This is a genomic window from Cohnella sp. SGD-V74 (assembly GCF_003001675.1).
Lineage (GTDB): Bacteria > Bacillota > Bacilli > Paenibacillales > Paenibacillaceae > Cohnella.
The window spans coordinates 115343-230685 of sequence record NZ_PVYW01000008.1; the positions used below are offsets into that span (position 1 = coordinate 115343).

The 115343-nt window shown below is 55.4% G+C and carries 88 protein-coding genes, 1 pseudogene and 4 CRISPR repeat arrays (2 of these 93 running past the window's edge); of the genes and pseudogenes, 68 read left to right on the plus strand and 21 right to left on the minus strand.

The genetic code is table 11. The features are described 5' to 3' along the window. The 10 genes from B0G52_RS14070 to B0G52_RS14115 all read left to right on the plus strand — a co-directional run. Positions 1 to 714, plus strand: partial view of a glycoside hydrolase family protein gene (locus B0G52_RS14070; protein WP_094045304.1) — the 3' end only. It extends 1011 nt beyond the left edge of the window; 714 of the gene's 1725 nt are visible here — the last part of the coding sequence; its start codon lies beyond the left edge, outside the window; it ends in the stop codon at positions 712 to 714. A 49-nt stretch (positions 715 to 763) separates the two neighbouring features. Beyond that, positions 764 to 1486, plus strand: a complete 723-nt coding sequence (locus B0G52_RS14075) for an aspartate/glutamate racemase family protein (RefSeq protein WP_094045306.1) — start codon at positions 764 to 766, stop codon at positions 1484 to 1486. 49 nt (positions 1487 to 1535) lie between these two features. Further along, on the plus strand, positions 1536 to 2795 hold the full coding sequence (locus B0G52_RS14080; RefSeq protein WP_094045308.1) for a ribulose-bisphosphate carboxylase large subunit family protein: 1260 nt from the start codon (positions 1536 to 1538) through the stop codon (positions 2793 to 2795). 7 nt (positions 2796 to 2802) lie between these two features. Then, positions 2803 to 4206, plus strand: a complete 1404-nt coding sequence (locus B0G52_RS14085) for a four-carbon acid sugar kinase family protein (RefSeq protein ID WP_094045310.1) — start codon at positions 2803 to 2805, stop codon at positions 4204 to 4206. Between the two features lie 76 nt (positions 4207 to 4282). Further along, positions 4283 to 7561, plus strand: a complete 3279-nt coding sequence (locus tag B0G52_RS14090; RefSeq protein ID WP_094045312.1) for a glycoside hydrolase family 2 TIM barrel-domain containing protein — start codon at positions 4283 to 4285, stop codon at positions 7559 to 7561. Positions 7562 to 8371: 810 nt separating this feature from the next. Beyond that, on the plus strand, positions 8372 to 9526 hold the full coding sequence (locus tag B0G52_RS14095; RefSeq protein ID WP_094045550.1) for a GntR family transcriptional regulator: 1155 nt from the start codon (positions 8372 to 8374) through the stop codon (positions 9524 to 9526). 199 nt (positions 9527 to 9725) lie between these two features. Continuing rightward, the gene (locus tag B0G52_RS14100; protein WP_094045314.1) at positions 9726 to 11933 is read left to right on the plus strand and encodes a hypothetical protein; all 2208 of its coding nucleotides are present in this window, start codon (positions 9726 to 9728) and stop codon (positions 11931 to 11933) included. A 143-nt stretch (positions 11934 to 12076) separates the two neighbouring features. Further along, entirely contained in the window at positions 12077 to 13024 is a 948-nt protein-coding gene (locus tag B0G52_RS14105; RefSeq protein ID WP_094045316.1) for an ABC transporter permease, read from the plus strand. 39 nt (positions 13025 to 13063) lie between these two features. Continuing rightward, entirely contained in the window at positions 13064 to 13978 is a 915-nt protein-coding gene (locus B0G52_RS14110; protein WP_094045318.1) for a carbohydrate ABC transporter permease, read from the plus strand. Positions 13979 to 14041: 63 nt separating this feature from the next. Further along, positions 14042 to 15733 carry an extracellular solute-binding protein gene (locus B0G52_RS14115; protein WP_233162666.1) on the plus strand — a complete coding sequence of 564 codons (1692 nt, stop codon included), beginning with the start codon at positions 14042 to 14044 and terminating at the stop codon, positions 15731 to 15733. A gap of 66 nt (positions 15734 to 15799) precedes the next feature. On the opposite strand, the gene B0G52_RS14120 is transcribed toward B0G52_RS14115, so the two are convergent. Then, positions 15800 to 16030 carry a DUF3951 domain-containing protein gene (locus tag B0G52_RS14120; protein WP_094045320.1) on the minus strand — a complete coding sequence of 77 codons (231 nt, stop codon included), beginning with the start codon at positions 16028 to 16030 and terminating at the stop codon, positions 15800 to 15802. Positions 16031 to 16102: 72 nt separating this feature from the next. Next, entirely contained in the window at positions 16103 to 16963 is an 861-nt protein-coding gene (locus tag B0G52_RS14125; RefSeq protein WP_094045322.1) for a LysR family transcriptional regulator, read from the minus strand. A gap of 178 nt (positions 16964 to 17141) precedes the next feature. On the opposite strand from B0G52_RS14125, the gene B0G52_RS14130 reads away from it, so the two are divergent. From B0G52_RS14130 to B0G52_RS14230, 21 genes are all read left to right on the plus strand, one after another. After that, positions 17142 to 17789, plus strand: a complete 648-nt coding sequence (locus B0G52_RS14130; protein ID WP_094045324.1) for a DsbA family oxidoreductase — start codon at positions 17142 to 17144, stop codon at positions 17787 to 17789. A 29-nt stretch (positions 17790 to 17818) separates the two neighbouring features. After that, positions 17819 to 18208 (plus strand): RidA family protein, encoded by a 390-nt coding sequence (locus tag B0G52_RS14135; protein ID WP_094045326.1) that lies wholly within the window; start codon positions 17819 to 17821, stop codon positions 18206 to 18208. 234 nt (positions 18209 to 18442) lie between these two features. Then, entirely contained in the window at positions 18443 to 20065 is a 1623-nt protein-coding gene (locus tag B0G52_RS14140; RefSeq protein WP_158223709.1) for an S-layer homology domain-containing protein, read from the plus strand. A gap of 139 nt (positions 20066 to 20204) precedes the next feature. Beyond that, positions 20205 to 25454 carry a discoidin domain-containing protein gene (locus B0G52_RS14145; RefSeq protein ID WP_094045330.1) on the plus strand — a complete coding sequence of 1750 codons (5250 nt, stop codon included), beginning with the start codon at positions 20205 to 20207 and terminating at the stop codon, positions 25452 to 25454. Positions 25455 to 25511: 57 nt separating this feature from the next. Then, a complete protein-coding gene (locus B0G52_RS14150) occupies positions 25512 to 28040 on the plus strand; it encodes a metallophosphoesterase (RefSeq protein WP_094045332.1) in 2529 nt (842 codons plus the stop codon). Between the two features lie 11 nt (positions 28041 to 28051). Next, on the plus strand, positions 28052 to 31777 hold the full coding sequence (locus tag B0G52_RS14155; protein WP_094045334.1) for a discoidin domain-containing protein: 3726 nt from the start codon (positions 28052 to 28054) through the stop codon (positions 31775 to 31777). A gap of 32 nt (positions 31778 to 31809) precedes the next feature. Continuing rightward, entirely contained in the window at positions 31810 to 34665 is a 2856-nt protein-coding gene (locus B0G52_RS14160; protein ID WP_094045336.1) for a fibronectin type III domain-containing protein, read from the plus strand. 161 nt (positions 34666 to 34826) lie between these two features. Next, entirely contained in the window at positions 34827 to 36644 is a 1818-nt protein-coding gene (locus B0G52_RS14165) for a cache domain-containing sensor histidine kinase (protein WP_158223710.1), read from the plus strand. 6 nt (positions 36645 to 36650) lie between these two features. Continuing rightward, positions 36651 to 38246: a response regulator gene (locus B0G52_RS14170; protein WP_094045340.1), complete on the plus strand. Its 1596-nt coding sequence runs from the start codon at positions 36651 to 36653 to the stop codon at positions 38244 to 38246. Between the two features lie 122 nt (positions 38247 to 38368). Continuing rightward, positions 38369 to 39688, plus strand: a complete 1320-nt coding sequence (locus tag B0G52_RS14175; RefSeq protein ID WP_094045342.1) for an ABC transporter substrate-binding protein — start codon at positions 38369 to 38371, stop codon at positions 39686 to 39688. A 103-nt stretch (positions 39689 to 39791) separates the two neighbouring features. Continuing rightward, on the plus strand, positions 39792 to 40676 hold the full coding sequence (locus tag B0G52_RS14180) for a carbohydrate ABC transporter permease (protein ID WP_094045554.1): 885 nt from the start codon (positions 39792 to 39794) through the stop codon (positions 40674 to 40676). Positions 40677 to 40742: 66 nt separating this feature from the next. Then, positions 40743 to 41537: a carbohydrate ABC transporter permease gene (locus tag B0G52_RS14185; protein WP_198960648.1), complete on the plus strand. Its 795-nt coding sequence runs from the start codon at positions 40743 to 40745 to the stop codon at positions 41535 to 41537. A 198-nt stretch (positions 41538 to 41735) separates the two neighbouring features. After that, complete coding sequence (locus B0G52_RS14190; protein WP_094045346.1) at positions 41736 to 43271, plus strand: response regulator transcription factor; 1536 nt, start codon at positions 41736 to 41738, stop codon at positions 43269 to 43271. 3 nt (positions 43272 to 43274) lie between these two features. Continuing rightward, on the plus strand, positions 43275 to 44993 hold the full coding sequence (locus tag B0G52_RS14195) for a sensor histidine kinase (RefSeq protein ID WP_094045348.1): 1719 nt from the start codon (positions 43275 to 43277) through the stop codon (positions 44991 to 44993). A 155-nt stretch (positions 44994 to 45148) separates the two neighbouring features. Beyond that, positions 45149 to 46093 carry an ABC transporter permease gene (locus B0G52_RS14200; RefSeq protein ID WP_094045350.1) on the plus strand — a complete coding sequence of 315 codons (945 nt, stop codon included), beginning with the start codon at positions 45149 to 45151 and terminating at the stop codon, positions 46091 to 46093. A gap of 24 nt (positions 46094 to 46117) precedes the next feature. Continuing rightward, the gene (locus B0G52_RS14205) at positions 46118 to 47014 is read left to right on the plus strand and encodes a carbohydrate ABC transporter permease (RefSeq protein WP_094045352.1); all 897 of its coding nucleotides are present in this window, start codon (positions 46118 to 46120) and stop codon (positions 47012 to 47014) included. 47 nt (positions 47015 to 47061) lie between these two features. Then, a complete protein-coding gene (locus B0G52_RS14210) occupies positions 47062 to 48675 on the plus strand; it encodes an extracellular solute-binding protein (RefSeq protein WP_094045354.1) in 1614 nt (537 codons plus the stop codon). Positions 48676 to 48737: 62 nt separating this feature from the next. Further along, the gene (locus tag B0G52_RS14215; protein WP_094045356.1) at positions 48738 to 51146 is read left to right on the plus strand and encodes a hypothetical protein; all 2409 of its coding nucleotides are present in this window, start codon (positions 48738 to 48740) and stop codon (positions 51144 to 51146) included. 166 nt (positions 51147 to 51312) lie between these two features. After that, positions 51313 to 51738: a CRISPR direct-repeat array (repeat unit 32 nt; unit sequence GTTTCAATCCACGCTCCCGTACAAGGAGCGAC). 391 nt (positions 51739 to 52129) lie between these two features. After that, complete coding sequence (locus B0G52_RS14220) at positions 52130 to 52702, plus strand: RNA polymerase sigma factor (RefSeq protein ID WP_094045358.1); 573 nt, start codon at positions 52130 to 52132, stop codon at positions 52700 to 52702. Continuing rightward, positions 52674 to 54050 (plus strand): DUF4179 domain-containing protein, encoded by a 1377-nt coding sequence (locus B0G52_RS14225; RefSeq protein WP_094045360.1) that lies wholly within the window; start codon positions 52674 to 52676, stop codon positions 54048 to 54050. Before B0G52_RS14220 ends, B0G52_RS14225 begins: the two co-directional genes overlap by 29 nt. A gap of 183 nt (positions 54051 to 54233) precedes the next feature. Further along, positions 54234 to 54989: direct repeats of the CRISPR family, unit length 32 nt; unit sequence GTTTCAATCCACGCTCCCGTACAAGGAGCGAC. 368 nt (positions 54990 to 55357) lie between these two features. Further along, positions 55358 to 57037: an AAA family ATPase gene (locus B0G52_RS14230; RefSeq protein ID WP_233162681.1), complete on the plus strand. Its 1680-nt coding sequence runs from the start codon at positions 55358 to 55360 to the stop codon at positions 57035 to 57037. A gap of 213 nt (positions 57038 to 57250) precedes the next feature. Continuing rightward, positions 57251 to 57680: direct repeats of the CRISPR family, unit length 32 nt; unit sequence GTTTCAATCCACGCTCCCGTACAGGGAGCGAC. A gap of 171 nt (positions 57681 to 57851) precedes the next feature. Here the strand turns inward: B0G52_RS14230 and B0G52_RS14235 are convergent. The 6 genes from B0G52_RS14235 to B0G52_RS14255 all read right to left on the minus strand — a co-directional run bounded on the left by B0G52_RS14235 (position 57852) and on the right by B0G52_RS14255 (position 65125). Then, complete coding sequence (locus B0G52_RS14235; RefSeq protein ID WP_094045364.1) at positions 57852 to 58577, minus strand: Fic family protein; 726 nt, start codon at positions 58575 to 58577, stop codon at positions 57852 to 57854. Between the two features lie 301 nt (positions 58578 to 58878). Continuing rightward, positions 58879 to 59784, minus strand: a complete 906-nt coding sequence (gene cas7c / locus B0G52_RS14240; RefSeq protein WP_094045366.1) for a type I-C CRISPR-associated protein Cas7/Csd2 — start codon at positions 59782 to 59784, stop codon at positions 58879 to 58881. A gap of 53 nt (positions 59785 to 59837) precedes the next feature. Next, the gene (gene cas8c, locus B0G52_RS14245; protein ID WP_158223711.1) at positions 59838 to 61697 is read right to left on the minus strand and encodes a type I-C CRISPR-associated protein Cas8c/Csd1; all 1860 of its coding nucleotides are present in this window, start codon (positions 61695 to 61697) and stop codon (positions 59838 to 59840) included. 7 nt (positions 61698 to 61704) lie between these two features. Beyond that, a complete protein-coding gene (gene cas5c, locus B0G52_RS14250; RefSeq protein WP_094045370.1) occupies positions 61705 to 62364 on the minus strand; it encodes a type I-C CRISPR-associated protein Cas5c in 660 nt (219 codons plus the stop codon). A gap of 183 nt (positions 62365 to 62547) precedes the next feature. Next, positions 62548 to 62628, minus strand: a complete 81-nt coding sequence (locus B0G52_RS36615; RefSeq protein WP_369827060.1) for a putative holin-like toxin — start codon at positions 62626 to 62628, stop codon at positions 62548 to 62550. A gap of 277 nt (positions 62629 to 62905) precedes the next feature. Then, the gene (locus tag B0G52_RS14255) at positions 62906 to 65125 is read right to left on the minus strand and encodes a CRISPR-associated helicase/endonuclease Cas3 (RefSeq protein ID WP_094045372.1); all 2220 of its coding nucleotides are present in this window, start codon (positions 65123 to 65125) and stop codon (positions 62906 to 62908) included. A gap of 131 nt (positions 65126 to 65256) precedes the next feature. Between B0G52_RS14255 and B0G52_RS14260 the strand changes: the two genes are divergently transcribed. The 3 genes from B0G52_RS14260 to B0G52_RS14270 all read left to right on the plus strand — a co-directional run bounded on the left by B0G52_RS14260 (position 65257) and on the right by B0G52_RS14270 (position 68554). Beyond that, positions 65257 to 65679 (plus strand): hypothetical protein, encoded by a 423-nt coding sequence (locus B0G52_RS14260; protein ID WP_143762565.1) that lies wholly within the window; start codon positions 65257 to 65259, stop codon positions 65677 to 65679. Positions 65680 to 65996: 317 nt separating this feature from the next. Beyond that, complete coding sequence (locus B0G52_RS14265) at positions 65997 to 67328, plus strand: LLM class flavin-dependent oxidoreductase (RefSeq protein WP_094045376.1); 1332 nt, start codon at positions 65997 to 65999, stop codon at positions 67326 to 67328. Beyond that, the gene (locus tag B0G52_RS14270) at positions 67325 to 68554 is read left to right on the plus strand and encodes a M20 metallopeptidase family protein (protein ID WP_094045378.1); all 1230 of its coding nucleotides are present in this window, start codon (positions 67325 to 67327) and stop codon (positions 68552 to 68554) included. Before B0G52_RS14265 ends, B0G52_RS14270 begins: the two co-directional genes overlap by 4 nt. Here the strand turns inward: B0G52_RS14270 and B0G52_RS14275 are convergent. Beyond that, positions 68551 to 68991 carry an Lrp/AsnC family transcriptional regulator gene (locus B0G52_RS14275; RefSeq protein WP_094045380.1) on the minus strand — a complete coding sequence of 147 codons (441 nt, stop codon included), beginning with the start codon at positions 68989 to 68991 and terminating at the stop codon, positions 68551 to 68553. The two genes, B0G52_RS14270 and B0G52_RS14275, sit on opposite strands and share 4 nt — an antisense overlap. A 146-nt stretch (positions 68992 to 69137) precedes the next feature. Between B0G52_RS14275 and B0G52_RS14280 the strand changes: the two genes are divergently transcribed. The 3 genes from B0G52_RS14280 (at position 69138) to B0G52_RS14290 (ending at position 75147) form a co-directional block, all read left to right on the plus strand. Continuing rightward, positions 69138 to 70130, plus strand: coding sequence for an oxidoreductase (locus tag B0G52_RS14280; RefSeq protein ID WP_094045382.1), 993 nt, complete (start codon positions 69138 to 69140; stop codon positions 70128 to 70130). Positions 70131 to 70266: 136 nt separating this feature from the next. Then, positions 70267 to 72340: a CRISPR direct-repeat array (repeat unit 32 nt; unit sequence GTTTCAATCCACGCTCCCGCACGGGGAGCGAC). Between the two features lie 320 nt (positions 72341 to 72660). After that, positions 72661 to 73695, plus strand: coding sequence for a hypothetical protein (locus tag B0G52_RS14285; protein WP_094045384.1), 1035 nt, complete (start codon positions 72661 to 72663; stop codon positions 73693 to 73695). 105 nt (positions 73696 to 73800) lie between these two features. After that, a complete protein-coding gene (locus B0G52_RS14290; protein WP_094045386.1) occupies positions 73801 to 75147 on the plus strand; it encodes a GH1 family beta-glucosidase in 1347 nt (448 codons plus the stop codon). Between the two features lie 77 nt (positions 75148 to 75224). Here B0G52_RS14290 and B0G52_RS14295 read toward each other — a convergent pair whose 3' ends face one another. Continuing rightward, positions 75225 to 76166: a sugar-binding transcriptional regulator gene (locus B0G52_RS14295; protein WP_094045556.1), complete on the minus strand. Its 942-nt coding sequence runs from the start codon at positions 76164 to 76166 to the stop codon at positions 75225 to 75227. Positions 76167 to 76429: 263 nt separating this feature from the next. On the opposite strand from B0G52_RS14295, the gene B0G52_RS14300 reads away from it, so the two are divergent. The 9 genes from B0G52_RS14300 (at position 76430) to B0G52_RS14340 (ending at position 86752) form a co-directional block, all read left to right on the plus strand. Next, on the plus strand, positions 76430 to 77164 hold the full coding sequence (locus tag B0G52_RS14300; RefSeq protein ID WP_094045388.1) for an MBL fold metallo-hydrolase: 735 nt from the start codon (positions 76430 to 76432) through the stop codon (positions 77162 to 77164). Continuing rightward, positions 77161 to 78039, plus strand: a complete 879-nt coding sequence (locus tag B0G52_RS14305) for an HAD family hydrolase (protein ID WP_094045390.1) — start codon at positions 77161 to 77163, stop codon at positions 78037 to 78039. Before B0G52_RS14300 ends, B0G52_RS14305 begins: the two co-directional genes overlap by 4 nt. Positions 78040 to 78064: 25 nt before the next feature. Continuing rightward, positions 78065 to 79144, plus strand: coding sequence for an ABC transporter substrate-binding protein (locus B0G52_RS14310; protein ID WP_094045392.1), 1080 nt, complete (start codon positions 78065 to 78067; stop codon positions 79142 to 79144). An 18-nt stretch (positions 79145 to 79162) separates the two neighbouring features. After that, positions 79163 to 80920 carry an ABC transporter permease gene (locus B0G52_RS14315; protein WP_094045394.1) on the plus strand — a complete coding sequence of 586 codons (1758 nt, stop codon included), beginning with the start codon at positions 79163 to 79165 and terminating at the stop codon, positions 80918 to 80920. After that, positions 80920 to 81972, plus strand: a complete 1053-nt coding sequence (locus tag B0G52_RS14320; protein ID WP_094045396.1) for an ABC transporter ATP-binding protein — start codon at positions 80920 to 80922, stop codon at positions 81970 to 81972. Before B0G52_RS14315 ends, B0G52_RS14320 begins: the two co-directional genes overlap by 1 nt. Further along, positions 81965 to 82747: a Cof-type HAD-IIB family hydrolase gene (locus B0G52_RS14325; protein WP_094045398.1), complete on the plus strand. Its 783-nt coding sequence runs from the start codon at positions 81965 to 81967 to the stop codon at positions 82745 to 82747. The genes B0G52_RS14320 and B0G52_RS14325 overlap by 8 nt, the downstream gene beginning before the upstream one ends. 85 nt (positions 82748 to 82832) lie before the next feature. Further along, positions 82833 to 84575 carry a B12-binding domain-containing radical SAM protein gene (locus tag B0G52_RS14330; protein WP_094045400.1) on the plus strand — a complete coding sequence of 581 codons (1743 nt, stop codon included), beginning with the start codon at positions 82833 to 82835 and terminating at the stop codon, positions 84573 to 84575. Between the two features lie 24 nt (positions 84576 to 84599). Next, positions 84600 to 85589: an L-glyceraldehyde 3-phosphate reductase gene (mgrA, locus tag B0G52_RS14335; protein WP_094045402.1), complete on the plus strand. Its 990-nt coding sequence runs from the start codon at positions 84600 to 84602 to the stop codon at positions 85587 to 85589. A gap of 164 nt (positions 85590 to 85753) precedes the next feature. Continuing rightward, entirely contained in the window at positions 85754 to 86752 is a 999-nt protein-coding gene (locus tag B0G52_RS14340) for an acetylxylan esterase (protein ID WP_369827056.1), read from the plus strand. Here B0G52_RS14340 and B0G52_RS14345 read toward each other — a convergent pair. After that, the gene (locus B0G52_RS14345; RefSeq protein ID WP_158223712.1) at positions 86738 to 88348 is read right to left on the minus strand and encodes an AraC family transcriptional regulator; all 1611 of its coding nucleotides are present in this window, start codon (positions 88346 to 88348) and stop codon (positions 86738 to 86740) included. The two genes, B0G52_RS14340 and B0G52_RS14345, sit on opposite strands and share 15 nt — an antisense overlap. A 145-nt stretch (positions 88349 to 88493) precedes the next feature. Here B0G52_RS14345 and B0G52_RS14350 point away from each other — a divergent pair, with 145 nt between their 5' ends. The 4 genes from B0G52_RS14350 to B0G52_RS14365 are packed head-to-tail and all read left to right on the plus strand — an operon-like array spanning position 88494 to position 92125. Further along, entirely contained in the window at positions 88494 to 89540 is a 1047-nt protein-coding gene (locus B0G52_RS14350; protein WP_094045406.1) for an ABC transporter substrate-binding protein, read from the plus strand. Between the two features lie 16 nt (positions 89541 to 89556). Further along, positions 89557 to 90531, plus strand: a complete 975-nt coding sequence (locus tag B0G52_RS14355) for a FecCD family ABC transporter permease (RefSeq protein WP_094045408.1) — start codon at positions 89557 to 89559, stop codon at positions 90529 to 90531. 6 nt (positions 90532 to 90537) lie between these two features. Beyond that, on the plus strand, positions 90538 to 91542 hold the full coding sequence (locus B0G52_RS14360; RefSeq protein WP_233162669.1) for a FecCD family ABC transporter permease: 1005 nt from the start codon (positions 90538 to 90540) through the stop codon (positions 91540 to 91542). 22 nt (positions 91543 to 91564) lie between these two features. Next, on the plus strand, positions 91565 to 92125 hold the full coding sequence (locus tag B0G52_RS14365) for a nitroreductase family protein (protein WP_094045410.1): 561 nt from the start codon (positions 91565 to 91567) through the stop codon (positions 92123 to 92125). Between the two features lie 420 nt (positions 92126 to 92545). Here the strand turns inward: B0G52_RS14365 and B0G52_RS14370 are convergent, their stop codons facing one another. Further along, positions 92546 to 93067, minus strand: coding sequence for a MogA/MoaB family molybdenum cofactor biosynthesis protein (locus tag B0G52_RS14370; protein ID WP_094045412.1), 522 nt, complete (start codon positions 93065 to 93067; stop codon positions 92546 to 92548). 130 nt (positions 93068 to 93197) lie between these two features. Next, entirely contained in the window at positions 93198 to 94568 is a 1371-nt protein-coding gene (locus B0G52_RS14375; protein ID WP_094045414.1) for a copper amine oxidase N-terminal domain-containing protein, read from the minus strand. A gap of 168 nt (positions 94569 to 94736) precedes the next feature. Between B0G52_RS14375 and B0G52_RS14380 the strand changes: the two genes are divergently transcribed. The 3 genes from B0G52_RS14380 to B0G52_RS14390 are packed head-to-tail and all read left to right on the plus strand — an operon-like array spanning position 94737 to position 98382. Then, a complete protein-coding gene (locus B0G52_RS14380; RefSeq protein WP_158223713.1) occupies positions 94737 to 96842 on the plus strand; it encodes an ATP-binding protein in 2106 nt (701 codons plus the stop codon). A gap of 54 nt (positions 96843 to 96896) precedes the next feature. Beyond that, positions 96897 to 97871, plus strand: coding sequence for an aldo/keto reductase (locus tag B0G52_RS14385; protein WP_094045417.1), 975 nt, complete (start codon positions 96897 to 96899; stop codon positions 97869 to 97871). A 22-nt stretch (positions 97872 to 97893) separates the two neighbouring features. After that, on the plus strand, positions 97894 to 98382 hold the full coding sequence (locus B0G52_RS14390; protein ID WP_094045419.1) for a GAF domain-containing protein: 489 nt from the start codon (positions 97894 to 97896) through the stop codon (positions 98380 to 98382). Between the two features lie 86 nt (positions 98383 to 98468). On the opposite strand, the gene B0G52_RS14395 is transcribed toward B0G52_RS14390, so the two are convergent. From B0G52_RS14395 to mnmL, 4 genes are all read right to left on the minus strand, one after another. Beyond that, a complete protein-coding gene (locus tag B0G52_RS14395; protein WP_094045421.1) occupies positions 98469 to 98954 on the minus strand; it encodes a hypothetical protein in 486 nt (161 codons plus the stop codon). Positions 98955 to 99084: 130 nt separating this feature from the next. Then, entirely contained in the window at positions 99085 to 100053 is a 969-nt protein-coding gene (locus B0G52_RS14400; protein ID WP_094045423.1) for a type I phosphomannose isomerase catalytic subunit, read from the minus strand. 28 nt (positions 100054 to 100081) lie between these two features. Further along, positions 100082 to 100660, minus strand: a complete 579-nt coding sequence (gene mnmM, locus B0G52_RS14405) for a tRNA 5-(aminomethyl)-2-thiouridylate-methyltransferase MnmM (protein ID WP_094045425.1) — start codon at positions 100658 to 100660, stop codon at positions 100082 to 100084. Between the two features lie 31 nt (positions 100661 to 100691). Beyond that, positions 100692 to 101648 carry a tRNA modification radical SAM protein MnmL/YtqA gene (mnmL, locus tag B0G52_RS14410; RefSeq protein WP_094045427.1) on the minus strand — a complete coding sequence of 319 codons (957 nt, stop codon included), beginning with the start codon at positions 101646 to 101648 and terminating at the stop codon, positions 100692 to 100694. 320 nt (positions 101649 to 101968) lie between these two features. On the opposite strand from mnmL, the gene B0G52_RS14415 reads away from it, so the two are divergent. The 7 genes from B0G52_RS14415 (at position 101969) to B0G52_RS14445 (ending at position 107235) form a co-directional block, all read left to right on the plus strand. Then, complete coding sequence (locus B0G52_RS14415; RefSeq protein ID WP_094045429.1) at positions 101969 to 102154, plus strand: hypothetical protein; 186 nt, start codon at positions 101969 to 101971, stop codon at positions 102152 to 102154. Positions 102155 to 102373: 219 nt separating this feature from the next. Continuing rightward, positions 102374 to 103273, plus strand: a complete 900-nt coding sequence (locus B0G52_RS14420; protein ID WP_094045431.1) for a helix-turn-helix transcriptional regulator — start codon at positions 102374 to 102376, stop codon at positions 103271 to 103273. Further along, on the plus strand, positions 103273 to 104061 hold the full coding sequence (locus tag B0G52_RS14425; RefSeq protein WP_094045433.1) for an ABC transporter substrate-binding protein: 789 nt from the start codon (positions 103273 to 103275) through the stop codon (positions 104059 to 104061). Before B0G52_RS14420 ends, B0G52_RS14425 begins: the two co-directional genes overlap by 1 nt. 57 nt (positions 104062 to 104118) lie before the next feature. Beyond that, positions 104119 to 105117 carry an ABC transporter substrate-binding protein gene (locus B0G52_RS14430; RefSeq protein WP_158223714.1) on the plus strand — a complete coding sequence of 333 codons (999 nt, stop codon included), beginning with the start codon at positions 104119 to 104121 and terminating at the stop codon, positions 105115 to 105117. A gap of 179 nt (positions 105118 to 105296) precedes the next feature. Continuing rightward, on the plus strand, positions 105297 to 105668 hold the full coding sequence (locus tag B0G52_RS14435) for a GntR family transcriptional regulator (protein WP_094045437.1): 372 nt from the start codon (positions 105297 to 105299) through the stop codon (positions 105666 to 105668). Beyond that, on the plus strand, positions 105665 to 106558 hold the full coding sequence (locus B0G52_RS14440) for an ABC transporter ATP-binding protein (RefSeq protein WP_094045439.1): 894 nt from the start codon (positions 105665 to 105667) through the stop codon (positions 106556 to 106558). The genes B0G52_RS14435 and B0G52_RS14440 overlap by 4 nt, the downstream gene beginning before the upstream one ends. After that, the gene (locus B0G52_RS14445; RefSeq protein WP_094045441.1) at positions 106555 to 107235 is read left to right on the plus strand and encodes a hypothetical protein; all 681 of its coding nucleotides are present in this window, start codon (positions 106555 to 106557) and stop codon (positions 107233 to 107235) included. The genes B0G52_RS14440 and B0G52_RS14445 overlap by 4 nt, the downstream gene beginning before the upstream one ends. 44 nt (positions 107236 to 107279) lie before the next feature. Here the strand turns inward: B0G52_RS14445 and B0G52_RS14450 are convergent, their stop codons facing one another. Both B0G52_RS14450 and B0G52_RS14455 read right to left on the minus strand, forming a co-directional pair. After that, a complete protein-coding gene (locus tag B0G52_RS14450; RefSeq protein WP_158223715.1) occupies positions 107280 to 108080 on the minus strand; it encodes a YitT family protein in 801 nt (266 codons plus the stop codon). Between the two features lie 98 nt (positions 108081 to 108178). Continuing rightward, a complete protein-coding gene (locus B0G52_RS14455) occupies positions 108179 to 108538 on the minus strand; it encodes a hypothetical protein (protein ID WP_094045445.1) in 360 nt (119 codons plus the stop codon). A gap of 93 nt (positions 108539 to 108631) precedes the next feature. Between B0G52_RS14455 and B0G52_RS14460 the strand changes: the two genes are divergently transcribed. After that, entirely contained in the window at positions 108632 to 109264 is a 633-nt protein-coding gene (locus tag B0G52_RS14460) for a phosphatase PAP2 family protein (RefSeq protein WP_094045447.1), read from the plus strand. Between the two features lie 65 nt (positions 109265 to 109329). Here B0G52_RS14460 and B0G52_RS14465 read toward each other — a convergent pair whose 3' ends face one another. Next, positions 109330 to 109734 (minus strand): cupredoxin domain-containing protein, encoded by a 405-nt coding sequence (locus tag B0G52_RS14465; protein WP_094045449.1) that lies wholly within the window; start codon positions 109732 to 109734, stop codon positions 109330 to 109332. A 140-nt stretch (positions 109735 to 109874) separates the two neighbouring features. Between B0G52_RS14465 and trmB the strand changes: the two genes are divergently transcribed. Beyond that, positions 109875 to 110636: a tRNA (guanosine(46)-N7)-methyltransferase TrmB gene (gene trmB / locus B0G52_RS14470; RefSeq protein WP_094045451.1), complete on the plus strand. Its 762-nt coding sequence runs from the start codon at positions 109875 to 109877 to the stop codon at positions 110634 to 110636. A gap of 245 nt (positions 110637 to 110881) precedes the next feature. On the opposite strand, the gene B0G52_RS14475 is transcribed toward trmB, so the two are convergent. Continuing rightward, positions 110882 to 111406, minus strand: coding sequence for a phosphatase PAP2 family protein (locus tag B0G52_RS14475; RefSeq protein WP_094045453.1), 525 nt, complete (start codon positions 111404 to 111406; stop codon positions 110882 to 110884). 512 nt (positions 111407 to 111918) lie between these two features. Here B0G52_RS14475 and B0G52_RS14485 point away from each other — a divergent pair. The 6 genes and pseudogenes from B0G52_RS14485 to B0G52_RS36625 all read left to right on the plus strand — a co-directional run. Further along, positions 111919 to 113157: a glycosyltransferase family 2 protein gene (locus B0G52_RS14485; protein WP_094045457.1), complete on the plus strand. Its 1239-nt coding sequence runs from the start codon at positions 111919 to 111921 to the stop codon at positions 113155 to 113157. A gap of 243 nt (positions 113158 to 113400) precedes the next feature. Beyond that, positions 113401 to 113991 carry a translation initiation factor IF-3 gene (gene infC / locus B0G52_RS14490; RefSeq protein ID WP_094045459.1) on the plus strand — a complete coding sequence of 197 codons (591 nt, stop codon included), beginning with the start codon at positions 113401 to 113403 and terminating at the stop codon, positions 113989 to 113991. A 16-nt stretch (positions 113992 to 114007) separates the two neighbouring features. Continuing rightward, positions 114008 to 114208 (plus strand): 50S ribosomal protein L35, encoded by a 201-nt coding sequence (gene rpmI, locus B0G52_RS14495; RefSeq protein WP_094045461.1) that lies wholly within the window; start codon positions 114008 to 114010, stop codon positions 114206 to 114208. A 139-nt stretch (positions 114209 to 114347) separates the two neighbouring features. Then, the gene (rplT, locus tag B0G52_RS14500; RefSeq protein ID WP_094045463.1) at positions 114348 to 114707 is read left to right on the plus strand and encodes a 50S ribosomal protein L20; all 360 of its coding nucleotides are present in this window, start codon (positions 114348 to 114350) and stop codon (positions 114705 to 114707) included. A gap of 202 nt (positions 114708 to 114909) precedes the next feature. Next, positions 114910 to 115251: pseudogene (locus tag B0G52_RS36620) on the plus strand (MFS transporter); the annotation flags it as partial. Positions 115252 to 115336: 85 nt separating this feature from the next. Then, positions 115337 to 115343, plus strand: the start of a protein-coding gene (locus B0G52_RS36625) for an MFS transporter (RefSeq protein WP_369827057.1). It continues 686 nt past the right edge of the window; 7 of the gene's 693 nt are visible here — the first part of the coding sequence; it begins with the start codon at positions 115337 to 115339; the stop codon falls past the right edge of the window.

Below are 115343 nucleotides of genomic sequence, written 5' to 3' on the forward strand. Positions count from 1 at the left end.
CTCGACCTCGATTGGGTGAAGGAGACGGACGACAAGTCGGGCAACATACCGGGCCATATCAGCTATACCGACGTCGCCAAGCGCACCCGGGGCGCGTTCGCCGGCTACTCCGCCCCGAACGACTTCTGCTGCGATGTCAACCACGGCCGCGGCCACACGAACGACCTGCAAATCTGCTGCCTCGGCTCCGGCACCCGCGGCCTGTACATGGGCTGGAGCAATACGATCACCGAGCGCGGCGGCAGCGTTAGCGTCAACTTCCTGCTGAACCGCGGCTCCGTCTGGCTAGACGTCGACAGCTATTTGCCGCATGAAGGAAAAGTCGTGCTGTACGTGAACAAGGACATTGCCGAGCTGCGAATCCGCATTCCGGAGTGGGCCGGCTACACGAAGGTCAACATCGTCCGCGAGCGCGGCGGCAGCGTCTCGGAAGGGCGCGGCATGGACCCGAGCAGCTGGATCAACGAACACTTCCTGCTGCTGGGCGAAGCTTTCGAAGGGGAGACGATTACGGTGACGTTCCCGCTGGATACCCGCACGACCGTCGAGACGGCGATCGGCCAGACGTTCCTGACCCAGTGGCGCGGCGACGACGTCGTCGGCATCTCGCCGGAGGGACGCTACCATCCGTTCTACAGCGGACGCAAGGTGTACGATGCCGCTCCGATGCGCGAGGGCGACTATCGGCGGCTGGATAACGAGATCGTATGGTAAGGGGCGGAACGCCGTCCTGCCTAGAGCTTTATAAAGGAGGATTCAGACGATGAAAACCGTCGTTGCCGTATATACCGGCCAAGGGCTGGCCGATCCGCTGAAGGCCGTATTCCGGGAAGTGCTGCCGGACGTGCGGCTCGTCAACCTCATCGACGATTCCCTCATCGGGGACGTCGTCAAGGCGGGACATATCCCGCCGGGAGTCGCTCGCAGGCTCGTGCAGTATTTCCATAACGGCGAGGAGATCGGAGCCGACGTCATCCTGAATACGTGCTCGTCGGTCGGCGAAGTCGCCGACGAGGCGCGCAAGCTGATCGGCGTCCCGATCGTCAAGATCGACGACGCGATGGCCGCGAAGGCGGCCGCGGCTTACGACCGCGTCGCCGTGCTGGCTACGCTGCCGTCGACGCTGCAGCCGACGATGCGCCTGATCGAGAAGAAAGCGGCCGAGCTGGGACGCGACGTCAAGCTCGTCAACGGACTGGCTGAAGGGGCGTTCGAGGCGCTGACCGGCGGCAAGCCAGAGGAGCATGACCGGATTCTGCTCGAGACCGCGCTTCGCGTCGCGCGGGATGCGGACGTGATCGTACTCGCGCAAGGCTCGATGGCTCGGATGGAGAAGGCTTTGGCCGCGGAGACGGGCAAGCCGGTGCTGTCCAGCCCGCGGCTCGGCGTCGAGCAGGTGAAGATGACGCTGGAGAAGCTGAGCCGGGGGGAGACGGTCGGAAAGCCGGTCTTCGGCGAGGGCGGCGATCTGCCGCCGGTATGCTGAGAGACGGCGCGGGAGTCGAAATCGCGGGAGGATTTAGGGGGAACGGAACATGAGCGAAGAACGCGTCAAGGCGGTCTATTTGGCGGAAACGCCGTATTCGCTGGAGAAGGCGGCGCAGATCATCGCGGGGGAGCAGTCGACGGGAACGTTCACGGCGGTGCCCGGCGAGACGGATACGTTAAAGGAGCGGCATGCCGCCAGAGTGGAGGCGATCGAGGCGCTGGAGGAGGCGGAAGCCCCCTCCCTGCCCGGCGCGAAGCTGCCGCAGGGACACGACGGCAAGTATCGGAGAGGTTATGTGACGGTGTCGTTCCCGCTGCATAACTTCGGCCCGTCGATCCCGAACCTGATGTCGGCGGTGGCGGGCAATCTGTACGAGCTGCGGGAGCTGTCGGGCCTTCGGCTCGTCGATCTGGAGCTGCCGGCTTCTTTTGCGAAGCGGTATCCGGGGCCGAAATTCGGCATCGAAGGCACGCGGAGGCTGACCGGCGTCTACGGACGCCCGATTCTCGGGACGATCGTGAAGCCGAGCGTCGGGCTGTCGCCGGAGGAGCTCGGCAAGCTGGTATACGAGCTGGCGCTGGCCGGCATGGATTTTATCAAGGACGACGAGCTGAACGCCGATCCGCCGTATTTTCCGTTGGAGCTGAAGGTGAAGACGGTGATGGAGGCGGTGGAGCGCGCTGCGGACGTCACCGGGCGCAAGCTGATGTACGCGTTCAACATTACCGGGGACATCGACGAGCTCAAGGCCAATCACGATCTGGTCGTCCGGGCCGGCGGAACGTGCGTGATGGTCAGTATATTAAGCGTCGGGCTGGCCGGCCTGGCTTATTTGAACGGCTACAGCGAAGTGCCGATTCATGGCCACCGCAACCAGTGGGGCATGCTGACGCGGGCGCCGCTGCTCGGCTTCGAGTTTGCCGCCTATCAGAAGCTTTGCCGGCTGGCCGGGGCGGATCAGTTGCACGTCAACGGGCTGAACAGCAAGTTCTACGAGAGCAACGAGTCGGTGCTGCGCTCGATCAAGGCGTGCACGACTCCGCTGTTCGGAGGTTATGAGGCGATGCCTGTCGTGTCTTCGGCTCAGTGGGCGGGAACGGCCCCGGCCACCTACGAGGCGACCGGCAGCGTCGACGTCATGCATCTGGCCGGCGGCGGAATGCTCGCCCATCCGGACGGACCCGCGGCGGGCTTCGAGAGTATGAAGCTTGGCTGGGAGGCGGCGGTTCAGGGCATTCCGCTGGACCGGTACGCGCTTGAGCATCCGATCCTGCAGCGGGCCATCGACAAATACGGAAAGGGCTGATCGCGGGATGAATGCGAACGATGCGGGGCATGAGGCTGCCGGAAAGAGTCGGCCGATCTGTTATTACGGCGACGACTTTACCGGATCGACGGACGTGCTGGAGGCGTTGTTCCGCTCCGGGATGAAGCCGGTGCTGTTTCTGGAGCCGCCGACGGGCGAGCAGTTGGGCGGCCGGTTCGCTTGGGCGGACGCCTTCGGCGTAGCCGGTGTCGGCCGGTCGATGTCCCCGGAAGAGATGGAGCGCGAATTGCGGCCGATCTTCGAAACGCTGAAGGGCGCGGGAGCGTCAATCGTGCATTACAAAATCTGTTCGACGTTCGATTCCTCTCCGGACACGGGCAGCATCGGCAAAGCGGCGGAGATCGGCCGGCAGGTGTTCGGCGGGCGCTATGTTCCGCTGCTCGTCGGCGTGCCGTATTTGGGCCGATATACGTTGTTCGGCCAGCATTTCGCGACGGCGGGAGACAAGGTACACCGGCTTGATCGCCATCCGACGATGTCGCGTCATCCGGTAACGCCGATGGACGAGGCGGATCTGCTGCTTCATCTGTCGGGGCAGACCTCGCTGCGCTCGTCGCTGATGGACATTCTGGCGCTTGACGGCGAGCTCGGGGACGTCCGACTCCGGCTGGAGGCGCTGCTGCGGGACGAGGCGCCGGATATCGTGCTGTTCGACGCGTTCGACGAGAAGCGGCTGCGGACGGTCGGCCGATTGATGCTGGAGGAGGCGGCTGAGCGTCCCGAGTCGCTGTTTGTCATCGGCTCGTCGGGCGTCGAGTATGCGCTCGGCGGGTGTTGGTCGGAGAAGGGCGCTGCTTCGGAAGCGTCGGTTCGGGAGGCGTCGGTCGGCCCTGTCGACCGACTGCTCGTCGTCTCCGGGAGCTGTTCGCCGGTCACGGAGAAGCAGATCGCCGAGGCGACGGAAGCCGGCTTCGCCGGCATTCGTGTGCCGGTGCACGAGTTGATCCGCCCGGAGCTTGCGGGCGGGGCGAGAAGTCGGCTGCTGCAGGAGGCCAGGGAGGCGCTCCTCACCGGCCGGAATGTCGTGCTGTATTCCGCTTCCGGACCGGCCGATCCGAGCATCGCGGAGCTGCGCCTGGCGCTGGAGAACCAAGGTTTGCGGGCGGAGGACAGCAGCCGAGTGCTGGGGGCCGAGCTGGGTTCGCTTACCCGGGCGCTGGTCGAGGAAGCGGGACTGTCCCGCGTGCTGATCGCCGGCGGGGATACGTCCGGGTACGTCGCGCGGGAGCTCGGCATTTACGCGCTGGAGTGCGTATCCGCGCTAGCTCCGGGAGCTCCGCTCTGCCGGGCGTTCTCGAACGAGGCAGCGCTGGACGGCCTGGAGCTCGTGCTTAAGGGCGGCCAGGTCGGAGGAGAACGCTTTTTCGAACGGGTGCTTCGGGGGAATTGACGAATGAAGAGGGCAACGAGAGAGAGTCGCTTGCGAAACAGGCGGCTGCGAGGGACAAAAGACGGAGGGGAACGCCATGCGGGAAGAACAAATGGAGGGCATGCCGGACTGGATGAACCTCGGCGTGCTGGGGAGGAATACGGAGCCGCCCCATGCCTATCTGATTCCTTATGCGAGCCGAGAATCGGCTCTATCGGAGGCGCGTGAAGCGTCTCCTTTTTTTCATCTGCTGAACGGGAACTGGAAATTTCGCTATTGCGAAGCGCCGGAGCTGGCTCCGCAAGGGTTCGAGGCGCCGGATTACCCGGACGGGGATTGGAGCGAGCTGCCCGTGCCGGGCAACTGGCAAATGCACGGATACGGCCGGCCGCACTACAGCAGCTGCCCGTATCCGTTTCCGGTCGATCCGCCGTATGTGCCGCAGGACAATCCGACGGGCTGCTACCGGACGACGTTCCGCATCGACGAAGCATGGAGCGGCCGCAACGTTCGCCTCGCATTCGAGGGCGTCGACTCCGCTTTTCACGTGTGGGTGAACGGACGGTTCGTCGGGTACGGGCAGGGCAGCCATATGACAACCGAATTCGACGTCACGGACAAGCTTGTTCCCGGCGACAATTCGCTGGCGGTCAAAGTGTATCAATGGTCGGACGGAAGCTATCTCGAGAGCCAGGACAAGTGGCGGCTGAGCGGAATATTTCGGGATGTTTATTTGCTCGCTTCGGCGCCGATCAGTATTCGGGACGCGAAGGTCGTCGCGGAGACGGACGAGAGCGGCGGGTCCGCCGAGCTGCGTGTGGCGCTGGCCGTCGCCAATCTGACGAAGGGGCAGCGGCAGACTTGCCGGCTTCGGATCGAACTGCTCGATGCGGAGGGCGCGCCGGTGCTGGATCGCTGCGAAGCGGTAGATCCGCCGCCGGGGGAGGAGCGGATCGTAACGTTTAACGCGGCGCTGGCCGATCCGAGGCCATGGACTGCGGAGACGCCGTATTTGTACACGCTTCTGCTTACGCTGTCGTACCCGGACGGCCGAGCGGCGGAGGTAAAGCGGATTTTCACGGGATTTCGCCGGGTGCGTGTGGCGGACGGCAGGCTGCTCGTTAACGGACAGCCGATTATCGTCAAAGGCGTGAATCGCAACGAGTTCGATCCTTGGCGAGGCTTCTCGACGACCCTGGAAGCGATGAAGCGCGACGTCGAGCTGATGAAACGGCACAACATCAATACGGTGCGTCTGTCCCACTATCCGAACGATCCGCGTTTTCTGGAGCTGTGCGACCGTTACGGACTGTATGTCATCGACGAGGCGGATCTGGAAACGCACGGCTTTGCGTTTACCGGAGAGCGGGTCAATCAGGAGACGCCGGGCTTTGCCAAAGGAGCCGCGGAAAGCTTCCTGTCCAAGCACCCGGACTGGAAGGAGGCTTATATCGATCGGGCTAGGCGGATGGTGGAGCGCGACCGTAATTTTCCGTCGATCATCGTCTGGTCGCTCGGCAACGAATCGGGCTACGGCTCCAATCACGATGCGATGGCCGCCTGGGTGCGCGATGCCGATCCCACCCGGCCGATCCATTACGAGCGGGCATACGACTCGCCGATCGTCGATATCGTCAGCACGATGTATCCGTCGGTGGACATGCTGATCGCCGAGGCGAACAAGCCGGACACCCGCCCTTACCTGATGGTCGAATATGGTCATGCGATGGGCAACTCCGTCGGCAATCTGCGGGAATATTGGGAAGCCGTGTACCGTTATCCGCGGCTGCTGGGAGGCTTGATCTGGGAGTGGACCGACCTGGCGATCGGGCGGCGCAGCGAGGACGGCGAGGCCTACTATTTGTATGGAGGAGACTTCGGGGAGGAGCCGCATAGCGGCAGCTTCTGCCTCGACGGCCTGCTGTTCCCGGGCGGCACGCCGAAGGCTTCCTTGCTGGAGTACAAGAAGGTGCTCGAACCGGTCGAGACGGAGTCGTGGAACGCGGCGACCGGCGAATGGACGATCCGCAACCGGTACGATTTCCTGACGCTCGCGGGCTTGCGGGGAATCTGGGAGCTGAAGCGGGACGGACAAACGGTGGCGAGCGGCGAATTGCCCGCATTATCTGCGGGGCCGGGAGAGACGGAAACGGTGCGAGTTCCGATTCCCGACGGACTGATCATGGGCGAGCTGAGTTTGGATGAACCCGACATGGGTATGTCTCGCTCGGATGAGCGCCTTCCAAGCGCACAGATTTCGAATAAATGGAGGCAGGAAGCCGGGGAGTATTGGGTACATGTCCGTTTCGTCCTGCGCGAAGCTGCGCTATGGGCGGAAGCCGGCCACGAAATCGCTTGGGCGGATTTGCCTTTGTTCGTTGTTCCGCAGGAGCGAAGGACGGAACTTCGGGAGAAGCCGGAACGGAGTTTCGAGCTTGCGGGGGCTCCACGCGAGGAGGAAGGAGAAAGGCGGAACGGGGGAGGAATGCCCGCCCGCATCGAGGAAGACGATCGTCAGATCCGCGTCATCGGCGCCGATTACGAGATGTCGTTCTGCAAGCGTACCGGACAGCTCTCGGATTGGATCGTTCAGGGCGTTCCGCTGCTGGCTTCGGGACCTAAGCTTAACTTCTGGCGGGCTCCGATCGACAACGACGTGCGGTTGGCCAAGGAATGGGTCAAGGCCGGCTTCGATCGGCTGGTCGCCGATGTTCGCGGCATTGTCTTCAGCCGACCGGCCGAATCCGAACTGACCGTTAAAGTCGACTCTATCATCGGCGCAAGAGGCGAAAGCGTCGCGTTTCGCGCCCGGACGATAGCTGTCGTAAGCGCCGGCGGCGAGCTTCGGCTCGAAGCACGCATCGAGCCAAGGGAAGGGTTGCCTCCGCTGCCCCGTTTCGGCTTCGAACTGACTATGCCGTCCGGCTTCGAACGGATGGACTGGTTCGGCAGAGGCCCGCACGAATGCTATGCCGATCGCAAGGAGAGCGGCAAGCTCGGCCTCTACGGAGGGACGGTGCAGGAACAGTTCGTACCGTATATCAAGCCGCAGGAGAATGGCAACAAAGCCGACATCCGTTGGGCCGGTGTGACGAACGCTTCCGGCGTTGGCCTTCGCTTTGCGTCGGCAGGCGGACGCCATTTCGACTTCAGCGCCCATCATTACTCTGCCGAGGATTTGACGCGAACGAGCCACGTTCACCTGCTGACGAGACTTGGCGAGACGATCGTCAAGCTTGACGCCGCCCAGAGCGGGCTCGGCAACCACAGCTGCGGATATGCTCCGACGCTGGAGCAATACCTGCTCCATCCTGACCGGCCGCTCTCTTTCTCGCTGGACGTTCGTCCTTGGAGAACGTCTTCTGATCGTAAGTAGATTCAGGATTTTCTTGGTCCCCACGAGACATCGAATTTTCAAGCAGTAATCTTCTTAATACGCAAACAAACAGCGCTCTTCTAGGGGCGCTGTTTCTTTTCGGAGTGCAAATGGCGACAGGACCTACATCCTGATTTCAATCCATGCTCCCCAAGAGAGGAGCGACTTGCTTCAGTCGCCCGGTATCCGGCCGGGACGGTGTTTCAATCCACGCTCCCCCCAGGAGGAGCGACTAAGCGACGTAGTTCGAAATTGCCGTCACTTGACGTTTCAATCCACGCTCCCCCCAGGAGGAGCGACAGCGCCACACTTGAGCCCTTGCCCCGCAAGGGATTCGGGGCTCGAAAGTGCGAATCGGTATTTTTGAAGCGAAAATGAGGTACAAAAATGGCATGAAGAGCCGAGACCCCTTGTGCAGCAAGAAGTGCGAATCCTCTAGGGAAATCATGTGAGCTTGGGGTTCGCACCCAATCGGTCAGTTGACGTCTCTATTATAAGCTTATCTGGGATAATGTGTAAGGGGATAGACGTTCACTCCTTTTCGCTTTAGGAATTGACTTATAAAAATATATTGAATATATTTAAATATGAACTACAATAAGTTCGACAAATGTTCTAACGATTCCGCAGGAAATTTGTTTTTACGATAGGGGAAAAAGTCGATTTTATGCGAAAAATGGTCGTTGAATACGGCGCGGGATAGGCTGGAATACCCGTTCTTGAGGGCTTTGGCGATGGATCTCTGGTTGCTCTTTGCCAATAAGGAATATAATATATATTACATATACCGCTATGGGATTGGTGATTACGATGAGCACGAACGAGCGCGTCCCGCTGTATCAGCAAATACAGGACTATATCCGGGATATTATCGCTGTGGAAGAAATGAAGAGCGGCGACCGGATTCCTACGGAGAAAGAGCTGATGGAGCGGTTCCAGGTCAGTAAAATCACGGTGGCCAACGCTTTGACCGGGTTGGCCAACGAACAGGTCATTACCCGCGTGCCCGGGAAGGGGAGCTTCGTGGCGGACAGAGGGGCGAAGCAGGGAGCGCCGTCGTCCGCCGTTGCCGTGCAAAGCCGGGAGGTCGGCGAAGGACGGGCGCGCACGGGATTGATCGGCCTGGTGATGCCGTCCATCGACGATTACTTCGCCATTCGGCTGATCGAGGGCATACAGCGCACGCTCGAAGCGGAAGGCTACAGGAGCATGATTGTGCTGTCCAGCGGGAAGATCGAGAAGGAGAAGGCGGCCATCAAGGAGCTGAAGGCGCTCGGGGCGGAAGGGCTGCTTATTTTCCCGGTGGACGAGGAGCACTATAACGAGGAAATTCTTAGCATGAAGTTCGAAGGGTTCCCGTTCGTTCTGATGGACAGGCATCTTCCTGGCGTCGAGACGCATTTCATCGCTTCGGACGGCCGGCAGGGCGTTCGCCTCGCGATCGACCATCTCTGGGAGCTCGGACACCGCGAGATTGCCATCTGTTCCGATTCCCCGCTGATGACCGTAACGGTGCAGGAGAGGATCGAGGGGTACATCACGGCTCTGAAGGACAAGGGCGCGCTGATCAATCCGGCCCATATGATTACCGGGTTTACGCTGGCCGAGAGCTTGAAGGAATCGGAAGGACATCCGTTGTTCCGCTATATCCGCAACCGGATGGCGACCGCCTACATCTCCTTGAACGGCAGGCTGGGCGTGCATATTTACCAGATGGCGCGGCAAGCGGGACTAGACGTGCCGGGCGACGTGTCGATCGTGAGCTTCGACGACCCGACGTCGATCGTGGAGGAGTTCAGCATTTTCACCCATATCAACCAGTTCGAGAGAGAGATGGGCGTCAAGGCGGCGAGCAAGCTGCTTGAGGTCATCCGCGGGGATCGGAACGCGAAGCATTTCGACAAAACGCTGATCGAACCAAGGTTGGTCATTCGTCAGACGTCCGGCTCGAACCGGCAGCGTTAAGCGGCGCGAAGATCGTTGCGATAACTTGAATAGCAAGGAGAACGATGGGAGGCAGCCTTTCCGAATGAGGGGCGCCTGCCTATTTTTTTGATTATTTTGTAAAAACATATTGAATATATAAAAGATATATATTATATTCGTTGACAAAGAGAACAAAACGCTTCGATTCACATCCGGACAAAACGGGAGGTTGGGCGGCATGGCGAGAAATCGAACGGAAGAACGGACGGGGTTCCAGGAATCGGGTGCTTATCACCCGGATTACGATCTGCAGACGGACTTCGTCATGGTGTACGGCATCGATAGCACGATGGAGCAGCGAATCGGGCAGTGGAGGGACAAAGGGTATATCGTTCATCTGATGACCGGCATCGCATGGGGGACGTACAACGACTATCTGGACGGCAAGACGGATGGGCGGACGCATTGGGACGAGGCGCAGACCGATCGCAGCGGCGAGATGATCGTACACGGGAAGAAGCCGGTCGTCATTCCTTACATGGTGCCTACATTGAGCTTTACCGATTTTCTGGCCGAACGCATCCGCATCGCGGTAGACGCGGGCGTGGAGGCGATTCATCTGGAGGAGCCCGAGTTTTGGGTCAACGGCGGTTACTCCGAGGCGTTTAAGCGCGAGTGGCTGCTGTATTACGGAGAGCCTTGGTCTCCCCCGCACGCATCGCCGGACGCGCAGTATCGCGCTTCGAAATTGAAAGCGTTTTTATATACGCGGGCTCTGGATCGGCTGTGCGCGGAAATGAAGGATTACGCGTTGCTCAAGTACGGTCGCCGGCTGCGCTTCTACGTTCCGACCCACAGCCTGATCAATTACACGCAGTGGCGCATCGTCAGCCCGGAATCCAGGCTGCTGGAGCTTCCGTCGATCGACGGGTACATCGCCCAGATCTGGACGGGGACGTCGCGGACGCCCAATGTGTATCAAGGCGTGCGGAAGGAGCGGACCTTCGAGACGGCCTACCTCGAATACGGCATCATGCAGGAGCTGGTCAGGGGAACCGACCGCCGCATGTGGTTTCTCCACGATCCGATTGAGGACAATCCGAATTACACCTGGTCGGATTACAAGCAGAATTACATCAAGACGGTCGTCGCTTCGCTTCTTCATCCCGGGGTTGCCCATTACGAGGTGTCCCCGTGGCCCCGCCGTATTTTTCAGGGGAAATACCCTTCGGAGGACGGCGTCGGGAAGGCGGCGATTCCGCCCGATTACGCGACAACGCTGCTTCACGTGATGCATACGCTCGGCAACATGGCCCAGGACGAGGTCGAGACGGAAGACGCGGCGCAAGGGATCGGGGTGCTGATCGCCGATTCCGCGATGTTCCAGCGCATGAAGCCGGAATCCGAGGCGGCCAACGCGGGCAAGTACGACGGCACCGATCCGGAAGGCTTCAAGAAAGTAGGCGATACGGAGCTGCTTGATTTCTCGCCGTTCTACGGACTCGCGCTGCCTCTGCTGAAGCACGGCATCCCCGTTCGGCCGGTGCAGTTGGATAACGTGCGTCGCTTCGCTCACTACTTGGACGATTATCGCGTCCTTCTGCTCAGCTACGAATATATGAAGCCGGAATATCCGGACCTTCATTACGCTTTGGCCGGGTGGGTGAGGGAAGGCGGAGCGCTGATCTATGTCGGAGACGACTCCGATCCGTATCACCGGATTCGGGCATGGTGGAACGAGAGCAAAGGCTCCGGCGGAAGGGCGCGGACGTACGGCTCGCCCCGCGAGCATCTGTTCGAGCAGCTGCAGCTTGGCGGCGCAGCCGGCGGAATCTACACGGCGGGCAAAGGAGCGGTCGGTTATCTCGCCGTCCGTCCGGACGATTGCGCCGCGTCAGAGGCGGGAGCGGAGGCGCTGCGCTCGACGGTCAGGCAGACGATGGAGGCGCTCGGAGATCCGGCGCTCAGCTGGCGCGCGAAACCGCATTTCAAGATCAAGCGGGGCCCTTACGTGATCGCGGCGATGATGGAGGAGTCGGTTGCCGATGAGCCTCTGGTCATCGACGGGCCGGTCGTCGACTTGTTCGACCCGTCGCTGCCCGTCAAGCGGGAGGTGCGCCTGATGCCGGGCGAGCAGACGCTGCTGTTCGACGTGGAGGCCGGCCGCCCGGCGGCCGACGAGGCGGCGGTTATCTCCGCTTCGTCCCGAATCGAGGAACTGGACTCGCAGGCTAACGGCTTTACGTTCATTGCGAGAGGGCCTGCAAACATGCGCGCGACGGCAAGGTTCTATTGTCCTCGCCTGCCGGTCTCCGCAGTGCTTGAATGCGAAGGCAAGACGGAGCCGATTGCGTGGGAGTGGGACTCAGGGACACGAAGCGTTCTGCTGGAATACCGGCACGGGAGCGAAAACAAAGCGAACGTGCGGGTAGACTGGGGAAGCTGATGCGGTTGCTCCACCCGGGCTGCTTCGGCTAGACCGAAGCAGCCCGGAGGATAGTATCACTTTTGTGGAAACGATTCCATATAACAGTCCCCGGACTTGAAAGCGCTTCGAGGGGCTGCATTTTGCAGGAGGTGGGGGAAACAATGATCGTGAAAGAAGCGAGAGCGGGAGTTATACCGACAAGAACGAACAAAACCTGGACCAAAGTATGGGGTTTCAGACACATCTACTTATTCATGCTCCCCGCCATCGTCTGGTATCTGGTGTTTTGCTACTACCCGATGTACGGCATTTTGATCGCGTTCAAGGATTTCAAATATAACATGGGGATCTTAGGCAGCCCTTGGGCGGGCTTTCGGTATTTCGAACAGTTTCTGAACGATTCCAGTTTCTACTCGGTGCTCTACAATACGCTGTCCATCAGCGCGCTTAAGCTGCTGTTCGGATTCCCGGCGCCGCTGATTCTTGCCTTAATGCTGAATGCCGTCTTTCGCAATAAAATAAAGCGGATTTTCCAGACAATATCCTATCTTCCGCACTTCGTATCCTGGGTCGTCGTCGTGACGCTGATGCAGAAAATTCTTTCGCCCAACGTCGGACTTGTCAACGATATCCGTGAAAAGATGGGGCTGGATCCGATCTTTTTTATGGGCATGACGTCGTTATTTTATCCGCTGGTCATTATTTCGGATATTTGGAAAGGCGTCGGATGGGGATCGATCATTTATTTGGCCGCCTTGACCAATATCGATCCGCACTTGTACGAAGCGGCGGAAATGGACGGCGCAGGCCGTTGGAGCACCTTATTTAAAATTACGCTGCCTTGCCTTACGCCTACGATCGGCATTCTGCTGATTTTCTCCCTTAGCGGCATCCTCAATGCGGGGTTCGACCAAATCTGGCTCATGCAGACGCCCGCTACAATAAGCGTCGCGGAGATACTGGACACCTACGTGTTGAAAACGGGCATCCAGCAGGGGCAATTCGCATACTCGACGGCGATCGGCTTGTTCAAGTCGGCGATCTCGCTGGTTCTGATTGTGATTGTCAACAAAATCTCCAAAAAGGTCAGCGACGTATCGCTATGGTAAGCCGGCGAATTTTATCACATGAACAAAGGAGGTGCGGGTATGGGCGTAAGAAAAATGTCTGCAGCCGATAAAGCTTATTCGACGCTTAATTATGCGGTGCTGACGTTGTTCAGCCTGACGGCACTTTATCCCTTTATCTATTTTCTTGCGCTTTCATTCAACGACGGCTATGACGCCATGAAGGGCGGCATCTACTTTTTCCCGCGAGTCTTCACGCTTGAGAACTACAATAAGGCGTTCAACAACCCGCTCATCTTGAATTCCTTCATGATCTCGGTTACAAGAACGTTCATCGTGACCGTAAGTTCCGTTCTGCTGACGGCTCTGCTGGCCTACGGGCTTTCGCGCAAAGGCTTGCCGGGAAGGAAGTATATCGTTTTCTTCTTTTTCTTCACCACTCTGTTCAGCGGCGGGCTTATTCCGACCTTTATCCTGTTCCGGCAGCTGGAGATTCTCAACACGTACTGGGTGCTCGTTCTGCCGATGATGTACAACTTTTTCAACGCGATTATCATGAAAACTTTCTTCGACGGAATTCCGGGCAGCTTGTCGGAATCGGCCCGAATCGACGGCGCCAGCGAGCTGTCGGTATTCGCGAAAATCATCCTTCCCCTGTCGATGCCGGTTCTGGCCACGATCGCCTTGTTCGTCGGGGTAGGCGTCTGGAACGATTGGTTTACCGGACAGTTCTTCATTCAGAACGAAGACCTCTATCCCGCCGCGACGTTCCTGAACAAGATGATCAGCGAAGCTTCCTTCCAGACGATGACGGGATCAAGCGGCGGCTCCAGCATTCAGAACATGAGCGAGTCCCAGATGGGGCTGCGCGGCGTAACCCCGGAAGCGCTTCGGATGACTTTCGTCATCATTATTACGACGCCGATCATCTGCGTGTATCCGTTCCTGCAGAAATATTTCGTTAAAGGCGTGCTGGTAGGTTCGCTGAAGGAGTAGTCGACGGTATAAGAGGCATGGCCTTTTATATAAAAAAATGAGCAAACGAAAGGGGCTTGTCAAATGCGCAACACAAAGTTGAAAAGTTCGCTCAGCATGATGATTGCCGTCCCAATGCTCGTACTGACTGTGGCCGCATGCAGCGGAAACGGAGGAAGCAACAGCTCGGGGACTCCCTCGGGAAGCTCGGAGCAAAAAGGATCGGAGGCGCCCAAGGCGGTTACGTTGACCTACCTGAGCGCCTGGAACGGAGGCGGCGGCGCATTCCCGCAAGATCAGGAGAACAATCTCGTGGCGCGGCAGATCAGGGAGAAAGTCGGCGTAACGTTGAAGCTGGAATCCATTACAACCAGCGAAGTGGAAAAGCTGAACACGATTTTTGCTTCCGATACGGTTCCCGATATCGTCAACGCGCCTTTCTGGTCGACGATATCCGGAGAAGGGCAAGTCATCAAAAAGGCGGCAATGGAAGGGCAGCTTCTGGATTTGACCCCTTATCTCGATAAATATCCCAACGTGAAGAGACTGCTGACGACCGGCGTGTCCAAGGACTTCTACGAATTCGAGATGAACAGCCCGGAGTTCGAGGGCAAGCAATATTTTATTCCGGTGGAGACGCCGGACGGTACGCTGGAGAGCATTCATAACTGGAATTACGGACTCTATGCGCGGGGAGACATTCTGAAGGCTTTGAACGTGAAGGCCGAGGATATCGATACGCAAGATAAGCTGTACGACCTGCTGACCCAAATCAAGAACGGCAACTTCAAGGATATCGGCGGAAAATCGGTCATCCCTGCCGGCACCATGCACAACGGTTGGGATTATGGACGATACCTGATGGGGTGGTCGGATTACAATATTTCGGACTTCCGCCTGGAAGGCGGGAAGGTGACGCATTGGACCCTTGGCGAAGATCAGGAACCCCGGCTGCTGTTCATGAGAAAGCTGATCTCGAACGGCTTGTTCGATCCCGAAGCCTTCAGCAACACCGATACGACGGCGAATGAGAAGCTCGCTACCGGCAAGATGGCCGTGTACGGAGCCCAACCGATGATGGATCAATTGTCCAAAACGCTCTATAAGACGAATCCGGAAATGCAGTACGAATTGCTGGGACCGATGAAAAACAAAAACGGGGAAATCGCGACGCAGGTCGCTACGCCCGGACGCGGCGGATTCCCGGTCATCTTCTTGAGCGCCAAAATCAAAGATCCCGAAGCGGCGCTGCGGTATCTCGATTATGTAAATAGCGAAGAAGGCCGCCTGCTCGCCTATTGGGGCGTCGAAGGCCAGACGTATATGTTGGATAACGGGCAGCCTCGTTGGCTTCCCGAAGTGAAGCAGAAGTATGACAATAACCCGGACGAGAAGCGCGACGAAGGACTTAACTTCCTGCCCGGCAGATTCATTGGCGCCTTCTCCTCCGATGTGACCTGGCCTCAGCCGGAGGACCAGAAGACGGAGTGGAGGAAGCTGGAGGAGAGCTTCTGGAAAAAAATGCCGATCAAAGTGATCGACAAGATCAGCGCCAACTACGTTGCCAGGGAATGGCCGCAATACGACAAATACCGGGATGCCACCAACTCTTTGAATTTTGACACCGAGTTCCGGAAAGCCATCTTCGCCAAATCCGACGAAGAAGCGCTGAAAATGCTGCGCGATATCCAAGACAAGTACAGGGCGGCAGGCGCGCAGGAAATGGCGGATTTCGTAGCCGAAAAAGCGGCGGCTCGAGACGACATCGGCTTCTAATATAGAATAAACGTCAAATCGACCCAATCGCCTGAATCGGCGGTCGGGTCGAATTGATGTTTGGCCCTATTTTAACTTATATCGAAACTTATCCTTATCGTCGCCCTGGGCATCCTCATCTTCTTTTTCTTCGCTCTCTTCGTGGAACTCAACTGTTGTGTGACCGGTTATGTAATCAAACGGAGTGTAATGAGAGGTCGGAAGCTGCTTTCTTCTAAGGATCTTAACAGCTATAATTCCTAGCGCTGCAAAGACAAGAGCGTAAAATGCAAGAGCGCCGAAAAGTCCATAATTCATGGAAATATCCCCCAGAAAATGTCGTTATAAAGAATACGATCCAATGGAGGATAAGGTTTCAAAGTCGTTCGCTCAAATGCCCGCCGCTTTAATGCAGTTCGCGAATGCTGCGAACGATTTGCTGCCGAACTGCTCTTTGCGCGTAACCAGCCTTGTCGTCATGAATCGGTATTGTTCGGGGACCGGATGCACGGTTAATCGTTCGTCAGCCTCCGTAATGACCGATTCGTTTAAAAGCGCGTAACCGATGCCTGCTCGCACGCAATTCAGCATCGTATCCAGCGCGCTCACCTCGATCATATTGATAGAAGATATCCCCATGCTGTGAAGCCAATCCATGCTGGCGGCGCGAAACGGACAGCCTTTCGGAAAAACGATCCATGTCGCATTCGCAACGTCGGGAGGCGAAGGATTTCCATCGGCGTTGGTCAGCAGAATAACTTCGTCTTTCATTTCGTAGAAAACCTTTAATGGAGCGAGATCGAATTCTCCGGAGAAGAAAGCCCCGTCCAACTCGCGGTTCAGCACCTTCTCGTAATTAAGCGGCGATGTCCCGGTAACAAGCGACAGCGCAACTTCGGGGTATCTCGTTTGAAAATCGGATAACGCGCGAATAAAAGGAGGGGTGGACGCAACGGTTTCCACGACGCCGATCGCGAGCGGACCGCTCGGATGCTCAGGCTCCTGCACGGCCGTAACCGCTTCTTCGTACTTGAACAATATGTCGGCCGCATATTGGCTAAAGACGAGCCCTTTTTCCGTCGGCAAGACGCCTTTCGGAGTTCTGTGGAACAGCTGGACGCCCAGTTCCGTTTCCATTTTGCGAACTCGCATCGTAAGGTTCGATTGCACGTAATCCAGCTTTTCCGCCGCGCGGGTAATACTGCCTTCTTGCATAATGGCCATGAGTATTTTCAGATCGGTTAACTCCATAGGTTGCAACCTCCCCCACATAAAGGGATCAATAATATTGATGCCCCCATCTTTATTGATCATTTTACTGTATGGGGTATTCGAATTACAATCAGAACAAGAAATAAAAACGGTGCGGCGGGATACACAATACGATCCGCAGCATTGAACAACAACCAAGGATGGAGGTGTTGCCAACATGTCGGTAAAAATAAAGATTTATTCAGATTATGTGTGTCCCTTCTGCCTGCTGGCGGAAAATCCTCTTGAACAAGCGATCCATGGAAAAGAGGTAGAAGTGGAATGGATGCCGTATGAGCTGCGTCCTTCTCCTCAACAAACATTGAGGCCTGAAGGGGATTACTTGCAGAGTACCTGGAAACAATCGGTTTACCCGATGGCTGAACGAATGGGGGTTCCAATGACGCTGCCGCGCGTATCCCCGCAGCCGTATACTCATCTAGCGTTCGAGGGCTACCAGTATGCCAAGGAAAAGGGCAAAGCGAATGAATACAATGCCCGCATGTTTCGAGCCTTTTTTCAAGAAGAACGCGATATTGGAGACATTGAGGTGTTAACCGAATTAGCAGGCGATATAGGATTGGATCAAGCGGCGTACAAGGACGCCCTTGAAACAGGGAAATACAAAGAAGCGCATCAAAAAGCACTGGAACAGGCCTATCGTGAAAATATTACCTCGGTTCCGACTTTCGTTATTGGCGGCACTACAGTAGCAGGCGTTCGTTCAAAGGAAACCCTTGAGCAATTCATCAATGACGAAATCGAGAAACAGAAATCGAATCGCTTCCCGGAAGGACTGTCCTGCGGTATCGATGGCTGTAACTGAAAAAAACTAACCACAAAGGGATGATAACTATGACAACATTTACTCAAGTACAAACTCAACCGGATCCATACGCTCCTTTTCTTATTTCGCAGGCGATCAAAGCCAACGGATTCGTGTTCGTATCAGGCCAAGCCGCAATCGGCGATGATGGCAATCTCGTAGGAATCGGTGATTTCGACAAGCAGGCCGACCAGGCTTTCCGGAATTTGGATCGCGCGCTTAAGGCGGCCGGATCGGGACTCGACCGCGTCGTCAAAGTGACCATCTATTTAACGGCAATGTCCAACTTCGAAAAGCTCGTTGAACTTCGTCGCAAATGGTGGTCTCAGCCTTATCCGGCAGACACGCTCGTCGAGGTGTCCTCGCTCTATTCGTCCGATGCGATGATCGAAATCGATGCGATTGCGCTTGCCGACTGATCAAACGTCACTGTGGATTCATGTAAAACAAAGCCGTTCGTTAGAGCAGAAGATGTTCTGATGGACGGCTTTGTTGCGATTGTGACTGCGACAGACGAGTCCCGCAACGCTGCATCAAAGAGTGTATAAATTTCCTTGCGGCCGAACAATATTCCCTTCACTTGTCCAATCGATGCGGATACGATGAGGTTGTGTTGGGAAGGGACTGGTTCAACGCGAAAGGAGAGAGAAGAAATGAGCAAGTTCAAGTTGACGATACTGCTGCTGTCTCTGGCATTGCTGGTCGGAAGTCTGGCAGCGACGCCGATTGCGGCGGCATCGGCGGCCATAACGGTAAAGGCGGAGGTAACCCCCTCATCCGGAGAGGTTGTTGTAACCGGGACGATATCGTCAGGAGCTGGAACGGCGGTGACGGTGCAGGTCATCAACCCATCCGGGGGCATCGACTTCATGAATCAGAGCATTAGCGGGGATGGCGGACATTATCGCTTCTCGTACAGCCTGAATCGGAATTCGGAGGGCGTATATCATGTGCGGGCAGGAGGAACGGGCGTCGAGACACCCGCAACCACGCAGTTCACGTACAGAATCGGACAGAGTTCCGGGAACAGTGGCGGTGGAGGCGGAGGCGGAGGTGTCATCGTTACGCCTCCGAGCGGCAAAGGTACGACGGAATTGCGAGACGATGGCACGATTGAGGGCAAGCCTTACTACGATCCAGCCACAGGGCAGGCCATGCTGGGTCTGGATTCTGCGTTGCTGCAATCGGCTGTGAAACTGGCGAAATCAAATGTAAGCGGTGTCAAGGTGATTCCGATGGCTGTGCAAGGGGGGGAAGGCGACAGCAGCTATGTCCTGGAATGGCCTGTCTCGGCGTTGTCGGAGGTTGGCAAAGGCATCGTCTATAGACTGTCAACGGCAATCGGCGTCTTCGACCTTCCGGGCCACATGTTGCAAGGCGTTGTGAGCGGCGCCGAGACAATAGAGCTCGTAATCGCAGCGGCCGATTTGGACAGGATAGACCGTTCTCTTCAAGACGCAATAGGCGACAAGCCGATTATCCAAATCTATTTCAGATTGAATGGAGCAAGGCTGCCTTGGAGCAATACGCAAGCGCCGGTCACAATCTCGCTTCCGTACCAGCCGAATTCGGAAGAGAACGGCAACGAGGAACATCTCGTCGTATGGCATATCAATGAGGATGGCAATGTGCGGCCTGTCCCTAACGGCGGTTATGACGAAGCTTCCGGCAACGTCGTTTTCCGGACTGCGCATTTCAGCTATTATGCTGTCGCATACGTCACTAAGACATTCGCCGATATCACGCATCTGCCGTGGGCGAAGAAGTCCATTGAAGTGCTGGCTTCAAAGGGCGTCATTACCGGAACTTCGTCGACAGCATTCTCGCCAAGTCGTTCTATTACAAGAGCGGATTACATGCTGCTTCTTGTCCGGACACTGGAGCTGAATGCCGATACAAGCTCGGTGAAAGGATTCTCCGATGTCGCGCCGGGCTCCTATTACGAGGAAGGGATGGCCGTAGCGAAGGCGCTTGGCATTGCTCAAGGATTCAGCGATAACAGCTTCCGACCGAATGAGACGATATCGAGACAGGATATGATGGTGCTGACGGCACGCGCGCTGCAGCAATATGGACGACTGCAGGCTGCCGATTCAGCTGCCAGGTTAGACTCGTTCCAGGATCGGGATCTCATTGCCAAGTACGCTGTCCCTTATGTTGCCTCTTTAGTGAACGACGGCTTGATTGAAGGGTCTGACAAGGGTCGCCTGAATCCGGAGGGCTCAGCATCAAGAGCGGAAGCTGCCGTATTTCTATACCGGATTTATATGAAATGATGAGCGGGCGCTTTCATCAATTGTCATTTTAGCGGGGAGGTTATTCATTTTGAATGCTCGTAAGAAATCATTTTGGTTCAGATTGACAACGGCTTTATGTTTGGCGGCTATTAGTCTATCTTTGCTGGAGCCGTTAGCAGTGAACAATAAGGTATACGCCATGGACGATAACGCGGAGCTGAAGCTGTACGTATCGCCTGATGGCGACGACGGCAACAACGGTTCGATATCGGCTCCGTTTCGTACGCTTCTCAAGGCTCGCGACACGGTTCGCGGCTTGAATGACAATATGGCCGGAGACATTGTCGTATATCTGCGCGGCGGAGAGTATGCGATGCCGGAGAAGCTGATCTTCAATGAAGAGGATTCCGGTTCCAACGGTTACAATGTCGTCTATCGCAACTACCCTGGAGAGACGCCTGTCATTACCGGCGGGCAGAGGATCGAGGGCTGGGTAGAAGAGAACGGCATGTTGAAAGCGGATGCGACGGGCTTGAAATTTCGGGATTTGTGGGTAAATGGCCAGCGGGCGGTTCGCGCAAGATCCGAAGCATTCAAGATTGCAAGCTGGGATGAAAGCGCCAGATTGATCCATGTTCCTCTAGCCGCGGTATCCGCATGGGGGGACACGCTTGATCCTCAACTGGAAATTGTGGTCGTTCAGCACTGGGTGCGCTTCTATTCCCGGCTGGACAGCTTCGACAGACAGTCGGAACGAGTGTCGCTTGCGCTGATACCCGATGCCAGAGATAAAGTGTTCAATGCCCAATATCCGGACAAAGCGGCGAATCAAAGCTTCCACTTCGAAAATTCGCTTGCTTATTTGGATGAGCCGGGCGAATGGCTGCTGGATGAGGCGAATGGGGTTGTGTATTATATCCCGCTTGAGGGCGAAGACGTGAACACTCTGAATGCTCAGTTCGGCACGACGGAGACGTTCATCGACTTCAAGGGGATGAATAAGGATAATCGCGTTACGAATATGAAGCTGAGCGGTATTACGTTCCAATATACGAAGTACCAGTATCCACTGGATGTCAATCATGTCGTACCGGGTCAAGCCGGTCTGGCAGACGGCGTGTATGACGGATCGAAGCGGCAGCCGGCGGCCATTCAACTGGAAGCGGCGGACAATATTGTGCTTGAACGCAACGTCATCAGACATGCAGGCGCAACGGCTATCGACATTCGCGGGAGCTCTCGCAACAATGAGGTCGTCGGCAATGCCATTCTGGATATCGGCGGCAGCGGCATATCCGAAGGCTGGTTCTCCGAACCCGGGGCGCCGACGGCGGATCCTGCTCGCATTACGGAAGGCAACGTCATCCGGAACAACTACTTGAACGGCATCTCGCTTACTTCTTGCGGGGTCGGCATTGTATCGGGATACACCCGAGGTGTGCGGATCGAGCATAATGAAGTCGCCAATGCCGATTACAGCGGCATCTCGGTCGGTTGGGGCTGGACGGCTAACGCTACGTCGCTGCAAAACAACGTGATCCGGAACAATAATATTCATGGCGTCATGAAGCGGTTGGCCGACGGCGCAGCGATCTATACGCTTAGCAGAACGCCTGACAGCGAAATAAGCGGCAATTATATCCATGATATCGATAGCAGCGAATTCGCATCCAACTATCCGGTTGCTTCGATCTACCTGGATCAGGCCACTTGGGGCTACAAGATATTCAACAATGTGTTCCGGAGAGTCGGGCATACCTTCAACTTCAACATGTTGGAAGAGGGCGGCAATCAACTATACGATAATGAGTCGCAGAATGCCGCTATTATCGCGTCGGCTGGCTTGCAGCCGGAGTATTGGGATATCGTTCCTGGCGCAAACCTGCATCATGCAGGCGAGACGCTCACTGCCTCTGACTTCGGCAGCTATTGGATTAGCGGAAGCGTCGCAGGGACTGACATCGTCTCAGCTTCGATTATGAAAAACGACGAAGTGGTATGGAGCTCTGCAACAGGGGACGGAGGCTCGGCATATACGCTTGCCGTCGACGTTCGCCCTGGGGATGAAATTACTTTCCACGCGGACGGAGATGCGGCTTGGCATTCGCTGGTGAAGCCGGAATCATACACGCCAAGGCTTGCTATTGAAAGCGTTCAATTCGAGGGCCTGCAAGAGGGAAGAACCAAGTTCGATCATCTCAATAAAGTGGTCACCGTCATTACTCAGCCTGACGTAGATATGAGCAGGATTGAGCCGATCGTCCACACCCCGTATGGCACGATTCTGGAACAAGTAAGCGTCACGCCGGGCAGCGATTCCATGGAGCTGCAGTACAGAATATCGCTTGACAGCCAGACTCGTGACCCGGACTTCAAAGACGGCGTCAAAGTGAAATACTGGAAGGTCAAATTGCTGAGGGACAGCGATCTGCTCGATGTTACCGGCTTTAATGTACAGCATCAATTAACCGATGCCGACAATTGGGTGACGAACGGCGGCACCTCGACTGCCGGCCGCGGAAGCATGACTCTGGATGGCGGTTATACCTTCTATAGAGGGCAGGCGTTCACGAACGAGCTGTTGGAATTTAATATGAAAACGAATGCAGGCGCTTGGCCGAGCCTGGTGCTTCGCGCTCAGAACAGCAGCTCGGATCCGATCGGTACGAACAATGCGAGTTATCTGGTCGTCATTAAACCGGAAGGCATTGAATTGCAGCGGTTCAACGGCGGCAATCGTACGGTTTTCTACGGCAATATTGGAGGAGCTCCCAGTCTGTTCGGGGACATCATACCGAATGTGGCATTCGACTACGGCACCGAATACAATCTTGTGCAACTAGGCGCCATGGACGTGGACGGCGGCGTCAGGCTCCTGATGTATATCAACGGCAAGCTGGTGTTCGATTGCATCGACACGTTCGAAGGGAAAATCGAAGGAAACGGATATTTCGGCACTTATCAGGCAGGTACCGTGATCAAGCTGTCCCAAGCGCCGATTGCCGTATCGCTGAACGAACAAATCGGCGATTCCGACAATTGGCATGTAACCGGCGGCGCGAAGATGAGCACGGCGAGCGGAATTGAACTGAACGGAGGCTTCGCTTACTACGGCGCCGAGACGTTCGGAGACGGACTGCTGACGTTCAATATGCATACCAACGCCGGCGGCTGGCCAAGTCTGCTGTTCAGAACCCGCGATGGAGGCAGCGATCCGATCGGTCCGGATAACGATACCTACATCGTGGTCATCAAGCCGGAGGGCATTGAGCTGCAGCGGTTCAACGGCGGCACTCGAACGGTCTTCTACGGCAACATCGGAGGGACGCCAAGCGTATTCGGCGATATCATCCCGAATACGGCATTCGATTACGAGAGTCCGTACAATCAGATTAAACTGGGAGCAATGAATGTCGATGGCGGCGTCAGGCTCCTGATGTATATCAATGGCAAGCTGGCGTTCGATTGCGTGGATACGCTCGAAGATCGGATTGAGGAGGACGGTTACTTCGGCACCTATCAGGCGGGCAATGTCATCAAGCTGTCCCCGGCGCCGGTTGCCCTCTCGTTGAACGATGTGATCGGCGACGCAGACAATTGGCATATCTCCGGCGGCGCGAAGATGAGAACGGCAATCGGGTTGGAACTGAATGGCGGCTTCGCTTACTATGGCGCCAAGAAGTTCGGAGATGAGCTGCTGGAGTTCAATATGCATACCAACGCCGGCGGCTGGCCAAGTCTGTTGTTCAGAACCCGCGATGGAGGCAGCGACCCGATCGGTCCGGGTAACGACACTTACATCGTGGTCATCAAGCCGGAGGGCATTGAACTGCAGCGGTTCAACGGCGGCAAGCGAACGGTCTTCTACGGCAACATCGGAGGGACGCCGAGCGTATTCGGCGATATCATCCCGAATACGGCGTTCGATTACGAGAACCCGCATAATCGGGTTAAGCTGGGAGCTGTCAATGTCGAAGGAGGCGTTAGACTCCTGATGTACGTGAATGGGATGTTAATCTTCGATTGCGTCGATACGCTTGAAGACCGGATCGATGAGGAGGGTTACTTCGGTACTTACCAAGCGGGCAATGTCATCAAGCTGTCCAAACATTTCACGACCGGAGCAAGCGATGGAATCGACTTCCGGCCGCACCTTAAGACAGAGCTGGACAATGTGAAGCAGCTGTTGGACAGCGCGGAGATTGGTGACGGTCCAGGACAATACCCGGAGTGGGCTAAGGAATACCTGGAGCTTGTCACCGCCGTTATGACAGTCCTGCATGAGAATGAAGCTGCAACAGAAGCCGAGCTGCGGGAAGGTATCGTGTCGCTTAAATCCGCAATCGCTGTATTCGGCAAATCCCGGAATGTGCCCGAGAACGCGGCTCTTAACAAACCAACAACCAGCTCGGAGCAAGGCAACATCCTTGTCGGCCATGGACCGGATAAAGCGGTGGACGGGATTGTAGACTTCTCCAACGGTTGGAGCGCCGAATCGGCAGGCGGCAATTGGCCGGAGGAGGACCGGGTCGAGCCGTGGCTTGTCGTCGATCTCGGCTCGCCGCGCATCATCGAAGCAGTCGAAGTATTCGCAAGGCCCGCCGGAACATACGACGGAGAGAAGAAGACCTTCCAAATACAGGCATCCAACGATCCGGCATTCGGTGAAGGCAGCTATGCGGTGTTCGGCGGCGTGGGAACGGTTCCGTTCGAAGGAGAGAGCTGGCGACTTGAGGTCACGGACAACACGGCATATCGCTATATCCGCTATGCCAAGACAGCGATCGATTATGCCTTTGTATCCGAATTGAAGGTGTACAGCGCCAGACTGCCCGAGTCTTATTCAGTCAGCGGCACCATTCGCGGCGGCGCAGGTCAGACGATCGCGGGGGCGACTGTCGAACTGTATGCATTCGCCAATCAACAAGTTCCCGTAGGGAGGGCCACTTCAGGGCAAGACGGCAGTTATTCCATATCCTCCGATCACGGTGCCGGCAAGTATTGGCTTAAAGCGACTGGAGCAGATGGAGGCGAGTCTGCCAAAGTCATCTACATTCCATTCAATCATGTCTATGCCGACATGAACTTATCGCTGGAACAACTGGCTATTGGGCCGGTAACGTTCACCGATGCAGAGGGCAACGCAGTCGATCGGCTTATTGCCTCTGACTTCCTGTACGCCAGTATGACGGTAGAGAACCATCAATCGAATCCGCAAGACGTCGGCCTTATTATAGCCTTATTCTCGCCAAGCGGCAGACTGGCGGATATGGCTTATATAGAAGAACAAGTCCGAGCATTCGATAAGGTTGTATTCCGAGTCGGTCTTACATTGCCTGGTCAGATTGACGGCTATTATGCCAAAGTATTCATTTGGGATGGGTTGGACAGCATGCAGCCATTGACGGATGCCGTATTGTTCCCGTAATGCGTTTGATGTTCCAAGGCAAGATCAGCCTATTTATGAAAAGGAGAGGTGATCGGTATGAATGCAAAGTCAATTGGACGAAAGGTGATTTCGCTCTTCATCGCCATGTTGTTGCTTACATCTCTGTTAGCCATAACGGGACCGGCAAAAACCGCAGAGGCGACGCCTGCGTCAGTCACGTTGATTGCAGGCAATTCCGAATGGAAGTATCTGGACGACGGCAGCAATCAAGGCACAGCTTGGCGCGCCGCTTCGTTCAACGATTCGGGCTGGAACACGGCAGCAGGTCCGTTCGGCTATTCCGGCAATTATGCGCAAACGACCACAACGGCTTTTGGACCTATTAACGAAGTCATTTCCTACGGCCCAAGCAGCACCAGCAAATATGTAACGACCTACTTCCGCAACACGTTCACCATTGACGACAAAGATAATATCGCCAGCATAGCGGCGAACATCGGCATCGACGACGGCCTGGTCTTGTACGTGAATGGGCAGGAAGCGTATCGGCGCAATATGCCGAGCGGCACTGTGACGAATACGACATGGGCGAGCATCGCGCTTGGCGCTCCCGATTCGGTAACGGCAGATTTGACAACAGCGCTGCAAAGCGTGCTCCAGAACGGCGTCAACGTGATCGCAGCCGAGGTGCATCAGGCGACAGCAGGCAGTTCGGACCTCTACTTTGACATGAGCCTCACGCTTACTCCGTTGCCCTCCAGCGGCGTAACGGTCAGCCAATCCGGCATGGCGCAAGTGATCGGAACGGATATTCCGAACAACCAGTTGGCATTCAGGATGAGAGCGCTTGAGGGCTCCTTCACGATCCACAATGAGAATGAAGCTGCAAAAACCTTTACGGTAACGATCCGCAATGCAGATCCGGATTATATTACAGTCAGCGAAGGCACGATGCTGTCTAAAGGAACCAATTCCTTTGTATTCGAGCTCAATGTGCCTGCGGATGATTCGATTACGGTCCAGGTCGCGCCTTGGTATGAACCCGATCCCGATAATTTTTACTTCATCGCATGGAGCGACAATCAGGACGGCACCTCGCCATTCAAGAACAAATTGCTGGTCAAAGCCGAGCTCATCAATCCCGTCTTCTCGGTGAACGCAGGCGATGTGACGACAGGCACGCCGGGCACGATCGGCGGAGCGGGCAATGCGAACGAATACGGCTACCCGAATGATTACGTGAAGGACATCGATTATACGAAGTACTTGTCTCTGCTCGAGAACTATACAACGCCGATCTTCGAGGTGCCGGGCAACCACGATCTCGTCAGAGGGGGATGGGTCGATAGAAGCGACACCAGATACGGAATGGGCGAAGCGATGTGGAACAAGTATCTGGGGCCGACCACTTACAGCTTTGATGTCGGCAATACCCATTTCATGATGACGAACTTCCATTACGACATGCCGAACTGGACGAAGCGATGGGGCGGCAATCTCAATAACGGCTATTTAAAGATGGGAACCGTTGGTTATCTGACGACTACGCTGGCGAATGACGATGTCGGAGATGCGCTGTACAACTGGATGGATGCGACATTCGCGGCTGCAGCAGGCAAGACGAACCGGATTGCGGTATCGCACCATAACTTCAATATGTTCGTATCCGACGGCAATACGGTCGGGACGGCAAGAACTCTGTATTCCAATCATGATGTAAGCTACATGATCAGCGGGCACCAGCACAATTATCAAAGCAATGTGGATTCGGTGACCGGGATTCCCTATTTGGTTATCGGCACGGCGTCGCACAGCAATCCGGCGTTCGCGCTCGTACACGTCAACGGCTCGCAAATTACGCATCAGCATATGCTCGCGGACAATATCAATCTGACGATCAATTACAATAGCGCCAATAATGGAACGTTGACGACCAATACCGCCACGATTCAGAACAGCGGCTACAATATGCCGTTCGTCCGGCTGAAATTCAGAATGTCTAACGATCATGAGATTTATGAAGCAAAAGACGTGGCAACGGGAGCGACGATTCCTTCCTTCTCGAAGCGGTTCGACGACTACACCGTCGTCTATGTCGAGACCTCGATCGGCAACGGAGCTACTCGCAACGTCGAGGTTACGCCTGCAGCAGGCGGGAATGAAGTCAACGTGGCGCTGAACAAAACCGTCAGCACTTCGGATACGACGACTCCTTCGCCCGATTACGGTCCGCTGGAAGCTGTCGACGGCATCGGGGGACAATGGGATAACGGCTGGTCGCCTGTTACTTTCGAAGGAATCAGCCCGTGGCTGCAAGTCGATCTGGGCAATGCGTATGTGATCAAGCGCGTTCAAGTAGACGACCGGCCATACGACGGACAGGACGGCAGGCCTGATTGGAACGGTCCGCGCCGCAACTTCGAGATTCGCGCCTCCAACGATCCGAGCTTCGGTACTTATGCGGTATTGGGCTCGGTGGGCACCACGCCGTACTCGGGTTATGTGTGGAACCAGGCGGTATCGGATTCGAACGCCTACCGGTACATCCGATATGCGAGAACCGATACAGGGTACTCCTTCCTGTCCGAATTGAGCGTCTATTCGGAAGCAGATCCATCCGATTGAGGGGCGGAGAGATGAACGCCGGATTGAAGATTGGGGTTGCCGTCGTACTATCGTTGGCTCTGGCTCTTATGGCCATTGTCGTTCCAGGCACGACTTCTGCCAATGGCACGCTGGAAGAAGTGAACGTAGCGTTAAACAAGGCCGTTGTCACATCGGATAGCACACCGTCCTCCTCCGGGTATTCTCCGGAGGAGGCGGTAGACGGCATCGGCGGCGAGTGGACGAACGGCTGGTCGCCTGTCCAATTCGACGGCATCATGCCATGGCTGCAAGTCGACTTGGGGGAGGCGTATGCCATCAGCCGAGTTCAGGTCGACGACCGTCCTTATGACGGGCTGGACGGCAGGTCTTCATGGGACGGTCCGCGCAGCAACTTCGAGATTCGCGCTTCCAACGACCCCGACTTCGCTGCGTATACGGTGATAGGCAGCGTTGGCAGCACTCCGTATGCAGGTTATTCATGGAGCCATGACGTAACGGATCTGGACGCTTATCGCTATGTCAGATACGCCCGCACGAATACAGGCTACACCTTTTTGTCCGAATTAAAGGTGATGGCGATGCTGGAACCGGGCCAGCCCGGCGGCGATCCGATCGCGTTATACGTGTCGCCGGACGGCAACGACAATGGCGATGGTTCGCTGACGCAGCCATTCCGCACCCTGACGCGCGCGCGCGATGCGGTTCGGACACTCAACGCGAATATGGATCGGGACATCGTCGTGTATTTGCGCGGCGGGCAATATGTGATGACTTCTCCGCTTGAGCTAGGTGTCGCGGACTCCGGAACGAACGGCTACTCTATCACTTACCGGAATTACCCCGGCGAGACGCCAGTCATCAGCGGCGCACAAGCGATAGGCGGGTGGACGCAGCAAGGGGACCTGTTCATAACGAATGTAGGAAACCTGAAATTCCGCGATCTATGGGTGAACGATCGACGAGCGCTTCGGTCTCGCACGGAATCGTTCAAGATTGCCGGCTGGAACACTCCGGGCAAGCAGATTCGCATGGACAACGCCGTTGCCGATGTCCTTGACGTGAGCAAGCTGCAGAAAGTGGAGCTCGTGCTGAACCAGCATTGGACCGAATCGATGGTGAGGGTCAATGCAATCTCGACCGCAGGCGGGGGGACGGCAATATCGCTCGCCTCTCTGGGCGACGTACTATTCACACGGACATACCCGGACAGAGCGGTGAATCAGAGCGTGCATTTCGAGAATGCTTACGAGTTCCTGGATCAGCCCGGAGAGTGGTTCTTGGACGAGGACAACGGCGATCTGTTCTACAAACCCCGCAGCGGCGAGTCAGCGGGAACGTTAGACGCCCGGATCGGCGCTTCCGAGCGGTTCGTAATCATAGAAGGCAGCAACAAGAATAATCCGGTACGCAACATTCGGCTGCAGGGGCTGATCTTCGAGCATACGAAGTACCAGCTCGCCATTACGCAGAACGGAATGATCTCCGATCAAGGCGGGCTGTCTGGCGGGAGCCGCCAACCGGCTGCCATCTCTATGAAAGCGGCTCATCATATTCGAATCGAGCGCAATGTGTTCAGGCACTTAGGCGCAGCGGCCATCGATCTCGACAGGATGACGCAGAACAACGTCGTGGAAGGCAATGCCTTCCTCGATATCGGAGGCAGCGGCATCGTGGAAGGCGTCTTCGACGATTTGACCGAATACAACCATTCCGACGAGCTTCTCCATGCCAAGGACAATGTGTTCGCCAACAACTATATGAACGGCATCGGAATCAACCACTACAGCAGCGTGGCTATATTAAGCGGCTATGCGCAAGGCAGCGTCATAGAGCACAATGAAATATCCAATACGGGTTATTCGGCAATCTCGGCGGGCTGGGGCTGGACGGCCAATTCCACTACGTTAAAGAATACGAGCATTCGATACAATAACGTCTATAACGTGATGAACCGATTGGCTGACGGCGGAGCAATCTATACACTCAGCAATACACCCAATGCCGAGATGGCGGAGAACTTTATTCATGACCTCGACAAAAATGAATTTGCCTCCTCGTATTTCGCGGGAGCGATCTATCTCGATCAAGAGACGAAGGGATATATCATTCGCGACAATGCGATGGCGCGCATCGGCGACGAAGCCAATCAAATAAAGTTCAATCCCGCACATTCGCACTACAACGTCATCTCCAATAATGGCATGCAAGATGCGGAGATCCAGAACCATGCGGGAGTGCAGCCGGCGTATTGGGATATCGTGCCGGGCGTGCAGATGCATGGAACCGGCAATCCATGGACGGCGACGGATTACGGCAGCGTCAAAATCGCAGGCACGGTGCATTCCGCTATGCCCGCCGCATCCTATTCGATCCACAAGAACGGCAGCCAGGTATGGAGCGGCGCAACCGCGGAAGGGCAGGACGACTATCTGGTTCATATTGATGTGGCCCCGGGAGACGAGATCTCGTTCTCGGCACAGGGCAGCGCGAGCTGGTCGTCGAAGATCAAACCCGAATCGTACCCGCCAAGACTGGCGATTGACAATGTTACATTCGCGAGTCAAATCGTTCCTGCGAGCATCAGCGCGCAATACGGCGAAGTGTACCTCAAGCTTGGGACGACTGACGATGCGGCGGCGTTGGAACTGGACGTTGTCACGCCTTACGGCACGGAATTGACCCTGCTTACGGAAGGTGGCGCCTACCGGGATTACAGAGTGTACATGGGCGAACAACTGCCTTATCCCGGATTCGCCGGCGAACGTAAATACCGGGATTGGAGAGTGTATCTGATACCGGCAAGCAATGAACCGGCATCACCGGAGGAAGTGAACGTGGCGCTTCATAAGCCGGCTTCGATTCCTTCATGGGATATCGTCGACGCCTCGTATTCTCCTGCCCGCGCGGTGGACGGCATCAGCGGCAGTTGGACCAACGGGTGGCATCCTTTGGTATCCGAGGGCCTCAGTCCATGGCTGCAGCTGGACTTGGGAGACGAATACGTGATCCATCGCATCCAGATCGACGATCGGCCTTACGACGGAACGAATGGACCGGGCAGCGACTGGGACGGTCCGCGCCGCAACTTCGAAATCCGGGCATCCAATGATCCGAATTTCAGCGCTTACACTGTCTTAGGCGCCGTAGGCAACGAACCGTATGCGGGTTATACGTGGAGCCGCAAGGTTACGGCGCCTGACGCCTATCGGTACATCCGATATGTCAGAAAGTCGACGGGCTACACCTTCTTGTCCGAAATCGGCATATTCGCGTTGCCGGAACCTGAACTGATCGAAACCAATGTCGCGATGGGCCAACCGGCAAGCTCCTCGGATACCGGCACGGCCCCGCCAGAATACGGACCGGCTGAGGCGGTTGACGGCATAGGCGGGCAGTGGGACAACGGGTGGTCTCCTACCGTATTCGAGGGCATCAGCCCGTGGCTGCAAGTTGACCTGGGAGATGAATACGTCATCCATCGCTTGCAGGTAGACGACAGACCCTATGACGGGCAGGAGGGCAGGCCCGACTGGAACGGTCCGCGCCGCAACTTCGAGATTCGCGCTTCCAACGATCCGAGCTTCGCAACGTATGCCGTATTGGGTTCCGTCGGCAGTACGCCATATTCCGGTTATGTATGGAACCATACGGTGACGAATCCGAACGCTTACCGTTACATCCGGTACGCAAGGACCGACACGGGCTATACGTTCTTGTCCGAATTAAGCGTGTTCGCGATGACGGAGGATGAGTAGCGCGGACCCTATTGCAGAGGAGGAGCACCGACATGAGTGTTAGCAAGTGGATGAAAGCAGTATTGACAATGAGTATGGCCATCGTCATGGCATGGCAATTCATGGCCTCTTCGGCCTTTGCCGACAGCACGGAAGCGGGGGCCGGAATAGAAGTGAACGTCGCCCTGAACAAGCCGGTGACCTCATCGGATCTCTCGCCGTCCCCCAGTTATTCACCGGAGAAGGCGGTAGACGGCATCGGCGGCGAATGGTCGAACGGCTGGTCGACAGAAACTTTCGAAGGCATCCGACCTTGGCTGCAAGTTGATCTGGGCGCCGAATACCTCATTCATCGGGTTCAGGTACATGATCGGCCGTATGACGGGCAAGATGGCAGAGGGGATTGGGACGGTCCGCGGACCAACTTCGAGATCCGCGCTTCCAACGATCCCACCTTTGAATCTTATACTGTCATAGGTTCAGTTGGCGGCACCCCCTATCCGGGATATATCTGGTCCCATGAAGTGGGGGATGAGAACGCATACCGCTATGTCCGCTATGCAAGGACGAATGAAGGTTATTCGTTCCTGTCCGAATTAAGCGTGTTTATGCTGAAGCAGCCGCCAGAATGGAACCAAGAAGGAGAGGTGACAGTATCCAATCTGGGCACGACTTCGCTGACATTGAACTGGCCGGCAATTAACGATGCGACGGCGACAGGGTATGTCATCTACAAGAATGACGTTCTCCTGGGTCGAACAAGTCTTGGTGTGAACAGCTATTCGGTAACCGAGCTTACGCCGAACTCGGAATATACGTTCCGGATTGAAGCGGACAATTCGGACGGACTGATAAGCACCAATGGCCCCGTCATCACCGCCACAACCGCATACGACATGACGGTCAGCGCTATCGGCATGGCTCAAGTCATCGGTACGGATATTCCGAACAGGCAGCTTGCGTTCCGTATGAGAGCGATCGAAGGCTCCTTTACGGTCCACAATGAGCATGGAGAGGACGATACGCTTACCGTTACGGTTCGCAATGTAGATCCCGATTTTGTCACGATAAATGAAGGAAGCATAACAGCCAGAGGCGTAAACTCCTTTCAATTCGAATTGCATGTTCCCGCCGGAGATAACGTGACGGTCGATATTAAACCGTGGTATTATCCCGATCCCGATAATTATTACTTTATTGCTTGGGCCGACAATCAGGATGGAACTGTCCCGTTCCAGAACAAATTGCTTAAGAAGGCCCAGCTCATCAATCCCTACCTGTCCATAAGCGGGGGCGATGTGACGGCGGGAACGCCGGGCGCAATAGGCGGCGCGGGCCACGCCAGTGAATTCGGTTATCCGCAGGATTACATGAAGGATAGCCATTTCGTTCAATACCTGTCCCTGCTCGAGAATTATTCTTCTCCCGTGTTCGAGGTGCCGGGCAACCACGATCTGGTAAGAGGCGGCTGGGTTGATCAGAGCAACGCGAGATACGGGATGGGCGAAGCGTTGTGGAACAAGTATCTGGGACCGACCGCATACAGCTTAGACTTCGGCAACACCAGCTTCATGATGACGAACTTCCACTACGACATGCCGGACTGGACCAAACGTTGGGGCGGCAATGTCAGTAACGGTTATTTCAGAATGGGCACTGTCGGTTATCTGGTCACCCTTCCCAATGACGAAGTCGGGGAAGCGCTGTATAACTGGATGGATGAGACATTCGAGGCGGCTGCTGACAAAACAAACCGGATCGCGGTGTCGCACCATAACTTCAATATGTTCGTATCGGACGGCAATACAGTTCAAAACGCGAGGGACTTGTATACCAGGCATAATGTGAACTATATGATCAGCGGTCACCAGCATAATTATCAAAGCAATGTAGATTCGCAGACAGGCATACCGTATCTGGTCATCGGGACGGCTTCGCACAGCAACCCGGCATTCGCGCTCGTCCATGTCGATGGCTCGCAGATTACGCATCAGCATATGCTCGCGGATAATTTGAATCTGTCGATCAACTACAACAGCGCCAATAACGGCACACTCGCAACAAGTACCGCGACGATTGAGAACAACGGCTACAACCTGCCGTTCGTGAGGCTGAAATTCAAAATGTCCAGCGCCTACAGCGAGTATGAGGCAAAGGATTCTGAAACGGGAGAAATCTTCCCTGCCTTCTCGAAACGGTTCGAAGACTATACGGTCGTATACGTGGAAACATCAATCGGCAATGGGGCGACACGCAACGTTATCGTCAATCCATTGGGGCTTGAAGATCTGACGCCGCCTTCTTGGCCGGAGTCAAGCGAATTGACGGCATCCGCTGTAACGCCGACCAGCGTGCACCTGCAGTGGCCGGCAGCGGCGGACGACGTAGCCGTGTCCGAATATCGCATTTATCGCGACGATCAATTGCTGGATACGGTATCCGGCAGCATCGGCAGCTATGCGGCGACTGGACTGTCGCCCGCCACCGAATATACGTTCAAGGTGACCGCCGGGGATGCCGCCGGCAGGTGGAGCGCGGACGGGCTGGAGCTCCGTATTTCAACATCGGATGCGCCATCTTATTTTACAGTCGCTGTTCCCCGGTTCAGCAATGCGCTAGGGGCTGAGCTGCAACGGCTTGTACCTTCCGCCGCATTGAAAGCCCAAGTGACCGTAACTAACAATTCGGAACAATCGGCGAACGCTTATTTCATTGTAGCGTTGTATAATCCGCAGGGCAGGATTGAACGAATCGCGTATGCCGAGCAACTGCTTGGCGGAACGGAATCGTTCACCTTCCAGGCCGGCTTCAGCTTGCCCGGCAATGTGACTGGCTACCAAGTCAAAGCCTTCGTGTGGGACGGCATAGGTACGATGAAGCCGAGTTCCAACGAAGTGACCCTGGAGTAGAGCGACAGCTCTCCCAGAGCGCACCCTTAAGCAACCGAGCCTGCACGATAGAGGCCGGTTGCTTTTTATGCCATAGCCCGGGCGAAAATAACTCCACGCCTATGGACAATCCTGTTTATACTGGAAGTGATTTTAATCTCAATAGGCAAGCAGGTGCATGGATGCGGAAATGGCTGCAAAGCTTTTATTACATCTTAACGCTCAGAGACAAAATATTAATCCTGTTCATATTGATTATCGTTTCCGTCCTGACGGTATTGGGATATTTGGCAACCAATATATCAAGCGGAATCATTATCGACAAGACGGAGAAAAGCGCGGGGCGGGAACTGGAGCTGATCGACTCCAATCTCTATACCTTGATGAGCAGCATTGAAGACTATTCCAAGGTTGTCGCCACCAACAACAGGGTGCAGTCGCTGCTTCGAACATTGACGGACAAGATCGCCGCCGACGAGCAAAGCGACGGCCAGATCGATGTCATCAGCATGCGGCCGGAAATGTACGGCGCGGTTGCGCATATTATTTCGCCTAATACCCCGGTATTCGCTGTGTCCGTCTTCCTGAACAACCAGGTCGTCTACAGCGACAGCATGATCGATCAGTCAAGTATCCGGAGCATGATTGGCGAAGAGTTTCTGGCAAGCGCGCAACAACTTCAGAAGCCGGTCTGGTCCGACTTAATGAGGCTGAAGCTGAACGATGGCAGATACGAGCATGTATTCGCAGTAGCCAAGCTGGTCATCGACCTGAACAAAGGCGACAATATTGGAATCGTGATCCTGTTCATCGGCGAACAGCAGATGTCCCGAATATTCTCGGCGAACAAAGGCGATCAGACCAATAAGCGATACATTGTGAGAAATGATGGACAGATTATCTCGGCGGAGGATTCATCCGAATTGAATCAAAACCTGATGGAGGCGATTCAAATCGAGGATTGGCAGTTCAACAGGCTGTTGATGGATAAAAAAATGGTCATGAATCGAGGCGGCAATTCCTATCTGTTGTCCTTGCAGAAGGTGGATACAATCGATTGGAATATTGTCAGCTTCGAATCCATGGAAGAGATTAGAAGAGACAATGCGAAGATTCAGCGATTCATTCTCATTATCGGGGCATTCTGTCTATTATTCGCTTTGGTATCCTCCTACTATATCTCCAATACGGTGACGAGACCGATCCAGAAGCTGGCGAGAATTATGATACAAGTGAGAAGAGGGGAGATGAATATTCGGGCGGATCATGCCAACAACCGGGAGATCGGTCTGCTCACGCACGGATTCAACAGCTTGATGAACAGGGTAGAGCAATTGCTCGAAGATAATGTGAACGAGCAGAAGCTGAAGCAGGAGTATGAGCTGAAATTAATCCAGTCTCAGATGAATCCCCATTTTCTGTACAACTCATTAGAGACGATTATCTCGCTGAACAAGCTTGAACGGTACGACGAGGCCATTCAAGTCACGCGAACCCTCGCGGACTTCTATCGAAGATCGCTCAGCAGAGGGAAGGATATCATAACGGTCGGTGAGGAAGTCAGAATTATTCATAATTATTTGAAGATCCAGAACTTGCGTTATTCCAACTATATGGAATTTTCAATCGATATACCTGAGGAAATTCACGAATATGCCATGCCTAAGCTGACCTTACAGCCGTTGGTCGAAAATTCGATCTATCACGGGTTAAAGTTCAAAGGGAACAAAGGGAAGCTTGAAATTCACGGGTGTCTTCAGCAGGGCTGCATTATATTGACCGTGTGCGACAACGGCGTAGGAATGTCGGAAGAGAAGGCGGCTGCGCTTATGCAGCAGCATCCGACACGTAAAAGCAGCCAGGACAGCTTCGGCTTACGGAGCGTGGATCGTCGAATCAAATTGATGTACGGTAACGATTACGGGCTTCACATAACAAGCGAGCTTGGACTTTATACAAGAGTAACGGTCACCATACCGGCCTTAATGATGGAGGGGTGAAGCCTGATGTTGAAGCTTATGATCGCGGATGATGAGCAATTGTTCCGGGAGGCGCTGCGGAAGTCCGTCCCGTGGGAAGAGCTGGGGTATGAAGTATGCTGCGAAGCGGAGAACGGCAATGACGCCTTAAGGAAAATACATGAACACAGGCCGCATGTAGCGCTTGTCGATATTAATATGCCTTTCCTGGATGGCATGGCACTTGCAGCAGAAATCAAAGAAAACAATCTGAACGTCAGCATCATTATCGTTACAGGGTATGAGGAGTTCACCTATGCTCGCCAGGCTATCGAATTAGGCGTCGAGAATTATCTTCTCAAGCCGGTAGAAGAAGAGCAGCTGATCAAAGCGCTTGTATCCGTGAAGAAAAAAATCGTTGATCGCATGGAAGAATTAAAGATGAATATCAAGGTGCGCAAGCCGCTGTTGAAGGAGCTGCTGCTTCATCACTTGCTGCAAGGCGTCAAGACGTTCACGGAAGACGAATCCCGCAGCCTCAAGAATTCGCTGGCCATAGACCCCGATTCACAGCCTTACCGGACTTTCGTGATGGAAATCATCGATCACAACGGCTGGAACGAGGAAGCGGATCGGCTATGGTCATTTGCAGTGTCGAATATAACGAGAGAGCTGTTAATGTCGAAGTATGTATTTGAAATCTGCCAAGACGCCAAATACATTTGCGTTGTCGTACAGATCAAAGGCACCAGATCAAGCTTCCCGATCGACTTTGCCATGCTGTGCGATACGATTCGAAGTATGATATCCAAATATTTGAAGATTGCGGTTGCGATTGGGATCAGCAACGTACATGAAGGATTTGCGGGGCTTCCCAAGTCGTACAATGAAGCCGTATATGCCTTGAACAACAGCCATCTGATCTCGGAGTACAAAGTCATTCAATATAGCGATGTTACTGTGGCGGATGAAGCGGCGATCGGAATTTATTCGGTCGAGCAGCGCAAGCAGCTGCTTATGGCAGCGCGTCAGAACAACGATCAGGAGATTAGAGACAACGTTCGTTTTATATTCGGGGAGCTCAGAAGAATGAATGCTTCCAGCGAACTGGTGATGAACAAGGGCGTGGAGCTGGTGTCGACCATCCTGGAGTTTATCCACGGGACGGGACATGATCTTGAACGAATATTCGGCGAAGACAACCGCATCGCTGCACAGCTTCAGGAGAGAAAGTCGCTCGATCAATGGGAACAATGGGTGCTTGAATTGTTCATGAAGGCGATGCATTCTGACTTATTAATCGCCAATCAAGGCTTCTCCAAAACGGTGGAGCAAGCCTTGACCTATATTGACCAACACTTGGGAGACTTCGATCTGAACATTAAGGATATCGCAGGGCATGTCTACATCGGCTATGGACGATTATGCGAATTGTTCAAGAAGGAGACGGGATCAACAATCAACAGCTATATTACGGAAGCGAGAATCTATAAAGCGAAAAAGCTGATCGACGAAGGCTGCCACAGCGTTGCCGCAGCCGCAAGCCGGGTAGGGTATGCGGATGCCAATTACTTCGGCAAATGCTTCAAGAAAAAGTACGGAGTTGCTCCGGGCAAATATATCGATAATCGATTATCCAGATGAACATGCGACAATTTTCCTTACCTATGGAGAATATTCTCTTCAATTGTCCCTGCGTAAAAAGTAACATGGGGATGTAAAAAGAGGTCCTATCGCGAAGGACTACATTAAGGGGAGGATATGCAATGCGTAAAAACTGGAAAACCGGCACGGCCTTGATTATGTCGCTGCTGCTCTTAACAGCTTGCGGAAATTCGGGGAATACTCCCGCATCCGAGCAGACGAATACAGCGCCAGGCAAGGAGAAGGAGGTCGTCAACCAACAGCCTGTCAAGTTAAAACTGTTGACGATCAGTTCGGATCAAGCGAGACAAACGATTATGAAAGAATACATCAAAGCCAATCTCGCCAATGAACTGCCCGGAATCGAAATCGAGTACGAAGAAACTTCGGATGTAGGGGCCAAAATGAAAGTGTATAATGCCTCCGGTGAATTGCCCGATGTATTCTGGAGCGGTGCGGATTATGCGACGGCCATCATTAATGCAGGCAATCAATTGAATTTGGAGCAGTCCATTACAGACAGCGGATTTATTAATAAATTCGCAGTTAAGGAAGCGCTTAAGTATAAGGATGGGATCTATGCGTTGTCGAGCGGCGCAGACGCCTATTTCACACCTAAAATCTTCTATCACAAAGATATATTCCAGGCGAACAATATCGAGATTCCGACAACGTACGATGAGCTCGTGCAGGCTTCCGAAAAGCTTCTGGAGGCAGGCATTCAGCCGATTGCCGCACCCGGCAAGGGAGGCTGGGCCCCTGCGTTCTTCATGATTCAGAATATGATTCAAATCGAAGATCCAGCGGTAGCTCAGCAACTGGTGGAGAACAAAATCGACTTCACCCATCCGGTAGTCAAAAATGGTCTGGATCGAGTCGTTAAGTTGGCCGAGATGGGAGCCTTCGGACCAGGCGCTGCCAACGTGGATTACGGTCCTGCTAAGGAAGCGTTCACACAAAATAAAGCGGCTATGTATATGATGTTCTCCTGGGAGCTTGCCGATCTGGAAGCGAATGTGCCGGATGTCGGGATCTTCGATTGGCCTTCGGCAGGCGAGAAGTATACACCTGGCAGCGCCATTCAATTCTGGGGTTCGCCGCTGGCAGGTTATGCCGTAAGCGCGAAGAGCAAGAACGTTGAGGCGGCGGTCAAGCTTGCCCAATATTTGGCCGAGCAAGACGCCAAATACTTCACGGACACCGGTTCGCTGGTGACGCTGGATGTCGGAGCAACTTCGACGCCGGCGCCGTTAATGCAAGCCAACATCGACGCTTACAATGAAGCGAATATTAAAATCCCTTCGCTTACCGTCATGATGGATCCGAAGACGTCAACCGAATATTCGAATTTTGGTTCTCTGCTGATGACTGGCGATTATACTTCGGATGATTTTATTAAAGACTTTAACGATCTTTGGCTGGCTAATACGTATTTCGAGTAACGAACAGCTTCACCAGCCGTCTCCTTGATCCCCCTGTTGAAAGAAGTCGACGACAGGGGGACTCCTTTCTCGAACGATGACTAAATGAGCAAGGTGGATGTTCATGACCCGATTTTTCAGTACGAATACATCGATTTTTATTTTTGCCTTTCCGGCGTTATTTATCTTTACCGCATTTGTCGTCTATCCGCTGTTTCCAGAGATCGTAATCAGCTTTCAAAAACATAATGGCTTCAGCAGTCAAGGCTTCGTCGGATTTAAGAATTACATCGAGATTTTCTCTTCGAATTCGTTCTGGAAGGCGAATACGAATACCTTCATCATCGTGCTATTATCAACTGCGGCAGGCCTGCCAATCTCGTTGTTGCTTGCGTTTCTGTTGGATTCGCAGGCGAACGGCACACGCAGATATTTCAAAGCTGCCGGCATGCTGCCGGCCATTCTGTCCGTGACCGTCATTGCGCAGATGTGGATGGCCATCTACGAGCCGCAATGGGGATTGCTCAACAGCCTGTTGAGAGCAATCGGACTTGAAAGCTTGTCCCAGGAATGGCTGACTGATAGAGGAATCGTTATATTCAGCGTTGCGGTGGCATTCTTATGGCAGTACATCGGACTGAATACGCTGTTATTTTATACCGGATTGAAATCCATACCTAAAACGTATTACGAGGCTGCCTTAATGGATGGAGCCGGCCCCGTAAAAAGCGCGTTGATGATAACCATTCCGCTGCTGCAGGAGGTCATCAAATTTGTACTGGTCATCTCCATTCTGGGCTCTATGGGCATGTTCGCGCATGTAGAGGTTATGACGGGCGGCGGTCCAGGATATTTCTCCAGAACGATCGTATACGAGCTGTATTACAAGGCGTTTATGTCTTCTGAATTTGGAGTCGGCAGCGCGGTAGCCGTAATCTATGTTTTGCAGTGTATTCTGATCACATTGGTACTTAACCGATTTGTCGCAAGAGAGAAGATTGAATTTTAATGGAAGACAGGAATAAGGATTGAGGGTGTGCAGATGAGAAATCGGGCTCTCCGGATAGCTATCCGGATGTTGTTGATCATAATTGGTATTTTCTTCATCTTCCCGTTGTATTGGATGCTGAATATGTCGTTCAAGAGCAAGGAAGAGTTCTATGTGACTCCCTTCGCGCTTCCGAAGCAGTGGATTGTCGATAATTATATCAACGCTTTCCAATCGTATAATTTTCTGGTTTATTTCAAGAACAGCCTGATCTATACGGCCGGCACTCTGGTACTGATCTTATTCCTCGGCAGTATGCTTGCCTACTGCTTAAGCCGCATGGAATGGAGATTCAGCAAGTACGCGCTCAGTTACATCTCGCTTGGGCTGGTTATACCGGTCAATGTCGTCATGATCCCCTTGTTTATAATGATTATTGATTTGAATATACAGAATACTTACATGGGTCTCATTATTCCATTATTCGCTTTCGGCTTATCTGCGTGTGTGCTCATGTTATATGCATTTTTTCGGAGCTTGCCCAAAGAGCTGGAGGAAGCGGCATGCATCGATGGCTGCAATGTCTATCAATCTTATTTTCGCATCATCCTGCCGATTATTAAGCCGGCAATAGCGACGCAATGCGTATTGATCTTCATGAATGTGTGGAACGAATTTCCTTTAAGCTATATTTTGGTGACGAAGGAGGCCTTCCGGCCGTTGACGGTAGGGTTAGCCAACTTTTTCATGGAGATCGGAGTTACCGACTGGGGATTAATCGGCGCCGCCATGATCTTGTCCAGTCTTCCTACAATGATCGTCTACGCATCCGCAAGCGAACAGATCGAAAATGCGCTGACGGCCGGAGCTATACTAAAATAATCGGAATATTCCTATCGCTTCGCTTATTGCGAAGCGGTTTTTTGGCGTATGGTAGGAGTTGGTTCTGCAGTTAACAGGCACTGAGAGAACGATTCCGAACGGCAGCGAACTCTTAGTCCAGATGTTGACAGCAGGAGGATCGTAAACTAGTGTCGAACAAGATGTTGAACATTCGAGCAAGCAGAAGGGGGAAGCGGCATGTTGAGGATGCTCGTAGTGGACGACGATAAGTTCGAGCGGGAGGGCGTGCGGTTTCTGGTCGACAAGTTCGGGCTGGGGTTGGAGCTGGCCGAGGCCGACAGCTCCGAGCGCGCGCTGGAGTATCTGGAACGGAATCCGGTCGATATCGTGCTGTCGGACATTCGGATGCCGGGTATGGACGGGCTGGAACTCGCGGATCGGATCAGGGAGGCCAATTGGCCAGTCAAAATCATATTTATGAGCGCTTACGGAGAGTTCGAGTATGCCCAGCGGGCGATCGATGTGCGCGCCATTCGTTATATGCTGAAGCCGATTCAGGTGACCGACGCGCTGAAGGTGCTCTCCCAGGCCATTCAGCAGTGCGAGGAGGAGCGGCAAGAGAAGGCGCAGCTGGAACGGATGGAGATGGCGTACAACCGGGAATCGCGGATGGAGAAACATCGGCTGCTGGCCGATCTGCTCTCCGGGCGGCTTCAGCCTGACGAGTATGCGGGCATGAGGCTGGCCGATTTCGGCTACGAGTCGAAACTGCGTCTGCTGATGCTGGATGCGAGAAGCCGATTCTTCGACCGCACTCCGCCGGATTTCGAGGAGCGGCTCGACAGCGTTGTCGGGCGATGGCGCGAATGGATTCATCTCAACGAATTCCAGGCGCTGCTGTTCGTAGAGGCTCAGCCGGAAGAAAACGCGGACGATTTCGTGCGCATCGCGCAAACGTTGTCGGAGCGGCTGCTGAACGAGTATGGGCAGGACGTCGCCGTTGTCGTCAGCGGTCCGGTAGAGACGCTCGATCAGCTGATTCGCGAATACCAGACGATGGAGACGATGCTGGAGGGAAAGTTCTTCTGGGGCGAAGGGACGGTTGTGCAGACGAATCGAACGTCGGAGGAAGAGGTGACGGCCGCCGTTCAGGAGATGCTGGACGAGGTGAAGCAGCACATCGAGCGTACGCGCTTCGACTTCGCGTATTTGCGATTCGAGCAGTTGTTCGATCAACTGCAGAATAGCGACCGCCTATCGTCCATTTATGTCAAATACGTGTGCATGGAAGTCGTGAAGGCGTTGTTCGACGCCTCGACGCGGAAAAACTTCGAGCTCTTCAACAAGCATCTTGAAAGCGTACACAAGACGACGAGGCTCGCCGATCTGCGCTTGGTCATGAGGGCGATTCTGGAGGAGCATTCGCCGGCAAGCGCCACCCGGCTCGGGGACGGCTCCTCGAAAGCGATCGAAGAGGTCGTGAAATGGATCGAGCGCGAATACGATCAGGATCTGTCTTTGGAGCGGCTGGCGGAGAGGGTGTATTTGTCGCCGAGCTATTTGAGCTACCTGTTCAAGAAGCAGAAGGGCATCAGCTTGAACAAATATATGACGCTGTACCGAATGGACAAAGCGAAGGAACTGCTGCTGACGACCAATGCCAAGGTGGTGGATATCGCGCCGCAGGTTGGTTACGGTAACGTACCCTATTTTATTTCACTGTTCAAAAGCCATTTCGGCAAAACGCCCGCGCAATTCCGGGAGGAGTCGTAGTCTATGAACCAGACGTCGCCCGGACTGTTGAACCGCATGCGGTTCAAGAACAAGCTGTTTCTTTCATACATGGTCGTCGTCATTATTCCGATCCTGATTTTGGGCATCTATGCGTACAACCAGTCGCGGCAGATGCTGGATTACCGGACGCTTGAAGGCATCGATAAGAACATAACGACGGTGACGGGCAGCATCGACAGCTCGCTTGAGAGATACAGCCACACGCTTCGCTCGATTACCTATAACGTCACCTTCCAGAAAATCGTCGAGAACGACTATTTGGACCTGGTCAATCTGTCCCGCGATCTGAACGGCTACCTGACTCCCTACTTCAATATGATGAAAAACCTGGACAACGATATTGCCAAAATAACGCTCTATGCACAGGGAGACGTACCCGAATACGACACGCTTCTACTCTCTTCCGAGCGCGTAGACGATAAGGCTTGGTACCGGGAGACGCTGGATGCTCCTCCCAATGAGTACCGATGGTTCTACGACGAAGGGCTGTTCGTGACGGCGAAATTCCCGCGCAGTCTGGGGAGCGCCTACACGCATGTCGTCCATATGAGCTTGAAGGCGGAATCGATTTTTGGCGCGGCCGACATGCAGCATGACAATGGCATCGTAATCGCCGACGGGCAAGGACGCCCGATCTACGCCAACGCCTTCGCGGCCCGTTTTCCCGGCTTTACGGCGGAGGAGATGCTTAAGCAGAAGGACGGGACGGTTAAGCTGGGGGATACGCGACTGTTTCTGGCCCGGAAACCGCTGCGGCAAAGCGACTGGACGATCTATTGGTTCGTTCCGGCCGACCGGGCGGCTACGGAGGCCGGCTCAATCATAAGCGCCACCGTCGGCATGATCGTGATCTGCGTCGCGATTATGCTCGCCGTCATTACGCTGTTCTCCCGGACGATGATCCGGCGCATTCTGGCGCTGAACGTGATGATGAAAAAAGTCGAGATGGGCAATCTGACGCTGGACGTGCGCAGCGCGGACCGCGACGAGATCGGCGAGCTGACCAACCGGTTCGGCAGCATGCTGGGACGGATCAACGAGCTGATCGAAGAATCGTACAACGGGAAAATCAAGCAGCAGGAAGCGGAACTCAAGGCGCTGCAATGGCAGATCAATCCTCATTTTCTGTACAACGCGCTTTCTTTCATCAACTGGAAGGCGCTGCGCAAGGACGCGTACGATATTAGCCATACCGTCACGTCATTGTCGCGCTTCTACCGGACGGCGCTGAATCGCGGCAGCAATATCATCTCCGTACGCGACGAGCTGGACAACGTCCGTTCCTATCTGGAAGTCATTCAGCTCATGCAGGATTATAGCTTCGACGTCATATTCGAGATTGACGAGGCGGTGCTTCGCTACTCGACGATTAATCTGATTTTGCAGCCGTTGGTCGAGAATGCGATTCAGCACGGAGTGAACAAGAAGAGCGACGGCCGGGGAACGCTGCGCGTCTCCGCGTCCGCCCGGGAAGGAGCGATCGTATTCACGGTTCGCGACAACGGGCCGGGAATGCCGGAAGAGCTGGCTCGCGCCGTCGCCTCCACGCAGTCGAGCGGCTACGGCCTCAAGAATGTGAACGAACGGGTCAAGCTGAAATTCGGAGAACAATACGGAATCTCCATCGCGAGCGTACCTGAAGAGGGAACAACGATTGAATTGACGGTTCCTCCCTATTTTCCGGATACCGACGACAAATAGGATCTCCAATCTCCGCCGGGCTGCGGGGAGGCGAGATCCTTTCGTTTTTGCGGGCTTTTCGGAAAGTGCGTAAAAAACCGAAGCGTTTCTAAATTCTTTGATAATTCTTTTTGACTCCGCCGCTGATATAGTGAAACGCAGGGGGAGGCGACAGGATGAACAAAACGGCATCGATTAACGGAAAGCGGATACAATCCGAACGAATGCGCCTCATCAAGCGATATCGGGTGCTCCTGCTGATGATGGTTCCGGCCATGGCGTATTATGCGATTTTCCACTATGCCCCCATGTACGGCATTCTGCTGGCGTTTAAGGATTACAAGCTGACGGAAGGCATCGTCGGCAGCCCGTGGGCGGGGCTGAAGCATTTTGAAACCGTATTCTCGGACAGTTACTTTTACACGATTCTGGGAAACACGCTTGTCATTAGCTTATACAAGCTGGTCTTCGGTTTTCCGATTCCGATTTTGTTCGCGCTGCTGATGAGCGAGATCGTGAGCGCCAAGTACAAGAAGCTGGTGCAGACCGTTTCGTATTTGCCGCATTTTATGTCGTGGGTGGTGCTCGGCGGTATATTTTTCACCGTCTTCTCACTTGAGGGCCCGGTCAATTCGATCGTTAAGCTGCTTGGCGGCGATCCCGTTCTCTTCTTGGCGGACGATCGGTATTTCCGTTCCATTCTCGTTGTGACGAGCATCTATCAAGGCTTCGGCTGGGGCTCGATCATCTACTTCGCGGCGATTGCGAACATCGATCCGCAGCTTCACGAAGCGGCCATTATGGACGGGGCGGGCCGGTTCCAGCGGATGTTCCGCATTTCCATTCCGATGCTGGCCCCGGTCATCGCGATCATGCTGATCCTGTCAATGTCCGGCATTCTGGACGCGGGTTTCGATCAAATTTTTAACATGTACAACGTCAAGGTTTACAGAGTGGCGGACATTATCGACACGTACGTCTACCGCAAAGGTCTGCTGGAGATGAACTACAGCTACGCGACGGCAGTCGGATTGTTCAAGTCGGCGGTGGCGCTGGTCCTGATCGTGGTCGTCAACCAGGTCGTCAAGCGGCTGGGCGGACGCGATCATGCGCTGTGGTAAGCCGGAAGAGGGAGGCAGAAGACGATGATCAACGTGAAAAAGTCGAGCGGAGACCGGGTGGTCGATGCGGTACTGTATGCGGCGATGGCGGTCGTTATGATGATTACGGTGTATCCGTTCTGGACGCAGGTCGTCATTTCGCTGGACGGAGCGGGAGCAGGCGGATCCGCCTATGCGTCGGGGATGATTTTGTGGCCGAAGGAGCTGACGCTCGCAAGCTACAAGCTGGCGTTCGATTTTGCCGAGCTGTGGACCGGCTACGGCAACACGATACTGAGAACGGTCGTGGGCGTGCTGCTGGCTGTCTTCTTCACCGCGCTGACCTCGTATCCGCTGGCCAAACGGGATTTACCGTTTAACGGAGTTTTTACCGGCATCATTTTGTTCACGATGCTGTTCGGGGGAGGGTTAATCCCGACTTACCTGCTCATCAAAGAACTGAACATGATCAATACGCTGTGGGCGCTTGTGATTCCCGGTATGATCGGCGCGTTTAACGTGCTCATCATGCGCAATTTTTTCCGCGGCATTCCCGAGGAGATTGAGGAATCTGCCCGCGTCGACGGTGCAGGCTATGCGATGATTTTTTTCCGAATCGTCCTTCCGCTCTCCAAACCGGTGCTTGCCACGATCGCGCTCTGGGTCGGAGTCGGCCATTGGAATGCCTGGTTCGATGCGATGATCTACGTGAACGATCCAAGCAAGCAGGTGCTGCAGGTCATTTTGCGCAAAATCGTCATCCAGAACGACATGTCCGACATCAACAACGTGATCAACAGCATCGGCAAAGCGACGGCTTTCTCGGGCAGGCAATTGCAGGCCACCGTCATTATGTTCTCGATCATTCCGATGCTGATCGTGTATCCGTTCATCCAGAAGTATTTCGTCAAAGGTGTCATGATCGGCGCTATTAAGGGGTAAGTCCCCATTTAATAGATCACAATGATAAGGGAAAGGGTTGGTTACAGATGAAAAAGAAAGGCTGGCTGTCCCTCGCATTGGCAATCGCACTTACGGCAACGCTGCTGTCGGCGTGCAGCGGGAACAAAAACGGAGGCAGTTCGAGTCCGAGCGCTTCGCCAAGCGGCAGCACGAGTTCGAGCGAAAGCGCTTCTCCCGAGGCTCCGATGAAGCTGACATTCTGGGATCTCGACGGAACGGCCGTGAAGAGCTCCCCAGGGGTCACGGCGCTGCAGCAGAAGCTGAACATCGAGGTCGACTACATCTCGACGACCCGGGAAGCGATGAAAGAGAAATTGAATCTGATGCTGGCTTCGAACGACATTCCGGACTGGTGGAAGGAGCCGTCGTTCCCGGATTACGACAAGCTGCTGCAGCAGAGCGTGGCGGCGGAAATTCCGCAGGAGCTCATCGAGCAATACATGCCGAAATACGTGGCCTGGCTGAAACGCTACCTGGGCGACGATCCGTTCCAGTACGTGCGCCGAGACGGTAAAATCTACGCGCTTCCGGTCATCTGGGACATCGGCATCGACGGCTTGCAGCTGGCTTTCCGCGAGGACTGGCTGAAGAAGGTCGGCATTGCGAAAACGCCGGAAACGCTGGAGGAGATGGAAGAAGCGCTCACGAAGTTCCGCAACGACGATCCGGACGGCAACGGCCAGAAGGACACGTACGGCATCACCTCGGCCGGAGACAACATCGAGTCGATGATGAGCACCGTCTTCGGCGCATTCAATGCGTATCCGAACATCTTCCGCGAGAAGGACGGGAAGATCGTTCGCGGTGAAATCGAACCGGGAGCGAAGCAGGCGCTGGAAGTGCTCAACCGCTGGTACAAGAACGAATTGATCGATCCGGAATTCGTCGTCAACAAGGGCAATAACGTCGAGGACAAAGTGCTTGGCGGCAAAATCGGGGCCATCGAGTTTTATTGGTGGGCGTTCCTGCCGGGCAGCGCGTTCCTCGGCGGCGAGCAGTGGTACGATAAGCTCAAGGCGCAAAATCCGGATTTCGCCTTCGCGACTACGGGCGGCATTAAAGGACCGGACGGCAATTGGGGCATTTCGCAATACAATCCGGCGTTCGCGTCCGGCGTCATGTTCGGCAAGCAGCTCGAGCAGAATCAAGCGAAAATGATTCGCTACATGCAAGTGTTCGAAGCGACCCAGTTCGAGCCCGATTCGTACGAAGCGATTAATTTTGGAATCGAAGGCACGCACTGGAAGCGGAGCGATAAGGGAACGATCGAGTTCCTTCCGCCGTACGATAACGAGGACGAACGCAAGAAAGCGGGCATCGTTGCTTATTCTATGGCCGGATCGTTCAACGATTACGATTTTCAAACGTCGTACACATCGGATGAGGACTTGCGCCAGCTGGCCAAGGATACCCGTGCTCAAGGCTCGCGCGTGATCGACATCCTCGCGCCGTTCAGCAAGCCGATCTACAACGAAAATCAGGATAAGCTGAAGCAATTTACGTTGACGACGTTTATCGATTTTATTACGGGACGCAAATCGCTGAACGAGTTCGACGGATTTGTCGCCGAGTGGAAGAAGATGGGCGGAGACAAAGTGCTCGAAGAGGCCCAGCAAATCTATGATCAATATTTGAAATAATATAGCTTCGCGTAAGGCTGCTGGCCGAATGGCGGCAGCCTTCTTCTGGAGGAGGAGCTTCAATGACTTATCACATTCGAGCAGGTCAGCTTGTTCTGGAGATTAACGAACGCGGAGAGGCTCGGCTTCAAGCCGATAAGGTTGGCGCTTCCGAAGGCTTGCCTATGGCGATGTATCCGTCGCCGCTGCTGAGGCTCGTGCAGGACGGGGAGTTGCAGGAGCCGGCGGGCTGCGAGCAGGAAGACAGAACCGGGACGCTGACACTGACGTATCCGAATGGGACGAAGATTAAGGTCGGCGTTGCAGTTCGGGATAGTTACGCGGCTCTGGAGGTGCTGACCATCGAGTCGGGCAGCCCGGATGCCGTTATATGGGGGCCGTTCCGCACACGGATCGGCGGTTCGATCGGAGAGTCGGTCGGTGTCGTGCACGACGGCCGGTTCGCGATCGCCCTTCAGGTGCTGAATGCGAAAACGGTCGGCGGCTGGCCGCTGGAGCTGGACAGATTAGCGTACATGGCGCCGTCGTACAGCGAGGGAGACGCTCCGGACCCGAATGGCCGCCGGGGGTCGGACAACAAATTTGAGTATCCCGTCTGTACTGCCTGGCCGACGGTGGACGGCGGCAGCGCACTGCAAGCGTACGCCCGCGATCGCACGAAGCGCTCGATCCGCAAGGCATGGAACGTGCCCGCCACTGAAGTGCGGCCGTTTGAGGGCGAGGATGCGGTCATTGTCGGGAGCGGGATTGCTTTGTTCGGTTGTCCCGTCGAAGAGGTGCTAGAAACGATAGAGCAGATCGAGCTGGGGGAAGGTCTTCCTCACCCGACTATCGAAGGACAGTGGGGGAAGACATCTCCGGCGGCCAATCAATCCTACTTGATTACCGCTTTTACGGAAGAGACGATCGGGGAGGCGGTCCAGTACGCCAAGCTTGCTGGACTGAGCTATGTATATCACCCCGATCCCTTCGAGCAATGGGGACACTTCAAGCTGAAGCGCGGCAGCTTCCCGAGCGGCGATGAAGGGCTGAGGCGTTGCTCGGAGGCCGCAAGAGCGGAAGGCGTATCGCTCGGCATCCATACGCTCAGCAATTTTACGACGCTAAACGATTCTTACGTCACGCCGGTGCCGGACATACGGCTGCAGCCTCTTGGAGCGGCTGTGCTTGCGGAGGAGGCGGATGAGCGGGGCGACAGTCTAACGATCGACGAGCCTTGGCCGTTTACCGTTGCGCTATATCGCAAAACGGCGCGTATCGGCAGCGAACTGGTGGAATACGCAGCGGTATCGGAGACGAAGCCGTGGCGATTGCTTGGCGTAAAGCGGGGCATGCATGGCACGGCGGCATCGAAGCATGGCAAAGGAGAGACGGTGGCTCGGCTATGGGACCATCCGTACGACGTCGTGTTTCCGGATTTGGAGCTGCAAGACGAATATGCCGATCGGCTTGCGGAACTGATGAACGGGGCCGATATTCGGCAGGTTTCGTTCGACGGTCTGGAGGGATTGTACGCGACCGGGCAGGACGATTACGGCGTCATTCGGTTCGTCGAGCGGCAATATCGGAGCTGGGGACGGGAAGTGATCAACGACGCGAGCATCGTCGTGCCGAATTACCTGTGGCATATGGCCACCCGTTTCAACTGGGGCGAGCCGTGGGGAGCGGAGACGCGCGAAGGGCAGCTGGAGTGGCGGCTCAGCAATCAGCGGTATTTCGAGCGTAATTTTATTCCGCGTATGCTCGGATGGTTCCTTGTCCGTTCGGCGTCCGACCGCTTCGAGTCGACGGCGCTGGACGAGATCGAGTGGGTGCTGTCCAAAGCGGCCGGCTTCGGAGCGGGATTCGCGCTTGTTGCGGATGAAGAGGTTTTGAAGCGTAACGGCAACATCGAAGCGCTGCTGGCGGCGGTGCGGGAATGGGAGACGGCGCGGCGACTCGGCGCGTTCAGCGCGGAGCAGCGGGAGAGGCTCGTCGAACCGAAGGGAGATTGGCATCTTGAGCCGGTCGGACCGCAGCGTTGGAATTTGTATCCGGTGCAGGCGACGAAGCCTCTCGTCTGCACTCCGGCCGAACAGCAGCCGGGACAGCCGGGCGGCTCGGATTGGGCGATGTTCAACAAGTACGCCGAGCAGCCGCTTCGCTTCACCATGCGCGTGCGTCCGTCCTACGGCAACGAGGACGCTGCGGTGCAGCGGCCCACCTTCTACACCGACGGCGTCTATATGACGTTCGATACGGAAATCGCCGCGAATCAGTATCTGGAATGCGACGGCACCCGGACCGGACGCGTCTACGACGCGAACCGCAACCTGCTGCGCGTCGTCGAAGCCTCCGCCGAAGCTCCGACCGTCCGTCATGGCGGACAAACGCTGTCGTTCAGCGCCAAGTTCATAGGCGACCCGAAGCCGGACGTCGCCGTTAAAGTGTGGTTGTACGGAGACCCTGAGACGGTCTCCGCCGACGAGTGAAAAGAGCCGATCGCCAGGTCCCCGGGTCTCCGGGTCCTTGTCGGTCGGCTTTTTGCTTTGGGGTAGGGAGTGAACTTGGTACGTTACATTCCTGCCGGAGTTGTTTCAATCCATGCTCCTGCAAGGGAGCGGCGGCAGCTTTAGCTTCTTGATTAGGGATAATATAGTTTCAATCCACACTCCCGTACAAGGAGCGACCTTCAAAAGCATTACCTAATTCCTTGTACAGTCGTTTCAATCCACGCTCCCGTACAAGGAGCGACTGTCGAATCGTGTCGTGTAATATTTTGGATCTAGTTTCAATCCACGCTCCCGTACAAGGAGCGACTGTCGATGAAAGGCATTAGTCCGTTACCTCCTTAGTTTCAATCCACGCTCCCGTACAAGGAGCGACGGCCGAACTCAGGTCTTTACCATCGATCCGAACGGTTTCAATCCACGCTCCCGTACAAGGAGCGACCTTGCGCTTCCTAGTAATAAACCTCCACCAGTACCGTTTCAATCCACGCTCCCGTACAAGGAGCGACCTTAAGGCCGACAGATTTGCGGATATCTTTATTGTTTCAATCCACGCTCCCGTACAAGGAGCGACAGCAGCCCATCTGAACCCTTGCGTGGCAAGGGATTTGGGGCTCAAAAGTGCGAATCGTCATTTTGGGGGCGAGGAAAGAGGCTTAAAAACATTCTCAAAACCCCGGAGCCCTTGTGCGGCAAGAGGTGCGAATCTCCCAGGAGAATCATGTGAGCTTGGGGTTCGCACCGGCTCGACCCATATAACGATTTTATTATAAGCTTTTTTTGTAGAGTTGTGGATGCCGATATTAGTAAAGTAGATTCAAGACTCGTGTACACTTTTGGACAAATTGATCTAATCCGAGAAGCCTTAACTCCGATAAATGAATTTAATTATCGTGAAATGTCCCAAAACAGCGAGAGTGTTGGTTATATAAACGAAACGGTAAACATTGGGAAGGAGGCGGGGCATGGAGCGGTCGGAAACGGAAAGAATCGTAAAAGCTGTCAAACAAGGAGACAAAGAACGTTACGGAGAGTTGGTCGAGGACTATCAACAACGGATCTTCCGATATTGTTTTCATATGTTGGGGCAGATGCAGGAAGCGGAGGATGTTGCGCAGGACGTGTTCATCAAAGGGTTTGAACGACTTGAGCAGTACCGGGAAGGGACTAATTTCGGAGCGTGGTTGTATAAGATCGCTTATCGCGAGTGTCTGAACAAATTGAAGCGGGCTAAAACCTATGAGCGTCTAATTCGTCTTTTTGTGAGGACGGCCCCGACAGTAGAGGCGGATCGGGTGCCAGATGTAGAATACAATGCCGGGCTTCGTCTGGCGATGCTGCGTCTGAATCCGGAGGACAGGCATATTATTTTGCTTCGGATTGTGGAGGAGAATCGATTCGAGGATATCGCGGAACAGCTCAATATGAGCTATGCAGCGGTTCGCAAAAGATACGAGCGGGCAAAGCGGAAACTCAAAAACGGGTTGACTGAAAAGGAGGGAGAGTCCGATGGACAAAGTCGAAGTCTTTCTTATTGAGGATCAGGAGCTGCAACGAAAATTCGGCGAGACCAGATTGCCTCAAATTCAGTTGAAGGCTCGGGTATTGGAGGAACTGGGTACGACAAAAAAGGTTTTTCCCGCGAAGGCCAACGCTCTTCGTTCCAGACGACTTCTCGCCGCGATCAGCATGGTCATATCTGTAGTTGCGTTAATCAGCCTATTGTCCATTTTCCCAGCTTCGGCAGAGCAATTGCGAAAAATTCCAGTTATCGGGAAGGTGTTTGAGGGGAATATTTTTGATTTTGCGGGAGATAGCGGAATCGTAATCGGTCAAAAGTCTGGGCTTTCTTCCGGGGTAAACGAGGAAGCCAATGATCAGGGAGTCACAATTAAGCTGCAAGACGTTCTTTATGACGGTGCGAGATTGTCAATAGGTTACGAGATTATTTCGGAACAGGCGGAAAATTTGATCTTTTTGGAGAATGTCAGAGTTAGCGTTAATGGTGTTTTTCGCCCCGACGCCAGACCCAGCGCCCAACCTCATCTTCTTGATGCCAAACATGCTGCTGGAATTATGACGATCGATCTGGATGAGCCGGAGAAGGAGGATCGCTTCGAGCTAGAGCTTCTTATCGGCGGTGTGAGCGGCATGAATGAAGGAAACCAAACGAAAGTCAGCGGCGAATGGGGCTTTAAGATGAACGTTGAAAATCGCGTTGCGGACAGCGAATATATTTCGCTTGCCGACAGCTATGTGGCGAGTTGGAAAGGGGATCAGTTTCAAGTGACTGGGTACTTGGCCACTCCGGCGACAATGAAGCTGGATTTTCTCTATTCCGGCAATACGGATTGGTTAGGGTTTCAGCTTAAGGATGATAGAGGAATGTTGATTAGAATGCTGGATATAGCTTTTACAGTCGACAAGAATGGAACGGCGGAAGGGACAGTTCGATTTGTTCCGTTTGCTCCAGGTACGACAAGGGTGGCGGTCACGCCTTACAATTTGTTGGTGGGAAAAAATGATACAGAGAAAGCAGTTACAGCCAAGCTAACGACCGATTATCCGATCGTGTTGTCGCAGGGAGAAGTAGGAGAGATTGTGGTGCAGAACGTTGAGTTTTTGCAGGATAAAACGTTGATTCACTATGAAGTGAAAGGTAAGAACCCGTATATCCAATACGCCTCGCTTTGGCTGGAGACGCCGGATGGACAGCGGTTCATCTCGGATAATGGGAAGCGGACCAGGGTCAGCGATACATCTTACGAGTACATTCTGGAGTATCCTGCGTTGGATGCGTCGCAGTCCTATTTCCTTGGGACAATGCCTCAGACGGATCTTGAGTTGCAGGAGGAACTTGTGGTAAGTTTTGAGATTCGCGAGTAGGTTGGTGGGGGCGCTTTTGGAAACGCGTTTAAAAGTACAATGCAACTCGGCGCTCCCTTGAGGGAGCGTCTTTTGACTGGGGACGACTGGCAACTGGTCTTGCGGCTTGTTTAATTCACGTTCCTTTACGGTGAACGTGCAGAGAGCGACGTCTTTTATTCGGCCAAGCGGCTGGAGGTCGCAGTTTCAATCCACGCTCCCGTACAAGGAGCGACGAGTTGTCTGTTGTCCTTGAACACGCCTTGCGTGGTTTCAATCCACGCTCCCGTACAAGGAGCGACATCTCGTTGACCAACTCTTCCTCGTCAACGTTGGTTTCAATCCACGCTCCCGTACAAGGAGCGACGTTAGCCCGTCTCCAGGAGCGTGCGCAGAAGGAGTTTCAATCCACGCTCCCGTACAAGGAGCGACTCCTAGAAAAAATCCCCCGCCCCTGAATTAAGGGTTTCAATCCACGCTCCCGTACAAGGAGCGACCTATCCGTATACGTTTATTCAAGGGGATGCTCTAGTTTCAATCCACGCTCCCGTACAAGGAGCGACTTATCCAAAATAGCTTGATATTCGCCGCCGTTCGGTTTCAATCCACGCTCCCGTACAAGGAGCGACCCCAAATTGAGTCCTATTATGAGAAAATCATGGAAGTTTCAATCCACGCTCCCGTACAAGGAGCGACCTCCATAGCGGTAAATACCGGTACGATGTAGAAGGTTTCAATCCACGCTCCCGTACAAGGAGCGACGGGGTCGGCTTAATGCAATCGGGCAAATAACAATGTTTCAATCCACGCTCCCGTACAAGGAGCGACTTGTAAGCGGCCCGGTAGTCGAGCGCTGGCAGTACGTTTCAATCCACGCTCCCGTACAAGGAGCGACGGGTTTTGATGATATGGAGTTTTGGTGTTAGCAGTTTCAATCCACGCTCCCGTACAAGGAGCGACAGCGGCCCATTTGAACCCTTACGTGGCAAGGGATTTGGGGCTCAAAAGTGCGAATCGTCATTTTTGGGGCGAGGAATGAGGCTTAAAAACATTCTCAAAACCCCGGAGCCCTTGTGCGGCAAGAGGTGCGAATCTCCCAGGAAAATCATGTGAGCTTGGGGTTCGCACCAGAATAACTTTATTATAAGCTCTTACTGGGAGGTTGTGGAAGTCATTATGATAGATTATAGGTTGCTTTACGTCGTGCTTGATACAACGCACTCCTACCTCCAGCGATCTTGAACAATTAATCCCATTATTGGTTTGCGATATGGCTTGGGTTATACTAATCATAATGAAGAAAAGGGGCGGTGTGCAGAGTGAAGCGGATGCCAATCGGAGTGGATGACTTTAAGGCCGTTCATGAGCGGAATTTGTATTATATAGATAAATCCATGCTTATCAAGGATATTCTCGATGATGGAGCTGAAGTTAACCTCATCGCACGCCCTCGGAGGTTCGGAAAGACGCTCAACTTATCGATGCTTCGCTACTTTTTCGAGAAAACGGAAGAGAATCATCGCGAACTTTTTCAAAGCCTGGAGATCTGGAAGCAAGGAGAGCGGTACAGGCGAGAGCAAGGCAAATACCCGGTAATCGCTTTGACAATGAAAAGTTTGAAAATGACGACCTGGCCAAATAATTATTCCAGGCTGTGTACACTGTTGGCTACGGAGATAGAACGACATGCCTATTTGTACGAAAACAATAATCTATCCACTAACGACAAGTATGTCATCAATAGAATTCTCGACAGGACGGCAGATGAATCGGAGTACGGAGGAAGTCTGGAGCTGCTGTCGCGTCTGCTTCATGCTTACCATGGGGAAAAAGTCATTATTTTGGTGGACGAATATGACACGCTACTGAATGAGGCTTACATCCATGGCTTCTACGATGAGGCGGTTACGTTTCTGCGTTTGCTGTTGGGTGAGGCTTTTAAGAATAACATTCATCTGCGCAAGGGCGTTATGACGGGAATTTTCCGCGTTGCAAAAGAGAGCGTCTTTAGCGGATTGAACAATCTGAAAGTTAGTACGATTATTCAAGATGATTATAGTGAGTTTTTCGGATTTACGGAGCGTGAGGTTCAGAAGGTTCTGGAAGACTTTTCTTTGATCAGTCAGATGGCCGAAGTGACAAGCTGGTATAACGGCTATCGCTTCGGAAGCAAACATCCGGTTACGATTTATAACCCGTGGTCCATTGCGCAGTATGTCGAACAGGGGGATCTGATTTCCTATTGGGTAAATACGAGTGACAATCAAATTGTGCGGCAATTGGTGACAGAGGGAAGCGGCGAAGTTCAGCGTCTGGTGGCCGAGTTGTTGGAGCAGCGACCGATCGGACCTATTCGGCTTGACGATACGATCGTGTACCGGGAAATCGAAAGATCCTCCGAGGCTGTCTGGTCTTTCTTGCTGTTGGGAGGATACTTGAAGCCATTGCAAGTAGAACGCAGAGATGACGGCGAGCTGTACGGCCTACTGGATGTACCGAATAAGGAGTTGTATTATTTCTATCGTAAAATGCTCCGCACGTGGTTATCGGACACGACGGAAGGGCAAGAACAACAACTGCTTGAGGCATTGACTAGCGGAGATATTTCTGCTTTTCAGGCAAGATTTAGGGATATCGTCATGAAAACATTCAGTTATTATGACGTGGGGGAAGACAAGTCCGAGTCGTTTTATCATGCGTTTGTGTTGGGGATGATGGTACATTTGGGAGAATCGTACGAAGTACGGTCTAACCGTGAGAGCGGTTATGGCAGATACGATGTCATGATCATTCCCCGAGATTCATCCAGAGGACAAAAAGGGATTATCATCGAGTTCAAGAAAGCTGATCGCTTCGAAGAAGAGTCGCTGGATGAAGCTGCTGTCTCTGCTCTTCGGCAGATTGAAACCAAGCAATATGAAGCTGAGTTGCGTGCGCTAGGTATTAAGGACATTGTCAAGCTGGGGATTGCTTTCAAGGGAAAGCAAGTTAAGGTTCAGAGTGGTTAATAAGGGAATTAATTAATTTGGTGGAGTTATAAAGAGCGACCCTGGGGCGAGATGCTCCTAAGGGTCGCTCTTTGCATTGAGTAGTGCTTGAGTAGTAGGGGCGATTTCGCTCCCATGCGATGTTCCGCTCAGATCGGCAGCATATGTCTTGTTTGTTTCAATCCACGCCCCAGGGCGACGAGGCTGCAATCTCGGCGGGATCTGCGCACAAGCGTTTCAATCCACGTCCCCGTACAGGGAGCGACTCGGAGCTTTATTGAAAAACACCGCACCGGATCCGTTTCAATCCACGCTCCCGTACAGGGAGCGACCGCCAGTTCCGCGTAAACTCTCGTCCATGGAAAGGTTTCAATCCACGCTCCCGTACAGGGAGCGACGTGCTAGGGACGGCTAAGCAGCGGATCAAGGCACTGTTTCAATCCACGCTCCCGTACAGGGAGCGACTGCCGTCCATATACCGTGCGCATTGCAGGTACAGGTTTCAATCCACGCTCCCGTACAGGGAGCGACTATGATCGTCGCCGGATTCATGCACGACGGTCAGGTTTCAATCCACGCTCCCGTACAGGGAGCGACTCCCGATCACGGCGGGCGAAATCATCCGCCTGGGCGTTTCAATCCACGCTCCCGTACAGGGAGCGACAGCGGGCCTTGTGAACCCTTGCTGAGCAAGGGATTTAAGGCGTAAAAGTGCGAATCGACATTTTTGAGGCGGAAAAAGCAGGCTCAAAATGTCATAAAAACCCGAGAGCCCTTGTGCAGCAAAAGGTGCGAACCTCCCAGGAAAATCATGTGAGCTTGGGGTTCGCACTAATTACAGCAAGTTCAGATACCAGTCGAAGGTTCGATCGACAATGGGGGTTACGAAATTTATGAACGTCGAAAAATCTCCAGTCATGTGCGTTTCATCCAAGGCTGTATAGTAGGCAAGACGCTGTTCTTTTTCGATGACAATAGGAGGATACCCGTTTTTCATGAGCTCGAAGTTAAGCAGAAGTCGGGCAGTTCGTCCGTTACCATCGACAAAAGGGTGAATTTTTACGAATTCGCTATGAATTACTGCTGCTCTGGCAACTGGGTGTAAATTAGTTCCTTCCTCTTCAAGCCATTGCGTAAAATTCGCTATTAATTCAGGGACCTGACTATAGTCAGGGGGAACGTGTTTTGCACCGCTGATTAGCACATTTTGCGTACGGTAAACTCCAGCCTGATCGTCGAGAATTCCTTTCAGGATCAGACTATGAATGCTTTTGATCTGCCACTCGGTCAAAGTGTGGTTTTGCTTCACAATCTCTTCAACATATATAATAGCTTCCCTATGATTGAGTGCTTCAAGGTGTTCGGAAATCGTCTTGCCACCGATAGTAATGCCTTCTAGAACAACTTTAGTTTCGGATAGTGTCAGCGTGTTGCCTTCAATGGCATTAGAATTGTAGGTCCAGTTAACGATCAAGTGCTCTCGGATCGTTTTTAATGTGTGGGTAGGGAAAGGTCTTTTGGCATCAAGCAGTTGCTTTTTCCGGTCGATTGTATCAAACATACCGTTTCACCTCACAATTTGTTAGAATCCACGCGTCCCTAAAGGAGATGAACTATTCGCCTAGACGCGGCGCCGGCGATCTTTAGGCTCAATCCACTCTCCCTGGAAGGGGGTGACAGCTGACCTTGCGAATCCTTGTTGGGCAAGGGATTTAAGGCGTAAAAGTACGAATCGTCATTTTTGGGGCGAGGAATGAGGCTAAAAACATTCTCAAACCCCCGGAGCCCTTGTGCGGCAAGAGGTGCGAATCTCCCAGGGAAATCATGTGAGCCTGGGGTTCGCACCACTAATAGATTAGCTGTTATTCAAGTTCGATTAGCCGAACGCCATCAGGCGTGTTGTCTTTATCAACTTCAAAAGAGTAATCTTCAAAAGAACGAACAGGCCCTTCAACTGTTTTCCGAACCTTCACCAAGTCAAACAGGCGATGAGCGGGGGCGTTACCTAGTTTGGATGAATGCTCGAAAACAACAAGCTTGCGTACAGCCATTTGTCCGCGTGCGGCGGAACGGTCATGCTCGAATAGATTCCTAAGAGCTTCTAATAGAATCTCTAGATCACCATCTGTGAATCCTGTTTTTTCAGCTAAGTAAGCAGAAATATATCCGTCCATGCGATATAGAGCGTAAGGAATGACATGTTTACGGCCCATTTCCCGATCTTTATCGACGCCTTCCTGGGTCACTGCCTGTCTAGTAATCGTAACCTCTTGGGCAAAAATCGGATCTATACTCCGGGCAAATGTAAATTGGACAGGGCCACGAACCTGCCCGGTATTTACTTTAGTTGTCATGACTGCCCCGAAAGTACGAATGTCAAAAAAGTTGTTACACATCCATTCAGTCAAAAGTGCGGCTTCTTCGGCATCTTTCGGTTTTAACTCTTTGCTATCTGCATTATGAGGTCGAACAGCACGATAAGCACGGCGGTGCTGTTCATTTAATACGCCGCCTTCCGTCACGTAGATATTAAAGCCTTCTTCTCCTGCGCGGGTTAACTCAATAAAGTTCCGAACCTTACGTTTGAGGCAGACATCTGTTACGATGCCGTACCCTGTTTCGGGGTCGATTCTAGGCATATTGCCTGCATCAGGATCACCGTTGGGATTACCATTGCGCACTTCAAAGAATAATGAAAATTCCACTTTTTTAGACAAGGCTGGCTGCTTGCTTGTTGTAACGATTTCCTCTTGAATATTTGCACTCATTGTTCATCTCGCCTTTCTTCATGAATTTGTGGTTGCAATTCTGAATTACAAAATTAACCTTCTTCGGTCGCGGCTGAGGCTATTTCCTGTTTGGCTTCTGTAGCTGCTTTTATTTGTGTGTAGTAATTGTGCTTCTGATGGTAGTATCCTAAAATAAATATACCTTGCTGATGAAGATCCAAGCTTACAGGAAAGTCCCGTATCTCCTGCATAATATCCTGCATTTCCCGATCTCGAAAATCTCCAAATTTTGATTTACTCAGATGATGCTGAGATAATTTGAGTAGTACAGGGAATACGGCAGCGGGGTTAGAAGAAGCAGTGCTAAAATATCTGTCCTTAATGGTTGCATTCAATTTTCCGGCTCCCCCGGCTGCTTCCTGCTGCGCTCTCTCCAAGACAGCAAACAATCTTCCTAGCCGGTAAGCAGGTTCTTTCGCTTGCAAGTTGAGACTCACAGTCAATTCCTCCTTTAATCGATCCCGTCTTTGAATACGGTTGTAACGAAGAAGATAAGCTTTAATGATAGAAGCTCGAAGCGTATTGATGATCCCGTCTGCACGAATTCTATTTACGATAAGGGTTAGTAAGGAATATGGATAAGCCATTCCTTCAATTACTGCTCTAAATAGCTCGCCACCTAGTTGAGACGGAGGCGCTTCCCCGACCTTGCTACCGTCGCCTCCAACCCTCATAGTTTCCTGCAAAATCCGATGGGTAGTAGGTGTTTCCTCATCTCTAGATTTATAGCCGTCAAGTGCAAAATCACTAGCATGCTGTCCGAGCTTAACAACTAAATCACCAAAGTTTCCTTGCCAATAAAATCTTACGGAAGTTCGGGCATTGTTCGGAGACAATCCCAGCACATGAAAGGGCGTATCGGAATGCGGCAACATAGCAGTATCCACATGTTTGCCTTTTCGAGCTCTTTGCAGGATGCCATTAATCTGTTCAGTCAAATTCAGATCTTCGGATGGTTCTGAAGTAGAAGAGAAAAATGACGCAAGAATCGGTTCAACTTCGTTGGCGACAGCGGGTTTTCCTGACCAAAAGACAACTGTCATATCCCCAATCAATGTTCGGTTTCGTGAGGAAGCAAGCAGATGATTCAAAGCAGTTGTATACCCGAACATTGCAGTTTTGCTAACAGGGGAGTTATAGCTTTGCATGCTGTCTTTGCCGTAAGACTCTGCAGAACGGAAGTTGAAGGAAATCAGAGAGGCTCCTGCAGATTGTGCACCGCGAATGCCTTTAATTTTGTCATGCGTTCGTGCAATTGGTACATCAGTATCTCCGGTTAATAAGCACTGACCCAGAAATGTATCTGAAGTATCTTCCTGTTCACGGAATCTAATCCAAGCATCTTTAATGGCAGGGGAGTCGTGCGCATAAGTTTCTTGTGTCACAACATGGAAAACCATATTGGTATCTATTCCTTTGTCCAACTCACTCTGAAAGGAAACCAGAAGCGGATGTTCTCGAGCATGCTCCGGCTGCCACTTGTCATAGAATCCTAGAATAGCTTTGGCGGAAATATCGTTTAATCCATGAAGCAACTTACAAGCAAGTGCTTTCGATGCTTCATGCTTTCGACGTGCATCCGAGGCTTTTTTTTGTGTTTCTGTTTCCTGAGGCATCAAAGGATAGTAACCCAGGATGTACTCTGCTTTATCAGACAAGAAGTAAGGAGCAATTCCACTTGAACGGCTGGTTTGTTCAGGAAGATTCATCGTTTCCGGCCGTTTCTTCTTACCTGACGTATCTCGAATATCTACCACTTCGACAAGCGTGCCGTCTTCGTCAATTTCCAATACATAAGAAACTTTTCCAGAACTGAAGTAGAGGGGGCTGATTTCTGATTTCGAGTCGTTGGCTAGATCGAGATAACGCTGATGAAGTGCCTGAATAATCAACGGATGATCACTTCCTTTCAGTCAAATCAGGAACGTCAATATAACCATCTCGCATTGTTGCACGGAAAAAATGGGGTGTCATTCCGTTAGAGAAATCGATGTCATGGAGAATCCACCCTAAATCACGTTCGCCGGAACCAGAGTAATACGATGGGGACTGATCCCCAGATTCAAGAAGAGAGAACTGAGCGGCGAACTCTCTGCATCCGAGATATGGACGGTGAAAGCATTGTCCTTGCCGTGCTCGCCGAAGGAAGATGTTATAGTGTTTTTCTGGCGTATCTTCCGGTCCAGCCGATCCTGTGATGTTGAAATGAGCATGGATGACGTAAGCAGGTTTTTTAAGCATCATAGTTGCCCGTTGTTGCCGTTCCTCTGTCACGACCTGTTCGAGAACAGCATTTTTTCCGTTCATAGTGTTCTTAATCGCAGATATGGGAATTTTGTTCTCAATCTCATTTCGGCGAATGTTCTCAAACCGAATCTCATTAAGCACTTGAATTTGGTCTACAACCCAACGAATTGCAGGCTTCCAGTGGATGGCTTCTAAAATCCCTCGTGCCGCAGAAGGAGTCATCACATCATAGCTAACTCGTTCTACTTTCATTTCCGGTCGTGTAAAGCATGCGTAATCTCCCCAGACGTGAAGTTTGATTCCGTAACCCACTCTTTGCGCCTCCTCTCAAAATGGAATCTCTTATCGTTATTTAGCTAGTCTAGTTGATGTGATATAATCAAACATAAGCAGCCTTAAGATTCGAAGAGAAGTGTTGGCGCACTTCTCCTCGACGAGAATCTTTGGGATGTTCCGAGTGTTTGCAGTTCCCCTTGCTAAAGTTTAGAAGGGGAACTATTTGCGTCTAACCGTCATCAATGAAACAACTAAGGAACCAAATAAGAGCATCAAGGATATTGCCTCATAAATTGTCATCAATAAAATCACCCCTCCCAAAAATATCCACCCCAAATTAAGGACATTCTATCATTTTCCCTTGATCTATGCAATAAGAGAATATAAAAGAACACTGAACTAAGTATTGTGTATAGTACATTGAAAATGAAAAAGACACCACCTATAAGGTAAGTGTCATTTTCATAAGAAGAGTGTACAGCACACTGTTTCAATCCACGCCCCAAACATACGAGACGACTCACTTCATTTTATTCGTGAATCCCTTCTCTGGCAACTCCCAAGTGTTTCTAGGCACTCAATCATCTTGACCAGCATAATCTTCCGAGAAAGGTTTTATCCCAATATTATCGTCATACCAAAGACTGGGGTTCTCTAAAACAAAAACGTTATCACGAATCTCAGTAATCTCTTTCGCACCTCGGAAGGCGTCAAACTCCTGTGAATACAGTTGCACGACGTAGGGCTGGAGCTTACGCAAAATATCATGAGTATGCTCTGCATTCTTCAAGGCTTCTAAGTATGAACTAGATATTTTATCAAAATTAACAATAACCGCACTAGTGTCAGATTGAATCAACTTAAATTGTTGGGATACGGTTTCAAAAGGAAAGGCCAGTTCCACTGCTCGTTCTCCCAATTGATCTAGGATGTGATATCTATCGGTTTTATCTGATTGAGCACCTCCACCGGTTTGATAGAAATACAGTTCTCTGAAATAGTCGTTGATAGCTTCATCGGAAAGTGAATTGTCTCTGTACCTCTGTAATATCTTTCGTGCTGCCGCTGCGGTCATGGCGAACCAGCCGCTTCGCCAAGTATCTTGAAATTCGAATACAAACGTGGTGCTTGTGTCTTCTGTTCCCTCGCGATTACATCTTCCCGCTGCTTGAACGATCGAATCTAAACCGGCCAATTCGCGATATACGACAGGAAAGTCCACATCGACTCCACACTCTACCAATTGTGTGCTGATGAGAATACAGGGCTTTTTCTGTTCCAGTAATTTGCGTATAAATTCAAGCTTGCCTGTTCGGTGGGCAGGACACATCCTGGCACTCAGATGAAATACGGAATCTTTGCCAAGTATATCGGATACTTTTTTATACATTTTCCTTGCGGCTTTTCGTGTATTAACGATACAGAGTGCTTGTTGATGCTTAAGCAGGCGCTCAGTTAGACTGTTGAAATTCACGATGCCCAACTGTTCAATTCGTACACGTTGAAATTGAGGGAATCGCTGTTTGACATCTCTCGAAATTTTCTTTAGTTCAATAGACTGAGGAAAGAGTTTGTCTACAAGGGGCTGGGTGGCTGTGCTGAATACAATGGTTGCTCCGTAATTACGAGCGAGTTCCTCTGCTGTATACAGCGAAGGTTTATAAAATTCTCCGTTCATCATTTGGGCCTCATCAAGCACAATTACGCTCTTTGCAAGGTTATGAAGCTTTCGACATTGCGAGCGTTTGTTTGAAAAAAGGGATTCGAAGAATTGTACATTTGTTGTCACGATGACTGGAAAATCCCAATTTTCAGTGGCTAGTGATAGTTTTTTTTGTAGTTTGAGAGATTCATCTGTATATTCTATATCTTCGTCAGCATTCAACTGAACGTTGGAATGATGTTCTAATACATTTTCGGATCCGATTGCTTCCCGAAAAACGTTAGCATTTTGTTCGATAATACTGGTATAAGGGATAACAAAAATAATTCTTCTTAACCCATGTCGTATCGCATGTCTTAGCGCGAAGCCAAGAGAAATAAGGGTTTTTCCGCTGCCTGTAGGCAAGTTAAGCGAATAGAGTCCTTGTTCTCCTAGTGCAGCATGAAGGCTTTCAGCTAATAATTCAGCTCGCGCAAGTTCGACTTCTGTTGTTACAGTGTGGAATTTCTTTCGCATGTGGCGATTATAACGGTCCCATAGAACTTCCATCGGTTGATGGTTGCCGCGAAGGTCTGCCTGGGCGCGTTTTGCATAAAATTCTGTATCCAAAGAATCTGCATCTATCAGGCACGAAAATAGCATGCGGATAAACAAGGATAATTGCAGGCCTGAATGAAAACCAGGTTTAATTGGAAAAGTTGGCATTGCTTTCGCTGCATCTGGGATATGGGTCTGCAACGCCTCTTTATACGATTTAACTTCCTTGACTAATCTTCTGGCTAATGCGCGATCTTCGGCAGAAGAAATGGAACCGAAGTCAGCCAATCCAGAATGATGTCCTGCTATCACATAAGCGAGAATGCGAGAAAGCCTCGTCTTATCGCCCCATACCTCAGTAATATATCTGGCTCCAGCAGTGGAATGATCTACTTCATTTTTTGCACCGGCTAAGCGGCGCTGAAACTCTTCAGAAAATTTTCCGGCATCATGAAGAATTCCAGCGATTTCAGCCCATGGGCCAGCACCGAAATAATCGGCAAACTTGGCAGCAAGGCAAGCTACAGCCTTCAGATGGTCTGATAGTAAGTGCCATTGACTTTTATCGGATGAGGAAGTTCTGTGGGCATAGTACAACGGGCGTTCCTTCTTTCATAAGATTTAAAACATACGATGTGTTACACAGCCTCCATATTAATACCTGCTAACAGTAAGAACTGGTAAGTGGATTTGGTTACTAATTCGTCAAAATACTTTGTTCATCCTTCATGATTCTGGAAAATGCGCACAATAATTCGCCAAATATAATGGGTCGTTTAGACGATTATGAATTAGCTATGATGGAAGAACGCTACGAGGTGAAAGCGGATAATTGCGAGAAGGAGGAAAAGGCATTGGAGTGGCCATCATGGTTCCAAAGCGCGATTCAGGAGAGGCTCAACGATGTAAGTGCCCGAATCCAGTTCGATCCGAGCATAAGCCCCTATCGTGCCGAAGAAAAGAGAGCTTTCGAGGCAATGTTCGCGAGTGCAGTTGCAGCGAATATCCTGGAGTTTGCAGAGTGGGAGGATAAGCATCATTATCGGCAGGGATTGGAAAATGAACGCTTATATTTGCAGGGGATGCGAGATGGAGCGAGGCTGGTTATGGCGTTGCTGTCCGACAGTCGCAGCCCAACACCGGAACGCTGAACCTTCCCTTCCCCCCAAAAAAAGCTCATGAATCGGATTTCCCGAATCCGCGCATGAGCTTATTTTCTTCTATAAACTTCAAATTTCAAAAATACTAAATCAAACAGCAATATGAAATATATATTTGAAGGTAAATCGATTGTTTTACAGCGATATTCAAGTAAAAACCGGGTTATTATCTTTGTTTCTTCGTGGACGGTTGCGAAGCAGCAATGCTAATCTTTGTATAGATTATTCCTATTATTTTCATGGGATAAGTTGTTTTATAATTACAAGCTAGAGAAACACTATGAAAATAAACAGAGGAGTTGTTCCCGATGTCTAAGAAAAAAGAAATCCGATTCGGCGCCATCATCCAAGGCGTTGGCGCTCATGTCGGCTTATGGAGGCACCCGGATTTACGAGTGGACGCCAGCGTCAGCTTGGCGTTCTACAAGAGTCAGGCTCAAGTCGCCGAAGCCGGGAAATTCGATCTGGTATTTATCGCCGACGGGCTGTATATTACCGACCAATCGATTCCGCACTTCTTGAACCGGTTCGAGCCGATCACCATTCTCTCCGCGCTCGCTGCTGTGACGAGTCGCATCGGAGTGGTCGGCACGCTGTCGACCACTTACAGCGAGCCATTCAATGTGGCCAGGCAGTTCGCTTCGCTGGATCATATCAGCGGGGGCAGAGCCGGTTGGAACGTCGTGACGTCCCCGTTGGAAGGCTCGGCTCGCAACTTCGGCAAACCTCATCCGAGCCATTCCGAGCGTTATCGCATGGCGGAGGAGTACGTCGAGGTCGTGAGGGGATTGTGGGATTCGTGGGAGGACGATGCGTTTGTCCGCGACAAGGAAACCGGCGTATTCATCGATAAATCGAAGCTGCATCTTCTCAATCACGAAGGAGAGTTTTTCTCCGTTCAGGGTCCGCTCAATATCGCCCGCTCGAGGCAGGGACATCCCGTCGTATTTCAAGCCGGTTCATCCGAGACGGGCAGAGATCTGGCCGCTAAGACGGCGGATGCTATCTTGACAGAGCATGAAAACATTGAGAAAGCGAAAGCCTTCTACAGCGATGTCAAGGCCCGTGCCAAGGCATATGGGCGCTCGGCGGACGAAATTAAGATTATGCATGGCATTGGCGTGATCGTAGGGCGTACTCAAGAGGAGGCGGAGCGCAAGCGCGAGGAGATCGCGAAGCTCGTTACGATTGAAGCGGCGCTCGACCATCTGGGCAGATTTTTTGAGCATCATGATTTCTCGCAATATCCGTTGGACGAACCGTTCCCCGATCTGGGCGACCTGGGAAGTAACAGCTTTAAAGGCACGACCGATCGAATCAAGCGCATTGCCGCGGAGCGGAAGCTGACGCTTCGACAGGTGGCTCATCATGCCGTGATGCCGCCCGGAGAGTTCGTCGGGACGCCGGAGTATATCGCGGATCTGATTCAGCGCTGGCACGAGGAAGGCGCAGCGGACGGATTCATGATTCAATCGGTGACGCCGACTTCATTGGAGGAATTCGTGGAATGGGTCGTACCGATTCTGCAGGAAAGAGGCATCTACAGGACCGAGTACGAGGCAGATACGCTGCGCGGCAACTTGGGGCTTCCGATTCCGGCCAACCGTTACACGATCCAGACGACAGGAGCTCGCTCATGAGTCTATCTCAGAGATTAAAATCGCATCTGGACCATTGGGAAAATGAAATGATCTCGGTGCGCCGCGAGCTGCATCGTAATCCGGAGTGTTTGTTCGAGGTGGCGCGCACCGCTTCGTTCGTCGCGCGGCAATTGGAGGATTGGGGGCTGGAGGTGCGACGCGGCGTCGGTAAGCGATTCAAAGCCGGGGTCGTCGGTGTCCTTCGGGGCGGCCAGACTGGCCGCACAATTATGCTGCGTGCGGATATGGATGCACTGCCGATCCAGGAACAGACGGAAGCGCCGTACCGCTCGTTGCGGGACGGCTTCATGCATGCTTGCGGACATGACGCGCATACCGCGATGCTGCTGGGAGCCGCTTATGCGCTTAGTCGGGAGCGCGACAGTCTAAGCGGGACAGTGTTGTTCGTGTTTCAGCCCGCCGAGGAGGGCGTTCTTCCTTGTCCAATAGACGGCAGTCTCGTCAGCGGAAGCAGAGATCTCATCGATGACGGCGTATTGGAAGACGTCGAGTTCGGCTTTGCCCTGCATGTGTGGCCGGATTTGCCTACGGGAACGATCGGTCTAAAGGAAGGCTATATGATGGCGGCCTCCTCGCATTTTACCTACGAATTCCGCGGCCTGTCGGGGCATCACGCCGCTCCGCATCTGGCCGCCGATGCGCTGATGATGACGGCCCAGTTCGTCATTGAAGCCAAGACGGCGGTTGCCTCGCAATGGAATCCTCTTGTTCCGGCGGTGCTCACCTTCGGCAAGATGCAGGCGGGAACGGTATTGAATGCGATCGCGGATCAAGGCACGGTGAGCGGCAGCTTCCGCACGTTCGGCAGCGATTCGGTTCAGCGGCTGAAAAGCCTGCTTGAGCAGCGCGCCGAGTTCGCAGCCAGATCGTTCGGCGGGACCTATACGTCCACATTCCGGATGGGGACGACGCTGGTGAACGACACGGAAACGGTGAGAATTGCGGCCAAGGCAGCGACAGATGGCGGGGCGGAGGTACAGTGGCTCGAAGCGCCAAGCCTTGCGGGCGAGGATTTCGCTCTCTATGCAGAGCGAATCCCGTGCGTCTTCGCCTTCCTGGGCATACGCAATGAGGGGCAAGGAATCGTGTATCCGCTGCACCATCCGCGCTTCGATGTGGATGAACAGGCGCTTAAGATTGGCGCGCAGTTTCATGTGTCTTTTGCGCTGGAGGCTCTCGGCCGCGAGAGTCGCCAGTCGTCTTAATTTCCGTGCAGCTGCGCTGCAAGGTTTCGATCCTCGAATGCCGTTGACAGAACGATTAAGACGGTTGAAAAGCCGAAGGCATTGCAGGAATCGAGGAAGGCGGCCAACGATTCCGGAGTTTCCGTAACTACTTTTAACAGAAAGTTATGCTCTCCGCTAATCCGGTACAGATCGACAACCTCTGCAGACGTTTCACAGAAGGCTGTGAAATCGGGGCAACGATTCGTTCGAAACAGCACAAAGGCGGTTGCGTACATACCCAGTTTAGAAGGGGACAGCTGTGCCTTATAGCCGGCGATGACGCCTTGATCCTCCAGCTTCCGGATTCTTTCCGTTACAGCCGGCTGCGACATTGCAATTTGTCTGCTCATCTCGGCAATCGGGATTCGGGCGTTCTCGTGCATTAAACCCAAAATTTTAATATCGATCTGATCCATGATTGCACCTTCCTAATTATTAAAGGTAATCGTCTTAAATCAATTAAATAATGAAGTTAGTCAGCTCTATTCTACTTAATAATAGGATGTAATTCGATCTTTATCCATAATAAAATGTCAATATTCACTTGGGAGGGGGTTATCGTATGACAATAAACTTGAATGATCCGATCGCCTTGGGCGGATTAAGAATCAAAAACAGGCTGATCATGGCGCCGTTGCAGCAGTACAAGGGGACGCCGGAAGCCTTTGCCGGTGACCATCATATTGAACATTACGGCCGAAGGGCGCGGCATGTTGGACTCGTCATTCTGGAATCTACCGCCGTATCTTCGGAGGGAAGATTGTGGCCCAATGACATCGGCATTTATTCGGAACGCCACGTGGACCCATTAAAGAAAATCACGGATGCCGTCCACAAGCACGATACTCCGGTTTTTATCCAATTGTCGCATGGAGGAAGAAAATCTTCGCCGGAAGTCACAAATGCATTAGTTGCTCCGAGCGCGATTGCGTTTGATGATCACTACGGCACGCCTGAAGCGTTGTCTGTGGAGGGGATTAAGAGAGTTGTAGAGGAATATCGTCTTGCCGCAAAACGGAGCATAGAAGCGGGCTTTGATGGCATCGAGCTTCATGCGGCGCACGGTTTCTTAATTCATCAGTTTGCTTCCCCGTTATCTAATGTGCGCTCGGATGCTTATGGCGGAACTTCCGAAAACAGAGCCAGGTTTTTGAAAGAGGTTCTTTTCGCGGTTCGAGGAGAGGTCGGCAGGGATTACCCGGTTATCGTACGGATTTCCGCTACTGACTATTGGACAGGGGGGCTAAACCCGGAAGAGTGGGCACGGATATTAAAGCCGATCGAGTCGCAACTGGACGGCATCCATGTTTCCAGCGGCGGACTTCTTCCCGTAAAGCCCAGCGATGTATATCCTGCCTATCAAGTGCCTCATGCAGCAGCAATCAAGCAGCACTTCAATATTCCGGTTATCGCCGTCGGGAAGATATACAACCGCGGTCTCGCAGATCGGATACTCGAGGATCGATTGGCCGATTGTATCGCTATCGGATCCCCTCTGTTGGAGGACCCGGATTATGGGGAACGGTTGTTGAAGGCTCGGGGAGATGCGAATTAATCTTTGACTTTTTCAAAGCCGTGCTCATGTGCGGGGAGCATGTTGCTGTAGGGCTTTGTGGTTCTACACATAGTAGATTCACTCTCCCGCACAAGAAGCGCCTCCTAATCAAGGGGCTGAAGCTGCCGCAGCAAAGGTTTCAATCCACGCTCCCGTACAGGGAGCGACCTCGATCAGTCTGCACCAGATCTATCCCAGCATGTTTCAATCCACGCTCCCGTACGGGGAGCGACAGCGCCAGATCACGACCGGAGATGACGAACGGGGAGTTTCAATCCACGCTCCCGTACGGGGAGCGACGCGTAAAAAACAAGCACGGAGTCCCGTCTGACGAGTTTCAATCCACGCTCCCGTACGGGGAGCGACATCGAAAGTATCTGCTCGGGGAATTTACAGCAGGTGTTTCAATCCACGCTCCCGTACGGGGAGCGACCGAAGCCCCTGCGAGTCTGCTGGGCAACCGGCTGTTTCAATCCACGCTCCCGTACGGGGAGCGACTGCGTGCCATTTAGTTCAGCTCCAATTCAGTCGAGTTTCAATCCACGCTCCCGTACGGGGAGCGACCCTCCGAAACGAGTTAGGCGACGCATACGGTTCGTCGTTTCAATCCACGCTCCCGTACGGGGAGCGACCAGTCTGCGAAGGCAAACAACGCTTATTTTTTGGTTTCAATCCACGCTCCCGTACGGGGAGCGACAGTCCGTCAGATCATACCGAAGGAGTGACACTATGTTTCAATCCACGCTCCCGTGCGGGGAGCGACACGACCGGGAGCCTCGCGTTCAACTATCTACGCGTTTCAATCCACGCTCCCGTGCGGGGAGCGACTTACAATTTCCTTAAACGCTTGTTCCACGGCGGCGTTTCAATCCACGCTCCCGCACGGGGAGCGACCTGCTCTTGCTCGTGACGCTTAGCCTGATCCGCGAGTTTCAATCCACGCTCCCGCACGGGGAGCGACCCGTCCCAGTTAACTCCCAGTACGTAAGGAAGCGGTTTCAATCCACGCTCCCGCACGGGGAGCGACCTTTCCGTCCCACGAATCGGCATATCGCTCACCGTTTCAATCCACGCTCCCGCACGGGGAGCGACGTGGCCGGAGCGGAACGACACCGGAACAAGGGAGTTTCAATCCACGCTCCCGCACGGGGAGCGACAGCTCTCCCATCGCAAGAAGCGCAGCCAGGCTAAGTTTCAATCCACGCTCCCGCACGGGGAGCGACGCGCGGCCTGACCGTTCAGGACGCCGGACATGAGTTTCAATCCACGCTCCCGCACGGGGAGCGACTGTCTAAGATTGTAAAATTCTGATGTTCCACGTGGTTTCAATCCACGCTCCCGCACGGGGAGCGACGAGCTGACGTTTAGTCGCACTTACCACGACCCTGTGTTTCAATCCACGCTCCCGCACGGGGAGCGACTCAAGTTGTGATTCTTTACCAGGACAACTTGACGTTTCAATCCACGCTCCCGCACGGGGAGCGACTGCAGCTTATCCAATTTCTAAAATGACTCATGAAGGTTTCAATCCACGCTCCCGCACGGGGAGCGACAGCAGCAGCTTGCCGCAATGCAGCCGCAGCCGCCGTTTCAATCCACGCTCCCGCACGGGGAGCGACGCTCGTCGCAGAGTGTACGGATTCGTCCATTGCGGTTTCAATCCACGCTCCCGCACGGGGAGCGACCTCCGGTAGCGGAAGCGTTCGCCGTACCCGCGAGTTTCAATCCACGCTCCCGCACGGGGAGCGACCCGCGGGCAGGACAAGCCGGACACCTACGTCGTGTTTCAATCCACGCTCCCGCACGGGGAGCGACCTGGCGTATTGAATGACGTCGACGGGGACCGGACGTTTCAATCCACGCTCCCGCACGGGGAGCGACAGCAGAAGCTTTACACGCAGTACATGCAAGACCGTTTCAATCCACGCTCCCGCACGGGGAGCGACAGTAATTCGTACCCGATCGAGACCGGTTACACCGGTTTCAATCCACGCTCCCGCACGGGGAGCGACATCCACGTCGCAACCGGTTTAAGCGTCAAGATCGGTTTCAATCCACGCTCCCGCACGGGGAGCGACTCACGGGGATCCCTGGTACGGCCCCGAGATGGAGTTTCAATCCACGCTCCCGCACGGGGAGCGACCGATCACAAAAGAGAAACGCTCATCATGATAGAATGTTTCAATCCACGCTCCCGCACGGGGAGCGACAGCATCGCAATAATCCCTTACCCAGCAAGAGATCTCGGCTCTTTTCCGCGAACCTCGTTCAGCGAAGTGTTTTGTTGGAGGCACAGCCGGGTAAAAATGCCGAGAAGCCTTATCCTGCGGGCTGCGCGAACCTCCCTGGAAAATGATGTGAGCTTGGGGTTCGCGAAAGCAGCGATCGTCTTCATTTTATCATAGATAGGTTAAAAAAACGGTTTTTGGCCTAGAAGATTTCTCCAATTTTAACTCAGTACCTGCAACTTCCTGCCAGCCGGAAACGTTGTAACCTGTAGACATATAAGCTATACTGGGAGGTTATCGCAGTGACCAAAAACCATCGAGTAAAGACAGCAGCTACTATACTGGTATTATCCCTTGTTCTTGCCGCATGCGGAGCGAAGGGCAATGAGCCCGACGCGCCCACGTCCACCCCGTCGCCGACGGCTGCTCCTACGGAGACGGCGCCCGAGCCGACGGAATCGGCTTCGCTTCCTCCGACGCAGGATTCGAGCGAGCTGATCGCCAAGCATTATCGGGAGCTAACGCTCGCAGGAGCCCCCGCCCAGGAAGCCTACTCCGAATTGAAGAAGTCGATGGAACAGGTGCAGCCCGCTCAAGCCGACGAATTGATTCGGACGCTTGAGCAATTTTACGAGCAGGATTTGCCGAAAGCCGAAAAGTCGTTCGAGGAACCCGAAGTCCAGCAGGAGCTGTCCGAGCTCGACTGGCCGATTACCGAGCAAGCGGTCGCGGAGCTGAAGGACGAGGAAGTGCGCACGCTCGTGGAGAACACGGTTGCCGGCGGCTACAAGGTGGAGACCGCGGAAGGCTACTATTTTCCCGTAGTGGACTATGGCAGGCTGCTGACGTACAGCGATCAGGTGACGATCTCGATGAAGGCCTACCTGGATCTGAGGGCGAGGGAATCCGACGCTCCTTCCGCCAAGGATGCCGCGCTGGTCATTTCCTGGGATGAGTTGGCCTCCAGGCTTCTCGCCTCCGAAAGCTATCTCGTCACGTTTCCCGATACTCCCGAGCGCCAGAAGGCCGAATACAGCTTCCTTCGCTACTTGAGCTTCTACTTCATCGGGCTGAGCAATACGCCGATTTTCGATTATGAGACGTTTGCCATTCGTCTGGAGCTGCAAACTCAGTACGAGCAGATGGCCGCTTCCCACGGGGAGACGATCTCGGGCCAATTCGCGAAAGAATTTCTGTCCATCCTCGAAGAGTCGAAGGGGCAGTTGTTCGTTAAGAGCGACAATGGCGAGCAGACGGACGTCCCAGCCGTGAAGAAATTCCGCGACAAGCTGCAGGACGAAGCGCTGGCCAAGCTCCCCGCCGCAAAAAACAACTAAACAGAGCCAAAATCGCATACAGGAATTCCCCCTCCCTCCGTCGAATTCTAATATCCAGAAAACGTTTTCCATCACACAAAACATTCTGGCGCGGAGGGACTTTTTATGGCCAAAATTCAATTCCCGAAAGATTTCGTCTGGGGGACGGCAACCGCCTCTTATCAGATCGAGGGGGCTTACCAAGAGGACGGCAGGGGACTGTCGATCTGGGACACGTTCTCCCATACGCCGGGCAAAGTGTTCAACGACGACAACGGCGACGTGGCGTGCGACAGCTATCACCGATATGAGGAAGACATTGCCCTGTTGAAAAAGTTGGGGGTGAAGGCGTATCGATTCTCGATCGCCTGGCCCCGCATTTTCCCGCAAGGGACGGGTGACGTGAATGAGAAGGGGCTGGACTATTACCGGAAGGTCGTGGACGCCTTGCTCGCCGCGGGCATTCAGCCTTGCGCGACGCTGTATCACTGGGACCTGCCGCAGGCGCTGCAGGACAAGGGCGGCTGGGACAACCGCGAGACGATCGACGCGTTCGTGAACTACGCGGAAGTGATGTTCAAGGCGTTCGACGGCAAGATCAAGCAGTGGATTACGTTTAACGAGACGTGGTGCGTCTCGTTCCTGTCCAACTACATTGGCGCCCATGCTCCGGGCAATACGGATCTGCAGCTGGCGATTAACGTCGCCCATCACTGTATGGTCGCGCATGGCGAGGCGGTCAAGAAGTTCCGCGAGCTCGGCATTAAGGGCGAGATCGGTACGACGCACAACTTGTACTGGTTCGAGCCGTACACGACTTCGCCGGAGGACATCGAAGCGGCCCGCCGCAACCGCGCGTTCAACAACGAATGGTTCATGGACCCGACGTTTAAGGGCAGCTACCCTCAGTTCATGGTCGATTGGTTTAAGGAGAAGGGGGCGACGGTGCCGATTCTGCCGGGCGACATGGAGACGATTGCGCAGAAGATCGACTTCATCGGGGTCAATTTCTACAGCGGCGGCTTCGGGCGGTACAAGAAAGGCGAAGGGCTGTTCGACTGCGAAGAGGTGCAGATCGGCTTCGACAAGACGTATATGGATTGGAACGTCTACGCGGAAGGGCTGTACAAGGTGCTGAGCTGGGTGCATGAGGAATACGGCGATACGCCGATCTACATTACCGAGAACGGAGCCTGCTACGAGGACGAACTGACCGAGAGCAACCGCGTCCATGATGTCAAGCGTACCGAGTATTATCGGAAACATTTTATTCAGTGCCATCGCCTGATCGGTTCCGGAGTGCCTCTGAAAGGCTACTTCGCCTGGTCGCTGCTCGACAACTTCGAATGGGCGGAAGGCTATCGCAAACGCTTCGGCATCGTCTACACGAATTACGAGACGCTGGAGCGCCATCCGAAGGACAGCTATTACTTTATCCAGGACGTCATTGCCAATGACGGGTTCGAGGTTTAAGCGCGAGTCTCAGGTCTAACGAAAAGCAAGCCCCCCGGCCGACCGGGGGGCTTGCGATCTATCCGGCGCCTAAACAGCTAACCTTCCATAATTTTCTGGGCAGTCGCTTCATCCGTTACGAGCATCTGGATATGGCCTCCCCGCAGAGCGGCCCTGATGCTCTCGATCTTGTGCAGGCCGAAGGCCAGCCCGACGACGTTGCCGGCTTGCCGGAGCTGCTCCAGCCCGACGCCGATGACCCGGCGGTTGATCGGATGCGCGACGATCTGTCCGTCCCGGTTAATGAAGCGGGAGTTGATGTCCGCGACCGCATCGAGATCCTTCAGCTCGCTCAGCACCGTTTCGTTCAAGTAGCCGTACCTCTCCATCGTGGACATCGAGTACGGATTGCCGATGCCGACGAGCGCCAGATCGACCCGCTCCCCCTCCTCCAGCACGTGCACGATGTTCGGCAGCGTGGCGATCTGATCCCGCAGCTGCTCCGTCTCCACGACGGACGGCGCGTACAGCGATTCGCTTTTTCCCCCGAGCTTCTTGGACAGTTCGTACGCGATATGATTGGAATGCACCTCGGTGCGCTCGTTGCCCATGCCGCCGATCAGCGGCACGATTTTCACGTTGTCCTTCTTGTCCAGCGGAAATTCCCTCACCATATGGTACAGCGTGTTGCCCCAGGACACCCCGACGCGGTCTCCGTTCTTGATCAGCTTCTGCACGAACAGGGCGGCGGCTTTGCCGACGGCGCTCGTCACCAGCTCCTTGTTCAAGTCCCGCGTAGGCACGACCAACACTTGCTTCAGATTATAGGCAAGCTCGATTTCCTTCTCCAGCTCGGACGTCTGCTGCGGATCGTCGTGCACGATAATTTCGACGACGCCGATCTCGCGCGCCTTCTGAATCATCTTGGAGATGATCGGACGCGAGATGCCGAATTTCTCCGCCAGCTTCTCCTGCGTCCACGATTCGTAGTAGTAAAGCTTGCATATTTTCACCATCAACCGGATGTCTTCGGAGCTCATCCGCAATCCCAACTTTCTCTTACTCGGTGCTGAAAACCGGGCTTTTTGAACGCTGCTTTTACTCTGCTTAACTCTACTTAAACTCTCTACTAGTATACACGATTCGCCTCCGCAGACTAGGAAATCCCCTCGCCGAAACCGCCGATTCCGCAAGTTTAACGCTGCGATTACATTCGTGTGACATTCGACGAATCTACCGAATTTACAATTGTTTTGTAAGCGAACATATGTAAAAAGCAAGCGAAGACAGTCGAGGTGAAAGGATGGATATTACCATTTTGGGATACTGGGGAGGTTATCCTTCGGCGGACGGAGCGACGGCCGGTTACTTGATCGATACGGGCGAGGGGCAGATTTTGCTCGACTGCGGCAGCGGGGTGATGAGCCAACTGGTCAAGCACACCCGGGTCGACAAGCTGGACGGGGTCATCCTCTCGCATCTCCACTATGACCATATGGCGGACATCGGCATTCTCCAATATGCCGCGACGGGAGCGATCCGCAACGGGAAAATGCAAGGCAAGCTGTCGCTGTTCACCCCTTCGGAGCCGGTGAACGTGCTGTCGACCTTGTACGGGAACCATTCCGAAATTACGATCATCGATCCGGCCCAGCCGGTGAAGCTAGCCGGCGCGCGGGTCGAATTCGTTCCGGTCGATCACACGATTCCCTGCTACGCGGTCAAAATCACGTACCGGGGCAAGGTGCTCGTCTATTCGGGAGACACGTCGTATTGCGACTCGCTCGTCGAGCTGGCGAAGGACGCAGACATTTTCCTGTGCGAGGCGACGATCTGCGAAGGCAGCAAGCATACGACAGGAGCCGGCCATATGGACGCCAGTCAGGCCGGCATGATCGCGGGCAAGGCCAACGTGAAAAAGCTCGTGCTTGTCCATCTTCCCGGAGACGGGAATTTCGAGCATATGCGCCAGTCGGCCAGCGAAGCGTTCGGAGGTCCGGTCGAGCTGCCCGACACTTCCCGGATGTACACCGTATGAGCGCCGGGCAACCGAGGCGTCGGCTGCTGGCGCTGGATATGGACGGCACGCTGCTGGACGGCGACAAGCGGATTACGGACGAAGTTCGCCGGGCGCTCGCCGCTTATCTCGGGCAAGACGGATTGCTGACGATCGCCTCGGGCCGGTTTCCGGCATCCGTATGGCTGCACGCCAGAGAGCTGGAAATGAACGTCCCGCTCATCGCGCTGAACGGCGCGGTCATGCTGGATCAGCAAACAGGCGGCCTGCTGCAAGGAAGTCCGATAGAAGCGGACGGCTTGATCTCGCTCATTCGTCTCGTGCAGGAACGCGGAGCTTATGTTCATCTCTACGGCTGCAACGAGCTGTACGTCGAGCGGCTGAACGAGATGAACGCCCGCTGGCCGCTCGCCAACGTGGTCGTAATTCCCGGCCGCGAACTGACAGAGAGCAACTACCGCGAGCAGACAAGTCTCATCCGGGTTATCCCGGTTGGCGACCTGACGAGCTTCGCAGGCTCGGACCCGAGGCCGGTATACAAGGCGACCGTCATCTGCGACAATCCCGGCTTGATCGACGAGCTGCTGGACGAGCTTGCCGTGCGGAACGCCTTCGCGCTGACGAGGACGGGCAGACGACGCTTCGATGTCAATGCGTCCGGCGTCAGCAAGCGCACCGCGCTGGAGCTGCTGTGCCGGGAACGCGGAATACGGCCCGAAGAGGTGGCGGCGATCGGAGATTACGATAACGATATCGAGATGCTGCGATGGGCCGGACTTGGAATCGCGATGGGCAATGCCGAAGAGCGCGTGAAGCGGGTCGCTCGCGCCGTAACGGGCAGCAACCGGGAGAACGGCGTCGCGCGCGCCGTATGGCATCATCTCATAGATCATTAAACAGACAAAGAGGAGAGAAACACACATGTTGAAGAAAAGCACGATTCTGGCTTTGCTGGCCGCGACGGTTATCGTCGGCGGATGCGGCGCGAAATCGAATAACAACAATACAGGCAGCGCAGGGGCGGCGGAACCGTCCGCTCCGGCCTCTTCGCAAGCTTCGCCTTCGGCCGAAGCGCCCGCTCAGGCTTCCGGACAGATCTCGTTCTACACTTCCCAGCCGGAAGAGGACGTCGTCAAGCTGATCGCCGCGTTCAACAAATCCTATCCGGACGTGAAGGTCGAGACGTTCCGCTCCGGCACGGAGGAAGTCATCGCCAAGCTGCAGGCGGAGAAACAGGCAGGAGGCGTTCAAGCCGACGTGCTGCTGCTGGCCGACGCCGTTACCTTCGAGGGCTTGAAGCGCCAAGACCTGCTGCTCTCCTACAAGTCTCCCGAGATCGAGCATATTCCTGCCGAGCTGGCCGACCCGGACGGCATGTACACGGGAACGAAAGTGATGGCTACCGTCATTACGGTCAACACCGACCAGGTGACCAGCCTGCCGACATCGTGGAAGGCGCTGACCGCCGCCGAGAGCAAGGATGCGGCCATTATGCCGAGCCCGCTCTACTCCGGCGCCGCCGCTTACAACGTAGGCGTATTCTCCCGCACCGACGGCTTCGGCTGGGAGTTCCTCCAGTCGCTTAAGGACAACAACATGACCGTGATCAAAGGAAACGGCGCCGTTCTGAAAGCCGTAGCCAGCGGAGAGAAGGCGTACGGCATGATCGTCGACTACCTCGTTCCCCGCGAGAAGGCGAACGGCTCCCCGATCGATCTGGTTTATCCGGAGGAAGGCGTGCCGCTCATCACCGAGCCGATCGCGATTCTGAAAGGCACGGACAACGAAGCCGCCGCGCAAGCTTTCGTCGACTTCGTACTGTCGGAAGAAGGCCAGAAGCTGGCCGCGGAGATCGGATATACGCCGATTCGCGAAGGCGTAACGCCGCCTGCCGGACTGAAGGGCATCGCCGATTTCCACATTCTGTCCGGCGATCTGGCGACGCTGACCGACGAGCGCGAAGCGGACAAGAAGCAGTTTACCGATCTGTTCGGTAACTGATCGCGGAGCTGACAGCGGATGGCTACTTCCGACACTTCCGTCCTGGAGACGGGGATGAAGAAGGGCGGCGGGACGTTCCCCCGCTCTCTTCTCTCCGCATCGTCCTTAGGCAGATACGGGCTGCTGGCGTTCGGCGCGGCGGCGACATTCTTCTTCTTCGTGCTTCCGATCGCCAAGCTGCTGCTGCTGAGCGTGCAGAACGAGCAGGGCTTCACGCTGAGCTATTACTTCGAGCTGTTCCGGCAGGAGCGGTTCTGGAAGGTGCTCAGGCATACGTTCGTCATCGTGCTCGGATCGACCGCGCTCTCCATGGCGCTGGGCATCGTCGCCGCATGGCTGATGGCCTACACCGACCTGAAGCACAAGAAGCTGCTGAACCTGCTGATCGTGCTCGTGTTCGTGCTTCCGTCCTACGTGCTTACGCTGAGCTGGTCCTCCTTCATGGGGACGCAGGGTTTGATGGCGAGCTTCCTGCAGCTGTTCGACGCCGGGGCGAAGCCTTGGAGCATGTACAGCGCGGGCGGCATTATTTTCGTCATGGGCATTCATCACTTCCCGCTCGTCTACCTGTTTACGCTTAACGTATTGAAAAAGATCCCGAGGGATCTGGAATGGGCCGCCAAGACGGGCGGCGCCGGCAAGCTCAAGACGATCGCGCGGGTGACGCTGCCGCTCTCGCTGCCCGGTATAACGGCCGGCGGATTGCTCGTCTTCCTGGCTTCGCTGGACAACTTCGGCATTCCCGCTTTTCTCGGGACGCCGGTCAATATCAGCGTGCTCAGCACGCTTATCTATGAAGAGATTATCGGCTTCGGGCCGTCCGCGTTCGCGCGCGGAGCGTCGCTGTCCGTGCTGCTCGGCGTGATCGCGATCGCGGGAACGCTGCTGCAATGGTTCACCGTCCGCAAGAGCAAAGCGACGGAGACGGGGCGTATGGACGACGAACCCCGCTACGCGCTGGGAAGAGCCCGCGCGTGGGTCGGAGGGGCGATGTGGGGCGTGCTGATCCTCATCACGATCGTGCCGCTGCTGTCCATGATTACGTTGTCGCTGCGCAAATCCTACGGCGGCAAGCTGAATTGGAGCACCATGACTTTAGACAACTACCGTTACGTTCTGTTCGACAATCCGGTCATCTGGCAGGCGATCAAGAACAGCCTCGTTCTATCGTCGATTACGCTGGTCGTCTGCCTCGTGATCGGCACGCTGTTCGCCTTCTACAGAGTCAGAAAGCCGTCCAAGCTGAACAAGCTGGCCGAGCTGGCGATCTCGATCCCGTATACGCTGCCGGGCATCGTGTTCGCGCTGTCGATGATCCTCGTATGGATGGAGCCGGTGCCGGGCTGGAATCCCGGCATCTACGGAACGACGACGATATTATTGATCGCTTACGTGTGCCGCTTCCTGATTCTCCAGATCAGGTCCGGCGTGACCGCCTTCATGCAGATCGACGCTTCGATGGAAGAAGCGGCCCGCGTCTCCGGCGCAGGTCCGTGGACCCGTTGGCAAGCGATTCTGCTGCCGCTGCTCCTGCCCGGAATCGTCGGCGGGGGGCTGCTCGTCTTCCTGACCGCGCTCACCGAGCTGACCGTATCGGCGCTGCTGTACTCTTCGGGAACGCAGACGATCGGCGTGACGATCTTCGGCTTCGAGCAGGCCGGGAAGACGCTGTATTCGACCGCCTTGTCCAGCTTGATCGTGCTGTTTATTTTCGTCGGAGCGGGACTGCTTCAGCTGCTGCAGAAATGGACCGCCCGCAGAGGAGGAAACAATTAATGAGCATTCAACTTCACGACGTCGGCAAAACATTCGGAAGCTACACGGCGCTCTGCAACGTCAATCTGAATATCGCCGACGGAGAGTTCGTCGCCATTCTCGGCCCTTCCGGCTGCGGCAAAACGACGCTGCTGCGCATGCTGGCGGGCTTCGAGCAGCCGACCTCCGGTGAGATCCGGATGGACGGCGAAGTCGTCGCCGGCGCAAGCACGCTCGTACCGCCGGAGAAGCGGCGCATCGGCATGGTGTTCCAGCATTTCGCGCTGTGGCCTCATATGAACATTTACGAGCATGTCCGTTTTCCGATCCGGACGCACAAGAAGACGCCGAAGGCGATCCGCGACAACGAAGCGTCGCGCATTGAGCAGGTGCTGGAGCTGGTCGGCCTGTCGCATCTGTCCCAGCGCATGCCGCACGAGCTGTCCGGCGGGCAGAAGCAACGGGTTGCGATCGCGCGGGCCATCGCGGCCGAGCCTTCGCTGCTGCTGATGGACGAACCGCTGAGCAGCCTGGACGCGCTGCTGCGCATGAACATGCGCCGCGAAATCCAGAGCGTGCACCGTCAGACGGGCTCGGCGATCGTCTACGTGACGCACGATCAGGGCGAAGCGCTGTCGATGGCCGACCGGATCGTCGTCATGAAGGAGGGGCGGATCGAGCAGATCGGCACGCCGCAGGACATTTATTTGAGGCCGGAGACCGAGTTCGTCGCGCAATTCGTCTCCAAGGCCAACCTCGTTCGCGGGCATTGGGACAACGACTTGTTCATCCCGGAAGGCTCCGGCAGCTCCGTGCAATGGCGCGGCGCCGGGGTGGCCGGCTACTTCAAATCGAACGGGCTGTACCCGGTCAGGCCGGATCAGTTGGAGCTCGGTCCCGCTCGCGAGGGCGGATTGGTCGGCCAAGTGGCCAACGTGCAGTTCCAGGGCAAGGAGTTCAACTACGATATCGTCGCCGCCGGCCAGCAGTGGGAGGTCGTCTCCCCCGTGCCGTACAAGCTGCACGACCAAGTGTCGGTGACGATTCCGGAGCGGGAGCTTCAATATGCTTAAGACGAAGCGCGTTTTGTTTTTCGATATCGACGGCACGCTGCTCGACGAGCGCAAGCGGCTGCCGTCCTCGGCGAAGGAGGCGCTGAGGCGTCTGCAGGAGGCCGGGCACGAGCTCGTGCTGGCGTCGGGCAGATCGCCGTTTATGATCGCCCGGTTGGCGGAGGAGCTGCGCATCGACTCTTACGTCGGCTTTAACGGCCAATACGTCGTGCTGAGAGGGGAACGGATTTATACGAATCCTTTTCGCACCGACGATCTCCGCGCCCTGTCCGGGTTTGCTTCCCGCCGCGGCCACCCGCTCGTCTACCTGAACGAAGGGCAGATGCGTGGCAGCGTGAACTATCACCCCTATGTGGACGAATGCATCGGCTCGCTAAGGCACGAGCATCCGGCATGCGACCCGCGTTTCTATGAACGGACCGACGTGTACCAGACGATGCTGTTCTGCCGGGAAGGGGAGGAACGTCCATACGAGGAGGCTTTTCCCGGTCTGCGGTTCGTCCGGTGGCATCCCCGCTCCGTAGACGTTCTTCCGACCGGAGGGTCGAAGGCGAATGGCATCGCGCAGCTGATCGGCAGGCTGGACTTCGACCCGGAGCAGGCCTACGCTTTCGGCGACAACCTGAACGACGTGGAGATGTTCCGGTATGTCGGCCACAGCGTGGCGATGGGCAACGCGCCCGAAGCGGTCAAGAAGCTGGCGCGTTACGTGACGACAGCCGTGGATCGCGACGGCATCGCCAACGGGCTTCGTCTGGTCGGATTGCTGAATTGAACCGTCCGCCCGCGCAAAAGGTTTTCTTCCCCGGCGATTATCCGTTACAATAAAGGAAAGCCTTACGCCGAAAGAGGATTCCGCCATGAAAGTCGTCTTAGCGACACTGAACGCCAAATACATTCACACCTCGCTCGCCCTGAGATATTTGAAAGCCTACGCCCAGGACGAGTTCGACATCGACATCGCCGAATATACGATCAAGGACCCCGCCATGGCGGTTGCCTCCGATCTGTTTTCCAAGAAGCCCGACGTGATCGGGTTTTCGTGCTATATCTGGAACATCGAAGAGACGATCGTCATCGTGGACATGCTGCGCAAGGTGCTGCCCGAGACGAAGATCGTGCTCGGCGGTCCGGAAGTTTCCTATGATACGGACTATTGGATGAACCGGCTCTCCTCCGTCGACTTTATCGTGATGGGGGAAGGCGAGGAGACGTTCCGAGACCTGCTGCGGCAGATCACCGGGGAACGCAAATATCACTTCGTCTTCGGCCTGGCCTATCGCAAGGACGGCGAGGTCGTCATCACGCCGGGGCGCCCGAAGCTTGACCTGAACGCCATACCGTCGCCCCACAGGTTCCAAGAGGACATTCCTTCGCTGCGCAACCGCGTCGTCTACTTCGAGACGAGCCGGGGCTGCCCGTTCAGCTGCCAGTTCTGCCTGTCCAGCATCGAGGTCGGCGTTCGCTACTTCGATATGGAGCGGGTGAAGGCAGAGCTGACTTACCTCATCGACAGCGGCGCCAAGCTGATCAAGTTCGTCGACCGCACGTTCAACATCAAGCGCGATTACGCGATGGAGATTTTTCAGTTTCTGATCGATAACCACAGAGGCTGCGTGTTCCAGTTCGAGATTACCGCGGACATCATGCGTCCGGAGGTGCTCGATTTCCTGGCCGAGCACGCGCCTCCGGGCGTTTTCCGCTTCGAGATCGGGGTGCAGTCGACGAACGATCCGACGAATCTGGCGGTGCAGCGCCGTCAGAACTTCGCGAAGCTGACGCGCACCGTCGTCAAGGTGAAGGACAGCGGCAAGATCGACCAGCATCTGGACTTGATCGCCGGCCTGCCGCATGAGGATTACGATACGTTCCGCAAGACGTTTAACGACGTGTTCGCGCTCAGGCCCGAAGAGCTTCAGCTCGGCTTCCTGAAAATGCTGCGGGGAACGGGGCTGCGCAACGACGCGGCCAAGTTCGGGTATATTTATTCGGAGCGCGCGCCGTACGAGATGCTCGGCAACGACCTGATGCCGTTCGGCGACATCGTCCGGATCAAGCGGGTGGAGGACGTGCTGGAGAAATTCTGGAACGCCCACCGGATGGACCGGACGATCGAATATTTGGTCGGAAGCGCCTATCCGTCTCCGTTCGACTTCTTCCAGGCGTTCGGGGATTATTGGGAGGAGCGGGGCTGGAGCCGGATCGGCCATCAGCTCGAGGATCTGTTCTCGCGGCTGTGGGCGTTCCTCGAGCACGACGCGCGGCCGGAGCTGGACCGCGACGTCGCGTTCGGCCTGCTGCGCATCGATTACTATTTGCAGCACAAGTACAAGCCTCGCAAGCTTTGGTGGGAAGACCGTCTGGACAAGCGGGATTGGTCCGCTGGGCTGAAGTACGCGGCGGAGCAGCTCGGCGCGGACGAGCGCGAGCTGCAGAAGAAGAGCGCGCTGGACCGGCTGCCGTTCGATTACGGCGCTTGGGTGCAGGAAGGCCGGGTCGATCGCGAGCGGCCGTCGCTGCTCGTCTTCCAATACTCGGGCGAGGAAGCGGGGCCGCAGTTGCTGGCGCTGCCGCTTCCGGAGGGGATTGCGGCAGTTAAATAAAAGGGCGAGAGGTGGATAAGGAACATGGTTTATTTGGCGAACAAAGAACGTTACGCATCGATGAAATACAACCGGGTAGGACGCTCGGGGCTGAAAATTCCGGCGGTGTCGCTCGGACTCTGGCACAACTTCGGAGGCATCGATTCCTTCGAGAACGGCCGCGCATTGGTGAGGCACGCCTTCGATCTGGGAATCACCCACTTCGATCTCGCGAACAACTACGGACCGCCTCCGGGATCGGCGGAGGAGATGTTCGGACGGCTGCTCGCCACCGACCTGAAGCCTTACCGGGACGAGCTCGTCATCTCGACGAAAGCCGGCTATTACATGTGGGAAGGCCCTTACGGAGAATGGGGCTCGCGCAAATATTTGCTGTCCAGCCTCGATCAGAGCTTGAAGCGGATGGGGCTTGACTACGTTGATATTTTCTACCACCACCGTCCAGATCCCGATACGCCGCTGGAGGAAACGATGGCCGCGCTCGACCATGCGGTCCGCTCCGGCAAGGCGCTCTATGTCGGCATCTCCAACTACCGCGCGCCGGAAGCGAAGGAAGCGATCCGCATCCTGAAGGAGCTCGGTACGCCGCTGCTCATTCACCAGCCGCGCTACAGCATGTTCGACCGCTGGATCGAGGACGGGCTCCAGGACGTGCTGGAAGAGGGCGGCGTCGGCTCCATCGTGTTCTCGCCGCTGGAGCAAGGGCTGCTGACGAACCGCTATCTGAACGGCATTCCGCAGGATTCGAGAGCGGCGGGAGCGTCCGTCTTCCTGAACGAAGGGAACATTACTCAAGAGAAGCTGGACAAAGTGCGCAAGCTGAACGAGATCGCGGAATCCCGCGGGCAGACGCTGGCGCAATTGGCGCTCGCATGGGTGCTGCGCGGGGAGCGGGTGACGAGCGTGCTGATCGGCGCGAGCAAGACGTCCCAGCTCGACGACAACGTCGCGATGCTGAAGCGGCTCGACTTCTCGGAGGACGAGCTGGCTCGGATCGAAGCGATTTTGAAGTAACGGATGGGGGCTGCCCCATAAGTGGGGTCGTACAAGATTGCCGATGAAAAAAAAGAATGGGCATCTATCTTCCGGAGACACCGGAGGGAGATAGATACCCGTGACTATCCATCCATCGATGATCGTTCAGTACGACTCTACACTTAGGGGCAGTCCCCTGTTTTATGGAGCCGGTAATCGATACGCTGGAGGGGAAATACCGGATGAACCACGCGGTAGGAAGAAGAATAGAAGAGCTGGAGCGATTGGCTCCGCCATTGACGGCGCAGCCCGATCTGGACGCGTATTGGGACGGGGAGCTTGAGCGGTATGCCGCCAAGCCGCTGAACGCGACGAGAACGCTCGTCGAGACGCCGTTGGCGTTCATGGAGACGTACGACGTCGCGTACGAGGGCTTCGACGAGACGCCGATTCGCGGCTGGTACTTGCTGCCGAAGTTTCCACGGAGAGACGACCGCAAGCTCCCGTGCGTCGTGCTGTACCACGGATACGGGGGAAGCCGCGGCTATCCGGAGGATTACGCCTCGTACGTACTGATGGGCCTCGCGGTATTCGCCATCGACGTCCGCGGCCAGGCGGGGGAGACGGGTAATCTGATGCCGCAGCCGTACGGCATGACGAGGGGCTGGCTGACGCAGGGCATCCTGGATCGGGATACGTGCTACTACAAAGCGATCACAATTGATGCGCTCAAGGCGCTCGATTGGGCCGCCGACCAGCCGGAGGTAGACCGGAGCCGGATCTGCGCGATGGGCGGCAGTCAGGGCGGAGGACTCGCGATGATCGCCGCGGCGCTGTCCGACAAGCCGGCGATCGCGGTCCCTCATATTCCGAACATGTGTCATATGGATTTCGGCATCCTGAACTCGGCCAGCTCGCTGACGGAGGCCGCTTCGTTCGTGGAACGATTCCCCGGCCATCTGGAGGCGGTACTGCGCACGCTCAGCTACTTCGACAACATGAACCTGGCGCATCGCATTCGCATCCCGGTATTCGTCACCGTCGGCCTGAAGGACCCGGTCACGATGCCGGAGACGATCTACGCGGCGTACAACCGGATCGAAGGGGATAAGCGCATTGCGCCGTTTCCGTTTACCGGCCATGCGGTTACCGGGGAGATGCAGCGTCAGGCACTGGATTTCATCGCTTCAAGGCTGCTGTAGTAGCCCGTCGATAATGCGCATTCTCCCGCTTGTCGACCAGCTCATGCCGACCCAGTTGGGCGTGCTGCGCACGCGATCGTTCGCGACGGCCCGGATGGCTTGCCATTCCGGGCTTTCTTGCATGCCGGCGAAGATCGTCTCGTCCTCCGGGTAGAAAAAGACGTTTTGCACGAACAGATGGTCGGTGTCCATATCTGGATATTTGTCGGGGGAAAATTCCACGTTCATCGCGTTGGACGGCACGCAGAAGCCCGGCTTCAGCCCGAGATCGCGGTAAATCAGATCGTTCATCGGGTGGTTGGACAGTCCTTGGATACGAATCAGCTTGTGAATGACCCTCATGATCGTTACCGTCTCGCTGCCGTAACGCTCCCTCAGCGGCCCCCTCGCCTCCTCGATTTTGCGCTCGAGCAGCTTGAAGTTGCGCTCGGCCTCCGCCTCCCTGCCGACGATCTCGGCGATTCTCCGGTTGTTGACCTGCCAATCCATACTCAGGCTGATGACGACCGTAGGCGCGATCTGCTTGAACTGCTCCAGGAACGGCCTGTGGTAATCGTCGCACAGAATCAGATCGGGCGCGGCTTGGCGCATTTCGGCGATTTTGCCGGCGACGATCGTCTGGTGCGTGCTTCGATCCATCGTTTTGGCTTTGTGGCAGTTCGCCCAGTAGACCGGGGATGCGCCGAGCGACTCCAGCATGTCCTGGAAGCGCAACGTCGAGGCCGCCGCGATCCGCAGGTTTTTTCTGCGGACGAAATGGGACGGGGACATGCCGACATGCCGCTTGAACATTCTGCTGAAATAGAACTCGTTGCCGAAGCCGCTGTCCGCCGATATGTCTTTAATGGAGCGGGTGCGCTCCACGAGCATCTGCTTCGCCTGCTCGATGCGGTAACGATTCAAGTAATCGATCGGCGACAGGCCGTACATTTTCTTGAACTCCCTGGAGTACGAGGTCGGGGTGAAGCCGGAGATGTCGCTGAGCGTCTCCAGCTTGATTTTGTCCCGAAAACGGCTGTGAATATAATCGAGGCTCTGCGCGACCCCTCCGCCGATCCACCTGCTTCCGTCCCCGGACGCAGCAGCGGAGAGCAGTTCGTGCACGAGGTGGTGGAACAGAAGATGAAGCCTGCTTCGTCCGGCCGGATCGACGCTTCGGACACGGTGCAGCTCCGCGATTCGTTCCGTCAGCGAAGCGGGGTCTTCTACCGGCACTTCGCCGGCGGGCCACAAGCGATCCAGCCAACACTCTTCGCCTCCCGCCCCTTTCTCCTCGTTGCCCCGTGTTTGCCATTTTCCCCTGCGCTTGATCAACATCGGCGTTTCTACGAATAACAAATAGAGCTTCGTGTCGGCGCCGCGGTCGACGAATTCGACCTGCGTGCCGAGAGGCAGGTGATAGAGAGCCCCGGACTTGACGACGACGTAGTGGGAATCTCCGATCGTCGCGGTTCCTTCTCCGTCCGTCACGTAGACGAGCATGCGGGCGGGCGCCCGGAAGCGCCGAATGCCCGCCGCCGCGCGCAGCGACCGGCGGTAGACCGATGAGAGCAGCAGCAGGGAACCGGAGCTGCGGCCGGTCCGATCGGTGTTCATGCAATCTCCTCCTGGGCGTATCGAGATAAAATCGGGCATTTATTCTGGATAGGATCGGACATGTACATCGAGAGTCCCTCTCATTATAATTGATAAAGATTCTCATTATCATCATAATTTTTCTTACAAAGGGGAGCTTCTCGTCATGCTGTTCAGATCAAGGAAACATCAAGCTATTGTTGCGGTTATAAGTCTGCTGCTCATTATGCTTGTTGCCGCCGCGTGCGGCAATAACGGCAATTCCAGCAATACCGGAAGTTCTTCTCCGGCGGCAGCGCAAGCTTCGCCCTCCGCTTCATCTACCGTTTCTCCATCGGAGTCCCCGTCTCCTGCCGAAAGCGCGGGCGCGGCAACGAGGGTCGTGCAGGATGCGTTCGGAGAAGTCGAAGTTCCGACGCATCCGGAAAGAGTCGTCGTGCTGAACTCTTCCGGTCTGGATAACGTGCTCGCCGTGGGCGTCAAGCCGATCGGAGCGCCGTACAGCATATCGGTCAACGCGAACTTCTTCGCCCATCTGGCCGAACGGACGGACGGCATCGAGAATACGGGCACGACGGACCAGCCCAACCTCGAGTCGATCGCCAAGCTGAACCCCGACCTGATCATCGGACAGCGGGATACGCACGAAGCGGTGTACGAAGACCTGAAGCGGATTGCTCCGACCGTTCTGACCGAGCGGGTCACCGGCGATTGGAAAGGGCTGCTCCGCGATCAGGCGGACGCCGTCAACAAGCTCGGGGAAGCGGACCGGCTTATCGGCGAATTCGAAGCGCGCATCGCGAAGTTCAAGACGGACATGGGGGATAAGCTCGCGAACGTGACGGTCAGCCTCATTCGTCCGCGGGAAGACCATATCCGCATCTACACGGAGAATTCTTATGCCGGCGCTATCGTCAAGGAAGCGGGGCTGGCCCGTCCGGCCAATCAGCAAGGCGTATCGGGCCAGCATATCGCGATTACCGAGGAGCAGATCGGGGACATGGACGCGGACGTCATTATTTCGTTCGGCAGAGAGAGCGAAGCGGCGTATTTTAACGAGAAAATCCAGACGAATCCGCTGTGGGGCACGCTGTCCGCGGTGCAGAACGACCGGGTCCATATGGTCAACTGGGAAACGTGGCTGAGCGGCCAAGGCATTCTGGCGTCCAATCTGATCCTGGACGACCTGTATCGCTTCTTCGGTGCGCAGTAAGGAGCTCGGTTCGGCGATGCGTCCGGCGGGAATCGTCATCGGCCTGCTGCTGGTCGCCTTCTGCCTGGTCGTCAGCATCGCGTTCGGCAAGCAGGCCATCTCTCTGTCCGAAGTGTACCGGTCCATCTTCGAGTTCAACGGGTCCAGGGAGCATTTGATCGTGCGGACGGTGCGCGTGCCGCGGGCGCTGATCGCGATGGCTGTCGGAGCTTGCCTGGCCATGGCCGGAGCGATCATGCAGGCCGTCACCCGCAACGCTCTGGCCGGGCCGGAGCTGTTCGGGGTCAATCAAGGGGCTGCTTTCCTCATCGTCATCCATCTGTATTTGATGGGCGGCGTGTCCGGCTCGTCGGCGATTGCGTATGCGTTCGTCGGTGCAGGGGCCGCGGGGCTGACCGTCTATCTGCTCGGCACGATGGGCGCGAGCGGGTTGACCCCGCTGAAGCTGATCGTAGCGGGAGCGACGATCAACCTGCTGCTCGGAGCGCTGACGCAGGGCATATTGGTGTTCGACGAGCGTTCGCTCGATACGATGAGGTTCTGGCTGGCCGGATCGCTTACGGGAAGAAGCACGTCTCTGTTCGCCGAGGTGGCGCCCTATATGCTGATCGGCGTCGCGGGGGCGTTGATCATGGGGAGACAGATCAACCTGCTCAGCCTCGGCGAGGAGACGGCGCAGGGGCTCGGGCTGCGCACCGGCCTGGTCAAGGCGCTGTCGCTGCTCGCGGTCGTCCTGCTCGCCGGCTCGTCGGTGGCGATCGCCGGGCCGATCGGCTTCGTCGGGCTCGCCGTGCCGCACATCGTCCGCTATCTCGTCGGCCAGGATTACCGCTGGGTGCTGCCGTATTCCGCGCTGGCCGGAGCGGCGCTGCTGCTGACGGCGGACATCGCGGCTCGGTTCATCGTTCCTTCCCAGGAAGTATCCGCGGGCGTCGTGACCGCCGTCTTGGGAGCGCCCTTCCTGATCTATCTGGCGCAGAGGAGGGCATAACGAACGATGGAGACGGTAAGAAACAGAGGCGCATCGTTTGTCCTTGTCCTGTCGGCGCTCGCCGCGCTTAATCTGCTCGTTCTGCTGCTGCAGATCGTGCTGGGGGATTTCCCCATTCCCGCGGCAGAAGCGCTTCACGCGTTGTTCGGGGCGGGAAGCGAGCGGTTCGACCTGGTCGTGAACCGCTTCCGGTTCCCGCGCGCGCTGGTTGCCTTCCTGGCCGGCGCGGGTCTGGCGCTGTCCGGCACGATTCTGCAGGGCATCACGCGCAATCCGCTCGCTTCGCCCGGCGTGCTCGGGCTCAATTCGGGAGCGGCGCTGGCCGCGGTGGGCTGCATGGTGCTCGCTCCGGGCGTTCCCGTAGCGATGCTGCCCTTCGCCGCCTTCGCCGGCGCGCTGCTGGCGGCGCTGCTGTCCTACGCGTTGGCCTGGAGACGGGGGCTGTCGCCGGTCCGACTCGTGCTCGTCGGCGTCGGCATCGCCGCGTCGGCGGGGGCCGTCGTCAGCTTCCTGCTCACGTTCACCGATCTGGCGCAGGCGAAGGCGGCCGTGATCTGGATGTCCGGCAGCGTCTACGGCCGGAGCTGGGAGCATTTCTGGCCGCTGCTGCCGTGGCTGGCCGTCGGCTTTCCGGTCGCGCTGCTGTTGTCGAGAAGCCTGGACGTGCTGCAGCTGGGAGATTCGCTGGCGACCGGCCTCGGGACGAAGCTGGAGCGGGTCCGCGCGCTGCTGCTGCTCGTGGCGGTCGCCTCCGCGGGAGCGGCCGTCGCGATGGCCGGCACGATCGGCTTCGTCGGCTTGATGGCGCCGCATCTGGCGCGCTTCATCGTCGGCTCCATGTCGCGGCGGCTGCTCCCCGCGGCCGTGCTGACAGGCGGCCTGCTCGTGAACGCCGCCGATCTGCTCGGCCGGACGGTCGCGGCGCCGCTGGAAATTCCGTGCGGCATTCTGATCGCCCTGATCGGCGCGCCGTACATGGTCTATTTGCTGTTCAAGAAGCGCAATCAATAAATCGTCGAAGGGAGCGATTCGCATGGGGACGGACGGTTATCCCGTAGCCGAGACGCTGCGTCAGCGCAGGACGATCCGGCAGTTCAAGCCCGACCCGGTACCGTTTCCTCTGTTGCTGGAGCTGCTCGATACCGCCAACTGGGCTCCCAATCACGGGCTTCGCGAGCCGTGGAGGTACATTCTGTATCAGGGAGAGGCGCGCTCCGAATTTACGGAGGCGGTGCTAGGTTCGATGTCCGCGGAGGACAAGGCGAAGTACGCGGAACAGAGAATCAGGGACTATGCGGTCATTCCGTGTCACCTGATCGTCGTCATGAAGGAAGATCCGCGGCAGAAGCAGTGGGAGGAGGACTTTGGGGCGGCGTGCGGTTGGATTCAAAGCTTTCAACTGGCGGCGTGGGAGCGGGGAATCGGCGTCGTATGGAAAACGAATCCGTACATCTACTCGCCGCACTTTCGCCGGGCGGTCGGCGTAGCGGACGGGGAGAAGGTCGTCGGCGTGCTTCACGTCGGTTATCCGGATCTCATCCCCGACCCCCGGCCCCGCTCCCCGGCCGAATCCAAGCTTACGGTGCGGGGATAGAAGGTCGGCAGGGCTTCATATCGGTCGGTTACCCGGATCTCGTTCCCGCCCCCAAACATGTTGTCAGGCTAAGCTACTCTCCCGGAGTTGATGAGCAAGCGCACTCGGGATCGAGATCGAGTGACAGGGAATCGCCTAAGACGATGGGGTAACGTTATTTGATTCGCGGCAAGGTGGGTGAAGTGAGGTTAGCATTATGGCCTAACGCTATTGTGTTGAGCAAAGGCGATATTGTGGGCATAGGGAAGAGATAACGCTACGCCATCGCTCTATTGACCGCTCCCCGAGTCCGAATCGGTCAAATAGCGCTACGCCGTAGCGTTATCAATTCCACCACCCAACCCGGCAGGTCGTTGTTCCTATAAACGAAATGCCAAAACCCCTTCAAGCACCCGATGTACGACATGTCTGATTCGGCGCTTACCTGTCCTTGTACAGCTCCCGCATCACGTGTCCGAGCTCGGGCACGATCAGGCGAGTCATCGCCAGGCGCACGGCGCCGGTTGAACCCGGCATCGAGAAGACGGCGGTCGATCCGATCGTGCCGGCGATGGCGCGGGACAAGATGGCGGCCGAGCCGATGTCCTCGGTGAAGCTGAGATAGCGGAAAATTTCGCCGAAGCCCGGCATCTCCTTATGCAGCTGATCGCGGACCGCTTCGAACGTCGTGTCCCTGCCCGCGATGCCGGTGCCTCCGTTCAGCAGCACCGCCTCCACTTGCGGATTTTCCGCCGCCGATCGCAGCAGCGCCGCGATGCCTTCGTAGTCGTCCTTCACGATCGCGTACTCGGCGACCGTATGCCCGGCTGCTTCCAGCAGCTCGCGAATGAGCTGTCCGCTCTTATCTGTCTCCGGCGTGCGCGTGTCGGAGACGGTAAGGATGGAGCAAGCGACGCTGGAGGGAGCTTCCCGGCGGTGCTGCTCGGTCGAATTCGATGTCAATGCCAACGTCTCCTTCTCTATCGGTTTCCTAGAAAATAACAGATATTCGACACGGAGACAAGCGACAAAATGCAAACCGTCGAACGTTCCGCCCGCTCAGGCAGGGGACGGCGTTCGACGGTTTGCGCTTTTACTTGTAATGAGAAGTCTCGAAGATGAACACTTCGCCTTCCAGGTCGCTGACGGCCGGCTCGACGTAGATCGTCACGTAGCGGTCTCCCGTGAATTTCGATACGTTCAGCTCGATCTCCGTGACGGTTCCTTTGGGGATGTTCGCCGTTTTGAGCTGTTCTCCGTTGTCGTCGGTGAACCGTACGACGGCCGCTTCCGTGCTCGCGATATGCAGCGCCAGCGTGGCGTACTTGCCTTTAGGATAGACGTACAGATTTTGATAACCGTAAGGGATGTACAGCAATTTGCTGTATTTCTTACCCGCATACGTCAGCTTGTCGGACTGTCCGGAATGGATTTCGTAGCCGCCCGCTTCATACTGCGATTCGAACAGCGGCAGTGTCTTAGGCGCCTCCGGCAGCACGGAGGAGGCCTCCTTGTCGTTCGTGTACTTGGAAGTGTCGAAAATATAGACTTCGCCGTGAAGATTGTCGTGGAACGGTCTCGCATAGATGGTGACGTATTGATCTCCGGTGAACTTGGATACGTCCAACGTGACCGTAGATACGACGCCCTTCTGAATCTCCGCGGTTTTCAGCTTTTCCCCGCCGGCTCCGAGGAACTCGACGACCATGACTTCGGAAGCGCCGATCTGCAGCGACAGGACCGGATATTTTCCCTCGGGATACACATAGAAATGTTGATAGGGTTCAGGAGAATATAAAACCCGGCTGTATTTCTTTCCGGCGTACGTCAGCTTGTCGGATTGTCCGGTATGCAGCTCGTAGCCGCCTTGCTCATAGCGGGAATCGAACAGCGGCAGCGTTGCCGCGGACGGAGCCGAACCGCCGCTGCCGCCCGTTCCCGAGGACTTGCCGGAGGCGACGTGGATCGTTAAGGTTGCGGACTCGTACTTAATATCCAGGCCGAGAGCGCCGGAGATGGCGCGGACCGGCAAGTAAGTCGTCCCTTTGTAGCTCAGCGGAGGAGCGCTCGGCGTCCACTGGGCGCCGTCGATCAGAAACTTCAGGTTTGGATCGGCTTTGGCGACGACCGGCTCCAACCCGCGGGACTTCTCGCCTGCAGCCGTTAGTCCGCCTCCCGGAGCGGACGCACCGGATTTTCCGGTCAAAATGATAATGGAGCCGCTCGCCGCTTCGTATTTGATATCGAGGCCGAGCGCGTTCGATACGGCCCGTACCGGCAAGTAGGTCGTTCCTTTGTAGCTCAGCGGAGCGGACGGGGAAATCCAATCGCGGCCGTCGATCCGGAATTTTAATCTGTGGTCCAGATTGGCGTTAACGGACGCGGGGGCCGCAGCGGAGAGCGAGCCTGCTCCCAGGCCGAATAATACAAGGCATGCGATCAACAAACGGACGGTTGACTTCATCAAAATCGGTTCCTCCTTTTGGTCGGGGCGATGCGGTTATCGATTCGATCCAACTACAGCGAGAATGCCACGGAGAAACTATCGCGGTCTATATCACAAAACTATCAATTTGTATTACAATGGACGAAAATCGGGTGTTGCGGGGTCGGAAGAGGAGGAACGTCCGTCATGCGGATCGGAGAATTGCTCAATCAAGCCCAGAGGTCGACGTTCATTGGGCGCAAGACCGAGCTGGAGGCGCTGGATCGGCTGCAGGAAGCGGATCATCGATCCTGGAAGATCTTGAATTTGCACGGATTGAGCGGCATCGGCAAGACGACGGTACTGCGCATGTTCGCCGAAAGGACCTCGATCGGGCGCTGCCTCTACGTTCCCGGACACGACGGGCATCCTTCTCCCGCAGCCTTCGTTCAATGCCTCCTTCGCGAACTCGAGCCGGCCGATCGCGTCCTCTTCGAGCAAGGGGAGAGAAGCCAAGCCGATCTGATCCAGGAGCTGAACGGGAGTCTTATGCGCAGGGCGGAGGAAGCGGGCGGTATTGTCGTGCTGCTGGACGAGTTCGAGCAGTGGGTCGGAATCGAAGGCTGGATCAGGGAGGAGTGGATTCCTTCGCTCAGCCCGTCGGTTAAGCTGTGCATTGTCACCCGGAACGCGCTCGGAGCGGAGTGGAGCAAAGGCGGCTGGAACCGGTTGATCGACCGATTGGAGATGAAGCCGTTCACGACCGCGGAAGTGAGGGGATTTGCCGAAAAGCACGGCTTGACCGAACCCGAGAGCGTGCGCGTTCTGTACCGTCTGTCGGGCGGGATTCCCCTGTCCTTGTCCATTGCTTGCGACAGAATGCTGAAACAGGCCGTTCACGGTGCCGAAATCAGTCTTTTCGACGGGGAGACGCCGAACGGATTGCCGCTGGAGTGGCTGGGGGAGCTGCTCATCGAACCTTACTATGAACTGTTGGAGGCCGCATGCGTCGTATGGCGGTTCGATCAGGAGATTCTGGAGGCGATCGTTCGCCGCCCGCTGTCCGTCCCGGTTTTCCGGGAGTTCTGCAACTTGCCGTTCGTCGCGTGGCATCGCGATCATTGGAGAATACACGATCTGGTCCGCAAATGGGGAGTGGACGATCTCCAGCGCCGCAAGCCCGGCCAGTATGCCGAATATCGCGCCCGCGCGCTGCAAGTCGTTCAGCGAAGGGAGAGCGGCGATACCCTTCGCTCGTCCGAATGGACCTTCGACAAGCTGGCCTTGCACGAGGACGAGTTCATTCGTCAGCTTTGTTTTCAATGGGACGGGGAGACGGTCATACGGGAATGCGCCTTCTCCGATATGGAGCGGGCGGAGCGGCTGTATCATTCCTTCCACCGCCGCTTCTATCGGGCCGACTCCTCGGAGGACAGGCACGCGGCGGAGCTGCTAAGGCCGCTCTGGGAAGCGGACCCTTCCTCCTTCGTCGGAATGTGGAGGGACGGCCGGATGGTCGCTTTCTGCGCCGTCATTCCTCTCCACAGCAAGACCGTCGCCGTTCTTAAGCGCAGCCCGATTACGGCGCCTCTGGCGTCCCGCTGCGAAGAGGAGCAGGTCCGATACGCCATCCCGTTCGCGGGAATGGATACCGACGTGGAATACGAGATCAGCGGCATTCTCGCCAGAAGTCTGCTGATCCTTCTGAACCTGCAAGCGCGAATCGTGAATCTGCTGGCGGAATCCCACTGGATGCCTTACTTGCGGCTGATGGGATACGAACGCGCGGCTTGGGCCGACGGAGCAGCCGGGGACGGCACGATCTATCGGGCCTATCAGATCGATCTGCGAGACGATTCCCTGTCGGCCCGCATCGACCGGCTGCTGAGCGGATTGTCGCGTTCGGATGCGGATCGGGAACTCCCGAGCGGAGCCCGAGTGCCGACTTCCCCCGAAGAGACCGTTCGCCTCCTGAAGCCGATTCTTAAGCGCTTCGACAGGCTCCCTTACGAGCCGGCGCTGGGCGCGGAACTCTCCGGCTGGTACGAGGCTGCCGTACACTCCGGAGAAGGGGCGGGCTTGGCCTTGCGGCAAGATCTTCTGCGGGAGATCGAGCGGATGGAGACGGAGCGGGAAGAAGAAGCCGTCTACGGGAAAATCCTGAAATTGGCCTACGTTCGCAAAGTCGGCACGCACGAGACGATCGCGGAGCGGCTCAACTTGTCGGTGCCGACTTACTATCGGTATTTGAGCGTCGCGACGCGGAAGCTGGCTCTTCGGATGTGGCAATTAAAGAACGGCTCCGGGCCTTAGGGAGCTGGGAGAAACGAAGCTGCGATGTTGAAAACAGGGAGGAACATGCGAAACATGAAGTATAAAACAGTAGGAAAGACGGGCATTCAAGTATCGGAGCTATGCTTCGGCACGATGTCTTTCGGCGGCAATGCCGACCGGGAGACGTCCAAGAAGCTGTTCCATCGCTGCCTGGACAAGGGCATCAACTTCTTCGACAGCGCGAACGTCTACAGCGGCGGCGTGGCGGAAGAGATTCTCGGCGAATTGATCGCGGGCAGGCGGGACGAAGTGGTCATTACCTCCAAGGCGGGCTTCCCGTTCGGAACCGACCTGAACGCCCGCGGTTCCTCGCGCCGGCATCTGTTCCTGTCGGTGGAGCAGAGCTTGAAGCGGCTTAATACGGATCGAATCGAGTTTTATTTCATCCATACGTTCGACCCGCTGACGCCGATCGAGGAGACGGTCCGCGCCCTGGACGATTTGCGCCGGCAGGGCAAGATCCTCTACCCGGCCGTCAGCAACTGGGCGGCTTGGCAGATCGCCAAGGCGCTCGGCGTCTCCGCGAAGGAAGGTCTGGCCGGCTTCGAGCTGATCCAGCCGATGTACAATCTCGTCAAGCGTCAGGCCGAAGTCGAGATTCTGCCGCTGGCGGAGTCGGAGAAGCTGGGCGTCATCAGCTACAGCCCGCTCGGGGGCGGGCTGCTGACCGGCAAATACGGCGTAGGCAAGCGGCCGGAGACCGGCAGGCTGGTGGAGCAAACCAACTATACGAAACGTTACGAGAACGAAAACTATTATGCGATCGCGGACCGTTTCTCCGCTTACGCGCGCGAGCGCGGCATCCATCCGGCTACGCTTGCGGTGGCATGGACGCTCAGTCACCCTGCGATTACGGCGCCGATCATCGGAGCGCGAAACATCGAGCAGTTGGAGCCGTCTCTCGCTGCGGTGGACTTGGAATTCACCGAGGAATGGCGCAAGGAGATTACGGCGCTGTCGATCGACCCTCCGCTGGCGACCGATCGCAGCGAGGAAGCCGGACGCTGATCGCGAGGAAGGAGACGGCAGCATGTTCGCCAAAGAAATCTATACCGGCACGAAGGAAGACAATTACGGGACGTTGACGCGCCAACTGGAGCATCTCGTCGCGGATGAGCCGAACCGCGTCGCCAATCTGGCCAACGCCTCGGCTCTGCTGAACCAATTTCTCGATGAGATCAATTGGGTCGGGTTTTACTTGCTGGAGGAAGAGAAGGAGGAACTGGTGCTTGGTCCGTTCCAGGGATTGCCCGCGTGCATCCGCATCCCTCTCGGCAAGGGCGTGTGCGGCACGGCGGCGCAGCAGGGGGAGACGGTCGTCGTCGACAACGTGCACGAGTTTCCCGGCCACATCGCCTGCGACGCCGCTTCGAACTCGGAGATCGTTCTTCCTCTGCGCGATCGGGAGAGACGGCTGATTGGCGTGCTGGATATCGACAGCCCCCGCTTCGCCCGTTTCGATGCAGACGACGTTCGCGGCTTGACCGGGTTCGTCGAAGCGCTCGGCAGCCATCTGTAACGGACCGGAGCTTTCCGCCCGCGAATGCCAAAAGAGGCTTTCCGCACTCATCTTCCGATGATGCGCGGAAAGCCTCTTCAATGTTGTTACAGTGGACGAGCCGCTTCTTCGTCCGGACCGGCCTCTTCGGCGACGGCCGGATCGGAGACGGCGGGCGTCTCTTCGACTTTTGCCGGTTCCTTCACGATCCGGTCCACGATGGCCGGGACGAGCAGCGTCAAGACATAAGCGAACGTCATCCATACCGCATAAGCGTGATGCTGTCCTTCGGTGAACGAGGAGAACACCGAGCCTCTGTGCCAAATGACGAACGCGTTCAGCAGCAGCCCGATAACTGCGGCCGCGTAGCCGAACCGGGCGGCGGAGCCGCGCTCCTTGACGAGTCTCAGCCTGACGATCAAGGCCAGGCCGATCAGCAGCAGCAGCGACAGCATTTCGAGCAGGAACAAGGAGGTTCCGAAATAAGCTTCCCCGACTTCAAGCAGCACCCAGTCTCCGAACAAAAGGAAGAAGAGGGTAGGCACGGCCCATACTGCCAAACCGAGTCCCGCAATGATTAGTCCCTGCCGCATGGTCATCTATCCTTTCGCAAGTCGTATGGTCGGTCGTCTGCCCTATATTCGACAAAGCCGGGCAGAATCCTTCCCAGCTCCCGTTTCACGATTGACTCATCCGAAACGGAAGCCGTCAGCCCGAATCGGCTCAAGGCACCAGGCTGCGAAGCACGGTCATCGAGCCGTCCAGCGTATAGCCGCCCAGATTGGCCGGCAGCAGGAAGCAGTCTCCGGCTTTGGCGTCGACGAGGCCGCTCTCCCAGCCAATCGTGCCGCTGCCTTCGCAGACGATCACGATGACGAAGCTGTCCGGCGTCGTGGACAGCGACCACGGTCCGCGCACGATGCCTTTGTCCGTCTTGAAATACGGCGACTTCGCCAGCGTCAGCCACTCTCCCGGCACGGCGGAGGATGTATCCATCCGCTCGGCGCCCGCGCCTTCGTAGGCCGTAACGTTCAGCGAGTCTTCGATATGCAGCTCGCGCGGCTTGCCGTCCAGACCCGGACGGTCGTAGTCGTACAGCCGGTACGTCGTGTCCGAGTTTTGCTGAATTTCCGCCACGACGACGCCCGCGCACAGCGCATGCACCGTGCCGGCCGGAATGTAGAACGTGTCTCCCGCCTTGACGGACACCTCCTGCAAGCAGTCCATGATCCGGTTTTCCTCGATCGCCTTGGCCATCGCTTCCCGGTCTACGCCCGGCTTCAGGCCGTAAATGATTTTTGCGTCCGGCTTGGCGTCCAGCACGTACCACATTTCCGTCTTGCCCAGCTCGCCTTGCGGCAGCTTCTCGTAAGTATCGTTCGGGTGAACCTGGATCGACAAGTCGTCGTTGCAGTCGAGCAGCTTGATCAGCAAGGGGAAGCGCCCGTTGCCGGAAGCGCCCTTCGAGCCGAACCAGCTCTCGCCGACCGCCTCGCGGATTTCGTCCAGCCCTTTGCCCGCGAACGCGCCGTTCGTGACGTGCGATACGCCGTTCGGGTGATCGGCGATCATCCAGCCTTCGCCGATCGCGCCTGCAGGAACGTCGAAGCCGAACTTCTCCAGCGCGCGGCCTCCCCATACTCTTTCTTTGAATTCCGGTTTAAAATGCAGCGGATAAGGTTGTACGCTCATTGTGTTATAGCCTCCTAATAGATGAATGTTACCGTTTGTTCAATGCGATGAGATAGGGCGAACCCGGCTTCTGGGGAAAACGGTAGACGACCGCTTGCGCGACCGTCTGCGGAAGCTCCGCCGCCCAAGCTTCGACGGCGTCGGCCTCTTCCTTGCCGCCCTCGTGGCCGGGATAGACGACGGCGGTCAGCGCACCGCCGCCGCGCAGCAGCCGGACGGCCGCTTGCAGGGCGGCCAGCGTCGTGCCGGGCAGCGTAATCAAGGGGGACGATGCGCCGGGCAAGTAGCCGAGGTTGAACATGACGGCGGCTACGCGGCCGTGCAGATCGGCCGGGAGCGCGGCTTCCATCGTCTCGTGACCGGCCAGCACGAGCTCTGCCGGAGCCAGCTTCCCGGCATCCGGATCGTCCGCCAGCCTGCGCCGCGTGCTCTCCAGCGCCTCCTCCTGCACGTCGAAGGCGAACACGCGGCCCCTCGGTCCGACCGTCCGGGCCAGAAACAGCGTATCCGAGCCGTTGCCGGCGGTCGCGTCCACGACGCAGTCGCCCGGCCCAGCCCGCTCCTTCACCCAGCGCTGCGCTTGACTGAGTACAGACAGGAAACCCATCAGCTCCGTCCCCTTTCCCCATAAATCCCGATCACGCCTTCCAAGCTTTGCCCTGCCAGCTGTTGCGGCGGACGAGCTCGCCGTCGATGGCGTTCAGCACTTCCCATTTGCGCAGGCTCCACATCGGCCCGATCAGCAGGTCGCGCGGCGCGTCGCCCGTCAGCCGGTGAACGACCATGTCCGGCGGGAGCATCTCCAGCGAGTCGACGACAAGCGATATGTATTCGTCCATGTCGAGAAACCGCAGCAGGCCTTCCTTCCACTGGCGAACCATCGGCGTCTTGCGCATCAGATGGAGCAGATGAATTTTGATGCCCTGCACGTCCATGTTCGCCACGGCGCCGACGGTGTCCAGCATCATCTCGCGCGTCTCTCCCGGCAAGCCGTGGATAATATGCGCGCAGACGCGGATGCCCCGTTCCCGCAGCCTCCGCACGGCATCGACGAAGCACGCCGTGTCGTGCGCGCGATTAATGAGCTGTGAGGTCGATTCGTGAATCGTCTGCAGGCCCATCTCGACCCATAAATACGTGCGTTCGTTCAGCTCGGCCAAATAATCGACGACGTCGTCCGGCAAGCAGTCCGGACGGGTGGCGATCGATAAGCCGACGACGCCGGGCTGCTCCAGAACGACTTCGTAGTATTCCCGCAGCGTCTCCACCGGGGCATAGGTGTTCGTATAAGCCTGGAAGTAGCCGATATACTTCGCTTCGGGCCACTTCAGATGCTGGCGGTCGCGGATCTTGTTGAACTGGGAGACGAGATCGTCGCGCCGGCTGCCGGCGAAGTCTCCCGAGCCTCTCGTGCTGCAGAACGTGCAGCCGCCGGCGGCGATGCTGCCGTCCCGGTTCGGGCAAGTGAACCCGGCATCGAGCATCACCTTGAAAATTTTCGTTCCGAACGTCTCGCGCATTTCGTAGTTCCACGTATGGAATCTTTTGTCCGTCCAAAGCAAGGGTGTGCGTTGGTCCGTTTCGTCCGTAGTCATCGTTGCATCCGTCCTTAACAGAAGTCGGTATTATTGTAGCGAATATCGTACCAAATTGCGAGAGGACCCGTAGACGGGAACGTGTATTCATTCCGAATTCCGATGAATCGCCCGAGATTGCATCCCAAACGAACATCGATTTTTGGGCGGAAATCGTCAGCTTTAAACTTGCAATACCTAACATGGTGTGTTATATTAAAAGTGCGACAAATCAATGAAAAAACCTGACATCACACCATTTTCTCAAGCTCAATTCATGTCGATTCCATATTCCGGGCAAGCTAAGGCAACTTAAAACATCCATTGGAGAGGTGAAGGCAATGAACACAAGCGTACGGATTCCTCAAGGGGACGATACGGTAAAAGTCGAATTGACGGTGAAAGAAGTTTTGGCGCTGGCAGGAGCTAAGTTTCCCAATAACCATAGCATCGAGATTTCGGCCAGGAAGAAACTGAATCACGTGATCGAGGATCACTACCTCGAGGAAAACAAGCAAACGCACTAACGGATCAAGAATGCGCAATCAAAGGGCTAATTCCTATAAAATGGGGATTGGCCTTTTTTGTTATGTCCAGAGAAGATACAGGAATTGAGCGTTGTGCAAATTCGTCCGGTTGTATAAAATCAATAATGATAATCATTATCAATATTGGTCGTGTAACGCTCCGCTTAGTCCGCGCGACTGTGCACGGCAATTCTCATAACGGGATGGAAGTGATCCGGCATGGCCTTACATAACGAATCAGCGATTCTGGCTTCGGCTCCCGACATAGGCCGCTTGTCCGTTCTGCAGGACGGGGAGCTCGGGCTGGACCGCGCGGAGAGGCACGCGGGCGCGAACGAGCCTTGGAGCTATCGTTCCCCTCGTCTGTCGTCCCGTCTGCTCCTGGTGGCGGCCAGAGGACAAGTCGAAATTCGTTCGCGAGAGAACGTGGAGCTGCTGACCGAAGGAGCGGCCGCCTTCGTCGAGCAGGGACGCTCGGTCGATATTTCGCTGCGATCGGGCGGGGCTTACGAGATCTATCTGTTCCACATGACCGCCGATTCGGAACGGAAAGCGCAAGCAGGCGCCGGCCAAGGCTCCGAAGGGTTCGGCTGCCTGAGCTGGCCGTCGCTCGAGCATGACGCCATCGCAGCGCTGTGCGAGAAAATATGCGCGCGCTCCCGCGGAGAAACGGCGCTCGAACGGCTGGGCTGCCGCGCGGCTCTTCAGGAATTAATCTATACGATGCTGCGCAGCGAGGGCAGTCCCGAGACGGACACGACCGTCGTCGCCGTCGAACGCACGAAGCGATACATCGACGAGCATTACGCGCAGCGACTGACGATCGACCGGCTGTGCCGAATGGCGAGATTAAACCCCAAGTATTATATGGAGCTGTTCAAGAAGCTGTACGGCATAAGCCCGATCGCCTACCTGAACAGACGCCGCATGGCCGCCGCCCGCGTCTTGCTGCTGATCCCGGGCGCAAGCGTGCGGGAAGTATCCAGGCGCGTCGGCTTCAGCGACGAATACTATTTCAGCCGGAAATTCAAGCAGTACGCGGGCATGGCCCTTCGGTCTTCGGCCGCGGCAGGAAGCTGCGGGTCGCTTCCTACAACTATCCCGTCACGGGGCAATTGATGGCGCTGGGGGTAGATCCGTGCGCGGCCGCCTTCAGTCCCGAATGGGCAAGTCAGTCTCCCGGCCCGCGTTACGACGCGATCTCGCTGCGTCTGACCGACGATTCGCACAATCGCGAGCAGCTCTGGGAAGCGAACCTGGGTCTTCTGCAGGACGCGGAGCCGGATTTGATTATCGGCACGGGTTATATCCATTCCTGGGAATCGGACCGTCTGCGGCATATTGCCGCCACGCATATCGTCGATTGGTGCGAGACCGGGTGGCGCGAGCAGCTGCTGGACATTGCCGCATGGGTCGGACGGGAGCCGGAGGCCCGGCAATGGCTGTCCGAATACGGACGCAAGGCTGCGGCCGTTCGCGAACGCGTGGCGCGCAGCGTCCGCGACGAGACGATCCTTGCGCTGCTGGTCATGGAGACGGACTATCTCGTGTACGGCAGCCGGAACCTGGCCGACGTGCTGTACGGCGATCTGGGGCTGCGTTCGCCGCTTCCGTTCGAGGACATCGCCTCCGTCGCTCCCGATCGGCTGGCCGAATTCGATGCCGATCGGATCATCGTCACGGTCGGAGATTACGAGGCGGCCGAGAAGATGTGGGACGCGCTGCAAAGCACGGACCATTGGCAGCGGCTGAAAGCCGTTCGCTCCGGCCGAGTCTATCGCGTGCCCCTTGCTCCGTGGTTCGAATACTCCGCGTTGGCCCACGACTGCATACTTAATGGGATATCCGCTCTCCTGGCCGATGAATCTCCATCTCAAGTGCCGATTATTGTCCATGGCAACGCATAAATGGGACGCCCTATAATTCGGATGAGAACGATTATCAATCGGGAAGAGGGAATGGTTTTGAAAAGCTTGGGGAAGCAATCCGCATTACTGATAGCCGTATTACTGCTTGTTTTGACGATGGCGGCATGCTCGTCCGATACAAACAACGCGCCGGCAGCGCCGTCCGCATCCGCGGCAACGCCCGCCGCTTCGGCTTTGCCAGCGCCGGAAACGCCTTCGGCTTCGCCGACGGAAGAGGCGCGCACGGTTACCGACGAGACCGGCAAGGAGCTGGTCATTCCAACCGAGCCGAAGCGAATTATCGCCACCGGCATGGAGGACTACTTGGCCGCTCTCGAGGTGAAGCCTGTCGTCCGTTACCAGTACGCGTATCTGGACGACTATTTTCCCGACGTGCCGAAGCTTCACTTCGATCCCGGTCTGACTCCGGAAGTCGCGCTTAGCTACGAGCCCGATCTGATCGTGTTCGGATACCCGCCGGACGATTCCGTGTATAACTCCTTCTCCAAGGTGGCTCCGACGTTCGTCTACACGAACGTATGGACGCCGGAAGCCGATTGGCGCCAGATGCTCGTCCGCTTCGGCGAGCTGCTCGGCCGCAAGGATACCGCGGAGAGCAAGCTGGAGCAGTACGAGGCCAAGCTGGCGGAGGCGAGAGACACGCTCAAGGCCGAGCTGGGCGAGGAGCCTGTGGGGGTCATGCTCTACATCGGCAAATCGATCTGGGTCATGGGCAAGGACAAGAAGGACCTGCTCGCCGATCTCGGCTTTAAGCCGTCGAATCTGGAGAAGAAGTACGGTTCCGAGCAAATCTCGCTGGAGATGATGCCGGAGCTCGCCGACGCAGACTTCATCGTGCTGGAGACGGACGAGAGCGATACGCAGGAGGATCAGAAGAAGGCGGTCGAAGATTTGAAGAGCAGCAAGCTGTGGGCCGATCTGCCCGCCGTCAAGCAGGACCGCGTACTCGTGAGCTCGACGGAAATCTGGCGGGGCAACGGCTATATCAGCAACAGCGTCGCCTTGGATCAAGTGATCGGGTTCTTCAACCAATAGAGCGGTACATCCGCGAAGCAAAGGGCTGTAACGGCTGCCGAAAGGCGAGCTGTTGCGGCCCTTTGCGCTTTGACGGGGCATTGCCAAAAAAGGCGGGCGATTGACCGCTTGACAGTCCGCTTAGTTGGATATATAGTTAATTACATCAGTAACTAACCGAATAACATGGTGGTGAGAAAATGTCATTTCCGATGGACGACAGCCGCCCCATCTTCGTACAGATCGCGGAACGGATTGAGAACGACATTTTGGAGGGAAATCTGCCGGAAGAGTCCCAGGTGCCCTCGATCAATCAGTTCGCGGCCTTCTATCAGATCAATCCGGCGACGGCTTTGAAAGGGATCAACCTGCTCGTGGATCAAGGAATTTTGTATAAAAAGCGAGGGATCGGGATGTTTGTGGCGACGGGAGTGCGGGACATTATTGTCGGCAAGCGCAAAGAACAATTTTACGAACAGTATGTCGTGTCGATGGTCAAGGAAGCGGAGAAGCTGGGCATCACGGCGGATCAGTTGACGGACATGATCAAGAGAGGGGCGAAGGAGCAATGACGAAGATCGTAGAAGTAAGCGGGTTGTCGAAGCATTACGGCAAGGTGAAGGCGGTGGACAACGTCAGCTTTACGCTCGAGGAAGGGAAAATCTACGGGCTGCTCGGAAGGAACGGGGCGGGCAAGACGACGATCATGCACATGCTGACGGCGCAAATCTTCAAGACGTCCGGAGAGCTGAAGGTGTTCGGGGAAGAGCCTTACGAGAACGAAAAGGTGCTGAACCGCATCTGCTTCATTAAAGAGAGTCAGAAGTATCCGGAGACGTTCCGGGTGAAGGACGTGCTGAACGTAAGTCCGCTGTTCTTTCCCAATTGGGATAAAGAGCTCGCGATGGCGCTCGTCGAGGATTTCCGGCTTCCGCTCAAGCGCAGGATGAAGAAGCTGTCCAGAGGGATGCTCTCCGCCGTCGGCATCGTTGTCGGCCTGGCGAGCAGAGCGCCGCTGACGATTTTCGACGAGCCGTATCTCGGTCTGGATGCGGTCGCGAGAAATCTGTTCTACGACAGGTTGCTGCAGGATTACGCCGAATATCCGCGCACGATTGTGTTATCCACCCATCTGATCGACGAGGTCAGCCAACTGCTGGAGCACGTTCTCGTCATCGACGGGGGCAAGCTGCTGCTCGACGAGGAAGCGGAGACGCTCAGGGGCAACGCGTCCAACGTCGTCGGAGCGGCTTCCAAGGTGGAAGATTTCCTGGCGGGAAAAAGGATCATTCATCGCGCTCCGTTCGGCGGCCTGATGTCGGCGACGGTGCTCGGACAGCTAAGCGCGCAAGAACGGATGCGGGCGACCGAGCTGGGGCTGGAGATCGGCCCGGTATCGCTGCAGCAGATGGTTGTCCATATGACCGGAGGAAACGGGAATAGCGAGGAGGCGGCGCAATGAGCAGAGTAACGGGAATTGTTAAGACGCATCTGACCGACAGATTGTCATGGCTGATGCTTCCCTGGATTATCCTGGGGTCGAGCTTCGCGGTGAATGTCATTATCGGAAGCCTGATCGACGAGGAGATCAAGACGGGCGGCCTGGCTTCCATCTTCATCTACATGATGGTGATCGGCATCGTCAGCGTAGGGCAGACGTATCCGTTCCTCATCAGCTTCGGCGCCCGCAGAAAGGACTACTTCCTGGGAACGTCCGCGACGATCGCGCTTGTCAGCGTCGGTACGGCGATCGCACTGCTTCTGGTCGGCTACGTGGAGAGGGCGACGGATTACTGGGGAATCGGATTGCACTTCTTCAACGTTCCCTATCTTACCGACGGTTCGCTGCTGTCGCAGTTCTGGATTTTCTTCATCATCATGATGAATTTGTTCTTCTGCGGCTTCGCAATCGGGGCAGTCTATCGCAAAGTGGGACGCAACGGACTGTTCGGCGTGTTCATTGTGCTGGGGCTCGCGCTTACCGTCGCGTTCTACCTGACTACCTATTTCGATAAGTGGGGGCAGGTGCTGGATTGGGTCGTGGGCATTTCTGTGCTTGAACTGGCGAACGGGCTTCTCGTTCTGACACTGGTTTACGTCGCCGCATCCTACGGTCTGCTTCGCAAAGCGACCGCGTAAGACAAAGGGGCATTCCGCCGAAAGGATGGCGGAATGCCCCTTGTTCATCGATGAGCCGCGTGGAAAGCGAGCGAGCAATTCGGATCCAGCGAACGGATGAAGCGAATGACGGATGCTTGCTCCATGCGGCTTACTGTACAGACCATCATTTTTCCTCTGCCGGTTTCTTCGTTATCCAAGAGAATGACTTCTTTGCCGTATCGGCTTCGCAGCGCCTCGCGAATTTCTTCGCCCGACTCGCTCGTAATCCATACCATCCGCGTCAGCGAGAAGCCGCTTAGCGCGAAGTCGGAGCAGCGATACGCGAGCAGGAAGGCAATGACCGAATACATCGCTTCATCCCATCCGAAGACAAAACCTCCCGCGAACAGGACGGAACCGTTGAAGATCCAGTAGCTTCTGCGAATGCGGCCCGGGGTCTTCGCCTCCGAGGTCATTGCCAGGCCGTCCGCGGCGTCGAGGAAGCCTCCGAAACGCAGCACGATGCCGATTCCGATGCCCAGCGCGACGCCGCCGGCGGCCGTCGAGGCCAGCGTATGATCCAGCGCCGCCGGAGCGGGATGGAGGAAGAACGCGCTGAGAGACAAGATGGACAGCCCTGCAAACGTCAATAGACGGGTGTGGGCATCCAATTTGCGATACCGAAACAAGAGGAAGGGCAAGTTAAGCAGGAACAGGAACAATCCGAGACGCATTTCCGACAAATACGAGAAGATGGCGGACGCGCCGGTCATTCCTCCGATGATCATGTTGTGCGGGACTAGAAACAGCTCCAAACCGGCCGCGGATAGAATCGATCCGAACGTTACCCATGCAAGCCGGACGGAGATGCGCATGTTGGCCATGTTGGCATTCACCCTTTCCATCCGATATGAAGTTGAGCGCTGGAAGGCGGCAGTTCAAATAAACTTCCGCGAGAACGCTGAAGCCTGGAAGGGAATGTCTACATACGGACGTAAGTGGAGGTAAACTTGAGAGGCATCAATAGAAGCTTGCGCAGACCGGGCAAGTGGACGGGAAGGGAAACGGTCTTGGAAGCCGGAACGATATAAGTGGAATAAGCATGAAGGCTGAAATGGAAAATAAGCAGCAGCAGCGCGGTAATGAGCGCCTTGCTGTTCAGCGATGCGGACGCGCGCTTGGTCACTTTGACGCTGTTCGGCACGTCGTGCGCGAGAGAGGAGCTTTGGGACGTCAGGAAGTTGTCGCCGATCGACACGGTCGGCATGCAGAGCAGAACGAAAGCGGCAAGCAGGAAGAGGACGAACGACTTGTTGCGAAACGGCTGTATCGTCGCGGTCATTCCCGTTCCTCCTTTCGTTATCCGGTACTCTTATGATACCATACGAAATGCGATATCCTCAATTCAACCGGGGCAAGGAGAGTACAAGCGAAGATGAAGATTTATCGCAGGGCGTACCTATGGGCTCTGTTGGCCGTTCTTTTATTTATTGCCGTCAGTTGGCTTGTTATGGAGGAGAGAGCGACTTCCTTCGATTCAGAAGTGATCCGGATTGTCCAAGGCTGGGAGTCCGCGCCGGCGACCCGAATCGCCCTGACGCTGAGCCAGATCGGTTCGACGGGAGGCGTCACCGTTCTCGTCGTCGCGATCGGAGCGCTGCTCGCCGCGGTGCTCGGACATCGCAAAGAATTGCTGCTGCTCGTCTTCTCCGTCAGCGGAGCCGCGCTGTTTAATCTGCTGCTCAAGGGCGTTTTTCAGAGGGAGAGGCCGAATTTGTATCGCTTGGCGGAGGAGACGGGCTTCAGCTTCCCGAGCGGGCATTCGATGGCTGCGTTCGCTCTTTACGGGGTTCTGGCGTACTTGCTGTGGAGACATATCGGGAGTAAACGGGGAAGGCTCGCGTTGATTGCGCTGGCCTCGCTGCTCGTGCTCTCCATCGGGCTAAGCCGGATTTACCTCGGCGTTCATTACCCGAGCGACGTGCTGGCCGGCTACTTGGCGAGCATGGTCTGGCTGGGGCTCGGCATCGAGCTGTTTCGCGGCTGGATTCGCAAGCCCTCGCGATGATAACCTTAAAGAAGGAATGCTGGCCGCCCCGACGGGACTGCCGCATTCCTTCTTCATTGATTCGACTATTCGACGACGATGAAGCCGGTCATCGCGTCATGCCCTTGTCCGCATTGGATCGAGCAGTGGAACTCGTAGCTGCCCGCTTCGTCCAGCTTGATTTCTTTCGTTTCGTTGTTTTTGAGCGTCACGTTGAGGTCGCTGATCTCGATGCCGTGCGCTCCCTGCGTATTTTGCAGCGTAAGCTTGAGCGTGTCCCCCGCCTTGACGCGGATTTCAGCCGGCTCGAACTTCCAGTTGGTGGCCTTGATCGTGACTTCGTTCGTTGCTCCTCCTCCGCCCGCCGGGGTCGTCGGACTGACGGTCGGGGATGGAGAGGCTTCGTTCTTGCCGGTGTTGCCGCCGCATGCCCCGAGCGCGAATAGCGCCGCAAGCGCGATAAGAGCAATGATTCGTCGAGTCGTGTTCATGGGTGCGAATGGACCTCCTTAATGAATCCTTTTTCGTTAATATACCCCGATTGCTCCCTTTACAACCGGCGGCAGTTTGGTCACAATAGAATTCATTGAACGCTAAGCGGCCTAATCGGCGGCAGGAGGAAACGGAACAGATGAGACTTCGCGGCAGGAAAAGCATGAAGGAAGATTTGGAGCGCCAGACGGATTTGATCGTATTCGAGCCTCGCAAGCTTAAGGGGCGGTGGAACGAGTTCTTCGGCAACGACCGTCCGATCCACATCGAATGCGGCATGGGCAAAGGCCAATTCATCAGCCGGTGGAGCGCGAACAATCCGGACATTAACTATATCGGCATGGATATGTACGACGAGCTGCTCAGCCGCGCGAGCGAGAAGGCGAGAGCGCTGTGGAAGGGCGAGCGCGAATCCGACACCGTGCCGAATTTGGCCCTCGTCAGAGGGAACGTCGAATTTCTGGAGGAGATGTTCGAGGAAGGCGAATTGGAGCGCATTTATTTGAATTTCAGCGATCCTTGGCCGAAGTCGAAGCATGGCAAACGCCGGTTGACTCACCCGCGTTTCCTGGCGAAGTATAAGCGCGTGCTGAGCGAGATCGGGGAAATTCACTTCAAGACGGATTCCCTCAGCCTGTTCGAGTTTTCGCTGAACAGCTTCTCGGACGTCGAGCTGCAGATGCGCAACATCTCGCTCGATCTGCACAGGAACGGCATTCGCGAAGACCTGGTGCTGACGGAGTACGAAGCCAAGTTCGTCGGGCAAGGAAAGCCGATCTACCGCCTGGAGGCGGTCGTGGGCGACAAGGTCCGCGAAGAGCACCGCCGCCGCGTTGCGGACGAGCTGGAGAAGCAGCTCAGCCGGGGCTCGACCAAAGATTTCGAATCGGAAGACGAATAAGTCGCAGATTGTAAAAGGGACCGTCCTTGTAAGTCATGCAACATAAATCATCGAGATAAAAGAGGGGTATGTATCTCCTGGAGAGCGAAGCGCCTGCCTCATACGGTCATGAAATTACCCTGTCACGGGTTAAGCGATTCCTGATTTCATGGCCGTATAAGCAGCGTAAGGAGATACATACCCCGGTACTTATTCCATCGATGATTCTATTGTTGCCTTTTGACGACTTACAGGGCGGTCCCTTTTTATATCCAGATGGACAGAAGAAATGCGGTCGAGGCTCCGAGGAGCGCGCCCACGGCCGTGTCGCTCGGGAAATGCAGGCCGAAGTAGACGCGGGACAGCGCCACGCCGATCCCGATCGGCAGCAGCATCGGAATGAGCAGCGGCTGGGCCATCATCCACGGCGTCAGCATGGCGAATGCGGCCGTCGTGTGCCCGGAAGGGAAAGAAGGGTCCTTCAGCGGACGGCGGTTCGTATTGGCTTGCGGGAATACCTGGTAGGGACGAAGACGGGGGGCGCTTCTCTTGGCGATTGCGACGGGAATATGGCTGAGGACGACGGAGGCAAGCGCGAGCCGCCCCGCTTCGTTCCACGGCTCGGGAGCGAACAAGGCGGCCAGCAGGGACAGGCTTAAGCTGAAGGTCGCTCCCGCTAACAGCGACAGCGTATGAAACAACCAGTTCAAGGTGGATCGATTCCAGCGGATGTTGACGTATAGAAACAAAGGACGTTCGACTTCCTGGAGCATGCGGTAAATCCGGCTCATGAACTCCATCTCCTTCGGTGCGGAATGTCTGATCCTCTTTCAGCATACAATGCGATTGTCACGGCAGTATTAAGTCGGTTTTCGTTTTACAATCCGGCGCGTTGGGTAAACTTTCAATGGAGAGATTCGCCTTCCTGTCGAAAAATGTCTTGTTTTGGCAGCAACATTCGATCTCTTCCTGACGTTAACTTTTTTAATCGCTGGCATAGGTCTCCGGATAGAAAAAACGAGGAAATCGATGAAATCAGAGGCTGGGGAGGAGCAAATGCTTTTGCGCTTGGGGCTTGTCCGGCGCCATTCCCTCATCTCGGGCCAGGGCCGCCTAAACGGCGCTCATCCGGTTTTGACAAAAGGAAGCAAAGGCAAGAAAATCAAGATTACCTCTTCTGGAGGATAACACGGCAGGACGGGAGGAGCAAGGTCAGGAGAGCATCGACTGCAACGCCTACACACAAACAAAGAGAGAATAAAGAGAAAAAAAGAAAAAAGGGATCTAGGGGGTACAATTGAATATGTTCAACAACGTTCTTCTGGTCATTCAAGCTATTGCTGCGGCCATTGGCGTGTATCAGATCATTCTGTCCTTTTTCGGTTGGTACCGGAGGAAAGAGCGGATCACGCACAAGCCGACCAAGTCGTTCGCGCTCATCGTCGCCGCGCATAACGAAGAGGCGGTCGTCGGGGCATTGATCGAGAATTTGCTGAAAATGGACTATCCGCGCGAGCTGTTCGATATTTTCGTCATCTGCGACAACTGCACGGATGGGACGGCGGATATCGTACGCGGCTACGAAGGCGTGTACGCCTGCGAAAGAACGAATCCGAACGAGCGGGGCAAAGGATTCGCCATCGAGTGGATGCTTAAGGAATTGTGGAAAAATCCCCGCCAATACGATGCGATCGTCATGTTCGACGCCGACAATCTGGTCGCGACGAACTTCCTGCAATATATGAACGAGGATCTGTGCAACGGGTACCGCGTCGTCCAAGGTTATCTGGATACGAAGAATCCGCACGATTCCTGGATCAGCGCCGCCAACGGCATTACCTACTGGTTCTGCAATCGGCTGTGGCAGCTGCCGCGCTTTAACCTGAAGCTGTCCAATTTCCTTGGCGGAACGGGCATGTGCTTCGAGACGAAGCTGCTTAAAGAGATGGGATGGGGAGCGACCAGTCTCGTCGAAGACCTGGAGTTCACCGTTCGCTGCATTCAAAGAGGCATCTATCCGAAATTCAACTACGACGCGCGCGTCTACGACGAGAAGCCGATTACGTTCCGGGCGTCCGCCCGCCAGCGCCTGCGCTGGATGCAAGGACACTTCGACGTATCGCGCCGTTACATGTTCCCGCTGCTGTGGCAGGGAATCCGCACGGGCAGCATCGTCAAGATCGATGCCGCGCTGTACATTTTCAACGCGTTTATTTACTTGATCGGCTTTCTCGTGACGCTGGCGCTCTGGTTCGACATGATGCTCCCGGGCGACCCGAATCTGACCTCGATCTATTCGAAAATGCCGCTCGGGCTGTCGCTGACGATCGTGCTGTACGGTTACCTGCAATGTCCGATCGCGATGCTGATGGAGAAAGTCAACTGGAGAATGTACTTGAAGCTGCTGCTGTTCCCGGTATTCTTCCTCTCCTGGTGGCCGATCGCGTTCTACGCGTTCTTCACGCAGAACAACAAGACGTGGAGCCATACGAAGCATACGCGCGTGATCCGTCTGGAAGAAGTGCAGGGTAAGCAGATGTAACGACGCGGCTGCGGCACGCCCTTGAACATGCCGCCTTGAATTTGCGCGAGCTTCTGTTGACATTCCGCGCAAGCCGTGTTAAAGTGGTCGATGTGACTGTTTATGAAAATTAATCAGCACGCGCAAGCAGAAGCGCCCGCTTCTCACCCGATCGGCTATGGCTGACGGGTCAGCGTAGCCGACGAACGGATAGTGCGGCGGAGACTTCGGTTTCCCGGCACGAACGTTAACGTGAGGACTGGAATGCGGGCCGAATGCGGCTCGCATTTTTTTGTTTGTGCAAACCTTAAGTTCGGTAGACTATTTCGGAGGTGGAACATTATTAGCAAGGATCATCAAATCAACGAGGAAATCCGGGCGAAAGAAGTCAGGTTGGTCGGCTCCGAAGGCGAGCAACTGGGGATCAAACCTTTCCGTGAAGCGATGCAGATGGCCATTGACGCGAATCTTGACCTAGTCAACGTAGCGCCGCAGGCGAAACCGCCGGTGTGCCGCATTATGGACTACGGCAAGTTCCGTTATGAGCAGCAGAAGAAGGAAAAGGAAGCTCGGAAGAATCAGAAAATCGTCGACCTCAAAGAAGTTTGGTTTCGTGCGAACATCGAGGAACACGACTACCAGACGAAGTTTCGCAACGTTGTGAAATTTTTGAAAGACGGCGACAAGGTGAAATGCTCCGTGCGGTTCCGCGGTCGCGAAATTACGCATGCCAGGCTCGGCCAGAAGATCCTGGAGCGGGTGGCCAACGAAGTTACCGACATTTGTATCGTTGAACGCATGCCTAAGCTGGAAGGCCGCAGCATGATTATGATTCTGGCGCCGAAACCCCACTGACAGGAGGATATATTCCATGCCTAAGATGAAAACTCACAGCAGCTTGAAAGACCGTTTCAAAGTAACCGGAACGGGCAAAGTCAAACGCTTCAAAGCGTACAAAAACCACTTGCTGTCCCACAAGTCCGGACGCCAGAAGCGCGTTCTGGGCACGCAGCCGCTGGTTGCCCAAGGCGACGTTCGCCGCATGCAGCAACAAATCGCTAACTTGAAATAATACAGGATTGAGCGATTAAGTTCGGTTTTCAGCCCGGCTGAATTCAAGATTCGACGTCGAATCCGCTTCAGGATATCGCTTCGTGATCAAAATCGGACTTTTGAACCTCATATCGAACACTTCCGGGAGGTAATGAATCATGGCAAGAGTCAAAGGCGGATTCGTCACGCGCCGTCGTCGCAATAGAATGTTGAAGTTGGCTAAAGGTTACTGGGGCGCGAAGCACCGCCTCTTTAAGAAAGCTAAAGAGCAAGTCATGAAATCCTTGATGTACGCATACCGCGACCGTCGTCAGACGAAGCGGAACTTCCGCAAACTGTGGATCGTGCGTATCAATGCAGCAGCTCGTCAGAACGGCCTGAGCTACAGCAAACTGATGCACGGCCTGAAATTGGCCGGCATCGAAGTAAACCGTAAAATGCTTGCCGACCTGGCCGTGAACGACATCAGCGCGTTCAACTCGCTGGCCGGCGCAGCCAAAGAGAAAATCAACGCGTAATTTCCGCGTACGTCGACAGGCCCCGGGCTACCGGGGCTTGTTTTCGTTGTGTGCCTACTTCTCCGCGTCCGGAGAGGGGAGGGCGATCGCGCGGTTGCAACAAGGAGGGTTGATCGGTTTGACATCGGGAGTTATCGCTTCGGAATCCTCTTCCTTCCGTTATCGCCTAACGATTTTGCTTCTGGCCGTCGTCGTGGGCGGGATGAGCCAAGGGCTGCTTCTGCCGCTGCTGTCGATCATGCTGGAGCAATCCGGGGTTTCTTCGGATGCGAACGGGATGAACTCGGCGGCGCTGTACATCGGGGTTTTCTGCACCATGTTCTTCATCGAGAGGCCGGTGATGCGCTACGGCTATCGCAACGTCATCGTCGCCGGCATCGCAGTCGTGTCGGTGGCCGGGCTGCTGTTTCCGCTGGTCGATTCGCTGGCCGTCTGGTTCGTCCTGCGGCTGCTGGTGGGAGCCGGGGACAGCGCGCTTCACTACACGACCCAGCTGTGGATCGTCAGCTCAAGTCCTGCACAAGCGAGAGGCAAGTATATTTCCTTCTACGGCATGGCCTACGGAATCGGGTTTAGCCTAGGGCCGCTAGGGATTAATCTGCTGCCGCTCGGCAGAGCTGTGCCGTTCCTTGTCAC

Excerpts from the sequence above, each read along its gene's own strand:
- B0G52_RS14075 (WP_094045306.1), top strand. The coding sequence starts at position 764 with ATGAAAACCGTCGTTGCCGTATATACCGGCCAAGGGCTGGCCGATCCG.
- B0G52_RS14080 (WP_094045308.1), top strand. The coding sequence starts at position 1,536 with ATGAGCGAAGAACGCGTCAAGGCGGTCTATTTGGCGGAAACGCCGTAT.
- B0G52_RS14085 (WP_094045310.1), top strand. The coding sequence starts at position 2,803 with ATGAATGCGAACGATGCGGGGCATGAGGCTGCCGGAAAGAGTCGGCCG.
- B0G52_RS14090 (WP_094045312.1), top strand. The coding sequence starts at position 4,283 with ATGCGGGAAGAACAAATGGAGGGCATGCCGGACTGGATGAACCTCGGC.
- B0G52_RS14095 (WP_094045550.1), top strand. The coding sequence starts at position 8,372 with ATGAGCACGAACGAGCGCGTCCCGCTGTATCAGCAAATACAGGACTAT.
- B0G52_RS14100 (WP_094045314.1), top strand. The coding sequence starts at position 9,726 with ATGGCGAGAAATCGAACGGAAGAACGGACGGGGTTCCAGGAATCGGGT.
- B0G52_RS14105 (WP_094045316.1), top strand. The coding sequence starts at position 12,077 with ATGATCGTGAAAGAAGCGAGAGCGGGAGTTATACCGACAAGAACGAAC.
- B0G52_RS14110 (WP_094045318.1), top strand. The coding sequence starts at position 13,064 with ATGGGCGTAAGAAAAATGTCTGCAGCCGATAAAGCTTATTCGACGCTT.
- B0G52_RS14115 (WP_233162666.1), top strand. The coding sequence starts at position 14,042 with ATGCGCAACACAAAGTTGAAAAGTTCGCTCAGCATGATGATTGCCGTC.
- B0G52_RS14120 (WP_094045320.1), bottom strand. The coding sequence starts at position 16,030 with ATGAATTATGGACTTTTCGGCGCTCTTGCATTTTACGCTCTTGTCTTT.
- B0G52_RS14125 (WP_094045322.1), bottom strand. The coding sequence starts at position 16,963 with ATGGAGTTAACCGATCTGAAAATACTCATGGCCATTATGCAAGAAGGC.
- B0G52_RS14130 (WP_094045324.1), top strand. The coding sequence starts at position 17,142 with ATGTCGGTAAAAATAAAGATTTATTCAGATTATGTGTGTCCCTTCTGC.
- B0G52_RS14135 (WP_094045326.1), top strand. The coding sequence starts at position 17,819 with ATGACAACATTTACTCAAGTACAAACTCAACCGGATCCATACGCTCCT.
- B0G52_RS14140 (WP_158223709.1), top strand. The coding sequence starts at position 18,443 with ATGAGCAAGTTCAAGTTGACGATACTGCTGCTGTCTCTGGCATTGCTG.
- B0G52_RS14150 (WP_094045332.1), top strand. The coding sequence starts at position 25,512 with ATGAATGCAAAGTCAATTGGACGAAAGGTGATTTCGCTCTTCATCGCC.
- B0G52_RS14155 (WP_094045334.1), top strand. The coding sequence starts at position 28,052 with ATGAACGCCGGATTGAAGATTGGGGTTGCCGTCGTACTATCGTTGGCT.
- B0G52_RS14160 (WP_094045336.1), top strand. The coding sequence starts at position 31,810 with ATGAGTGTTAGCAAGTGGATGAAAGCAGTATTGACAATGAGTATGGCC.
- B0G52_RS14165 (WP_158223710.1), top strand. The coding sequence starts at position 34,827 with ATGCGGAAATGGCTGCAAAGCTTTTATTACATCTTAACGCTCAGAGAC.
- B0G52_RS14170 (WP_094045340.1), top strand. The coding sequence starts at position 36,651 with ATGTTGAAGCTTATGATCGCGGATGATGAGCAATTGTTCCGGGAGGCG.
- B0G52_RS14175 (WP_094045342.1), top strand. The coding sequence starts at position 38,369 with ATGCGTAAAAACTGGAAAACCGGCACGGCCTTGATTATGTCGCTGCTG.
- B0G52_RS14180 (WP_094045554.1), top strand. The coding sequence starts at position 39,792 with ATGACCCGATTTTTCAGTACGAATACATCGATTTTTATTTTTGCCTTT.
- B0G52_RS14185 (WP_198960648.1), top strand. The coding sequence starts at position 40,743 with ATGTTGTTGATCATAATTGGTATTTTCTTCATCTTCCCGTTGTATTGG.
- B0G52_RS14190 (WP_094045346.1), top strand. The coding sequence starts at position 41,736 with ATGTTGAGGATGCTCGTAGTGGACGACGATAAGTTCGAGCGGGAGGGC.
- B0G52_RS14195 (WP_094045348.1), top strand. The coding sequence starts at position 43,275 with ATGAACCAGACGTCGCCCGGACTGTTGAACCGCATGCGGTTCAAGAAC.
- B0G52_RS14200 (WP_094045350.1), top strand. The coding sequence starts at position 45,149 with ATGAACAAAACGGCATCGATTAACGGAAAGCGGATACAATCCGAACGA.
- B0G52_RS14205 (WP_094045352.1), top strand. The coding sequence starts at position 46,118 with ATGATCAACGTGAAAAAGTCGAGCGGAGACCGGGTGGTCGATGCGGTA.
- B0G52_RS14210 (WP_094045354.1), top strand. The coding sequence starts at position 47,062 with ATGAAAAAGAAAGGCTGGCTGTCCCTCGCATTGGCAATCGCACTTACG.
- B0G52_RS14215 (WP_094045356.1), top strand. The coding sequence starts at position 48,738 with ATGACTTATCACATTCGAGCAGGTCAGCTTGTTCTGGAGATTAACGAA.
- B0G52_RS14220 (WP_094045358.1), top strand. The coding sequence starts at position 52,130 with ATGGAGCGGTCGGAAACGGAAAGAATCGTAAAAGCTGTCAAACAAGGA.
- B0G52_RS14225 (WP_094045360.1), top strand. The coding sequence starts at position 52,674 with ATGGACAAAGTCGAAGTCTTTCTTATTGAGGATCAGGAGCTGCAACGA.
- B0G52_RS14230 (WP_233162681.1), top strand. The coding sequence starts at position 55,358 with ATGCCAATCGGAGTGGATGACTTTAAGGCCGTTCATGAGCGGAATTTG.
- B0G52_RS14235 (WP_094045364.1), bottom strand. The coding sequence starts at position 58,577 with ATGTTTGATACAATCGACCGGAAAAAGCAACTGCTTGATGCCAAAAGA.
- cas7c (WP_094045366.1), bottom strand. The coding sequence starts at position 59,784 with ATGAGTGCAAATATTCAAGAGGAAATCGTTACAACAAGCAAGCAGCCA.
- B0G52_RS36615 (WP_369827060.1), bottom strand. The coding sequence starts at position 62,628 with ATGACAATTTATGAGGCAATATCCTTGATGCTCTTATTTGGTTCCTTA.
- B0G52_RS14260 (WP_143762565.1), top strand. The coding sequence starts at position 65,257 with ATGATTCTGGAAAATGCGCACAATAATTCGCCAAATATAATGGGTCGT.
- B0G52_RS14265 (WP_094045376.1), top strand. The coding sequence starts at position 65,997 with ATGTCTAAGAAAAAAGAAATCCGATTCGGCGCCATCATCCAAGGCGTT.
- B0G52_RS14270 (WP_094045378.1), top strand. The coding sequence starts at position 67,325 with ATGAGTCTATCTCAGAGATTAAAATCGCATCTGGACCATTGGGAAAAT.
- B0G52_RS14275 (WP_094045380.1), bottom strand. The coding sequence starts at position 68,991 with ATGGATCAGATCGATATTAAAATTTTGGGTTTAATGCACGAGAACGCC.
- B0G52_RS14280 (WP_094045382.1), top strand. The coding sequence starts at position 69,138 with ATGACAATAAACTTGAATGATCCGATCGCCTTGGGCGGATTAAGAATC.
- B0G52_RS14290 (WP_094045386.1), top strand. The coding sequence starts at position 73,801 with ATGGCCAAAATTCAATTCCCGAAAGATTTCGTCTGGGGGACGGCAACC.
- B0G52_RS14295 (WP_094045556.1), bottom strand. The coding sequence starts at position 76,166 with ATGAGCTCCGAAGACATCCGGTTGATGGTGAAAATATGCAAGCTTTAC.
- B0G52_RS14300 (WP_094045388.1), top strand. The coding sequence starts at position 76,430 with ATGGATATTACCATTTTGGGATACTGGGGAGGTTATCCTTCGGCGGAC.
- B0G52_RS14305 (WP_094045390.1), top strand. The coding sequence starts at position 77,161 with ATGAGCGCCGGGCAACCGAGGCGTCGGCTGCTGGCGCTGGATATGGAC.
- B0G52_RS14310 (WP_094045392.1), top strand. The coding sequence starts at position 78,065 with ATGTTGAAGAAAAGCACGATTCTGGCTTTGCTGGCCGCGACGGTTATC.
- B0G52_RS14315 (WP_094045394.1), top strand. The coding sequence starts at position 79,163 with ATGGCTACTTCCGACACTTCCGTCCTGGAGACGGGGATGAAGAAGGGC.
- B0G52_RS14320 (WP_094045396.1), top strand. The coding sequence starts at position 80,920 with ATGAGCATTCAACTTCACGACGTCGGCAAAACATTCGGAAGCTACACG.
- B0G52_RS14325 (WP_094045398.1), top strand. The coding sequence starts at position 81,965 with ATGCTTAAGACGAAGCGCGTTTTGTTTTTCGATATCGACGGCACGCTG.
- B0G52_RS14330 (WP_094045400.1), top strand. The coding sequence starts at position 82,833 with ATGAAAGTCGTCTTAGCGACACTGAACGCCAAATACATTCACACCTCG.
- mgrA (WP_094045402.1), top strand. The coding sequence starts at position 84,600 with ATGGTTTATTTGGCGAACAAAGAACGTTACGCATCGATGAAATACAAC.
- B0G52_RS14340 (WP_369827056.1), top strand. The coding sequence starts at position 85,754 with ATGGAGCCGGTAATCGATACGCTGGAGGGGAAATACCGGATGAACCAC.
- B0G52_RS14345 (WP_158223712.1), bottom strand. The coding sequence starts at position 88,348 with ATGAACACCGATCGGACCGGCCGCAGCTCCGGTTCCCTGCTGCTGCTC.
- B0G52_RS14350 (WP_094045406.1), top strand. The coding sequence starts at position 88,494 with ATGCTGTTCAGATCAAGGAAACATCAAGCTATTGTTGCGGTTATAAGT.
- B0G52_RS14355 (WP_094045408.1), top strand. The coding sequence starts at position 89,557 with ATGCGTCCGGCGGGAATCGTCATCGGCCTGCTGCTGGTCGCCTTCTGC.
- B0G52_RS14360 (WP_233162669.1), top strand. The coding sequence starts at position 90,538 with ATGGAGACGGTAAGAAACAGAGGCGCATCGTTTGTCCTTGTCCTGTCG.
- B0G52_RS14365 (WP_094045410.1), top strand. The coding sequence starts at position 91,565 with ATGGGGACGGACGGTTATCCCGTAGCCGAGACGCTGCGTCAGCGCAGG.
- B0G52_RS14375 (WP_094045414.1), bottom strand. The coding sequence starts at position 94,568 with ATGAAGTCAACCGTCCGTTTGTTGATCGCATGCCTTGTATTATTCGGC.
- B0G52_RS14380 (WP_158223713.1), top strand. The coding sequence starts at position 94,737 with ATGCGGATCGGAGAATTGCTCAATCAAGCCCAGAGGTCGACGTTCATT.
- B0G52_RS14385 (WP_094045417.1), top strand. The coding sequence starts at position 96,897 with ATGAAGTATAAAACAGTAGGAAAGACGGGCATTCAAGTATCGGAGCTA.
- B0G52_RS14390 (WP_094045419.1), top strand. The coding sequence starts at position 97,894 with ATGTTCGCCAAAGAAATCTATACCGGCACGAAGGAAGACAATTACGGG.
- B0G52_RS14395 (WP_094045421.1), bottom strand. The coding sequence starts at position 98,954 with ATGCGGCAGGGACTAATCATTGCGGGACTCGGTTTGGCAGTATGGGCC.
- B0G52_RS14400 (WP_094045423.1), bottom strand. The coding sequence starts at position 100,053 with ATGAGCGTACAACCTTATCCGCTGCATTTTAAACCGGAATTCAAAGAA.
- mnmM (WP_094045425.1), bottom strand. The coding sequence starts at position 100,660 with ATGGGTTTCCTGTCTGTACTCAGTCAAGCGCAGCGCTGGGTGAAGGAG.
- mnmL (WP_094045427.1), bottom strand. The coding sequence starts at position 101,648 with ATGACTACGGACGAAACGGACCAACGCACACCCTTGCTTTGGACGGAC.
- B0G52_RS14415 (WP_094045429.1), top strand. The coding sequence starts at position 101,969 with ATGAACACAAGCGTACGGATTCCTCAAGGGGACGATACGGTAAAAGTC.
- B0G52_RS14420 (WP_094045431.1), top strand. The coding sequence starts at position 102,374 with ATGGCCTTACATAACGAATCAGCGATTCTGGCTTCGGCTCCCGACATA.
- B0G52_RS14425 (WP_094045433.1), top strand. The coding sequence starts at position 103,273 with ATGGCGCTGGGGGTAGATCCGTGCGCGGCCGCCTTCAGTCCCGAATGG.
- B0G52_RS14435 (WP_094045437.1), top strand. The coding sequence starts at position 105,297 with ATGTCATTTCCGATGGACGACAGCCGCCCCATCTTCGTACAGATCGCG.
- B0G52_RS14440 (WP_094045439.1), top strand. The coding sequence starts at position 105,665 with ATGACGAAGATCGTAGAAGTAAGCGGGTTGTCGAAGCATTACGGCAAG.
- B0G52_RS14445 (WP_094045441.1), top strand. The coding sequence starts at position 106,555 with ATGAGCAGAGTAACGGGAATTGTTAAGACGCATCTGACCGACAGATTG.
- B0G52_RS14450 (WP_158223715.1), bottom strand. The coding sequence starts at position 108,080 with ATGGCCAACATGCGCATCTCCGTCCGGCTTGCATGGGTAACGTTCGGA.
- B0G52_RS14455 (WP_094045445.1), bottom strand. The coding sequence starts at position 108,538 with ATGACCGCGACGATACAGCCGTTTCGCAACAAGTCGTTCGTCCTCTTC.
- B0G52_RS14460 (WP_094045447.1), top strand. The coding sequence starts at position 108,632 with ATGAAGATTTATCGCAGGGCGTACCTATGGGCTCTGTTGGCCGTTCTT.
- B0G52_RS14465 (WP_094045449.1), bottom strand. The coding sequence starts at position 109,734 with ATGAACACGACTCGACGAATCATTGCTCTTATCGCGCTTGCGGCGCTA.
- trmB (WP_094045451.1), top strand. The coding sequence starts at position 109,875 with ATGAGACTTCGCGGCAGGAAAAGCATGAAGGAAGATTTGGAGCGCCAG.
- B0G52_RS14475 (WP_094045453.1), bottom strand. The coding sequence starts at position 111,406 with ATGAGCCGGATTTACCGCATGCTCCAGGAAGTCGAACGTCCTTTGTTT.
- B0G52_RS14485 (WP_094045457.1), top strand. The coding sequence starts at position 111,919 with ATGTTCAACAACGTTCTTCTGGTCATTCAAGCTATTGCTGCGGCCATT.
- infC (WP_094045459.1), top strand. The coding sequence starts at position 113,401 with ATGCGGGCCGAATGCGGCTCGCATTTTTTTGTTTGTGCAAACCTTAAG.
- rpmI (WP_094045461.1), top strand. The coding sequence starts at position 114,008 with ATGCCTAAGATGAAAACTCACAGCAGCTTGAAAGACCGTTTCAAAGTA.
- rplT (WP_094045463.1), top strand. The coding sequence starts at position 114,348 with ATGGCAAGAGTCAAAGGCGGATTCGTCACGCGCCGTCGTCGCAATAGA.